Source organism: Pseudomonadota bacterium (genome assembly GCA_023229365.1).
GTDB lineage: Bacteria > Myxococcota_A > Polyangia > JAAYKL01 > JAAYKL01 > JALNZK01.
Genome location: JALNZK010000006.1, coordinates 1 through 112,990, shown reverse-complemented (window position 1 = coordinate 112,990; position 112,990 = coordinate 1). Strand labels below are relative to the sequence as shown.

105 protein-coding genes, 1 other RNA gene, 1 pseudogene and 1 CRISPR repeat array (1 of these 108 cut by a window edge) are annotated in these 112,990 nt (G+C 68.5%); of the genes and pseudogenes, 47 read left to right on the top strand and 60 right to left on the bottom strand.

Going from position 1 to position 112,990, the window contains the following annotated elements; genetic code table 11:
* Window positions 1–741: the 3' portion of a flippase-like domain-containing protein gene (locus tag M0R80_06000; protein ID MCK9459172.1), read on the top strand. Its footprint begins 261 nt before the window's first position; 741 of the gene's 1,002 nt are visible here — the last part of the coding sequence; its start codon lies beyond the left edge, outside the window; its stop codon occupies window positions 739–741.
* Entirely contained in the window at window positions 738–1,841 is a 1,104-nt protein-coding gene (locus M0R80_05995) for a glycosyltransferase (protein ID MCK9459171.1), read from the top strand. The genes M0R80_06000 and M0R80_05995 overlap by 4 nt, the downstream gene beginning before the upstream one ends.
* Here the strand turns inward: M0R80_05995 and M0R80_05990 are convergent.
* Window positions 1,834–3,171: a clostripain-related cysteine peptidase gene (locus M0R80_05990; protein MCK9459170.1), complete on the bottom strand. Its 1,338-nt coding sequence runs from the start codon at window positions 3,169–3,171 to the stop codon at window positions 1,834–1,836. The two genes, M0R80_05995 and M0R80_05990, sit on opposite strands and share 8 nt — an antisense overlap.
* 62 nt (window positions 3,172–3,233) lie before the next feature.
* Entirely contained in the window at window positions 3,234–4,157 is a 924-nt protein-coding gene (locus tag M0R80_05985) for an RluA family pseudouridine synthase (GenBank protein MCK9459169.1), read from the bottom strand.
* 251 nt (window positions 4,158–4,408) lie between these two features.
* Here M0R80_05985 and M0R80_05980 point away from each other — a divergent pair, with 251 nt between their 5' ends.
* Both M0R80_05980 and M0R80_05975 read left to right on the top strand, forming a co-directional pair.
* Window positions 4,409–5,608: a hypothetical protein gene (locus M0R80_05980; GenBank protein ID MCK9459168.1), complete on the top strand. Its 1,200-nt coding sequence runs from the start codon at window positions 4,409–4,411 to the stop codon at window positions 5,606–5,608.
* 73 nt (window positions 5,609–5,681) lie between these two features.
* Complete coding sequence (locus M0R80_05975) at window positions 5,682–6,026, top strand: hypothetical protein (protein ID MCK9459167.1); 345 nt, start codon at window positions 5,682–5,684, stop codon at window positions 6,024–6,026.
* A gap of 13 nt (window positions 6,027–6,039) precedes the next feature.
* Here M0R80_05975 and M0R80_05970 read toward each other — a convergent pair whose 3' ends face one another.
* On the bottom strand, window positions 6,040–6,246 hold the full coding sequence (locus M0R80_05970; GenBank protein ID MCK9459166.1) for a hypothetical protein: 207 nt from the start codon (window positions 6,244–6,246) through the stop codon (window positions 6,040–6,042).
* Window positions 6,247–6,316: 70 nt separating this feature from the next.
* Here M0R80_05970 and M0R80_05965 point away from each other — a divergent pair, with 70 nt between their 5' ends.
* From M0R80_05965 to M0R80_05950, 4 genes are all read left to right on the top strand, one after another.
* On the top strand, window positions 6,317–7,522 hold the full coding sequence (locus tag M0R80_05965) for a CapA family protein (protein MCK9459165.1): 1,206 nt from the start codon (window positions 6,317–6,319) through the stop codon (window positions 7,520–7,522).
* Window positions 7,523–7,678: 156 nt separating this feature from the next.
* On the top strand, window positions 7,679–7,918 hold the full coding sequence (locus M0R80_05960) for a phosphopantetheine-binding protein (protein ID MCK9459164.1): 240 nt from the start codon (window positions 7,679–7,681) through the stop codon (window positions 7,916–7,918).
* Window positions 7,919–7,922: 4 nt separating this feature from the next.
* Window positions 7,923–8,936 (top strand): radical SAM protein, encoded by a 1,014-nt coding sequence (locus M0R80_05955; GenBank protein ID MCK9459163.1) that lies wholly within the window; start codon window positions 7,923–7,925, stop codon window positions 8,934–8,936.
* Window positions 8,937–8,985: 49 nt separating this feature from the next.
* Entirely contained in the window at window positions 8,986–9,996 is a 1,011-nt protein-coding gene (locus M0R80_05950) for a radical SAM protein (GenBank protein ID MCK9459162.1), read from the top strand.
* 104 nt (window positions 9,997–10,100) lie between these two features.
* On the opposite strand, the gene M0R80_05945 is transcribed toward M0R80_05950, so the two are convergent.
* Window positions 10,101–10,346: a hypothetical protein gene (locus M0R80_05945; GenBank protein ID MCK9459161.1), complete on the bottom strand. Its 246-nt coding sequence runs from the start codon at window positions 10,344–10,346 to the stop codon at window positions 10,101–10,103.
* 33 nt (window positions 10,347–10,379) lie between these two features.
* On the opposite strand from M0R80_05945, the gene M0R80_05940 reads away from it, so the two are divergent.
* Together M0R80_05940 and M0R80_05935 are read left to right on the top strand one after the other, a co-directional pair.
* On the top strand, window positions 10,380–11,222 hold the full coding sequence (locus M0R80_05940) for a hypothetical protein (GenBank protein ID MCK9459160.1): 843 nt from the start codon (window positions 10,380–10,382) through the stop codon (window positions 11,220–11,222).
* Window positions 11,223–11,435: 213 nt separating this feature from the next.
* A complete protein-coding gene (locus tag M0R80_05935) occupies window positions 11,436–13,088 on the top strand; it encodes a serine/threonine protein kinase (GenBank protein MCK9459159.1) in 1,653 nt (550 codons plus the stop codon).
* Window positions 13,089–13,109: 21 nt separating this feature from the next.
* On the opposite strand, the gene M0R80_05930 is transcribed toward M0R80_05935, so the two are convergent.
* Window positions 13,110–13,370, bottom strand: a complete 261-nt coding sequence (locus M0R80_05930; GenBank protein MCK9459158.1) for a hypothetical protein — start codon at window positions 13,368–13,370, stop codon at window positions 13,110–13,112.
* 254 nt (window positions 13,371–13,624) lie between these two features.
* On the opposite strand from M0R80_05930, the gene M0R80_05925 reads away from it, so the two are divergent.
* The 4 genes from M0R80_05925 (at window position 13,625) to M0R80_05910 (ending at window position 16,704) form a co-directional block, all read left to right on the top strand.
* A complete protein-coding gene (locus M0R80_05925) occupies window positions 13,625–14,896 on the top strand; it encodes a beta-ketoacyl-[acyl-carrier-protein] synthase family protein (protein MCK9459157.1) in 1,272 nt (423 codons plus the stop codon).
* Window positions 14,897–14,937: 41 nt separating this feature from the next.
* Window positions 14,938–16,083: a hypothetical protein gene (locus M0R80_05920; GenBank protein MCK9459156.1), complete on the top strand. Its 1,146-nt coding sequence runs from the start codon at window positions 14,938–14,940 to the stop codon at window positions 16,081–16,083.
* 63 nt (window positions 16,084–16,146) lie between these two features.
* Window positions 16,147–16,233: signal recognition particle sRNA small type (ffs, locus tag M0R80_05915), an RNA gene on the top strand.
* 6 nt (window positions 16,234–16,239) lie between these two features.
* Window positions 16,240–16,704, top strand: coding sequence for a hypothetical protein (locus M0R80_05910; GenBank protein MCK9459155.1), 465 nt, complete (start codon window positions 16,240–16,242; stop codon window positions 16,702–16,704).
* A 30-nt stretch (window positions 16,705–16,734) separates the two neighbouring features.
* On the opposite strand, the gene M0R80_05905 is transcribed toward M0R80_05910, so the two are convergent.
* The 14 genes from M0R80_05905 to M0R80_05840 all read right to left on the bottom strand — a co-directional run bounded on the left by M0R80_05905 (window position 16,735) and on the right by M0R80_05840 (window position 30,492).
* Window positions 16,735–17,694, bottom strand: a complete 960-nt coding sequence (locus M0R80_05905; GenBank protein ID MCK9459154.1) for a 50S ribosomal protein L11 methyltransferase — start codon at window positions 17,692–17,694, stop codon at window positions 16,735–16,737.
* Window positions 17,695–17,749: 55 nt separating this feature from the next.
* Window positions 17,750–18,229 (bottom strand): S24/S26 family peptidase, encoded by a 480-nt coding sequence (locus M0R80_05900; protein ID MCK9459153.1) that lies wholly within the window; start codon window positions 18,227–18,229, stop codon window positions 17,750–17,752.
* Window positions 18,222–19,361, bottom strand: coding sequence for a radical SAM protein (locus M0R80_05895; GenBank protein MCK9459152.1), 1,140 nt, complete (start codon window positions 19,359–19,361; stop codon window positions 18,222–18,224). The genes M0R80_05900 and M0R80_05895 overlap by 8 nt, the downstream gene beginning before the upstream one ends.
* Window positions 19,358–19,642, bottom strand: a complete 285-nt coding sequence (locus M0R80_05890) for a PqqD family protein (GenBank protein MCK9459151.1) — start codon at window positions 19,640–19,642, stop codon at window positions 19,358–19,360. The genes M0R80_05895 and M0R80_05890 overlap by 4 nt, the downstream gene beginning before the upstream one ends.
* A 3-nt stretch (window positions 19,643–19,645) precedes the next feature.
* Complete coding sequence (locus M0R80_05885; protein MCK9459150.1) at window positions 19,646–20,488, bottom strand: hypothetical protein; 843 nt, start codon at window positions 20,486–20,488, stop codon at window positions 19,646–19,648.
* Between the two features lie 26 nt (window positions 20,489–20,514).
* A complete protein-coding gene (locus M0R80_05880; protein MCK9459149.1) occupies window positions 20,515–20,748 on the bottom strand; it encodes a hypothetical protein in 234 nt (77 codons plus the stop codon).
* Between the two features lie 74 nt (window positions 20,749–20,822).
* On the bottom strand, window positions 20,823–24,188 hold the full coding sequence (locus M0R80_05875) for a hypothetical protein (protein MCK9459148.1): 3,366 nt from the start codon (window positions 24,186–24,188) through the stop codon (window positions 20,823–20,825).
* A gap of 218 nt (window positions 24,189–24,406) precedes the next feature.
* Window positions 24,407–24,823 (bottom strand): ATP synthase F1 subunit epsilon, encoded by a 417-nt coding sequence (gene atpC, locus M0R80_05870; protein MCK9459147.1) that lies wholly within the window; start codon window positions 24,821–24,823, stop codon window positions 24,407–24,409.
* Window positions 24,824–26,272, bottom strand: a complete 1,449-nt coding sequence (atpD, locus tag M0R80_05865; GenBank protein ID MCK9459146.1) for a F0F1 ATP synthase subunit beta — start codon at window positions 26,270–26,272, stop codon at window positions 24,824–24,826.
* Window positions 26,273–26,293: 21 nt separating this feature from the next.
* On the bottom strand, window positions 26,294–27,166 hold the full coding sequence (gene atpG, locus M0R80_05860; GenBank protein MCK9459145.1) for an ATP synthase F1 subunit gamma: 873 nt from the start codon (window positions 27,164–27,166) through the stop codon (window positions 26,294–26,296).
* A gap of 27 nt (window positions 27,167–27,193) precedes the next feature.
* A complete protein-coding gene (gene atpA / locus M0R80_05855; GenBank protein ID MCK9459144.1) occupies window positions 27,194–28,702 on the bottom strand; it encodes a F0F1 ATP synthase subunit alpha in 1,509 nt (502 codons plus the stop codon).
* A 62-nt stretch (window positions 28,703–28,764) separates the two neighbouring features.
* Window positions 28,765–29,313 carry an ATP synthase F1 subunit delta gene (atpH, locus tag M0R80_05850; protein MCK9459143.1) on the bottom strand — a complete coding sequence of 183 codons (549 nt, stop codon included), beginning with the start codon at window positions 29,311–29,313 and terminating at the stop codon, window positions 28,765–28,767.
* 13 nt (window positions 29,314–29,326) lie between these two features.
* The gene (locus tag M0R80_05845; GenBank protein MCK9459142.1) at window positions 29,327–30,001 is read right to left on the bottom strand and encodes an ATP synthase F0 subunit B; all 675 of its coding nucleotides are present in this window, start codon (window positions 29,999–30,001) and stop codon (window positions 29,327–29,329) included.
* A gap of 26 nt (window positions 30,002–30,027) precedes the next feature.
* The gene (locus M0R80_05840) at window positions 30,028–30,492 is read right to left on the bottom strand and encodes an ATP synthase F0 subunit B (GenBank protein MCK9459141.1); all 465 of its coding nucleotides are present in this window, start codon (window positions 30,490–30,492) and stop codon (window positions 30,028–30,030) included.
* A 253-nt stretch (window positions 30,493–30,745) separates the two neighbouring features.
* Here M0R80_05840 and M0R80_05835 point away from each other — a divergent pair, with 253 nt between their 5' ends.
* From M0R80_05835 to M0R80_05810, 6 genes are all read left to right on the top strand, one after another.
* Window positions 30,746–32,074, top strand: coding sequence for a VWA domain-containing protein (locus tag M0R80_05835; protein ID MCK9459140.1), 1,329 nt, complete (start codon window positions 30,746–30,748; stop codon window positions 32,072–32,074).
* A 39-nt stretch (window positions 32,075–32,113) separates the two neighbouring features.
* On the top strand, window positions 32,114–33,703 hold the full coding sequence (locus M0R80_05830) for a HAMP domain-containing histidine kinase (GenBank protein ID MCK9459139.1): 1,590 nt from the start codon (window positions 32,114–32,116) through the stop codon (window positions 33,701–33,703).
* Window positions 33,703–34,389: a response regulator transcription factor gene (locus M0R80_05825; GenBank protein MCK9459138.1), complete on the top strand. Its 687-nt coding sequence runs from the start codon at window positions 33,703–33,705 to the stop codon at window positions 34,387–34,389. Before M0R80_05830 ends, M0R80_05825 begins: the two co-directional genes overlap by 1 nt.
* Window positions 34,390–34,477: 88 nt before the next feature.
* The gene (locus tag M0R80_05820; protein MCK9459137.1) at window positions 34,478–34,702 is read left to right on the top strand and encodes a DUF433 domain-containing protein; all 225 of its coding nucleotides are present in this window, start codon (window positions 34,478–34,480) and stop codon (window positions 34,700–34,702) included.
* A 3-nt stretch (window positions 34,703–34,705) separates the two neighbouring features.
* On the top strand, window positions 34,706–35,074 hold the full coding sequence (locus M0R80_05815) for a DUF5615 family PIN-like protein (protein MCK9459136.1): 369 nt from the start codon (window positions 34,706–34,708) through the stop codon (window positions 35,072–35,074).
* 143 nt (window positions 35,075–35,217) lie between these two features.
* The gene (locus M0R80_05810; GenBank protein ID MCK9459135.1) at window positions 35,218–37,812 is read left to right on the top strand and encodes a glycosyltransferase family 39 protein; all 2,595 of its coding nucleotides are present in this window, start codon (window positions 35,218–35,220) and stop codon (window positions 37,810–37,812) included.
* Between the two features lie 4 nt (window positions 37,813–37,816).
* Here M0R80_05810 and M0R80_05805 read toward each other — a convergent pair whose 3' ends face one another.
* On the bottom strand, window positions 37,817–39,523 hold the full coding sequence (locus tag M0R80_05805) for a GAF domain-containing protein (protein MCK9459134.1): 1,707 nt from the start codon (window positions 39,521–39,523) through the stop codon (window positions 37,817–37,819).
* Window positions 39,524–39,727: 204 nt separating this feature from the next.
* On the opposite strand from M0R80_05805, the gene pdxA reads away from it, so the two are divergent.
* Window positions 39,728–40,729, top strand: a complete 1,002-nt coding sequence (gene pdxA / locus M0R80_05800) for a 4-hydroxythreonine-4-phosphate dehydrogenase PdxA (GenBank protein MCK9459133.1) — start codon at window positions 39,728–39,730, stop codon at window positions 40,727–40,729.
* Entirely contained in the window at window positions 40,726–41,355 is a 630-nt protein-coding gene (locus M0R80_05795) for a hypothetical protein (protein ID MCK9459132.1), read from the top strand. Before pdxA ends, M0R80_05795 begins: the two co-directional genes overlap by 4 nt.
* A gap of 168 nt (window positions 41,356–41,523) precedes the next feature.
* On the opposite strand, the gene M0R80_05790 is transcribed toward M0R80_05795, so the two are convergent.
* The gene (locus M0R80_05790; GenBank protein ID MCK9459131.1) at window positions 41,524–41,886 is read right to left on the bottom strand and encodes a hypothetical protein; all 363 of its coding nucleotides are present in this window, start codon (window positions 41,884–41,886) and stop codon (window positions 41,524–41,526) included.
* 812 nt (window positions 41,887–42,698) lie between these two features.
* On the opposite strand from M0R80_05790, the gene M0R80_05785 reads away from it, so the two are divergent.
* Window positions 42,699–43,682 (top strand): endonuclease/exonuclease/phosphatase family protein, encoded by a 984-nt coding sequence (locus M0R80_05785; GenBank protein ID MCK9459130.1) that lies wholly within the window; start codon window positions 42,699–42,701, stop codon window positions 43,680–43,682.
* 132 nt (window positions 43,683–43,814) lie between these two features.
* A CRISPR array of direct repeats spans window positions 43,815–45,124; the repeat unit is 29 nt; unit sequence CGGTTCATCCCCGCGTGTGCGGGGAGCGG.
* A 38-nt stretch (window positions 45,125–45,162) separates the two neighbouring features.
* Here the strand turns inward: M0R80_05785 and cas2e are convergent.
* From cas2e to M0R80_05735, 10 genes are all read right to left on the bottom strand, one after another.
* Window positions 45,163–45,507, bottom strand: a complete 345-nt coding sequence (gene cas2e, locus M0R80_05780; protein MCK9459129.1) for a type I-E CRISPR-associated endoribonuclease Cas2e — start codon at window positions 45,505–45,507, stop codon at window positions 45,163–45,165.
* On the bottom strand, window positions 45,488–46,444 hold the full coding sequence (gene cas1e / locus M0R80_05775) for a type I-E CRISPR-associated endonuclease Cas1e (protein ID MCK9459128.1): 957 nt from the start codon (window positions 46,442–46,444) through the stop codon (window positions 45,488–45,490). Before cas1e ends, cas2e begins: the two co-directional genes overlap by 20 nt.
* A 79-nt stretch (window positions 46,445–46,523) precedes the next feature.
* Complete coding sequence (cas6e, locus tag M0R80_05770; protein ID MCK9459127.1) at window positions 46,524–47,141, bottom strand: type I-E CRISPR-associated protein Cas6/Cse3/CasE; 618 nt, start codon at window positions 47,139–47,141, stop codon at window positions 46,524–46,526.
* Entirely contained in the window at window positions 47,132–47,815 is a 684-nt protein-coding gene (gene cas5e, locus M0R80_05765) for a type I-E CRISPR-associated protein Cas5/CasD (GenBank protein MCK9459126.1), read from the bottom strand. Before cas5e ends, cas6e begins: the two co-directional genes overlap by 10 nt.
* Window positions 47,812–48,954, bottom strand: coding sequence for a type I-E CRISPR-associated protein Cas7/Cse4/CasC (cas7e, locus tag M0R80_05760; GenBank protein MCK9459125.1), 1,143 nt, complete (start codon window positions 48,952–48,954; stop codon window positions 47,812–47,814). Before cas7e ends, cas5e begins: the two co-directional genes overlap by 4 nt.
* Window positions 48,955–48,971: 17 nt before the next feature.
* Window positions 48,972–49,487, bottom strand: coding sequence for a type I-E CRISPR-associated protein Cse2/CasB (gene casB / locus M0R80_05755; protein MCK9459124.1), 516 nt, complete (start codon window positions 49,485–49,487; stop codon window positions 48,972–48,974).
* The gene (casA, locus tag M0R80_05750) at window positions 49,484–51,028 is read right to left on the bottom strand and encodes a type I-E CRISPR-associated protein Cse1/CasA (GenBank protein MCK9459123.1); all 1,545 of its coding nucleotides are present in this window, start codon (window positions 51,026–51,028) and stop codon (window positions 49,484–49,486) included. Before casA ends, casB begins: the two co-directional genes overlap by 4 nt.
* A complete protein-coding gene (cas3, locus tag M0R80_05745) occupies window positions 51,028–53,673 on the bottom strand; it encodes a CRISPR-associated helicase Cas3' (GenBank protein ID MCK9459122.1) in 2,646 nt (881 codons plus the stop codon). The genes casA and cas3 overlap by 1 nt, the downstream gene beginning before the upstream one ends.
* A gap of 257 nt (window positions 53,674–53,930) precedes the next feature.
* Window positions 53,931–54,395 (bottom strand): beta-hydroxyacyl-ACP dehydratase, encoded by a 465-nt coding sequence (locus M0R80_05740; protein MCK9459121.1) that lies wholly within the window; start codon window positions 54,393–54,395, stop codon window positions 53,931–53,933.
* Between the two features lie 37 nt (window positions 54,396–54,432).
* Window positions 54,433–55,065, bottom strand: coding sequence for a nitroreductase family protein (locus tag M0R80_05735; protein ID MCK9459120.1), 633 nt, complete (start codon window positions 55,063–55,065; stop codon window positions 54,433–54,435).
* Window positions 55,066–55,172: 107 nt separating this feature from the next.
* Here M0R80_05735 and M0R80_05730 point away from each other — a divergent pair, with 107 nt between their 5' ends.
* Complete coding sequence (locus M0R80_05730) at window positions 55,173–56,168, top strand: alpha/beta fold hydrolase (protein MCK9459119.1); 996 nt, start codon at window positions 55,173–55,175, stop codon at window positions 56,166–56,168.
* Here M0R80_05730 and M0R80_05725 read toward each other — a convergent pair.
* The 6 genes from M0R80_05725 to M0R80_05700 all read right to left on the bottom strand — a co-directional run bounded on the left by M0R80_05725 (window position 56,162) and on the right by M0R80_05700 (window position 64,422).
* Window positions 56,162–57,577, bottom strand: a complete 1,416-nt coding sequence (locus M0R80_05725; GenBank protein MCK9459118.1) for a radical SAM protein — start codon at window positions 57,575–57,577, stop codon at window positions 56,162–56,164. The two genes, M0R80_05730 and M0R80_05725, sit on opposite strands and share 7 nt — an antisense overlap.
* Entirely contained in the window at window positions 57,577–58,548 is a 972-nt protein-coding gene (locus M0R80_05720) for a hypothetical protein (GenBank protein MCK9459117.1), read from the bottom strand. The genes M0R80_05725 and M0R80_05720 overlap by 1 nt, the downstream gene beginning before the upstream one ends.
* A gap of 174 nt (window positions 58,549–58,722) precedes the next feature.
* Window positions 58,723–60,336, bottom strand: coding sequence for a transposase (locus M0R80_05715; GenBank protein MCK9459116.1), 1,614 nt, complete (start codon window positions 60,334–60,336; stop codon window positions 58,723–58,725).
* Between the two features lie 131 nt (window positions 60,337–60,467).
* The gene (gene rsmA, locus M0R80_05710) at window positions 60,468–61,313 is read right to left on the bottom strand and encodes a 16S rRNA (adenine(1518)-N(6)/adenine(1519)-N(6))-dimethyltransferase RsmA (protein MCK9459115.1); all 846 of its coding nucleotides are present in this window, start codon (window positions 61,311–61,313) and stop codon (window positions 60,468–60,470) included.
* Window positions 61,310–62,593, bottom strand: coding sequence for an insulinase family protein (locus M0R80_05705; GenBank protein ID MCK9459114.1), 1,284 nt, complete (start codon window positions 62,591–62,593; stop codon window positions 61,310–61,312). Before M0R80_05705 ends, rsmA begins: the two co-directional genes overlap by 4 nt.
* A 17-nt stretch (window positions 62,594–62,610) precedes the next feature.
* Window positions 62,611–64,422 carry a peptidylprolyl isomerase gene (locus tag M0R80_05700; protein ID MCK9459113.1) on the bottom strand — a complete coding sequence of 604 codons (1,812 nt, stop codon included), beginning with the start codon at window positions 64,420–64,422 and terminating at the stop codon, window positions 62,611–62,613.
* A gap of 310 nt (window positions 64,423–64,732) precedes the next feature.
* Here M0R80_05700 and M0R80_05695 point away from each other — a divergent pair, with 310 nt between their 5' ends.
* Genes M0R80_05695 through rodA form a run of 5 tightly spaced genes read left to right on the top strand, consistent with a single transcriptional unit; the run spans window position 64,733 to window position 70,292 of the window.
* Complete coding sequence (locus tag M0R80_05695; protein MCK9459112.1) at window positions 64,733–65,767, top strand: rod shape-determining protein; 1,035 nt, start codon at window positions 64,733–64,735, stop codon at window positions 65,765–65,767.
* A 4-nt stretch (window positions 65,768–65,771) separates the two neighbouring features.
* Window positions 65,772–66,668 (top strand): rod shape-determining protein MreC, encoded by an 897-nt coding sequence (mreC, locus tag M0R80_05690; GenBank protein MCK9459111.1) that lies wholly within the window; start codon window positions 65,772–65,774, stop codon window positions 66,666–66,668.
* Window positions 66,665–67,183, top strand: a complete 519-nt coding sequence (locus tag M0R80_05685; protein ID MCK9459110.1) for a hypothetical protein — start codon at window positions 66,665–66,667, stop codon at window positions 67,181–67,183. Before mreC ends, M0R80_05685 begins: the two co-directional genes overlap by 4 nt.
* Complete coding sequence (mrdA, locus tag M0R80_05680; protein MCK9459109.1) at window positions 67,183–69,168, top strand: penicillin-binding protein 2; 1,986 nt, start codon at window positions 67,183–67,185, stop codon at window positions 69,166–69,168. Before M0R80_05685 ends, mrdA begins: the two co-directional genes overlap by 1 nt.
* 8 nt (window positions 69,169–69,176) lie before the next feature.
* Complete coding sequence (gene rodA / locus M0R80_05675) at window positions 69,177–70,292, top strand: rod shape-determining protein RodA (protein MCK9459108.1); 1,116 nt, start codon at window positions 69,177–69,179, stop codon at window positions 70,290–70,292.
* 34 nt (window positions 70,293–70,326) lie between these two features.
* On the opposite strand, the gene M0R80_05670 is transcribed toward rodA, so the two are convergent.
* From M0R80_05670 to M0R80_05645, 6 genes are all read right to left on the bottom strand, one after another.
* Window positions 70,327–70,755 carry a type II toxin-antitoxin system VapC family toxin gene (locus M0R80_05670; GenBank protein MCK9459107.1) on the bottom strand — a complete coding sequence of 143 codons (429 nt, stop codon included), beginning with the start codon at window positions 70,753–70,755 and terminating at the stop codon, window positions 70,327–70,329.
* On the bottom strand, window positions 70,756–70,992 hold the full coding sequence (locus M0R80_05665) for a type II toxin-antitoxin system prevent-host-death family antitoxin (protein ID MCK9459106.1): 237 nt from the start codon (window positions 70,990–70,992) through the stop codon (window positions 70,756–70,758). It lies immediately after the preceding gene.
* 184 nt (window positions 70,993–71,176) lie between these two features.
* The gene (locus M0R80_05660; protein MCK9459105.1) at window positions 71,177–73,138 is read right to left on the bottom strand and encodes an FAD-dependent oxidoreductase; all 1,962 of its coding nucleotides are present in this window, start codon (window positions 73,136–73,138) and stop codon (window positions 71,177–71,179) included.
* A complete protein-coding gene (locus M0R80_05655; protein MCK9459104.1) occupies window positions 73,135–74,538 on the bottom strand; it encodes a hypothetical protein in 1,404 nt (467 codons plus the stop codon). The genes M0R80_05660 and M0R80_05655 overlap by 4 nt, the downstream gene beginning before the upstream one ends.
* Window positions 74,522–74,992: a hypothetical protein gene (locus tag M0R80_05650; protein MCK9459103.1), complete on the bottom strand. Its 471-nt coding sequence runs from the start codon at window positions 74,990–74,992 to the stop codon at window positions 74,522–74,524. Before M0R80_05650 ends, M0R80_05655 begins: the two co-directional genes overlap by 17 nt.
* Before the next feature lie 12 nt (window positions 74,993–75,004).
* Window positions 75,005–75,739: a hypothetical protein gene (locus tag M0R80_05645; GenBank protein ID MCK9459102.1), complete on the bottom strand. Its 735-nt coding sequence runs from the start codon at window positions 75,737–75,739 to the stop codon at window positions 75,005–75,007.
* Between the two features lie 126 nt (window positions 75,740–75,865).
* On the opposite strand from M0R80_05645, the gene M0R80_05640 reads away from it, so the two are divergent.
* From M0R80_05640 to M0R80_05610, 7 genes are all read left to right on the top strand, one after another.
* Window positions 75,866–76,912: a hypothetical protein gene (locus M0R80_05640; protein MCK9459101.1), complete on the top strand. Its 1,047-nt coding sequence runs from the start codon at window positions 75,866–75,868 to the stop codon at window positions 76,910–76,912.
* 12 nt (window positions 76,913–76,924) lie between these two features.
* Entirely contained in the window at window positions 76,925–78,340 is a 1,416-nt protein-coding gene (locus M0R80_05635) for a hypothetical protein (protein MCK9459100.1), read from the top strand.
* Window positions 78,341–78,401: 61 nt separating this feature from the next.
* Complete coding sequence (locus M0R80_05630; protein ID MCK9459099.1) at window positions 78,402–80,414, top strand: prolyl oligopeptidase family serine peptidase; 2,013 nt, start codon at window positions 78,402–78,404, stop codon at window positions 80,412–80,414.
* 118 nt (window positions 80,415–80,532) lie between these two features.
* Window positions 80,533–81,564 carry a class 1 fructose-bisphosphatase gene (gene fbp / locus M0R80_05625; protein MCK9459098.1) on the top strand — a complete coding sequence of 344 codons (1,032 nt, stop codon included), beginning with the start codon at window positions 80,533–80,535 and terminating at the stop codon, window positions 81,562–81,564.
* Window positions 81,561–82,211: an START domain-containing protein gene (locus M0R80_05620; protein MCK9459097.1), complete on the top strand. Its 651-nt coding sequence runs from the start codon at window positions 81,561–81,563 to the stop codon at window positions 82,209–82,211. Before fbp ends, M0R80_05620 begins: the two co-directional genes overlap by 4 nt.
* Window positions 82,212–82,297: 86 nt before the next feature.
* Window positions 82,298–82,489 carry a hypothetical protein gene (locus tag M0R80_05615; protein MCK9459096.1) on the top strand — a complete coding sequence of 64 codons (192 nt, stop codon included), beginning with the start codon at window positions 82,298–82,300 and terminating at the stop codon, window positions 82,487–82,489.
* On the top strand, window positions 82,486–82,755 hold the full coding sequence (locus tag M0R80_05610) for a type II toxin-antitoxin system RelE/ParE family toxin (GenBank protein MCK9459095.1): 270 nt from the start codon (window positions 82,486–82,488) through the stop codon (window positions 82,753–82,755). Before M0R80_05615 ends, M0R80_05610 begins: the two co-directional genes overlap by 4 nt.
* A gap of 414 nt (window positions 82,756–83,169) precedes the next feature.
* Here M0R80_05610 and cheB read toward each other — a convergent pair whose 3' ends face one another.
* Genes cheB through M0R80_05580 form a run of 6 tightly spaced genes read right to left on the bottom strand, consistent with a single transcriptional unit; the run spans window position 83,170 to window position 89,492 of the window.
* On the bottom strand, window positions 83,170–84,228 hold the full coding sequence (gene cheB / locus M0R80_05605) for a chemotaxis-specific protein-glutamate methyltransferase CheB (GenBank protein ID MCK9459094.1): 1,059 nt from the start codon (window positions 84,226–84,228) through the stop codon (window positions 83,170–83,172).
* Between the two features lie 15 nt (window positions 84,229–84,243).
* A complete protein-coding gene (locus M0R80_05600; GenBank protein ID MCK9459093.1) occupies window positions 84,244–86,493 on the bottom strand; it encodes a hybrid sensor histidine kinase/response regulator in 2,250 nt (749 codons plus the stop codon).
* A 22-nt stretch (window positions 86,494–86,515) separates the two neighbouring features.
* Window positions 86,516–87,067, bottom strand: a complete 552-nt coding sequence (locus M0R80_05595; GenBank protein MCK9459092.1) for a chemotaxis protein CheW — start codon at window positions 87,065–87,067, stop codon at window positions 86,516–86,518.
* A gap of 18 nt (window positions 87,068–87,085) precedes the next feature.
* Window positions 87,086–88,465 carry a protein-glutamate O-methyltransferase CheR gene (locus M0R80_05590; GenBank protein ID MCK9459091.1) on the bottom strand — a complete coding sequence of 460 codons (1,380 nt, stop codon included), beginning with the start codon at window positions 88,463–88,465 and terminating at the stop codon, window positions 87,086–87,088.
* The gene (locus M0R80_05585) at window positions 88,462–89,097 is read right to left on the bottom strand and encodes a chemotaxis protein CheW (GenBank protein ID MCK9459090.1); all 636 of its coding nucleotides are present in this window, start codon (window positions 89,095–89,097) and stop codon (window positions 88,462–88,464) included. Before M0R80_05585 ends, M0R80_05590 begins: the two co-directional genes overlap by 4 nt.
* Window positions 89,097–89,492, bottom strand: a complete 396-nt coding sequence (locus M0R80_05580; GenBank protein ID MCK9459089.1) for a response regulator — start codon at window positions 89,490–89,492, stop codon at window positions 89,097–89,099. The genes M0R80_05585 and M0R80_05580 overlap by 1 nt, the downstream gene beginning before the upstream one ends.
* 272 nt (window positions 89,493–89,764) lie before the next feature.
* On the opposite strand from M0R80_05580, the gene M0R80_05575 reads away from it, so the two are divergent.
* From M0R80_05575 to M0R80_05545, 7 genes are all read left to right on the top strand, one after another.
* Window positions 89,765–90,202, top strand: coding sequence for a hypothetical protein (locus M0R80_05575; protein MCK9459088.1), 438 nt, complete (start codon window positions 89,765–89,767; stop codon window positions 90,200–90,202).
* A 116-nt stretch (window positions 90,203–90,318) separates the two neighbouring features.
* Window positions 90,319–90,759: a hypothetical protein gene (locus tag M0R80_05570; protein MCK9459087.1), complete on the top strand. Its 441-nt coding sequence runs from the start codon at window positions 90,319–90,321 to the stop codon at window positions 90,757–90,759.
* Between the two features lie 7 nt (window positions 90,760–90,766).
* On the top strand, window positions 90,767–92,161 hold the full coding sequence (locus M0R80_05565) for a hypothetical protein (GenBank protein MCK9459086.1): 1,395 nt from the start codon (window positions 90,767–90,769) through the stop codon (window positions 92,159–92,161).
* Window positions 92,162–92,253: 92 nt separating this feature from the next.
* Window positions 92,254–93,921 carry a methyl-accepting chemotaxis protein gene (locus tag M0R80_05560; protein MCK9459085.1) on the top strand — a complete coding sequence of 556 codons (1,668 nt, stop codon included), beginning with the start codon at window positions 92,254–92,256 and terminating at the stop codon, window positions 93,919–93,921.
* Window positions 93,922–94,090: 169 nt separating this feature from the next.
* The gene (locus M0R80_05555) at window positions 94,091–94,789 is read left to right on the top strand and encodes a TIGR00266 family protein (protein ID MCK9459084.1); all 699 of its coding nucleotides are present in this window, start codon (window positions 94,091–94,093) and stop codon (window positions 94,787–94,789) included.
* Between the two features lie 10 nt (window positions 94,790–94,799).
* Entirely contained in the window at window positions 94,800–95,486 is a 687-nt protein-coding gene (locus M0R80_05550; GenBank protein MCK9459083.1) for a TIGR00266 family protein, read from the top strand.
* 17 nt (window positions 95,487–95,503) lie between these two features.
* A complete protein-coding gene (locus M0R80_05545; GenBank protein MCK9459082.1) occupies window positions 95,504–96,181 on the top strand; it encodes a TIGR00266 family protein in 678 nt (225 codons plus the stop codon).
* Window positions 96,182–96,254: 73 nt separating this feature from the next.
* Here M0R80_05545 and M0R80_05540 read toward each other — a convergent pair whose 3' ends face one another.
* The 4 genes from M0R80_05540 to M0R80_05525 all read right to left on the bottom strand — a co-directional run bounded on the left by M0R80_05540 (window position 96,255) and on the right by M0R80_05525 (window position 99,877).
* Window positions 96,255–97,877 (bottom strand): hypothetical protein, encoded by a 1,623-nt coding sequence (locus M0R80_05540; GenBank protein ID MCK9459081.1) that lies wholly within the window; start codon window positions 97,875–97,877, stop codon window positions 96,255–96,257.
* A 103-nt stretch (window positions 97,878–97,980) separates the two neighbouring features.
* Window positions 97,981–98,547, bottom strand: a complete 567-nt coding sequence (locus M0R80_05535; GenBank protein MCK9459080.1) for a hypothetical protein — start codon at window positions 98,545–98,547, stop codon at window positions 97,981–97,983.
* A 99-nt stretch (window positions 98,548–98,646) separates the two neighbouring features.
* Window positions 98,647–99,156: a hypothetical protein gene (locus M0R80_05530; protein ID MCK9459079.1), complete on the bottom strand. Its 510-nt coding sequence runs from the start codon at window positions 99,154–99,156 to the stop codon at window positions 98,647–98,649.
* Between the two features lie 94 nt (window positions 99,157–99,250).
* On the bottom strand, window positions 99,251–99,877 hold the full coding sequence (locus M0R80_05525; protein MCK9459078.1) for a response regulator: 627 nt from the start codon (window positions 99,875–99,877) through the stop codon (window positions 99,251–99,253).
* A gap of 192 nt (window positions 99,878–100,069) precedes the next feature.
* On the opposite strand from M0R80_05525, the gene M0R80_05520 reads away from it, so the two are divergent.
* Entirely contained in the window at window positions 100,070–100,243 is a 174-nt protein-coding gene (locus M0R80_05520; protein ID MCK9459077.1) for a hypothetical protein, read from the top strand.
* A gap of 201 nt (window positions 100,244–100,444) precedes the next feature.
* Here the strand turns inward: M0R80_05520 and M0R80_05515 are convergent, their stop codons facing one another.
* The 4 genes from M0R80_05515 to M0R80_05500 all read right to left on the bottom strand — a co-directional run bounded on the left by M0R80_05515 (window position 100,445) and on the right by M0R80_05500 (window position 105,392).
* Window positions 100,445–101,083 (bottom strand): hypothetical protein, encoded by a 639-nt coding sequence (locus tag M0R80_05515; protein MCK9459076.1) that lies wholly within the window; start codon window positions 101,081–101,083, stop codon window positions 100,445–100,447.
* A gap of 8 nt (window positions 101,084–101,091) precedes the next feature.
* Window positions 101,092–102,333: an expansin-like protein gene (locus M0R80_05510; GenBank protein ID MCK9459075.1), complete on the bottom strand. Its 1,242-nt coding sequence runs from the start codon at window positions 102,331–102,333 to the stop codon at window positions 101,092–101,094.
* Between the two features lie 30 nt (window positions 102,334–102,363).
* A complete protein-coding gene (locus M0R80_05505) occupies window positions 102,364–104,007 on the bottom strand; it encodes a hypothetical protein (protein ID MCK9459074.1) in 1,644 nt (547 codons plus the stop codon).
* A 98-nt stretch (window positions 104,008–104,105) separates the two neighbouring features.
* Window positions 104,106–105,392, bottom strand: a complete 1,287-nt coding sequence (locus M0R80_05500) for a clostripain-related cysteine peptidase (protein ID MCK9459073.1) — start codon at window positions 105,390–105,392, stop codon at window positions 104,106–104,108.
* A gap of 113 nt (window positions 105,393–105,505) precedes the next feature.
* Between M0R80_05500 and M0R80_05495 the strand changes: the two genes are divergently transcribed.
* A complete protein-coding gene (locus M0R80_05495; GenBank protein ID MCK9459072.1) occupies window positions 105,506–106,612 on the top strand; it encodes a DUF362 domain-containing protein in 1,107 nt (368 codons plus the stop codon).
* Between the two features lie 52 nt (window positions 106,613–106,664).
* On the top strand, window positions 106,665–108,314 hold the full coding sequence (locus tag M0R80_05490; GenBank protein MCK9459071.1) for an IgGFc-binding protein: 1,650 nt from the start codon (window positions 106,665–106,667) through the stop codon (window positions 108,312–108,314).
* A gap of 53 nt (window positions 108,315–108,367) precedes the next feature.
* Here the strand turns inward: M0R80_05490 and M0R80_05485 are convergent, their stop codons facing one another.
* The 3 genes from M0R80_05485 to M0R80_05475 all read right to left on the bottom strand — a co-directional run bounded on the left by M0R80_05485 (window position 108,368) and on the right by M0R80_05475 (window position 112,221).
* Window positions 108,368–109,684 carry a PQQ-binding-like beta-propeller repeat protein gene (locus tag M0R80_05485; GenBank protein MCK9459070.1) on the bottom strand — a complete coding sequence of 439 codons (1,317 nt, stop codon included), beginning with the start codon at window positions 109,682–109,684 and terminating at the stop codon, window positions 108,368–108,370.
* Window positions 109,685–109,785: 101 nt separating this feature from the next.
* Window positions 109,786–111,102, bottom strand: a complete 1,317-nt coding sequence (locus tag M0R80_05480) for a VCBS repeat-containing protein (GenBank protein MCK9459069.1) — start codon at window positions 111,100–111,102, stop codon at window positions 109,786–109,788.
* 21 nt (window positions 111,103–111,123) lie between these two features.
* On the bottom strand, window positions 111,124–112,221 hold the full coding sequence (locus M0R80_05475; GenBank protein MCK9459068.1) for a hypothetical protein: 1,098 nt from the start codon (window positions 112,219–112,221) through the stop codon (window positions 111,124–111,126).
* Between the two features lie 279 nt (window positions 112,222–112,500).
* Between M0R80_05475 and M0R80_05470 the strand changes: the two are divergent.
* Window positions 112,501–112,956, top strand: a pseudogene (locus M0R80_05470) (FAD-dependent oxidoreductase).
* Window positions 112,957–112,990 lie beyond the last annotated feature (34 nt).

Here is a 112,990-nt window from a genome sequence, read left to right as displayed (position 1 = left end):
AACATGTTCATCCCGTTCGACGGCGGCGAGGTGTTCAAGGCGACGATGCTGCGCAAGATCGTCGACAGCAAGAGCGCCTTCACCGGCATCATCCTCTGGAACTACCTGGCAAAGCTCACGAAGTCGGTCGCGATCCTCGGGACGTCCTGCGTCGCGTGGCTCTGCGCCGGCGACGCGGGCGCGAAGTCGATCGCCGGGATGCTCGTGCTCCTGTCGATCCTCTCCTTCTCCATGTTCCTCATCTTCAAGCTCGTGCTCCTGTTCGGGGCCACCGAGAAGATCGCGCGGATCCTCGTCAAGCTGCGCCTCCTGCGGCGCTCGCCCGAGGAGCTCGTCGCCAAGGCGCGCGACATCGACCAGACCGTGCGCCACTTCTACACGCGCGAGAGGGGCCGCTACCTCGCCATCCTCGGGTGGCAGATGGCGGCGCGGGTCGTGAACTTCTTCACCCTGTGGTTCCTCATCGCGACGCTCGGCGGCGAGGGCTTCCAGGAGGCGCTCGTCGCGTACTCCACGTTCGGGCTGACGACGTTCATCACGCTCCTCTTCCCGAACCGGATCGGCGTCGACGAGGGCGCCGGCTACGTCGTGTTCAAGATGGTCGGGCTCGATCCCACGCTCGGCGCGATGCTCCAGTTCGTCGTCCGGCTGCGGAACGTCGTCGTCAACGGGACGGCGCTGCCCGTCGCGCTCGGGTTCTCGAAGCGGGCGCAGGACGGCGCCGGCGAGGAGGCGCCGTGAAGATCGCGATGGTCTCCACCTACCCGCCGTTCCCGTGCGGCATCGCGACGTACACCGCCAACCTGGCGCGAAGGATCGCGGCGGCCGCCGAGGTCGCGGTCTGCTCCGAGGGCGGCGCGCAGGGCGACGATCCGTTCGCGGTCCACGCGACCTACTCGCGGCGCGGCGACTACCGCGCGGCGATCCGGGACGCGATCGCCCGCGACGTGCCGGACTGCGTCCACTTCCAGCACGCGCCCGACCTCTTCCCGGACAGCGGGGCCCTGCTCGCGCTGATGGACGACCTCGCGGCGCTCGGCCCGCGGATCTTCATCACCCTGCACACGGTGCATTCGGGCGGCGCGCCGACGCGCTTCTATCGGGAGCTCGCGAAGCGGTCGGACTTCATCGTCCACAGCGCCCTGTGCCGCGACTTCCTCATCCGGGCCGGCGTCCCCGAGGGCGCCGTACACGTCGTGCCGCACGGCACCGAGGCGATGGCGCTCCCGGACCGCGGCGGGGCGCGGCGGGAGCTCGGGCTCGCGGAGGACGATTTCGCCTTCCTCTTCTTCGGCGCGATCCACGGCCAGAAGAACCTGCACACCGTCGTGCGCGCTTTCAGGACCGTCGCCGGGAAATCGCCGCGGTGCCGGTTCGTCCTCGTCGGCGCGGCCGGGCGGCGGCTCTGGTACAACAAGCTGTACGTGCGGGCGTGCCGAGCGCTCTCGGGGCCCGAAGCGAACGTCTCGTGGGAGGATCGCTACGTCCGCGACGACGAGATCCCGCGCTACTTCAGCGCCTGCGACGCCATCCTGCTCCCCTACTGGCAGCGCTACGCGTCCGCGAGCGGCGTGCTGCACCTCGCGGTCGGCGCCGGGCGCCCGGTCCTCTGCTCGGACAGCCCCAAGTTCTCGGAGATCTGGGGGATCGTCGAGCGGGAGAAGCTCTCCATCGTCGTCCCCACGCTGAGCGCGGGGAAGTGGGCCGCGGCGATGCTCTCATTGAGCGACGACCCCGCGCTGCGGGAGCGCACCTGCGCGGCCCTCAAGGAGTACGCGCTCGCGACGACCTGGGAGAAGGTCGCGGCGCAGCACCTCGAGGCGTTCGCGGCCGTCAGATGAGCGGGACGATGAACTCGTGCCAGCCGGTGTCGACGTCGAACGGGGTGAGCTCGTACGCCTCGTCGTAGCCGCCGAAGCCGAAGATCGCCTCGCGCGGCGCGTAGATTGAGAGCGGCCCGATCTCGTCGAGGTCGGGCGAGTACCACTCGGCGACGATCAGAGAGTCGAACGCGTCGACGAGCGCGCCCGGCGCCTCGCCGCCTATCACGGCCCCGGTCCTGTCGACGAGATCGAGGAAGTCGATCATGCCGTCCCAACCGAACGGCTGCGGCGTCACGGCCTCGAGCTTGGCCGCCTTCATCGCCTCCGCGTCCGCGTCCGACGCCGCGTCGAGGAACGCCGCGATCGCGGAGCCGAAGTCTCCGTCCATCGACCGCACGTCGACCGCGGTGAAGCCGACGCTCGACTGGGCCGAGTAGAACGCCTGGAACGCCTCGACCGACGCCTCGACCCAGCGCCGCGCGGTGAGCGGCCCCGCGAACCAGTTGTCGAACGTCGCCTCGTACTCGAAGCCCGTGTCCGGGATGCTCATCACCGACGCGCCCATGAACTCCGCATCGTTTCGCACCGCCCACGCGATCTCGATCGAGCCGAGCAGGCAGGCGTCGAACGTGATCGCGGCGATCCCCTTGCCCGCGATCGCGGGCGGGAAGCCGGTGCTCATGGAGAGGGTGTTGCCCGACTCGTCGTCGCTGCAGATCCCCTTGAAGATCGGCCGCGCGTCGGCGTCGCCGTCCGGCCCCTTCGACCACCCGTTGCCGTGATCGCTCACGTGCAGGATGTACGCCTCGGCCGGAAACGCCGCCTGGCAGTAGTCGATGAACGCCTCGAGCGTGTCGCCCGAGCCCATGTCGATCTCCTCGCCGCCGTCGCTCGTGTCCGTGAGCCCGAGGAAGTCGGGATCCGCGAGCCGCTCCGAGTGGATCGCCGTCATGTCCTCGTCGTGCGTGATCCGGAAGAGCTTCGCCCCCTGCCAGTCGCCGTCGGCCTCGGAATAGCCCTCGGCGCGGTCGAACAGGACGATCACGTTGACGTTCTCGGGGATCGTCGCGCGCTCGGTCTCGTTGACGTCGTCGAACAGGACCTGCTCGAGGTTGTTGTCGCCGTCCTCGTACATCATGACGGTCCAGGTCGCGGGCGGCGCCTCGCTCTCGGTGTCGCCGGTTTCGCTGTCGGTGTCCTCCGTGTCGGAGGTCTCGCTGTCGGCGTCCGAGTCGGTGTCCCCGCCGCCGGTGTCCACGGCCTCGGGTCCGACCATCGGGATCTGTTCGTCGCCGCACGACGCGGCCGCAAGGCACGTCACCAGGAGCAAGAGCGGGAACCTCGTCATCACGATCCTCCTTTTGGCGGGGCGCAGCCCACCAGGATAGTGTCCCGAAGCCGCGGGACGGGTCACCCGAGCCCCTCGAGGACCCGCGCGAGCTCGGGCGGCAGCGGCGACTCGACGGAAACCGCGCTTCCGTCGATCGGATGCGGCGCCCGCAGGCGGCAGGCGTGCAGGAAGAGCCGGTCCAGGCCGGCGATCGCGGGCCCGCCGTACTTGGCGTCCCCGGCGATCGGCGCACCGGCGTCGGCGAGGTGCGCGCGGATCTGGTGCCGCACCCCCCTGTGGATCACCGCCTCGACGAGGGCGAACGCGCCGATCGTCTCGGCCGAGCGGATGAGCGTCACGGCCGGGGAACCGTCCGCCGCGCCCGCGACCGCCGCGCGCCCCCTGCCCGCCGCCGCGAGCGGCAGGTCGATCCGCTCGGGCAACGGGAGCGCGCCCGGTGCGACGAGGGCGGTGTACGTCTTCTCGATCTCGCCCCGGCGCTGCGCCGCGAACAGGCGATCGAACGCCTCGGCGGTCCTCGCCGCGAGCACGACGCCGGACGTGCCGCGGTCGAGCCGCTGCAGGAGGCCGCCGTCGCCCGGCGAGCGACCGAGCATGGCGCACTCGGGGTAGCGCGCCGCGATCCCGCCCGCGAGGGTCCCGATCTCGCGGGGGTCGAGCGGCACGGACGGGATCCCGGACGGCTTGTCGATCGCGAGGAAGCTCGGCTCCTCGCGGATCACGGCGAGGGCGATCGCCGGATCCGGGAGCGGCAGCCACGCCCCGAAGTCGGGCTGCGACCAGACCGCGACCGCGTCGCCGGCCCGCAGCGGATCGCCCTTCCGCGCGCGCCGTCCGTTCACGGTGATCTCGCCGTCGCGGATGAACCCTTGGGCGCGCCGACGCGAGACGCCCTTGAGCACCAGGGCGAGGTACGCGTCGAGCCGCACCGCGTGCCCGCGCTCGTCGACGATGATCTCGCGCCAGGGGGTGAGCGGCTTCATGCCCCCCCATGTTGAAGTGCGGCCCTCGCGGAGTCAATCGCGGCGAGGCGGACGCCGAACGTGATCCGGTTTGCGGCTCGGCGCCGGTGCGTGGCGGAAACGACACACATCGACCGGAGCACGATCGGGTCGAAAACCGGATGTCGATCGCGGGGATAGCGCCTCAGCGCGGATTGGAACGATTCTTGAAAGGCTCGGCTCCACGACACGGTACAATCGGGCCCGAAGCCCCACACGACGAGGAGTGGATCATGGTGCCCCCGAACAAATGGAAACGGCCGACGTTCCTGTGGCCGCTCGCGTCGCTCCTGCTCGGCGCCGCGGGCTGCGACATCATGCCCGACGAGGACGCGCGCGAGGTCAGCGCGCGGATCCTCCACAGCGCGCCCGTGACCGACGTGGAGTTCTCGCCGGACGGCCGGATCCTGGCGTCCTCGAGCCAGGACGACACGATCCGGATGCTCGACGTCGACATCCTCGCCGGCTCGACGGGCGGGACGCCGAGCACGACGATCCTGCCGGAGGAGCTCCCCGCGAGCCCGATCCACGGCTACGGCGGCGGCATCGGCGCCATCGCGTTCTCCGAGAGCGGCGTCCACCTCCTTTTCGGAGCGCGCGACTTCGCCTACCGGGACGTGATCGCCCTCGCCGACGTGACCCTCGGCGACGTCGTCGGCGACTTCGCCGGCGCCGGCGGCCCGACCAGGGGCCTCGCCTTCAGAGGCGACGCTCTCGTGGCGGCCGGCGGATACGAGCTCGAGGACGCCGCGCTCGAGCTGTGGCGCCTCGATGCGCCGGACGAGGAGCCCGCGCACCTCGGGGAAGGGACGCTCGGCCCGGCGTACGACGTCGCGTTCTCGCCCGACGGCTCGCTGATCGCGGCCGCGTTCGGCGACGGCGCGGTGCGGCTCTTCTCGGCGGCGGATCTCGCCCTCGTCGGGACGCTCGACGAAGGCGGCGTGCCGCACGCCCTCGCGTTCTCGCCCGGCGGCGGCTACCTGCTCTCGGCGGGCGACGACGGCGCGCCCGGCTTCTCGGGCACCGGCGCGGTGGTCCGGCTGTGGCGCGTCGCGGACGGCGCGCTGGAGCGCTCGTACGATCTCGGCGCCCAGGTGCTGCACGCGATCGCCTTCGCGCCGGACGGCGCCGCGTTCGCCGCGGCCGGCGACGCGCACCGCATCTCGGTCGTCGCGATCGAGAGCGGCGAGCTCCTCTGCAGCCTGAAGGGGCACACGGACGTCGTCCGGGCGGTCGCGTTCTCCCCCGACGGCGCGCTCCTCGCGAGCGGCGCGGACGACATGTTCGTGCGCCTCTGGGACGTCGACGACCTGATAGGCGATCCGCCGGGGGACGGCGGCCCGGACGACGGCGGCTTGGACGACGGCGGGACCGAGGAGGACGCGGGGCCGGACGCCGGGGCGGACGCCGGCACGGACGACGGTGGTGTCTGAAGGGGAGCTTCGCCGCGCGCCATGGGCGCGATCGGCTTTTTTCGCTCGGAAGACGAGCGCGATAGGTGAACCGATGCGTACCGAACGGATTTTGACCCTGGCCCTCCTCGCCGCGCTCGCGGCGCTCGCGGCGACGGCGTGCGACTACGAGGAGGAGGAGACGTCCCCCTGCGAGTACTACTGCCAGGCCGCCGGGGAGTGCCACGTGGCGAGCGATCAGATGTTCAGCGCGACCGAGTGCATGCGGACGTGCCAGACCTCGTTCGAGCGCCACAGCTCGGTCGGCTGCCAGTCGCCCTACATCGAGCTCATCGAGTGCATGGTCGATCTGCCCTGCCAGAGCTGGAACGACTACGGCGCGGCGTGCGCGGCCCAGATCGACTACCTCGACACCTGTGTCGAAGGGACGACCTACTGATCGCGGGGCGGGCTCACCCCTTCCGGTGCGAGCACGAACGGCAGAGCCGGTTGAGGACGCGGTCCCAGGAGAGGAAGACCGTGTCGCACCGGAGGCACGCGATCATGCCCGCGCGCAGGGGGTGCGGCGGCGGCTTCTGATGGCGGTGCCACACGGCCGAGGTCTCCAGCTTTTCGACGGCTTCTTCCTTGTCGAGCATGGCGCTCCCTTCGCGTCCCATTCGCAGGATGCGCCTTCTGGAGGGGAATAGCGATCTCAATCATCCGGGGGTTTCGTGCTATGACGCCGTCATGACGCACGCCGCGACGACGGCCCCGGCGACGCAGGACCGCGCCCCGCGAAAAGGCGGGGGGAGCGCGTGGCGCGTCCTCCTCCGGACCGCCGTGGCGCTCGCCGTCACCTTCGCGGCGTGGATCGCCTACTGGACGCTCTACGATCCCCGCGTCGACGTGCCGCCGCCGCTCGAACGGCGGTTCGACGCCCTCCTCGAGGCCGGGAGCGCCCGCGTGCTCTTCCTCGGCGACTTCGCGCCGACCGATCGCGCGCTGCCGTACCTCGAGAAGTACGGCTGGGACTACCAGTTCCTGCGCACGAGCGAGCTGCTCGCCGGGCACGACGCGGTCGTCGCGAACCTCGAGGCGCCGATCACCGGCAGCGACGCGCCGTGGCCGCTGCCCAAGGAGTACTCGTACAAGATCGATCCCGCCGCCGCGCCCGCGATCGCGCGCGCCGGGATCGACGTGGTCACCCTCGCGAACAACCACTCCCACGACTACGGCAAGCGCGGCCTCGCAGACACGCTCGCCCACCTCGACCGCGTGGGCGTCACGCACCTCGGCGCGCATCTCTCCGAGGCGAGCGCGCGCCGCGGCGTCGTCCTCGACACGGCGGGCGGCCGGCTCGGCGTGCTGTCGTACCTCGAGGACAAGCCGACGTGGAGCCTCTGGACGATGTCGTACGCGCTCGACGCCCCGTTCCGGAGCTGGCCGGGCTCCGCGCGCGCCACGATCGCCGACATCCGGGAGGACGTCGCGCGGATCGACGCCAAGGCGGACGTCGTGGCGGTAGTGTTCCACTTCGGCGAGAACTACGAGCCGGTCACCTCCGGACAGGTGGAGCTGTCCCGCGCCGCGATCGACGCCGGCGCCGACGCGGTCATCGGGCACCACTCGCACCAGGCGCAGCCCCTCGGCATGCACCGCGGCCGCCCCATCGTGTACAGCGTCGGCAACTTCGCCTGGGGCGCCATCGGCCGGAGCAGGATGCGGTACGGCATGGGCGCGGCGCTCCACCTGTCGGGCGGGCGGCTCCGCGGCGTTGCGATCACGCCCCTGCTCGTGCAGAACCGCAAGGTCAAGTACCAGCCGCGGGTCCCCGCGGGCCGGGAGCTCGAGCGGTTCTTCGACGAGATCGGGGCCGGCTCCGCCCCCCTCGGCGCACACATCGAACGCCGAGGCGATATCGGGTGGCTCCCGGTCGCGGACGCGCTAGAATAAATCGCCTCTCGGCGCCGTACTTCGAGAGCGGAAAGTTCGACAAAGAACGTTACGAACTGGCGTTGGCGAACGGATTTTTCTGTGGTAGCTTGCCACGCCACTGGATGGCAGAGAAGGAGACCGCCGGCCCGTGAGCCGGTGAAGGGCGATGACGAGATGAGGAACCGAATCGCGCAGATCATCATCAACGAGCTGAAGCTCAAGGACGTCACACCGGAGACTTTCGACCCGAACCTGGACCTGATCGAGGACCTCGGGATCGACAGCATGGAGCTGACGACCATCGTCGTCGTCCTCCAGGACGAGTTCGGCGTCAAGGTCGACGAGGACGACTTCGGGCAGCTCACGACGCTCGCGAAGATCACGGAGTACATCGAACGCAAGAAGAAGGGCTAGGGACGTGGCCGCGACGTTCAAGGAGCTCATCGGCGTCCCCGAGATCGGCGCGCGATGGGACAAGGTCAGGCGGTACTTCTTCCTCCGTGAGTCGACCTACGACATGACCCGGCGGTGCAACCTGCGCTGCGACGGCTGCTACTACTACGAGGGGGCGAAGCAGCACGCCAAGGACGAGTCCGATCCCGCCAAGTGGCGAACCCTGTTCGAGGCGGAGAAGGAGCGCGGGATCACGTTCGTCGTCCTCGCGGGCGCCGAGCCCTCCCTCGTGCCGGAGCTCTGCCGGGTCTGCTACGACGTCATCCCGCTCGGGTGCATCGCGAGCAACGGGCTCAAGCCGTTCCCGAAGGAGATCGGGTACCGCATCCACGTCTCGGTCTGGGGCGACGACGAGGAGTCGAAGCGGTTCCGCGGCCGCGCGTGCCTCGATCAGCAGCTCGCGAACGTCGCGGGCGACGATCGCATCGTCTTCGTCTACACGTTCACGAAGCGCAACGTCGATCAGGCCGACGGCGTCGTCGCGCGGATCGCCGAGGCCGGCGGGCGGATCACGTTCAACATGTTCTCGCCGCCGGTCGGGTACGAGGGCGAGCTCGCGCTGGACGCGGGCGCGTTCGCCGCGGTGCGCGCCAAGATGGAGTCGCTGCTCGTCCGGCACCCGAAGACCGTGCTCTTCTCCCGCTACAACGCGGAGGCGCACACGGATCCCGAGCGCTCGTTGCACGCCCGGTACCACTGCCCGTACCCGCGCTGCAACCCGGACACGCGGCTCGGCCTCGGCCGCAGCTTCCGCCAGTACCGCTCGGACCTCACCTGGGATCGCTCCGTGTCCTGCTGCGTCCCGGACACCGACTGCGCCGACTGCCGCCACTACGCGGCCGGCTCGGCGATCGTGACCGCGCGCATGGCGCAGCACGTCGGCTCCGAGGAGAGCTTCCGCAAGTGGCTGGACTACGTGGACACGTACCTCGCGGTCTGGGTGCGCGGTTACGAGAAGGGCGAGAACCTCTACAAGTAGAGCGCCCTCCCCCTCCGAGGGGCCGGGGCGCAGAGCGGGAGCGCGAGACGTGCTGACGATCAAGGACCTCATTCGGGACGACGACACGAAGCGGAAGTACGAGGCCGTCAAGGCGATGGTCGGCGTGAGCGGCATGCGCTCCTCGATCTACGACGTGAACAACATCTGCAACCTGCGGTGCAAGGGCTGCTTCTACTTCTCGAGCGACCAGCACAAGGTCGACGACCAGAAGGATCTCGACAAGCTCAAGGCGTTCATCGACTCCGAGAAGGCCCGCGGCGTGAACTACGCGATCCTGATAGGCGGCGAGCCCTCGCTGTCGCTGGATCGGCTCGACGTCTGGTACGCGAACGTCAAGTGCTCGGCCGCGACCAACGGGCTGAAGCGCATCCCGCGCGAAAGGTACCCGAGCATGCGGTTCGGGATCTCCCTGTGGGGCGACGAGGAGGACGAGATCCGGCTGCGCGGCAAGAACGCATTCGGCACCTCGCTCAAGAGCTACAAGGACGACCCGAACACCTACTACCTCTACACGATCACGCCGCAGACGATCGGCGCGGTCGAGACCGTGACGAAGAAGATCGGCGACGCCGGGCTGCGCGTCCACTACCAGCTGTTCTCCAACGACCAGGGCGTCGAGGGGATGGACTGGACGCCCGACCTCTACGCCGAGGTGCGCGACAAGATGGACGCGATGCTCGAGAAGTACCCGCGGATCGTCGTCTCGTCGCACTACTACCACCAGGTGCTCACGACGCAGACGATGCTCGGGCGCCCGTTCGGCTGGATGGAGTGCCCCTCGGTCTCCGAGGGCGTCGACACGCGCGAGCCGCGCCCGAAGCGCCTCGCGGGGTTCAACTCGATAGGCTCGGACTACACGACGATCCACAGGTGCTGCACCTCGGTGACGCGCGACTGCACGACCTGCCACGACGGCGCGGCCACGATGTCGTGGATCATGGTGAACAAGCGCGATCACATGACCACCCCCGAGGACTTCGCGAACTGGGTCGACGTGACCTACATGTTCGCCAAGCTCTACGAGTTCATCCCCTGGTAAAAAGGATAGGGCCGCGTTCCTGAGGCAGCCGACGTCCGATCGAGGCGACTCGAAGGGCGCGGCCCTGGTCGGGTTCGGTGCGGCGGTGCGGCCCGCGCTGTAGCTCACCCGCGCAGGATCTGCGCGGGCTGGAGATGAAGATTTCTCGGGTCCTCGCGAAACCCGCGCAGAATCTGCGCGGGCTGGAGAACGCCCTCGGTGATATCGTGGCCGCGGGTTTCAGATCCGCGGTAGGATGGAAAGATGAAGTCAGCCCGCGCCGTCGCTTGGGTCGCTTGTGTCCCTTTGGTCGCTTCGCTCTTGAGCGCGGCCTGCTCCAGCGACAAAAGAGACCAAAGCGACGCCGGCACCGACTGGTATCTCTTCGATAAGGGGGTGTCGAGATGAAGGATGGAACGTGGCTGGGGATTGCGGCGCTGGGAGCGGTGCTCACCGGCGCGCTGTGTTCGTGCGTGGCAGACGATCCCGACGACGGCGAGAGCCTCGGTCAGTGCGATCCGCTCGCGGAGCAGGAGGCGCCGATAGAGCTCGGCGTGATCATCGCAGCGGGCCGCGCCGCCGACGGGACGGTCTACGCGGTCGACGAAGACCCGGAGGATATCGGCCGCGTCTTCGTGAGCGAGGGCGACGTGCTCGTCCGCTGGAACGTGTTGGGCAGCATGGAGAACTACGAGCAAGAGGACGTGTCATACTCCTTCACCGCCGCCCACGGGTCGGAGCTGATCACGGTCGGGATAGAGATCGTCGACGGCACGACCTCCATGGCGGTGGCGGACGGCGAGCTCGAGGTGCCGTTCGAGGATCTCTGCGCCGCGGGCGAGGTGCTCACCGTGATCGACGACGCCGAGGTGCAGGCGATGGAGATCCAGAACCTGCCGGGCATGATCAAGATCGAGTACTACGCCGAGGTGGAGGACGGCTCGCGGCTGCTCGTCACCCGTCCGGAGAACGACTGGGACTACGAGGACTTCCGCCTCTTCCTCGGCGTCGGCACGCTGACCGAGCGCGAGATCGTGGAGGTCCTGCGGTCCTCGAGCGGCACGGAGATCAGGTTCCTGGTCGACGGCGCCGAGTGGGTGGCCGACTTCCCTATCGTCGTCGTCGGCGGCGAGGACGTCAAAGGCGACGCCACGCTCGACACCGGCTCCGGCGAGCTCGCCATGGACTGGTTGGAGATCGACGCGGAGGCCGCGTCCGCGTTCCAGTTCGAGTGTTTCGCGCCGTAGGACACGCCGCACCGACCACATCGGGCAGTCTTTTGCAGCCCAGCTTCAGGGTTACAGGGACCCAATACAAGACACCGATCCTATTTGGTTTTTTTTATCACGTCATGTTCGACATGGGGGAAAACGGTCTTACCTTTTCAAGTGTACTGCCGTGATCACACAGGAGGGACATTGACGTAACTCGCCCGGTCGCTCGAGGGCGAGGAGGGCTCGATGAAGGACGCGAGGCTCTCCAACCCGCCGCCGCCCATCGGCCGCACCCACATCGGCCGCTTCGCAGTCATCTATCCCCTGGCGCACGGCGGCATGGCGTCGGTGCACGTGGGCCGGATCTCCGGCATGGCCGGCTTCGAGAAGCTCGTCGCGATCAAGGTCATCCACCCGCACCTCGCGTGCGAGGAGTCGTTCGTCACGATGTTCCTCGACGAGGCCCGCCTGGCCGCGCAGATCCACCACCCCAACGCGGGCGAGGTGATCGAGGTCGGCGAGGACGGCGGGCTCTACTACATGGTGAGCGAGCTGATCGTCGGCCAGAGCCTGCGCAACCTGTACAGGCGGGCCGAGGCGCTGTGCCGGAAGATCCCGCGCCCGATGAGCGCCGACATCTGCGCCAAGGTCTGCGGGGCCCTCCACGAGGCCCACGAGCTCAAGGACGGCGACGGCAAGCCGCTCGGGATCGTGCACCGTGACATCTCCCCGCGCAACGTGCTCGTCTCCTACAACGGGTTCGTCAAGCTGATCGACTTCGGCATCGCCTGGGCCAAGGGGCGGATGTCCCATACGGATGTCGGCCAGGTGAAGGGCAGGATCGGGTACATCCCCCCCGAGCAGCTCAAGGGGCAACCGTTCGATCGCCGCGGCGATCTCTTCTCCCTCGGCGTGATGCTGTACCTGATGGTCATAGGCAAGCACCCGTTCCCCGGCGTGAGCGACGCCGAGCGGATGCACAAGATCGTGAACGGCGTCTTCGTGCCGCCGAGGCTGGTCATTCCGGGCATCGAGCCGGATCTGGAGGCCGTTATCAAGAAGGCGATGGCCGGCTCGCCCGACGATAGGTACGCCACCGCCGCGGAGATGGGGCGCGATCTCAAGTCCTACGTCCACGCGAGCTCGACTTTGCCCGGCGGCTGGGACAGCTCGAACGAGCTCCAGGCGGTGATGCACGATCTGTTCGAGGACGAGCAGCTCAGGCACCGCGAACGCATCCGCGAGGCAGCCGAGGTGGTCGGCTCGGACAAGGTCTTCGAGGCCCCGGCGCGCGCTCCGAAGGGAGCCACGCCTGTGAGCCTGGGCGAGACCGCGATGACCGCGACCGGCACGCACCGAAGCATCATCGCCAAGGAATCGGGCGGGTGGGCGCACTCCTTGAGGCTCGTCATCGCCGGCGGCGCGGTGGCGATCGCGGCGGTCGTCGCGCTGTCGCTGGCCCTCTCCGACGGCGGCGCGCTTCCTCCGAGCCGAGCGCCCGAGCCCGACACCCGGGCCGCGCTCATCGCGTCCCCCGCCGAGCCGCTCTACCCCGCGCCTGTCCGGAACGCTGCCGAAGACGCCGCGCCTTTGGTGATTCACGTGGCGTTCGACGTGCAACCGCCCGAGGCGGTGATCAGCGTCGACGGCGCCCGGCTCGCCGAAGGCGCCCGCGAGCTCGACCTCGCCCCCGACGGCAAGACCCACTCCGTGACCATCGAGGCTCCCGGCTACGCGACGGAGCGGGGGAGCTTCGTCGCCGACGTGGACCACACCTTCCTGCGCCGGTTGGACAAGCTGTCCGGCAAGAAGGACAGGGGCAAGCAGAAGGGCGTGTCCAAGAAGGGGCGCGGCGGCAAGAAGCTCCGCGACCTGGGCTTCATGGACAGCCCGTTCTGAGCCCGTTTTGAGCGCGCGCCGTCACGCCGCGTCCGCGGCCGCGTCCACGCCCGAGTCGGCGTCCGTGTCGGAGTCCGTGTCCGTGTCGGTGTCGGAGTCCGTGTCCGTGTCGGTGTCGGAGTCCGTGTCCGTATCGGTGTCGGAGTCCGTGTCCGTGTCGGTGTCCGTCGCGGCGTCCGGCCCGGCGTCGGCGTCGTCCTTGCTGTCATCGCACGCCCCCACCGAGAGGGAGAGGACGATGAAGAGAAGGGCGGAACCGATGATCATGAGCTTCTTGAACATGTCTGCCTCCTTGGCAAATTCGAGCTTCGGAGCCAGGAGAGGGGCAAGTTCCGCGCCAACCCCTCGTTCCCGGAGCGACGCGCTGTAACTGTTCGAGTTTACGAAGAAGAAAGGAACATCGTCACCTTACAGGGGTGCCGCACGACCCGTGCCGTTTGCGCGCCGGGTGCGACATGCCGATCCGGTTTCTGCGGGAAACCGATGAATAGTTGTGTGCCTGGACAACGGCCGCTTCCTATGCGACGAACGACTCCATGGCGCGACAACCTTCACCGAAAGAGATCGTCGTCAGCGGCTACGACATGGTGACGCCGCTCGGGGACGACCTCGAGGCGCAGTGGGCGGCGTTCGCGGCGGGCCGCTCCGGCGTCGACTGGATCCGCCGCTTCGAGGTCGCCGAGAGCTACCCCGTCCGCGTCGCGGGCCAGGTGCCGGAGGTCGACTTCTCGCGCTTCGCCTTCTGGAGCGAGCGGGACGCCGCGAACTGGTTCTCGCCCGTTATCTTCCACTCGATGCTCGTCGCCGAGCGCGCCCTCTCGCACGCGGGCCTCGCGGTGACCGACGCGAACGCCGCGCGCGTCGCCGTGACCTTCTCCTCGGCGATAGGCGGCCTCGACGCGATGATCGGCGCCGAGGCGAAGCTGCGCGAGGGGCTGACGCCGCACCCGTTCACCAACCCGAACGGCTGCCTGAACCTCGTCGCCGGCAAGGTCTCGATCCTGACCGGCGCCAAGGGCCCGATCTTCAGCCCGGTCGCGGCGTGCGCGACGGGCGCCGCGTCGATCGCCACCGCCGCGATGCTGCTCGAGACCGGCCGCGCCGACGCCGTCATCGCCGGCGCCTGCGACTTCCCGGTGCTCCCGTCGCTCGTCGCCTCGTTCGCGTCCATGAACGGGGCGTTCTCGAGCCGCAAGCCCGACGATCGCGCGTTCACCGATCCCGCGAAGATCTCGCGACCGTTCTCCAAGGACCGCAAGGGGTTCGTCGTCTCCGAGGGCGCCGCGGCGCTCGTCGTGACGACGCGGGCATACGCCGAGGCTTGCGGGATGCCGATCCGCGGGGTCGTCGAGGGGTTCAGCATGACGTCGGACGCCAAGCACTACGTGGCGCCGAGCTTCCCGACGATCGTCGCCTGCATCGAGCAGGCGCTCGCCTGCGCCGGGGTCGATCCTTCGGAGATCGACGCCGTCAACGCCCACGCCGCGTCGACCGGGGTCGGCGACGCGACCGAGGTCAAGGCGCTGCGCGCGATCTTCGGCGACGGCTTCCGGCAGCCGGTCTCGGCGAACAAGTCGCAGATCGGCCACACGATGGGCGCGTCGAGCGCGATCGAGCTGATCCTCGCCATCGAGGGCATGCGCCGCGGCGTGCTGCTCCCGACGATCAACCACCTCCCGGATCCCGAGCTCGCCGCCGACGTCGTGGCCGAGGGCGCCCGCGCCTTCCCGCACGAGCGCGTGCTCTCCAACTCGTTCGGCTTCGGCGGGTGCAACGTCTGTGTCGTCGCCCGCCGGGGCGAGCCGTGAACGCGCTTCGCGCCGTTCTGGCCCGGGCGTATACTCCGCACATGAGATATCTTTCGGTGAACCTCATGACGAAAGCCGCGCTCCCGCTCTGTCTCGCGATCGCCGTCTCGGCGGCGGCCTGCGGCGGCGCGCAGGCGGCGGGAATGACCTTCGACGACACCGCGCCCGTCTGCGAAGCGCCGGAGGAGACCTCGCGGACCCTGCTCGTCGACTGGGAGCCCGCGGATCGCGCGGCGCTCGAGACCACGATCGAGGGGAACGTCGCGGTCGTGCGGTACGACGGCTGCACGCTCGAGCTGCTCGACGACTGCCGCCTCGCGGGCGAGTACCTGCTCGAGGACTCGTCCCGCTCGACGGGCGGCTTCACCGTGCGCGACGCGGCGGAGCTCGAGGAGCGCCTCCCGCTCGGCGCGGCGGGGCTCGAGGGGGAGATGCGCGGCGGCGCGGCGCTCACGCTGACGTACGTCACGGCCACGACGGCGAACGCCCGCCTGAGCACCCGGACGCGCGGCATGCTCAGCGGCGGCTGCGATCGCGCGACCCACTTCGTCAAGGGGATGGTGCGCGGCGCGTACGAGATCGGCGTCGAAGGCGCGGCGTCGAAGGGCGCGCGCGTCGTGCGGGACGGCGGGGATCTCGAGCGGTGCGGCGATAGGAAGACCGCGGCGAAGGACGACGCGTGCCGGGCGATCGTCCAGGTCGTGCTCACGCCGATCTCGCAGCTGACCGCGGGCCGAGACGATCTCTACGAGGATCTCGGGCGGGAGGTCGCGGGGATCGCGAACATGGAGGAGGCGCTCCGCGTCCTGCAGGGGATGGCGGGCGATCCGCAGCCGCCGTCGGCCCCGCCGGCCCCGGCCGGCCCGCTCTCCGAGGTCTCGCGCGGCATCCTCGCGGTCCCGAACGGCGGATCGGACGAGTGGGACATGGCGGTGGCGCCCCTGCTGGTCGCCGCGTACGACAAGGACAGCTCCAAGAAGATCGACACGCTCGACGAGGTCGCGGACATCCCCTGCGAGGTGCTCACGACCATGGACCGCGCCGTCCGGAGCGGGCGCGGCGGCGCGGCGACGCTCCGCACGACCTACGGCTTCCCGAGTGTCCTCATGTGGGTCGGCTACGCCCTCGGGTTCGACGAGAAGGTACGCCGCGACGCGGACGCCCGGCTCGCGAACTGCGGGCTCTGAGCGCGTGCCGCTTGCCTCGAATCCGCCGGCCGTGCTACAGAGCTTTAGCCTGAACGGGGGCTTTATGGCCCTGACAACGGCGACTCGAGAATCCGCCAGGCCTTGACGGGAGCAACGGTATCGGGACAGCCGGGTGTCGGGGCCACTTTTTATGGAATGAACGACACGTCAACGAACCGCTCCGGTCCATCGAGGAGGGCCCTGGCCGTCGCCTCGACGGCGACCCTCCTCTTCGCCGCGGTCGTCTCGGCGTGGGGCTTCCTCGCGGCGCAGAGCCCGTCCTCTCCTCTGCACGTCGGGCCGCTCGTCGGCCCCGTCGTCTCCCTCGCCCAGGCCTGCTGGCTCGCGGGCGCCATCGGGTTCGCGCTCGCGGCGGCGCTGCCGACGCTCTCCCTGCGCAAAGGCGACGAGCGGCGCACCGTGGCCCTGCTCGCGCTCGGCTGGGCGATCCTCGTCGTCGCGATGACGGCCGGCGCGGTCCTCGGGACGACCGGAACGCAGGTGATCAAGGCGTACCCGCGCACGGTCGCGGTGATGCTCGGGAGGTTCGCCGGGTTCGCCGCGCTCCTCGCGGGCCTCGTCTCGCTCCTCGTCGGTCTCTTGCGCCGGCCGCGCGCGTAGGGGTGTATCAGAGGGGCGTATGGCCACGCCCTACGGCAGCCAGCCGTCCGGGACCGGCCTCGCCGACAGCTCGCACAGGGCGAAGTCGTCCATCTCCATCTCGATCTCGTCCGCGTCGTCCGCGATCGACCAGCGCCAGACCGTCCCCTCGGGCTTGCCCTGGTACATGGGCGTGAACGAGATCCGGATCGGCCGGCCGGCCCGCGCGTGGAACGGGCGGATGAGCGGGAACACCATCTGCAGCCAGTGCGTGGGAGGATCCGCGGGGCCGGTGCCGAAGCGGACGCCCTCCGACAGCTCGGTGTCGAACCAGCCGCACATGGCGTAGACCTCGGCGTCGCGGTCGGGTCGGACCTCCCCCCGCAGGGTCTCGGGCGCCGCGGTGAGCGAGCGCAGATCCAGCTCCGCGAGCCGGACCGGGTCGAAGACGAGCTGGTCCGGGCCGAGGCGTCCGGTCGTCGACTCGTAGAACGGCCACTCCGCGACGAGCGAGTAGTCCACGCCGTAGGGCCGCGTGCGGAAGAACGCGCGATCGACGGCGCCGCTCTCGTCGCCGATGAGCGCGGCGTGGAGCCCCACGCGCGCCGGGATGATCGCCCCGCCCTCGGCGAGCCACCTGTCGCGCAAGGCGAGGAGCGGCGGGAGCATCTGCTCGTAGAAGACGAAGTGCCCCATGAACTCGGAGACGATGACGTCCACCTGCGTCGGGAGCTCCAGGGCCTTGCCCTCGCCCTTGAAGAACCGGATGTTCGAGATCCCGTTTGCCCGCGCGAGATCCTGCGCGGTGCGGATCATCGGCGATCTGTCGATCGCGTACACGACCTCGGCGCCCGCACGGCTCGCGAAGAACGACAGGATCCCGGTGCCGCACCCGAAGTCGAGCACTCTGTCGCCGGGCTTCACCACCGCCTCGATGGCGCGCTTGTACCCCTCGGTCCGGATGCGGTCCTGGAGCATGACGAGGTGGATGTCGATGTTGTTGTACGTCATGGGTACGACCTCGCACGCAGTCTAGTCGCTCGAAAGGGGCCCGCCAAGGCCGTCGTCACTCACCGAGGCGATCCTTGAGCGCCCTTCGCGTGAAGGCGAGCGCCCGCCATCCTGCGGCACAGAGCCTCTTCGCCGCGCGGGTTTTTCGATCCTCGCCGAGCGCGATGCGCGCAATCGCGCGGCCGACCGGGCCGCCCGTGTCGTAGGAAAAGAGGCGATGCTCGACCCGGCGCACGACGGAGATCACCGCCTCGCCGGGCACCTCCTCCTCCACGGACTGGGCATCTCCGCGCGTGAAGAGGACGAACCCCGCTCCCGAGCGCACCCTCCGCGTCACACGATGGGCGAAGCTGGCCCCGCCTTCGGCGATGTAGCAGACGACGTCGCCCTCACGGATCTGCGAGATCGGCACGCGCTCGCACCGAAGCCGGCTCCCGGCCAGGATGAACGGGGTCATGCTGCCGCCGGTCGCGTCCCATTCGGAGCGCACCGGCCGCTCGAAACAGGCCTCGGGCATCGAGCACGCGTCACTCATCGCCGTGGGTCTCGGCCCAGATCCTGGCGTAGGCCTCGGCCATGGCGCAGTCGATGGTGGACTCTCGCGCCAGGCTCCCGTGCTCTTGGAGCGCCTCGCCCGGGCAGCGCTGGCAGAAACGGGAGATGCCGCAGGTCGCGCACTTGGCCGAATCGCCCCAGCGCATCGCGAGGACGCGCTTCCTGACCTCCGACTCCTTCCAGATCTCCCCGAGCGGCTTCTCCCGGATGCTCCCCATCGAGAGGGGCATGGCCGGGCACGGCCAGACCTCGCCGTCGGGCTTGACGTAGACCGTGTTCACCCCGGCGAGGCACACGAGGTCGTCGGCGGCTCGCTCCGGGCCCTTGCCCTTGATCTTCGGCAGCTTCTTGATCGCGGCCACCATCGCGTCGCCCATGGCCCGAAGCCCGGTCGGGCGCGCGTCGCCATCACTCCGGTGGGTGACCTTGGGATCCACGGTCATGGACCAGTTGTGACGCTCGCAGAGCTCTCTCAATGGGGAGATGGCGTCGCCGTTCCAGTTCATGGCGATCACGTTCACCACCACCACGCCGCCCAGGGATCCGAAGAGCTCGATGGCGTTCATGGTGGCCTTCCAGGCGCCCTCGTGGCCGACGAACGCGTCGTGCTTCTGCGGATCGACGTGGTAGAGGCTCACGTTCAGGGCGGAGAGCCCGTTCTCCCGCAGGCGCCGGACGTCCTCGGTGGAGAGGAACGCGGCGCTGGTCTTGAGCGAGACCAGGAATCGCCGCTTCCAGGCCGCGGCCACGATCTCCTGCAGATCCGGCCGCAGGGTCGGCTCCCCGCCGGTGATGGTGAGCTTGAAGACTCCCAGGGTCACCAGCTCGTCGAGGAGGGTCTCGATCTCTGCGAGCGTGAGCTCGGCCTCGCGCCGGGCCTCGTTCCTGTCCTGGTAGCAGTGGGGGCACCTGAGCGGGCAGCGCTCGGTGACGCAGTAGAGCACGCCCAGGGGGAACTCGTGGCCCGCCTGGATCCGCTCCCAGAAGGCGCCGTCGGCGACCTCGCACTTGAGGTCGTCCGTGGACGCCGGCCTCCTTCCGCTTCCCCCTCCCTCGCCGGGGGAGGGCCGGGGTGGGGGTTGCGTAGACGTCGGCCTCCTTGCTTCCCTCACTTCCCGCCCTCGGCTTCGACGAGGCCGCGGCCGTGGAGCATCTCGAGGAACTCGCGGGTGTCTGCGAGCGCCTTCTCGGCCGGGACCTCGAAGAGCTCGCAGATCCGCGCCGCGATCTGCCCGACGTTCCTCCCGTCGAGACACGCCCAGATCTCGGAGCCGGTGTCGTTCAGCCGGATCATGGTGTTGTCCTCGATGTTCACGAGGACGACGCTGTCGCCGATCTTCCTGAAGGCCACCCGCGTGCCCGGCGTGTAGACGGTGTTGTCGCTCGAGGTCATCTGTCACTTCCTCCCGGCCAAGGCCTCGTCGATCAGGGGCCAGAAGCCGTCGTCCTTCTTGAACCTCAGCTTATAGCAGCAACCCAGGTCGACGAGCTTGCCCACGGCGTCCATCACCTTCTGCACCGTAGCACGGCTTCTCGTCGGCGCGATGGTCTGGGCCAGGATCAGCCTGGTCGCCTCGAATGGGTCGACCGGGAGGATCCGGTGCTCATCGGCCTGTTCGATGAAGAAGATCCCCGCGATCGGCGCCTTGCCGGGGCCGGACAGGTCGTGATTCCTATCTCCGAACGGCGTTGAATGCGCGATGGCGGTGCCGTCCTCGTCGAACGCCACAAGCGTCCGATCCACGCTCAGCGGCGTCCGCCCGCCGTTCAACTCCACCGCGATCGTGGTCTTCCCCGCCCCTCCGTGTCCGAGGAAGAGATAGGCATGGTCGTCTTGGGTCACTGCGGAGGAGTGGAGAAGTAACTCACCACTCTCTTCACACAGAAGAGAAAGACAGAAGCTCACGACACCATCGATGGGGTCTGGACCATCTCCATTGAGCTTGAACTTCCCAGCAAACCCATGTCCCGCGCGAGTCAGCGTTCCAGAGGCGAGGATCCTGTTCATTTCGACGCGCACGATCTGCCCGTCTTCCATCTCTATCTCGTTGGCATTACTGCGATTTTCGTTCCCCCAGCCCGGAACGAACTCAGCCTTAATAATGACATCCGAGGGGCTATGTCTTTCTCCGCCCAATTCGTACTTGTTGGTGTAGCTTGAGAATTCAGCGATGGTGCTGGCATTTCCGTCAGCGCACAACGTGATCGTGTGGCCCTCTATCAAAAGTGTGTATTTCATTAACTAGTCGAACAGCGAGACAATGGCTAGGAGTAAAACGGAGCGGGGCCACACATACCAGGACCATTCTCCTTCTTCCCGCACGCAAGCAGAACACTCGTTGAAAAGGACTCCTCCTCAACGATGGCAGGCATCTGATACAGCCTCTTCTTTTGATCACCCAAAGAAACGCCGATGGCATCTGTATCGGGAAAATCGGTCTTCATTCTCATCTCCCTAGTCACTGAGTCGTTCTTCTTTCTTGTTCTGTTCGTTGCCACGAAACACACTCTCGTTCAAAATTCTATTAAAGCACTTCTAATACTCCATCAGATGCAGTGCGAGCCCCCCCGTATCAGGGTTCCCAACCCATGCCGGCCGGGCAAGTAGAGAAAACTCCTGGCGGAGCAGGCACCGACGTGCCTATCGAGTTACACTTGAAATAGCCGGTGCGTGGAGGTTGGTCAGTGGTATTCACCCAACCGCATTCCATTCCGTAGGTGCCACAATTGACATCCATGGGGCTTCCCCAGATTGTCGTATGTAGCACATTGCCAGAACAACAGCCGTACCACAAATCGTCGTAGTACTGAGCGCAGGTGCCCCACTGGTACTCCTCGCAAACGTGCGTAGTTCCTAACCCCGGACAGAGGGGATCGCAGTCTACCTCGCCGCCGCAGGCGTCATCCCACTGGCCGCAGTCGTTGCCGAGGTATGCGCAAGTGTTGCAGGCGGGACCAATGACAGTAATATTCAGATCGTAATCATTGCGAACGAACGCGCCCGCGCCCCGAATCTCTACCAGATACTTCCCGGCGCCTCCTGATGGAACGGTGTAACTCGCGCTCTCGTTGCTAGTCGTGCTGTCGCTGTACGCAACCATGTTTGAGAAGGAAGGTGAAGTGTCATACAAATACCAAATATACAAGTCGACATCCCCGCTCGAACTGTGCGGGAAGAGGACATCCACATCGAGGACAGCCGTCTCGGCCAGGTAGATGGCGAACCAATCCTTGTCGGTCCCGCACAAGTCGAGATTCGCAGACAGGTTACCCGTGAGCATGTACGCAGAGGAATCGTAATCGTTGTCTTCGTAGGAATCCTCCGAGCACGTCCCGCACAGGGTCCCCTCCCACCCGCTCACGCACGCGCACCCGGCCGTGCCATCCGTGTCCGAGCACGTGCCGCCGTGCTCGCACGTGATCGTGCCGAGATCGCAGTCGACCAGGCACGTGCCGTTCACGTCGTTGTCCTGGAACCCGGGCGCGCAGGTCGCGCAGGTGTCGCCCGCGTACCCGGCGTCGCAGGAGCAGACCTCCTCGCCGCCGACCACGCTGCAGTCGCCGTGGGCGCCGCAGGGCGAGGGCGAGCAATCCTCGTCGATCACGCAGGCGCCGCCGAGCCAGTGGTAGCCCGCGACGCAGTCCGCGCAGTACTCGGTGGGATCGTAGCCCGCGTCGCAGGTGCAGACGACGTACCCCGTCGTGTCCGCGCACGTCCCGTGGAACGCGCAGCTCGCCTCGCCGGCCAGGCACGTCTCCTGGAGCTCGCAGACGCCGCCCACGTCGTGGTAGCCGGGCGCGCACGTCGCGCACGTGTCGCCCGCCCAGCCCACGTCGCACTCGCAGACCTCCTCGAAGCTCTCGAGCACGCAGTCGCCGTGAGCGCCGCAGGGCGAGGGCGAGCAGTCCTCGTTGACGACGCAGGCGTCGCCGACCAGGTGATACCCAGAGTCGCACGTCGCGCAGTAGCTCGCCTCGTCGAAGTTCGGGTCGCAGGTGCACACGACGTACCCCGTCGTGTCCGCGCACGTCCCGTGGTAGGAGCAGCTCGCCTCGCCGGCCAGGCACGACTCGTCGAGGACGCAGCTCGCGCCGTCGACGTGGAACCCCGGGGCGCAGGTGTTGCACGTGTCGCCGTCCCAGCCGTAGCTGCACGTGCACTCGATCACGCCGCTCGTGTCGTCGCACGCCCCGTGGTAGCTGCACGACCCCGCGGCGCAATTCTCGTCCGCGACGCAGTCCGTGCCCACGGCGTGGAAGTCGGCGAGGCACTGGCTGCAGTACGTCCCGGTGTACCCCGCCGCGGCGATGCACGTGCAGACCACCTCGCCCGAGGAGTCGTCGCACGAGCCGTGGGAGTCGCCGGAGCAGCTGTTCGGCATGCACTGCTCGTCGAGCACGCAGTCCCCGGCGTCGCTGTGGAACCCCGGCGCGCACGAGTTGCAGAAGTCTCCGTCCCAGCCGTCGTAGCAGTCGCAGATCGGCTCACCGGTGGTGTCGTCGCAGTCGCCGTTCAGGTTGCACGTGTCGACGTCGCACGAGGTGTCCGCGACGCAGGTGTCGGTGGCCACGACGTAATGGTAGCCGTCCGCGCAGTCCGAACAGTACGTCGCGACGTCGTACCCCGGATCGCACGTGCACACGACGATCCCGCCCGTGTCGTCGCAGTCCCCGTTGTACGCGCAGCTCCCCGGGAGGCAGCTCTCGTCGAGGACGCAGTCGCCGAAGTCGTCGTGGTACCCGGCCGCGCAGGTCGAGCAGGCGTCGCCGTCCCAGCCGTCGTCGCACTGGCACTCGATGAGGCCGCTCGTGTCGTCGCACACGCCGTTCCCGCTGCACGAACCCACGCCGCAGGTCTCGTCGGCCACGCAGTCGTCGCCCTCCGTGTGGTAGTTGTCGTCGCAGTCGCTGCAGAACGGCGGGAGGTACCCGGCGTCGCAGTCGCACACGACCACGTCGCCGGAGTCGTCGCACGTCCCGTGCTGATCGCAGGTATTGGCCAGGCAGGTCTCGTCGAGCACGCAGCCGCCCGCGCCGTCGTCGTGGAACCCAGCCGCGCAGGTCGAGCACGTGTCGCCGTCCCAGCCCAGGTCGCAGGTGCAGATCGCCTCGCCGGTCGTGTCGTCGCAGGTGCCGTGGCCGCTGCACGCGCCGGTCGTCGGGCACGCCTCGTCGAGCACGCAGCCGCCGCCGTCCTCGTGGTAGCCGGTGTCGCAGTCGGCGCAGAACTGGCCGGTATAGCCGGTGCCGCAGTCGCAGACGACGACCCCCGTGGAGTCCTCGCACGTGCCGTGCCCGTCGCAGCTCGTGGGCAGGCAGGTCTGATCCAGGACGCAGGTCTCGTCGGAGCCGGCGTCCGCGCCCTCCACCTCCTCGGCATGGAACCCCGGCGCGCACGAGTTGCAGAAGTCGCCGTCCCAACCCTCGTCGCAGTCGCACACCACGAGCCCGGTCGCGTCGTCGCACGTGCCGTGGTAGCTGCACGAGTCGGCCAGGCACGAGTCGTCGGCCACGCAGTTGCCCTCGCCGTTGAAATGGTAGCCGTCGTCGCAGCCCTCGCAGTAGGTGCCGACGTACCCGGCCTCGCAGTCGCAAAGGACGACGCCGCTCGCGTCCTCGCAGGTGCCGTGGCCGCTGCAGGAGCTCGGCAGGCACGACTCGTCGAGGACGCACTCCGCGCCCTCCGCGTGCCACCCGGGCGCGCACTCGTCGCAGAATTCGCCGCTCCAGCCGGCCTCGCAGTCACACTGCACGACGCCGCTCGTGTCGTCGCACGTGCCGTGCTCCCCGCAGGGGTCGTTCTCGGCGCAGGACTCCGAGGTGTCCGTGTCCGGTCCCGCGTCAGGATTGTACTCGGGGGTCGTGTGGCTGCAGCCGGCCACCCACCCGAGCGTCAGAAGAGAAACCGACAGAATCCACGAGCCCTTGCGACGTATCATGCGACCCCTCCCGGATGCGCGCCGCGCTGCTGTGAGAGCGCGACAGCCCATTGACGTACATATGGTCAATCCGTGTTCCCACTCGACAAACGGCCAAACCCCCGATTCCCTAAGATCGTTACCTCGACAAACTACCACAAGAACCGTTTCCGAAAACGATTATTAAAGGCCCCCACCGCCCTGTCAGTGGCCGGCCGACCCGAAATCGTTCAGGAAAGCTAGGCGTTGCGGGAGAGGGTCGCGTCGATCCTGGCCTCGGCCCAATGGAGGGCGCGCACGACCTCGGCGCGCTCGGGGGCCTCCTCGGCGAGGGGCGCGAGCGCGGCGCGGAGCTCCTCCGCCTCGCGCTTCACGGCGGCCTCGTCGATGTCGGCCACGGCGACGCACCGCTGCACGATGACGTTCGCGTGATCCTTGCCGCCCTCGAGGAACCCCTCGTCGACGACGTAGCTCTCCACCCCGCCGTCCTTCCGCGTGAGGAGGAGCCTGCCCGGCTCGAGCGCGGTGAGGAGGCGGCAGTGATCCGGCAGCATGCAGAACTCGCCGACCTCGGTGCGCGCCGTCACGGACACGACGTCGCCGTCGAACACGCCCCCGCCGGGGGTCACGACCGTGAGCCTGATGCTGTCCGCCATCTACTTGCCTCCGGCCGCGAGCTTCATCCGGTCGGCCTTCTCCTTCACCATCTCGATGGGGCCGCACATCCAGAACGCCTGCTCCGGGACGTCGTCCATCTCGCCGGCGAGGATCATCTTGAACCCCTTGATGGTGTCCGCGATCTCGACGTACTGGCCCGCGAACCCCGTGAACTGCTCGGCGACGAAGAACGGCTGCGACAGGAACTGCTGGATCTTGCGCGCCCGCGCGACCGTGATCTTGTCGTCCTCGGACAGCTCGTCCATGCCGAGGATCGCGATGATGTCCTGGAGATCCCTGTACTTCTGCAGCACCTGCTGCACCTTGCGCGCCACCGCGTAGTGCTCCTCCCCGATGACGTGGGGATCGAGGAGCGCCGACGTCGAGTCGAGCGGATCCACGGCCGGGTAGATGCCGAGCTCCGCGACCTGCCGCGAGAGCACCGTCGTCGCGTCGAGGTGCGCGAACGCGGTCGCCGGGGCCGGGTCCGTGAGGTCGTCGGCGGGCACGTAGATCGCCTGCACCGAGGTGATGGAGCCCTTGGTCGTCGAGGTGATCCGCTCCTGGAGCTCGCCCATCTCGGTCGCCAGGGTCGGCTGGTAGCCGACGGCCGACGGCATGCGGCCGAGGAGCGCCGAAACCTCGGAGCCCGCCTGCGTGAAGCGGAAGATGTTGTCGATGAACAGGAGCACGTCCTGCCCCTGGACGTCGCGGTAGTACTCCGCGACCGTGAGCGCCGACAGGGCGACGCGGAGGCGCGCGCCCGGGGGCTCGTTCATCTGGCCGTAGATGAGCGCGGTCTTGGAGAGCACCGACTCGCCCGATCCCAGCTTGCTCTCCGCCATCTCGAGCATCAGGTCGTTGCCCTCGCGGGTGCGCTCGCCGACGCCGGCGAAGCACGACACGCCGCCGTGCTTCTTGGCGACGTTGTTGATGAGCTCCATGATGAGCACGGTCTTGCCGACGCCCGCGCCGCCGAACAGCCCGATCTTGCCGCCCTTGCGGTACGGCGCGAGCAGGTCGACGACCTTGATGCCGGTCTCGAACACCTCGACCTTCGTGTCCTGGTCCGTGAACGACGGCGGCAGGCGGTGGATCGGCAGCCGCATGTCGGTCTTGACCGGGCCCTTCTCGTCCACCGGATCCCCGACGACGTTGATGATGCGCCCGAGGCACCCCTCGCCGACGGGCATCATGATGGGCGCGCCGGTGTTCATCACCTCCATGCTGCGCGTCAACCCGTCGGTGGTGTCCATCGCGACCGTGCGCACCGTGCGCTCGCCCAGGTGCTGCGAGACCTCGAGCGTCAGGTTCCACTCGGTCTTCGAAATGCTGGGGTTCGTGACCTTGAGCGCGGTGAAGATCGTCGGCAGCTCTCCCTTCTCGAAGAACACGTCCACGACCGGCCCGATGACCTGGGTGATTTTGCCTTTTTGCAGCTCGACCATGTTTGCTCTCGCTCTCCTATTTCAGTCCAGCGCGTCCGCGCCGCCGACGATGTCCATCAACTCGCTCGTGATCGCGCTCTGGCGAGCGCGGTTGTAGACCAGGGTCAGGTGCTCGATCATGTCCTGCGCGTTGGTCGTCGCCGCGTCCATCGCCGCCATGCGCGCCGCGTGCTCGGCCGCGATCGACTCGAGCAGGGCGCGGCAGACCGCGACCTCGACGGACATGGGCAAGATCTTGGCGAGCAGCTGCTCGCCCTCGGGCTCGAACAGGTAGGTGCCCGCGGCGGACCCCTTGCCGTCGTCTCCGCCCTCCGCCGCCGCCGGCATCTCGATGGGCAGGAGCGGGCGCACCGTCGGCTTCTGGGTCGAGACCGAGATCATCTCGTTGTACGCGAGATCGATCCTGTCCACCTCGCCCGAGACGTACCGCGCGATCAGCCGCCGGGCGATCTTCGCGGCGATCGCGTACCCCGGCTCGCTGTAGACGTCGGCGAAGATCTCGGAGATCTCGACCTGGCGCCGCTGGAAGTACGCCGTCGCCTTCTTGCCGACGATGGCGAGCGCAGGCGTGGGCGTCTCCTGCTTCACGTGCTCGAAGACCATGCGGTTCAGGTTCGTGTTGAACCCGCCGCAGAGCCCGCGATCGGACGAGATGACGATGATCAGCGCCGACTTCACGGGACGGCGCTCGAGCAGCGGGTGCTCCTCGCCGCCCGCGTCCACCGCGATCTCGGCGAGCATCGAGGCGGTCGCGTTGGAGTAGCTGCGGAACCGCTCGGCCGTCTCCTGCGCCTTGCGCAGCTTGGCCGCGGCGACCATTTTCATCGCCCGCGTGATCTTCTGCGTGCTCTTCACGCTCGCGATCCGCCGGCGGATGTGCTTCAGGCTAGGCATCTTGCATCACGCTCCGGAAGCCTCGGCTCACGCCGTGAACGACTGCTTGAACTCGTCCAGCGCCTTCTTCAACGCGGCCTCCACCTCGTCGTCCAGGACCTTCTTCTTCTCGATGAGATCGAGGAGCGACACGTGCGCCCGCTCGATGAACGCGTACAGCTCGGTCTCGTACCGCGACACGGCCTCCACCGGGATCCCGTCGAGGTACCCGTTGATGCCGGCGTAGATCGCCACGACCTGCTTCGCGATCCTGAGCGGCGCGTACTGCCCCTGCTTGAGCAGCTCCTCCAGCCGGTAGCCGCGCTCGAGCTGCGCGCGCGTCGCGGCGTCGAGGTCCGAGGCGAACTGCGCGAACGACTTCATCTCGCGGAACTTCGCCATCTCGAGCCGCAGCGGGCCGGCGATCTTCCGCATCGCCTTGATCTGGGCGTTGCCGCCGACGCGGGAGACCGAGATGCCGACGTTGATCGCCGGGCGCTGCCCCGCGAAGAACAGGTCCGGCTCGAGGTAGATCTGGCCGTCGGTGATGGAGATCACGTTCGTCGGGATGTAGGCCGACACGTCGCCGGCCTGCGTCTCGATGATCGGCAGCGCGGTCAGCGAGCCGCCGCCGAGGCTCTCGTGCATCTTCGCCGCGCGCTCGAGGAGGCGGCTGTGCAGGTTGAACACGTCGCCCGGGTACGCCTCGCGCCCCGGCGGCCTCCGCAGGAGGAGCGACAGCTGCCGGTACGCCACGGCCTGCTTGGAGAGATCATCGTAGACGACGAGGGCGTGCATGCCGTTGTCGCGGTAGTACTCGCCCATCGTGGCGCCCGTGTACGGCGCGAGGAACTGCAGCGGCGCCATGTCGGACGCGGTCGCGGAGATCACGGTCGTGAACTCCATGGCGCCCGCCGCCTCGAGGCGCGCCACGACGCGGGCGACGGTGGACTGCTTCTGGCCGATGGCGACGTAGATGCAGTACACGCCGAGGCCCTTCTGGTTGATGATCGTGTCGACGGCGATGGCGGTCTTGCCGACGCCGCGATCGCCGAGGATGAGCTCGCGCTGGCCGCGCCCTATCGGGATCATCGCGTCGATCGCCTTGATGCCGGTCTGCAGCGGCTCGCGGACCGGCTGGCGCTGCACGATGCCCGGCGCCTTCAGCTCGATGCGACGGCGCTCCTTGGCGGTGACCGGGCCCTTGCCGTCGATCGGCTGCCCGAGCGCGTCCACCACGCGGCCGAGGAGCTCCTTGCCGACCGGGGCGTCGGCGATGCGGCCGGTGCGCTTGACGATGTCGCCCTCGCGCAGCTCCGAGTCCTCTCCGAAGAGCACGACGCCGACGTTGTCCTCCTCGAGGTTGAGCACCATCCCCATGAGCTGGTGCGGGAACTCGAGCAGCTCCCCGGCCATCGCGTTGTCGAGGCCGTAGACGCGGGCGATGCCGTCGCCGACCGTGAGGATGGTGCCGGTCTCCATCACCTCGACGTGCCGATCGAACTTCTCGATCTGCTCTTTGATGATGTTGCTGATCTCTTCCGCTCGAAGTTGCATCTTCCGCTCATCCGTTGGCACGCCCCTCGCGGGGCGCGCCGGTGACGGCCGACGCGCCGGATCTACCGGCCGTGGCCCAGCATCTGCTCTTTCGCCCTCGCGAGCTGCGTCCTCACCGAACCGTCGTACATCATGTCGCCGAGGCGCGTGACCAGGCCCCCGATGAGCTCGGGCTCGACGCGCGTGTTGACGACCACCGAGCTCCCGGTCGCCTGCTGGAGCGCCATCCTGAGCCGCGTGACGACGTCCTCGCCGATCGGCGAGGCGCTCGCGACCTCGGCGCGCAGGCGGTTGTCCTTCCTGTCCCCGAGCACCTGCAGCTCGCGCGCGATCGCCGGGAGCTCCTCGAGCCGTCCCTTGGCGAGCAGCAGCATGAAGAAGTTGCGCCCGACGCGCGTCGCCCCGAGCCGCCGCTGCACCGACTCCCAGACCTGCGTGCGGGCCTCGCGGCCGAGCGCCGGGTTCGACATGGAGTCCCTGAGCTCCTCGCTCTCGGCCCAGGTCTCGGCGACCCGCTGCACCTCCCGCGTCAGGCCGAGCAGGTTGCCCTGCTCCTCCCCGATCGCGAAGAGCGCCTTGGCCCAGCGCCGTGCCAAACTTCCGGTCACCATCTCCACTCCCTCGTCATCGTCCGGGCGCGCGGGCCTGCAGCCCGCGGATGGAGTCCACGTACTCGGTCGCCAGACGCGCGTGATCGCCCGCGGTGATCTTCTCGGTGACCGCCTTCTCGGCGGCCGCGATCACGGCGTGGACCATCTCCTCGCGGATCTCCTGCGACATCCGCGCGATCTCCTGCTGCACCGCGACGGCCGCGTCCTCGTGCATGCGCGCCGCCCGCTTGTCCGCCTCGGCGCCGATCCTGGCCGCATCGGCCCTCCCGCCCGACAGGAGATCCTCGCGGATCCGCGCCATCTCGACCTCGAGCATCTCCATCTTGGCGCGGGCCTCGGCGAGCGCCTTCTCGGCCGCGGCCTTCATGGCGTTCGCCTCGTCGAGCGCCCTGACGAGCGCCTCGCGGCGCGTCGTGACCCGGCGGGTGAGGGGTCCGCGCAGGATGATGAACACGAGGATGCCGACCACGGCGAAGTTGACGAACATGAAGCCGAGCGCGGCGCGCGTCTCGCCCGCGTCGCCGAAGCCCGTCCAGCCGAACCAGTTGATGCCCTCGTGCTCGCCGCCGTGGTCGGCCGCCGCGCCCTCCCCTGCCGCTTCGGCCTCAGCCGGCTGCGTCGCCAACGCGGGGCCGGCGGCGCACAGGGCGCAAGCGAGAACGAGTCCGAACGTCAATCTGAGCAGCATCGCTCCTCCCGACCCATCGGCGCGGCTCACAAGGACCGGCCCAGCACCCTGGCGGCGACGATCGACGCGTGGGCGTCGACCTCGCGCCGCAACCCGGCCCGCACCTCGACCGCGCTCTTCTCCATGCGCTCGCGGGCCTCCGCGATCGCCCGCCGCGACTCGGCGCGCGCCCGATCGAGCACCTCGCGCTCCTGTCGGCGCGCCTCCTCGACGGTCCTCAGGCGCTCCGCGTTCGCGGCCGAGCGGATGTCCATGATCTGACGGTCGACGTCGCGCGAGAGCGTCGCCGCCTCTTCGTTCATGCGTACGGCGCGCTCCGCCGTGCCCTCGGTCGCCTCCCGCCGCGCCTCGATCAGCCGGACCACGGGCCGCACGAGGATGGCGTACAGGACGACGCTGGCGAACGTGAAGATCCCGAGCTGGATGAAGAACGTCCCGTCGATGTCGACGATGGAGCCTGCCGCAGCGATGGATAGAAAGTGAGGTACCATTTCCTTGTCGCCTCCAGGACCGAACGCAGAACGGGCAGACCAGCACTAGCTCTTCGAAAAGGCCAAGAAAATTCGCTAGGTTATTATCAAGCCGACCCGGCGCCGTCAAGGGTCGGCGGCCGCCCGGGCGCGTTTTTTCAAATCCTTTACAAAGCTTTTACCGGCGCGCGACCAACATCGTCCCCGAGAACCGTATCTCAATTGCTGGTAGCAAGGCCGTCCGCAAAGGCGGTAAACAGAAAGGGAGGGGCCTATGTTCAACGCAAGAAGCCACTTCGCGCCGCTCGCGCTCGCCGCGGCCGCGGTCCTCGCGGCGGAGATCGCCACGGCGGAACAGATCCGCCTCGACGTCGCCGTGAGCAGCCCGGTGATGCTCGCCGGCTCGGCACAGCGGGCGTACGTCAAGGTGGGGCTCACCGGGTTCCCGCTCATCGGGACAGGCCGCCGGACGCCGACGAACGTGTCCATCGTGCTCGATCGCTCGGGCTCGATGTCGGGCGAGAAGCTCCGCAAGGCCAAGGAGGCCGCGCTGCTGGCGATCGACCGGCTCGGCCCGGACGACATCGTATCGGTGGTCGCGTACAACCACACCGTCGACGTGCTCGTCCCGGCGACCAAGGTGCGCGACAGGGAGGAGATCTACCGAAAGATCCAGAGCCTCCACGCGGCCGGTGACACGGCCCTCTTCGCGGGGGTCAGCAAGGGCGCGCGGGAGGTGCTCAAGTTCGCGGAACGCCACCGCGTGAACCGTATCGTGCTCGTCTCGGACGGCCTCGCGAACGTCGGCCCGAGCAGCCCGGGCGATCTCGGCGACCTCGGCTGGTCGCTCGCGAAGCAGGGGATCTCCGTCACGACGATCGGCCTCGGCGAGGGGTACAACGAGGATCTCATGGTCGCGCTCGCCGGCCAGAGCGACGGCAACCACGCCTTCGCGGAGAACGCCACGGATCTGGCGCGGATCTTCGGGCACGAGCTCGGGGACGTCCTGTCCGTCATCGCGCGGGAGCTGACCGTGCGGATCGACTGCGCGCCCGGCGTCCGCCCGATCCGCGTCCTCGGCCGGCGGGCCGAGATCAACGGCCGCCAGATCGTCACGACCCTGAACCAGCTGTACGCGGATCAGGAGAAGTTCGTGCTCTTCGAGGTCGAGGTCCCGGGGCGCTCGGCCGGCTCCGAGCTCGAGATCGCGACCGTCGACGTCCGTTACGCGAACACGGTCTCGCGGACGACCGACGTGCTCGGCAGCCGCGCCGTGGTCTCCTTCTCGAGCTCGTGGGCCACGGTCGAGTCCGGGCAGAACAAGGGCGTGCTCGTGGCGAGCGTGGAGCTGCTCGCGAACGAGGCGAACAAGAACGCCGTCGCGCTGCGGGATCAGGGCCGGATAGAGGAAGCGGAGGCGGCGCTCGAGGCCAACGCCGCGTTCCTCGACAAGGAGGCCGCGCGCTACAAGTCCGAGCAGCTGCGGGGCCGGGCGGCGTCGAACCGCAAGGCGAAGATGAAGCTCGCGCCGAGCGAGTGGAACAAGCAGCGCAAGGCGATGGCCGACGACGCGTTCCAGCTCGAGAACCAGCAGGCATGGTAACGGCGCCGCGAGGACGCCTGCGCTGAGGAGGCGCGCCCCTTGAAACCCCGGCTCGCCGTCGCCTTCATCGCCCTCGTCCTCGTCCCGCTCGCGGCCGTCGTCTGGCTCACGATCAGGAACGCCGAGCACGAGAAGAGGGCGCTCGCGAAGAACGTCGACGCGCTGCTGCTCGCGGAGCTCGAGGCGATCGCGCGGCAGCTCTCCGCGTCGATGGAAGCCCGCGCCCAGGCCATGTTGCGGGTGCTCGACGGGCTCGACGTGGACGCGGCCGCGATCCGCGAGGCCGTGCGCAAGGAGCCGTCGATCCGGCAGATCTTCGTGGTCGGCGCGGACGGGCGGCTCGCGCATCCGCCGCTCGACGCGCCGCGCAACGACGGCGAGGAGGCGTTCCTTCGGCGCACCGAGCACATCTGGACGGCGGAAGAGTCGTTCTTCAGGCCGGTCGACCAGCCCGACCCGAAGGGGACGACGGCGCGCGCGCCGGGGAACCGAGGCGGCTGGTACACGTGGTACTGGGGACGCGACGTCAACTTCATCTACTGGCGGCTCGACGACGAGGGGCGGATCCGCGGCGCGGAGCTCGATCGGATGGCGCTGCTCGCCGGCCTGGTCGGAGAGCTTCCCTCCACGCACGCCGAGGCCGCCGGCGATCGATCGAGCCGTATCGAGCTCGTCGGCACGGACGGGTCCGTGATCTACGCGTTCGGCGGCCACACGCCCCTCGCGGGGGCCGCCCCGCGCGTCTCGAAGGAGCTGGACGCGCCGCTCGCCTCCTGGCGCCTGCGCCACTACCCGAGCCCCGGCCTCGAGGGAAAGGAGCTCGGGCGCGGCGCGAAGCTCGGCGCGTTCGCGGCGGCGTTCGTCCTCGCGCTCGTGGTCGTCGCCCTCGCGATCTATGTCTTCCGCGCGGCCGGCGCCGACGCGCGCGAGGCCCGGCGGCGGGTGACCTTCGTCAACCAGGTCTCGCACGAGCTCAAGACCCCGCTCACCAACATCCGGATGTACGCCGAGCTGCTCGAGGAGGCCGTCGACGAGGACGACGCCGAGCCGCGGCGCTACCTCGGCGTCATCGTCTCCGAGAGCCAGCGCCTGAGCAGGCTGATAGGGAACGTGCTCAGCCTGGCCCGCAAGCAGCGGAACAAGCTCGGCGTCCGCCCCGCCGAGGGCCGCGCGGATCTGGCGATCGCGGCGGTGCTCGATCAGTTCGCCCCGAGCCTCGAGGGCGCCGGCTTCGAGGTCGTGCGGGAGATCGCGCCCGACGCGAAGTCCCTCGTCGACGAGGACGCCCTCGGCCAGATCGTCGGCAACCTGGTGAGCAACGTGGAGAAGTACGCGGCCGCCGGCAAGCGGCTCTCCGTGCGCAGCCGCCGCGACGGGGACAAGGTCGTCGTCGAGGTCGCGGATCGCGGCCCGGGGATCCCGCGGAGCCAGCGGGAGCGGATCTTCGCGCCGTTCGTCCGCCTTTCGGACGACATCTCCGAGGGCGCGAGCGGCACGGGCATCGGGCTCGCCATCGCTCGGGAGCTCGCCCGCCTCCACGGCGGCGACCTCGAGCTCGAGCCGCGCGAAACCGGGGCCGCGTTCATCCTGACGCTGTACGCACCCCTCACCACGGGAGAAGGACCATGATGACCGTGCTCATCGCCGAGGACGACGACCACATCCGCAAGGGGCTCGCGGAGATCCTGCGCAACGAGGGGTACACCGCGATCGAGGCCGCCGACGGGGTGAGCGCGCTCGAGCAGCTCGCAACGACCGCGCCGGACTTCGTGTGCCTCGACATCATGATGCCCGGGAAGAGCGGCTACGACGTGTGCCGCGAGATCCGCGCCGGGGGCTCCACCGTGCCCATCGTGTTCATCAGCGCGAAGTCGGAGGAGATCGACAAGGTGGTAGGGCTCGAGCTCGGGGCCGACGACTTCATCGTCAAGCCGTTCGGCGTGAAGGAGGTCGTGGCGCGCATCCGGGCCGTGACCCGCCGCTGCCTCGCCGCGCGTCGGCCGCCAGAGCTCCCCGCGAGATTCGCGATAGGCGATCTCGAGGTCTCGCCGGACGAGCTGCGCGCGCGCCGCGGCGACGAGACGATCGAGCTGTCGCTGCGCGAGGTGAAGATCCTCGAGCTGTTCTCCCGCAACGTCGGCGTGGTGCTCGAGCGGGACGCGATCTTCGACGCGTGCTGGGGCGAGAAGTACTTCCCCCTGAGCCGCACGCTGGACCAGCACGTCGCGAAGCTGCGCAAGAAGATCGAGCCCGATCCCAAGCACCCCGAAATCATCCGCACCGTGCACGGAGTCGGGTACCGGTACGACGGGTGACCGCACGGAAGTTGGACCGAGGTGCGGCGGCTCGCTGTCACCCTGCGCGCCGACTTGTGGTAGAGTTTCCGGGTCAGGAGGTTTTTCCATGAGGCACGATCGCATCACCCGGGATCCCGCACAGGCGAACGGGCAGCCCTGCATCCGCGGAACGAGACTGACGGTTCGCCGGGTCGTGGAGGCTGTGGCGCTCTATCCGGACCGCGAGCAACTGCGCCGCGAGTATCCGGATCTCGAGGACGAGGATGTCCGTCAGGCGCTGGCCTACGCGGCCGCGATGCTCGACGACAAGCTCCTCCCCCTTTCCGCGTGAGGCATGAAGCTCCTCCTCGATCAAGGTCTGCCGCGATCTGCCGTGGACGGTTTACGCCGGGCCGGACACGACACCATGCACACCGGGGAGGTCGGGCTCGCGAGCGCGAGCGATTCCGAAATCATCGAGCATGCCCGACGCGACGGCTGGGTCATCGTCACGCTCGACGCTGACTTCCACGCGCAAATCGCGCTCGAGGACGTCGCCTCGCCGTCCGTGATCAGGATCCGGGAAGAGGGATTGCGCGCGGAAGCGCTCGTGCAGCTGCTGTTGAAAGTGATCCAATCGTGCGGCGACGATCTCGCCAAAGGCGCCTTCGTTTCTGCGACACGAGAACACGCGAGGGTTCGCACCCTGCCCATTGGGAAGTGAATCGAGCGCGACCCCAAGCACCCCGAGATCATCCGCACCGTGCACGGAGTCGGGTACCGGTACGAGGGACAGCTCGCGCCGCGTTGACACTGCCCGAGCGGGCCGGTAGGCTCCCCGCCCGAAACGTCGAGGAGCGGGAACGGATGTCGCATCGAACTCGAGGGGCCATCATCGCGGGCGCGGGCACGCTCGCGCTCGGCCTGCTCATGTTCCTGCCGCGGACGCTGAGCATCGGCGTCGGCCTCGGGATCGCCCTGACCGTCGTCATCATCGTCGGTCTCCTCGACCTGTTCGGCGCGCTTTCGATGGAGCGCCCCGAGAAGCCGGAGAAGGCGGCCAGGTCGACCAAGGGCGCCAAGGGCGCCAAGGCCGCGAAGCCCGCCAAGCAGCTCCGCGAAGCGGCGCCGCCGGCGTTCGACCTCGCGGGCGCCTCGCTCCCGGTCCGGATCGCGGCGAGGTTCGACGTCCGGTTCCTGTGGGTCGGGCTCGGTCTTCTCGCGGCCGCGGCGTGCAGGTTCTCCGTGGCGGGGACGATGGGCGCCGCGGCGCCGTGGTCCGGCCCGGTCCTCGCGATCGCGGGCGCCGCCGTCCTGCTCGTCGGCTACGCGCGCGGCCGGAAGAGGCCCTTCGACGGGGATCTCCACGAGGGGCTCCTCGTGCTCTCGCTCGCGACCGCGACGGTCATGGCGACGCTCGGCAGCCAGGGGCTGTGGGACTGCTGGGAGACGCACTACGGCGAGGTGGCGCGGCGGCAGCTCGAGCAGGACGACTGGATCAGCCTGTGGTGGGAGAACGAGTGGTTCTACTCCAAGCCGATCCTCATCTTCTGGATGATGAACCTCGGCATGGCGCTGTTCGGCGTCCGCGTCACGCCGGATCAGATCTCGTCACACGCCGAGTGGGGCGTCCGCTTCCTCGTCGGCGCCCTCGCGATCGCCGTGCTGTACGGCGTCTACCAGCTGCTCGCGCGCCGCGTGTCGCGCCGGGCCGGCCTGTTCGCCGCGGCGATCCTCGGCACGATGCCGCTCTTCGGGTTCATGGCGCGCCAGGCGATCACGGATCTCCCGTTCGTCGGGCTCATGACGCTCGCGTTCGTCTTCTTCCTCCTCGGGATCACGGCCGATCCCGCGGCCGAGGTGCGCCCCGTCCGCGTGCCGCTCCCGCGCGGGCGCGGGATTTCGCTCTCCGGCTTCCACGCGCTCGTCGCCGGCCTCGTCGCCGCCTCCGTGCCGCAGTTCGTCTACCTCGCGACGCGCAGCGCGGTGTTCCGTTCGGGCTCGCTCGGCCGCGGCAACCTCCGCAACGTCACCTCGCAGCTCACCTTCCTCGACGGCAAGCTGTCCGACTTCGTCTCGTCGGTCCTCGGCTTCCCCGTGGGCGGCGCGGTCGACATCTCGCTCACCTGGCTCGTCGTCGGGATCGCCTACGCGCTGCCGTTCGTCCTCATCCTCTACACGATGCGCCGCGAGCGGCGCGTCTCGAGGCTCTGCTTTCACGCGACCTACCTCGCCCTCGCCCTGTCGTTCATGGCGAAGGGGCTGCCCGGCCTCGTGGTGCCGATCCTCGGGCTGATCGGCCTCTGGATCGACCGCGTGCCGTGGCCGGGGCGCGCGAAGGCGGAGGGCGGGCCGTCGTTCGTGCGGTGGCACCTCGGCCTGCCGCGGCGCCTCGATCTCGGGCGCGGCATCCCGCTGTTCCTCCTCGTGGCGACGCCGTGGTACGTGGCGATGCTCCTCCGCCACGGGATGGCGTTCATCAACCGGTTCTTCATCCACGATCACCTGAAGCGGCTGTCCTCGGGCGTGCACGGCGACGTCGGGACGTTCCTGTACTACGCGAAGCAGCTCGGCTACGCGGCGTTCCCGTGGATCGGGCTCCTGCCGTTCGCCCTCTTCGCGTGGGCGCGGCTCCGGTCGGAGGACGCCGCGGACCGCCCGCGCAGGACGATCGCGCTCTTCTCGAGCTCGCTGTTCATCTTCTCCTTCGCCATGTTCGCGGCGATGGTCACGAAGTACCACCACTACATCCTCCCGCTCCTGCCCGCCGCAGCCATCCTGATCGCGCTCAAGCTCGACGACCTCTGGCAGGGGCGCGTCCGCGCGGTCGGGGTCGTCGCCCTCGTCGCCGTCGCGTCGATCGCGCTCGTCGTCCGGGATCTCGCGCAGCCGGCGGGCAGCGGCGTGCTCTCGGGGTGCGCCCAGCTCGTGGGGCTCTTCATCTACAAGTATTCGCGTCCGTACCCGGCGGGTGTCGAGTACGACATCTCGAAGGAGATCATCGTCTTCGGCGCGATCTTCGCGGCCTCGATCGGCCTCTGGCTGCTCGCCCGGTGGCGGCGCGCGGCGATCGCGCTGACGCTGATCGCGTCCCTCTCCTTCGGCCACTGGCTGACCCAGCACCACATGGTCTCGCTCGCCCCGCACTGGACGCAGAAGCACATCATCGACACGTACTACGCGCAGCGGCGATCGGCGGCCGAGCGGCTCGTCGCCTTCCAGATGAACTGGAAGGGGGAGAACTTCTACACGGGCAACCGCGTCGTGGTGCACGTCTCGACGAAGAACAAGAACTTCGAGGCGTGGGTGGACAAGCACCGCGGCGAGCGGCACTTCTTCATCACCGAGGAGAGCCGCTTCTCCCGCATGTCCAAGCGCGCCGGCGCCGCGAGCGGTCCGCTCGAACGCTTCGCGAACGACACGTGCAACAAGTACGAGGCGGGCTGGGCGGACGAGCTCTGATCCGCTAGCGCTTGCGCTTCTTCTTGTGCTTCGGGGCGGGCTGGGTCTTCTTGGCCGCCGGGGTCTCGGCCATCGTCGTCTTGACGACGGGCTTCACGGCGGGCGTGGCCTGCGCCGGCGCCGGCGGGTTCGCGGGCTTCGCGGGCTTCACGGGCGCCCCCCGCTGCATCGCCGCGGCCCTCCTCGCCGGGAGGAACTCGGCGAACTCCTTGTCGCTGAACTCGGCCTCGCGGGAGGGGAGCGACGTGTCGACGTACTCGCCGACCGCGCCGGCGATGTAGGAGAGCACGTTCGCCTCGCTCTGGAGGAACCCGCTCGCGCGCGGGCTGTTCAGCAGCTCGATGGCGCCGATCGTCTTGCCCTCGAACTGGATAGGCGCGCACACGACGTTGCGCGTCCTGAAGCTCGTCGCCTTGTCGAACTCGTCGTGAAACCGCGGATCGTTCTCGGGATCCGACACCGTGACCACGGCGCCGGCCCGCGTCGCGAAGCCGACGATCCCCTTGGTGAGCGACATGCGCTTGCCCTGCAGCGACTGCGCCACCGCGCCCTGGGCGGCGGCCACGTACAGTTCGTACTTGCCGGGCGTGATCAGCATCGTGCTCCCGGCCTCGCACTTGATGAACTCCTGGGCCAGCTTGAGGGCGAACTCCGCGACCTTGTCGTGATCGCGGAAGGAATAGATCTCGTGCATGCGCTCGAACACGTGGAAGAACACGTCGTCGAGCACCACCCCCTCGCCGGTCTGGCGCTTCTTGACGGGCTCCTTCGCGCGGAGATCGATAGGGGTCTCGGCCACGACGGGCGCGGGGGCGACCGGCGCCGGTGCCGGGCGCGGGGCGGAGGCCACGGCGTCGACGGACGGCCTCACGACGGCGACCCTGGGGTTCAAGGCCGCGACCAGGGGGATCGGGTCGGGCTCGCGAGCGGGCGGCGGCGCGGCGGCCGGCGCGGGCTCGGTGATCGCCGCCGGAGCTGCGGCCGTCTCGGGGGCGGGAGGCGGGACCGAGGCGCGCGTGAACCGGATCTCCTCCGATCCGGAGAGCGGGAACTGGATCCTCGCCTTCTTCGGGCTCCACTCCTTCCACTCCAAGGCGGCGATCGCGGGGCGCTCGAACCGGCCCTCGAACTCGTGGTCGAAGATCTGCACCGCGACGAACATCTTCGCGTCGCCGGTCGTCCCCATCGCCTGCAGCCGCTCGAACACGGCCAGCGCGAGCCGCGCCGCGGAGTCCTTGTCGGTTCCCGGCGCGACCGCGATCATCCGTTCCCGGTAGAAGATGCCGCTCGCGTCGTCGGGGGCCTCGTCACGCCGGAAGAAGCCCTTGCATCGCGGAAGGTCGGACGGGAGCCCCTCGACGGCGGCGTCCGGCGCGACGGGCTCCTTCTTCGCGGGAGGGGCGGCCGCGGCTAAAGCGTTCGCTCCGTAGCTCCCCTCGGCCGACGCGCCGTCCAAGGGCTTGAGCGTGAACACCTTGCGCGTCACGAAGTCCGTGACGTGGACGCTCCTGTCCGGCTTGATGTTGCACGTGAGATTGGAGATTAGCTGACCGCCGGAACCGTGCTTGTTCAAGCTCGAGCGGAGGGCCGAGAACCAGTTCTCCGCCTCGACGGTGACGGTCTTGGACGGTGTACCGCCGTCGCCGGGAACTACCACCTCCCAAAGCATCCGCGTCGTGCCTCCGTCATCCGCAGCGGTCGCCGTCATCATCGCGGCCGGTTCCCGGGCGGGTTGAAACCTAGAATACGGTGAGAGATGCGTCAAGGTCTGCGTCCATTCCGGCCGTCCGCGGCGCCGATGCGTCGGACGAACACCAATAGTAGTGTCTTCGGGCGCGCAAACGGGCCGGAAAAATCCGCCCGATTCCCGATCCTGCCATGGACTGGGACCTCCCGCCGGGATATAGGCTCGGCGATGCGGCCGAGACTCGCCATATCCTTGGGCGACCCGAGCGGGATAGGGCCCGAGATCGTCGCCGCGACCCTCGAGCGCGGGGGGGAGCTCGCCGACGTCGCGGTGTTCGGCCACTGGCCCTCTCTCGCGCGCGCCCTCGCGCGGTTCGGCGGGCCTCCCCCCTCCGAAGTCGTCGACGCGCTCGCCGGCTCGCCGCCGCCCGGGGCCTGGATCGCGGTCCACACCGGGACAGGCGACCTCCCGCTCGACGCGCCGTGCGCCGCCGGGGGCGAGTCCCAGATCCGCGCGGTCGCGGCCGCCGCGGACGCCGTCCTCGCGGGGCGCTGCGACGCGCTGGTCACCGGGCCCGTCTCCAAGGCGGCGATCGCCGAGGTGCGCCCCGGCTTCACGGGCCACACCGAGTACCTCGCGGCGCGCTGCGGCCTCGGCCCGGACGACGTGACGATGATCTTCGCCGCGCGGACCGTCGCGATCGGCTTGATCTCGACGCACGTCCCCCTGCGGCTCGTGCCCGAGGCGCTCACCGCCGCCCGCTGCGAGCGCACGCTGCGCCACCTCGCGGAGCTGCTCTCGGCGCTCGGGAAGGGGCCGCGGCCGCGGATCGCCATAGCCGCGCTGAACCCGCACGCCGGCGAGGGCGGGCTGCTCGGCGCGGAGGAGAACGAGATCCTCGCGCCGTTCTGCGAGGCGCAGCGGGGCTCGTCGATCGCGGAGATCTCCGGACCGATCCCCGCCGACGCTATCTTCCGGGACGCGTTCGCCGGGGCGTACGACGGCGTGATCGCCGCCTACCACGATCAGGCGATGATCCCGCTCAAGCTCGCGGGCTTCGGCAGGACGGCGAACGTCACGGCCGGGTTGCCGTTCGTCCGGACGAGCCCGGATCACGGCGTCGCGCGGGACATCGCCAGGACCGGCCGCGCCGATCCGTCCGGGATGCGGCTCGCGATCGACACGGCGGTCGATCTCTGGCGCGCGCGCCGCGAGAGGGAGCGGCGATGAGCCGGATCGTGCGCTGGACCGACGCGGAGCGGCGGGCGCTCGGCGCGCTCGAGAGCCCGGGCGCGATCCAGGCGTTCCTCGACGGCCTCGAGTACAGCGCCGATCCCTTCTACAGGTCGCCGCGATCCGTCCTGCGCGATCGCAAGGCGCACTGCTTCGACGGCGCCGTCCTCGCGGCGTGCGCCCTCGATCGGCTCGGCCTCCCGCCGCGGCTCCTGGATCTGCGGGCCGTGAACGACGACGACCACGTCATCGCGGTGTTCGAGCGGCGCGGCCTCCTCGGCGCCGTCGCGAAGTCCAACTTCGTCGGGCTGCGCTACCGCGAGCCGGTCTACAGGACGCCGCGGGAGCTCGCCCTCTCCTACTTCGAGCTCTTCTACAACGTCGACCGCGAGCGGACGCTCCGGAGCTTCTCCGCCCCGCTCGACCTCTCGCGCCTCGATCCCCCCGGCTGGCGGATCGACGACGCGGCGATGGACGCGATCGCGGACGCGCTCGACCGGGCCCGCCACACGCCGCTCCTCTCCGACGCGGCGGCGCGAGAGCTCCTCCCGATGGACGAGCGCTCGTACCGCGCCGGGATGATGGGGATCAACGAGGCGGGGCTGTACCGGAAGAAGGGTTAGTATCTCGGGCCGCAAGTCCGTTCCTGAATAGCCAACCCGGTATAGGAGGCAGCGTTCCTGAGCCTGTCGAAGGGCGCGGCCGGGTCAGGCGTCGGGTTGCGTGGACAAGGAAAAGCCCGCGAAGCTTCCTCCGCGGGCCTGGGTGGGTATGCGGGGTGGAACGGGGCGTCACGCGGCCTCGGACTCTTCCTTGGACTTTCGGTTCCGGCCGCTCGGACGCTTGAAGCGCTCGAGCTCGGCCAGCACCGCCTTGTCCTTGCGGAACGCCATGCGCGCCGCGCTGAGGACCGCCACGAACCGCGCGTAGCGCTCCTCCTGCCGGAGGCCGAACGTCTCGTGCAGGGCGAGGAACTGGCCCATCAGGACGTCGTGCTCGGCGCGCTCGGCGCGCTGCGACTCGGCGTCCGCGGCGAGCTGCTCGGTGCTCGCGCCCGGGAAGCTCCAGCCCTTGGCCAGGAGCAGTTGCACCAGGGCGAACAGCATGTCGTCGAACACCTTCGTGGGGTAGTAGGTCCGCCTGACTTTCACCATCACAGACTCCTTCTTCCTTCTGTCCGCCCGCAGCGAACGATTCGAGAATCGCCCCTGCGAAAGGCGGGGTTGTTCCGACCTTCCGGTCGGGTTTTTCTGCGGCCGCGCGCGTTTGGCCGTCGCTCAGGCCCTATTGCAATCGCGGTGCCAATGCGCTGTGCGCCCGATGAGCGCGGCTGATCGGATTTGCATCACCGGCTGCTCCGCGTTGCAGTAGTGGCTGTGTCGCGATGCAGCAGTGGCTGTGCAGCGTTGCCACGCGACTGTTCCTCTTTACAGTAGTGGCTGTTCCGCGTTGCCACGCGACTGTTCCGCGATGCAGTAGTGGCTGTGCCGCGATGCCACGCGACTCTTCCGCTTTACAGCAGTGGCTGTGTCGCGTTGCAGTAGTGACTGTTCCGCGATGCCACGCGACTGTTCCGCTTCACAGTAGTAGCTGTTCCGCGATGCCACGCGACTGTTCCGCTTCACAGGTGTGGCTGTTCCGCGTTGCCACGCGACTGAATGTCCGCGCTTCGCGCTGGATGATCGTCACCGTCGTCTCGTTCGGCGGATCGACCCGGCATGTTCGGCGGTTCGGTGTGTCGAAATTTCACACTATGTGGTGTGAAAAAAAGCAACACCTCGGCGAATGACCCGAAGCGATCCCTGGCGGGGCTCGGCTGCTCCCCTTCCCGCGCCGGGAAGGGGACGGGGGATGGGTTTCGATCCCGCGCCGGGAAGGGGACGGGGGATGGGTTTCGATCCTTCGCCAGGGTCGGCCCGCTTCTTGCTCTTCCCCCTCGCGTGAGCGAACGCGGACGGAGAGGAAGATGCACCACGGAAAGGTCAGCGCCAGGATCGCGAGAGGGCTGCTCGCCCTGCGCCGGCGGATCGACGCCGCGCGGATCCCGCCCTCGGCGCTCGACCAGAGCATCAACGTCGCGGTCTGGAACATCCGCGAGCTCGGCAAGACGCGGCGCGAGCAGGCGTCGATCCACTACATCGCCGAGATCCTCGGCCAGTTCGACCTGATCGCGCTCGTCGAGCTGCGCGACGATCTCGGGGAGATCAGCCGCGTGCTGCCGATCCTCGGCCCGAGCTGGGATCTGGTCTACTCCGACTGGACGGCGGACTCCGGCGGCAACCGCGAGCGCACCGCGTTCCTGTTCGACCGCCGGGCCGTGGCGTTCACCGGCCTCGCCGCCGAGGTGGACGCGCCGCGGTCGAAACGCGGCGAGGAGTACCTGGCGCAACGGTCGTTCTGGCGCGCCCCGTACATGTGCTCGTTCCGCGCCGGCAACTTCGACTTCATCGCCATCGCCGCGCACGCCCGCTGGGGCAAGGGCACGGCCGGCCGCGAGGCCGAGCTGGCGATGCTGGCCGGCTGGATCGACGACCGGTTCGCGGGCAGGTACGCCGAGGACCACGACCTCATCGTCATGGGCGACTTCAACACGCCGAGGATCGGCGACGACCTCTTCACCGCGCTCACCTCCCGCGGCCTCATGATCCCGGCCGCGCTGCGCGAGCTGAAGGTCGGCGACAAGGCGATCGGCGGATCGAACCTCAACAAGGACATGCGCTACGACCAGATCCTGCACCTGCCGACGATGCGGGAGCGGTTCTCGGAGCTGGGCGGGGCGTTGGACTTCTATATAGATGAAGAGCACATCAAGGAGCTGTACCCGGGCAAGGGCTACGACGCCCGCAGGTTCAGCTTCCAGCTGTCCGACCACTTTCCGATCTGGATCCAGGTCAGAACCGACATCGACGGGCGGAGGCTGGATCAGATCGTGAGGAACGGGGGGCGGTAGGAGGGGGGCGTATGATGCTATCAGAAAGTGGGGATGTGGATGGGACCTGGCGCATAGTCCGGATAAACGCACTTTCGTTCCAGCAAGTTGTCATAAGATATCTTCCGCGACAAAGTTCGACCCCTCCGGGACTATATCACAGCTCGGAGAGCGGGGAGCGGGCTGGGTGCGCAGTCGGTATACGTACCGCGCGCGGTTCATCCCCGCGTGTGCGGGGAGCGGGCCCAGGTTGGACGAACGACTGGCTCAACGTACGGTTCATCCCCGCGTGTGCGGGGAGCGGGCGTAGAACTGCCCGACCTCGGCCGGGACCGTCGGTTCATCCCCGCGTGTGCGGGGAGCGGTCCCGCTCCTCTTCGCGGTGCGTCTCCTTGTACGGTTCATCCCCGCGTGTGCGGGGAGCGGCTGTACGCGCCGCTTGGCTACACCGAGGCCGACGGTTCATCCCCGCGTGTGCGGGGAGCGGCGCACCGCAGATGGAGTTGGACATCCAAGGGACGGTTCATCCCCGCGTGTGCGGGGAGCGGTTATACCACCTCTTTTTAGCCTGCGCATCACTCGGTTCATCCCCGCGTGTGCGGGGAGCGGGGCCCGAACCACGACCTCCTCGCGTGGGGGTTCGGTTCATCCCCGCGTGTGCGGGGAGCGGGTGACGCGACAGCGGAATGACACGCCGGTGATCGGTTCATCCCCGCGTGTGCGGGGAGCGGAAGATCGTCGGGCTTGCCAATGAACCGCCCGCCGGTTCATCCCCGCGTGTGCGGGGAGCGGGCGTCCGTGAGATTCCGATCGCGCGTAAAGAGCGGTTCATCCCCGCGTGTGCGGGGAGCGGTGCCGCCCTCGCGTCGCTCACATCGTTGACTGCGGTTCATCCCCGCGTGTGCGGGGAGCGGGTCGGTGTCGGTGTCGGTGTCTGAACCTGCATCGGTTCATCCCCGCGTGTGCGGGGAGCGGAACCCGTTTTCAAAAGTTGCCGCGGGCACAACCGGTTCATCCCCGCGTGTGCGGGGAGCGGGATTTAATGGTGTGGCCCCGCGAAGACAGGGGCGGTTCATCCCCGCGTGTGCGGGGAGCGGGACGCGGCGCGAAGCCGCGCTATCTCCGCATCCGGTTCATCCCCGCGTGTGCGGGGAGCGGTCCAGGTAGGTGTTCTCGTCGCGAATAACCAACGGTTCATCCCCGCGTGTGCGGGGAGCGGATCATCGCGCTTTCTTCGCCTAGGCTCGCCAGCGGTTCATCCCCGCGTGTGCGGGGAGCGGGACAGGTTCTCATTCCGTGTCATCGTCGTCATCGGTTCATCCCCGCGTGTGCGGGGAGCGGTGAACAATGTTTTGGTACATCAATTCACTTTGCGGTTCATCCCCGCGTGTGCGGGGAGCGGGTCGGCTCCGTCTTTTCGTCCACCCACTCCACCGGTTCATCCCCGCGTGTGCGGGGAGCGGACTTCGAAACTACTCGGATTTCTCTCGTTCGACTACCCCTATGTCTCCACCTCCTCCTCTGTGCTCGCTGCTTCAGGCGATCCACTCGTGCCGACCCGGGTTTCGCGATGAGGTCGACGAACAAGGAACAGCCCTTCAACATCGATGACTTCGTTGGACGGCTTCCCGGCGTACCTGACCAGGAACCCCTGTTCGTTGGGCCAGGTGTGCACGAGGATGACGCCGCCGCGGTCGCCCATCTTCTCGCAACACTTCGTCCACAGCGCCTCGCGGACGACAGCGGAGACATGGCCGATGTACACGCCGGCCCGGATCTCCATCAGCCAGCGCGATAGCTCGCCGCGGAGGGACGCGGGGGTCCGCTCAAGCGAGATCAGGATCATAGTTCGTCCCTCCTACCACCTCCCCTGTCTCCGGATCCCAGAGCGCGCCGGGCGGATCGTCCGCCGCGTCGAGACACCCTTGCGCTCGCTCGACGTCGGCCGGCTCGACGCGCATCAGGTCGTCGATGTCGGCGACCACGCGCTCCAGCACCTTGTGCCGGAAGAAGGCGTCCCGGCAGGCGAGGCGCACCTCGCGCTCCATGCCGCCCGTCTGCCCGGCTCGGGCGCAGCGCCCGGCGATCTCGAAGGCGACCGGGACGACAGTCTCCACGCGGTACAGGTCGGCAACGTCGTAGACAAAGGAGAGCATCTTGCCCGTGTGGATGAACCCCAGCGCCGTCGAGTAGCCCGCAGCGGCGCATGCGCAGTGACAGATCCCGTAGAGGCAGGACGCCGCGGTCGAGAGCGTGCGGTTCACCGGGTCCGCTCTGCCCCAGTCGTCGCGGGAGTAGTCGCGGCCCTTCCACACGACGCCGTGCTCCGCGGCGGCGCGGGCGTAGGCGGTGCGAACGCGCACTCCCTCACGGCCGCGGATCTGGGCCAGCGTGATCCCCGCGGGCAACTCCTCGGCGAACCGTTTCTCGTACATCTTGAAAACCACGGCGAGCCGCGCCGCGGGATCGGCGTGGAGCGCGGCCTGGCGGAGAAGGCGCACGGCGCTCCGCGTTTCTCCGAGCCCCTGGGCGTACAGGCGCACGCCGTTCTCGCCGACCCAGAGCACCGAGCACCCGCTTTCCGCTAGGACCTTGATCGCCTCGTGCGTGATCGACGTCCCGGGGCCGAGCATGATCGCGCCGAGCGCGGCGGCAGGGACGTGGGTTTCACCTCCCTTGTCGAACACGGCGACGGCGCCTTCCGCGCGTTCGACCTTGGAGTGCTCGAAGTAGACGAACGACAAGCTGTCTCTCAATTTGGGAAGTTCCTTTAAGTTCTTCATGGATCTCACCTTTCGATTCGAACCAAGCGTTGCATTCGAACGGTACGGTTATTCGGTTTTCAAAGAACGAATGGCCTTGTTAGCCACGCGCGAGGCTGAGGAGGCCGAACCCCAGCCCCTTGGCCGGGCCGATGCCCGCGCGGATCGCCGCCACCGCACGTACGGCATCCTTCACCGCGAGCGCTCCATCCGCCCGGACCGACAGGAACGTCATCTTCCGCTCGCTGGAGACGTCCCGCTTCACGGCCGCGACCTTCCCCTCGTCGACGAGCACCGCGCCGAGCAGCTCCATGCCCGCGGCGTCGAGTTTTCGTGCCAGCCACGCGCGCTGCGCCTCCTCTCCGAGCTTCGGGAGGCGTTTCCCCTCGCGCTGGAGGGTCGGGTTGAACCGAAGGCGGAAGCGGAGCCGTCGCCCGGCGGAGAGCTTCGGCTCGAAATCCTTGCACTCCGAAGAGAGGAGGGCGAGGCGGTCCCAGAAGGCCACACGGCTCCAGTCGGGGCGTGGCTCGCTCTGGACGAGCACGACGACCACGTCGCCTGGATCCTGCGGCTCGACGCGGAACAGGACCCGCCCGCCGCCGCCGCGGATCTCCGGAGAGAATGCCTGTAGCAGCCCCTGGTGCAGCAGGTACGGATTCGCCAGCACGCGTTGCACGTCCAGGGACATCGGTGACGCCTTGAGCTTGCTCAGGTACATGGCGCACCGTCCTCTCCGACCGGCAGCGCGCCGATCCTGACCTTGCGCAGGGCGAACCGCCGCGCGTCGGACACGAACGAAACCGGCACGTCCTGCCGCGTCTCGCCCTCCTCGCCGAACGGCACCTCGATGACGGTGCGCATCGGCGTGTCCCTCGCGTCGCGCTGCGGCGCGGCGATCCGGGGGTAGCCGCGGAGCGCCTCTTCCAGGCCGACCCCGCGGCGCAGCCCGTCCGTGAGCTGCACCGGCTCGCCCGGCACGAACGCTTTACGGCCGAGGAAGATCGGCCACCGCGGGTCTCCCAGCGCCCGCTGGATCTCCTGGAGAAGCGCCTCGTCATCTCCCTCCAGGCCGACGAGGAACGCGGCGTCGGCGAGGTAGTATCGGTTCGACACCACCGTTCCGGCCGGCGCCTTGGGGTCCGATTTCCGCACCTCCAAGGCCGTGTGGTAGTCGCGCATCACGACCCCCTCGCGGTCCGCCCGCACGCCGAGGCGCAGGGAGGCGAGGTTGTCGAGCGCGGCCTCCCGCGGCCGCCCGAGCGCGGCGCAGATCAGACCGATCACTCCGCTCTTGGTCGGCTCGCGCTCGGTGTCGCGCTCCGAGAAGCGGCTGCGCGAGCCCCACGACTGCATGGGGCCGGCGCACCGCAGCAGCAAGGTGCACTTGATCATGGCAGCGTCTCCACCACCTGCTTCACGAGATCGGCGACGGGCGTGGGCTTGGCGTCGTAGCTGCTGCTGGCGATCTTCAACGCGATCGAGTCGGCTCCGTACATCGCCTCCAGCTTTGCGAGGTGCGCGCCGAGCCGCTCCACGGACAGCTCGCCGATGTCCTTCCCGGCGTCGAGCGGGCGGACCGGCTTCATGAAGGCGTTGGCGAGGTTCCACGCGGCACCGCCGTTGCGCACCACCGCCATGACGTAGAGCGGCGGGTTGAACGCGGCCATAGAGTTCTGCTTGCCGGTCGGCACCGCGGCGATCGCCGCCTTGAGGAACGCCTCGACCGCACGCTTCGCCGCCGCCTTGTCGGATCCCATGTTCCCGGCGAGCAGGTCTGCGTTCACTACCGCATATCGGTAGAAGCAGGCGCTGGTGAACTCCACAACGCCCATCATGTCGGCGCCCTGGTTGTCGTTCGGCTTGAGGTCGTCGACCGCGGTGTAAAAGTCCATCTCCATCGCCACCTCGTTCGTGCTCAGAGCGTGGGCGACCTGGCAGGCAGCGTCGATGTTCTTCTCGGGCATGTCGGCGAGCATCCGACCAAAGAGCGCGAGGTCTGCAGCCTTGCCCGACCCGAGGATCCCGGTCATCTCGTCCCGGATCGCTTTGGGCACGCTCTCCTTGGCCTCCCTCTTCTCCTCTTTGGCCTTCTTCTTCTTGCCCTCGACCTCCGCCTTGGGCGCGGTGAGTGCGAGGAGTTCGTCCCAGTGGGCGACGCACACGTCGGCGATCTTCTTCAGCTCGTCCTCGCCCACGTACAGGAGGTACTGGGTCTTGCCCTCCTCGACCACCTTGAGCTCCGCGCCCGCGAGCGCGACCGTGACGACCTGCTTGGCGGCCTCCAGGTCCTTCCCCCTGGCCGCCAGGCGCCCGCCGATCTCGTCCACGATGCGCTTCGTGCGCACTGCGAGCTGGTCCTTGGGAATCAGGTTCCCCTCCTTGAACTGCATGCGCATGGCGCGCTTCAGGCACTGGCTGGAGACGCGGGCGCGGCGGTAGCCGCCGAACACGCAGTCCTTGGGCGAGTTCGTGTCGTCCCGGTTCAGGCAGGACGGCGCGAAGTTCTGGATGATATGAAGCTCGACGAACATCGGGGTTCTCCTTCCGATCACGCGGCGCCTTGCGCCGACGCGTTGTCGTTGTTCGGTCCCTCGGTCACCTCGGTCTGCCGCCAGTACTGCCTCGCCCACGCGAGCTGTACGACCCGCTCGGGGTGGTCCCAGCCGAGCACGTCATCGAGCAGCTGCCGGTAGTTGATCGGCTCCGCCTTGGATCGGGCGAGCGAGACGGCGTGTCGCAGCCGCGCGCCCAGCTCGTCGGCGTGGCTGTCGAGCAGGGCGACGAACCGTTTCTCCGCGCTCTCGTTGTCGCCGAGCCGGCGGAACGTCGTGCCCATGTTTCCCGTGCGTGCGCTCTCCGGGTGGAGTGCGAACAGCGTCGCCACCAGGAAGTACGCCAAGTGCTCGCGCCGATCCTCGGGAAGGTGCGGCACAATTAGCGGCATCATGGCGGCGCAGGCACCGGGCGGCTTGCCAAGCCCGCGCCGCAGGTTGGCGAGCGCACCCCGGTCCTCGCGTTTAGCGAGGGCTTCGAGGTGGCCGATGAAGCGATCACGTTCGCTCATTTCGCATCTCCCTCCTTTGTTTCGAGGAGTCCCGCTCCTCGGAGCTTCTTGTTCAGCGTCTTTTCGGCGGCGACGCGGCCGGCCAGCTCGCGCGCCGATCGCCCGGCGGAGTTCTCGGCAGCGGCGGAGAACGACCGACGCGCGCAGCGGACCACGTTTTCCCGCCAGCGCAGCATCGGTGCGTCGCCATGTCCGATGTCGTTCAGCAGCGCCCAGAACCGCGGCTCCAGGTCGGCCCAGTACCGGCGCTCGCCGATCTCTCGGACCACCTGCATCCCGTCCTTCATCGACCCGGTGAGCCCCTTGAGCGCTGCCCACACCGCGAGGTGCCCCTCCTGCGCGTCGGCGAGCGCCGTGACCAGGTAGGCCGCCACCAAATCGTCATTCAGCAGGCGCTCGGAGATCGGCATCGATTCCATTCGCCACAAGAGAACCTTCGCCTTGTCGTTGGCGAGCCCGAGCACGGTCGAGGACAACGCCCTGTCTCGCGGCAGCACGTCCTTGGAGTACAGCGAGGCTGCTTGCGCGACTGCTGCGGCGCGCAGATCCCGCCCCCCGGGCTCGGCGCGGCTTGTAAAGAGCGCGGCGCTGTCCCGCCACAGGGCCCGGTTCTCGCTCAGGCGGATCCGGATCACGCCCCGCTTCTCGTTCATGTGGTGCGAGAACTCGGGGCGCAACAGATCTCCGGGGAGCGCCTGGCCCTGTGCAAAGTGAACCTCGCGCACGACCGTCCCGGTTGAACCCGCCTCTGGCACCAGGCGCGCTGCCCGCGACTGCCAGGTGAGGTAGTCGAGATAGCCGCGCGGGAGCCGCTCCCTGGGGGGCTCAGGGAGGTCCCTTTCCCAACACGGACCGTCGTCCCGGGTTGCAGGGATCGGACGCTCGTCGTCGACGACGAGCAAGTTGAGCGCCAGCGTCTCCCACAGGTTCTTTCCGCGCAGGAGCGACACGACACCTCCCACGAGCGGCGCATGCGTGAGGTTCGGATGCTTGCCGAAGGTCGTGCTCACCCCGCAGACGCCACCCCCGATAGCGAACGCCTGGGTCGCCACCAGTGCTCGCGCCGCGACAGCCGGTGGCAACGGATGATCGACCTCCTCGACCGTGTGGTCGAACAGCGTGTCGTTGTTGCCGTTTGCCAGCTCCTGGAACATGCGAATCGCGAACGATGATTTGGAGTCGTCTGCACCTTTGCCGACCATGGCGAAGCCCGCGATCTGGAAGAAGGGGTGCTTCTCATCGAACAGGTCGAAGCGGTCGCGCCACTTCGCGAGGTACTTCCCCACGACGCCCATGTTCCAGGAACCGCGCGCCCACAGCTTCTCCCATTCCGCGAGGCTTCGCGGCCCGTCTTGCGCCCGGTGCAGCACCGCGAGCAGCAGCCGGTGCAACGCGGCAGTGACGAGCGGTGACTGGTCGCGGATCTCGGCGATCTCCGCCGCCCGGCCGAGCACCTCCTCGATGCCAAGCTCGACGAACGAGCCGTCGGAGCGCACGCACGGGATCCAGTGCTCGGACACGAGGTTGAAGGAAACCCCCATCACGGACCTCCTTGTTCCGGGTCTTCGCCGTGGATGACGAGGCCCAGTTCGTCCGAAAGCTCCAGCGCGCCGCGAACGCCTTCGGCGCGGAAGAAGCGATCACCGTCGAACACCGCGAGGCGGACGTCCCGCAGGTGGGGGGACCGCCGCCACGCCACTGGTGGGTCGACGCCCAGGAACAGGCGCACCCATTTGCGGTTCTGGAGAGCTATCGCCGTCAACCGCAGACTGCGGACCTCGGCGAGGGTCGGTTCGACGTCCGGGTCGACGAGCGCGCCGGCCGGCGTCCGCAGTACGTGGCTGTCCCGGAGGACGCAGGCGATAGTCACTGAAGGCTCTGACAGCCGCGTCCGCGCCTGGAGCTGCGCGTGCAGCTCCGGAGCGTCCTCCTCCAGGAGCATCTGGCTCTTCTCCCACGGCGCATCGTCGTGGAACGGAGAGCGCAAATCGACGTTCATCGCGATCTGTCGCTGGTTAGCAATCTCCCCCTCCAGCGCAGCCCTCGACTCCGACAACTCGGCGCACAGCGGCTCCTCGACGGCCGGGAGATCGTCGCCGTAGACCGCCTCGACGAGTCTCGGCAGGTCACCCGGCAGCGACAGGGTTCGGCGACCTCGAAGGGCGATCCATGACCGGAGCAGGACGTACCGCGCGTACACCCATTCCGACTTGCCGAACGTTGGGACGCCATCGTCATCCGGCGCGATCCACAGAAGCTCCGGTTCAGCTACCGCCTGCGGGCGGACTCGCCCACCGTGCCGGTGCAGCCGACCCGCGCGCTGGAGCAGGAGGTCGACCGGCGCCAGCTCCGTGACCATCACGTCGAAGTCGAGGTCCAGGCTCTGCTCCACCACCTGCGTCGCGACGAGCACCGCGCGCTGCGGCCGGGCGTCCGTGCCCTTGCCGAACCGCTTCAGCACCGCCTCCTCGATTCGCTGCCGCTCGCCGGTGGGGAAGCGAGCGTGGAACAGGAAGATCTCGGTATCGGTGCCCGCAAACCGCGCGGCAAGCCTCCGGAATGTCTCCTGCGCACTCCCGACCGTGTTGCAGATCCACACGGCACAGCCTCCGTCACCCAGTATCGAAGCGAGCTTCTCGTCGGCTTCGGATGCACCCACCTCGACGAGCGCCAGCTCCTTCGGCGTTCCCGGCTCGGGCAGCAGGACGAACGAGTCGCCGTCCCGCGCAGCTGCGGTGATGCGGGGGTAGAAAGCGCACGTCGATCGATCGACGGCCCTTCGGGAGTAGGCGGAAACCAGCTCTGAACGCCGCTTGTCGGGGAGTGTCGCCGAGAGGACGACGACCGGGACCCCGAGCGCGGACAGCCACTCGACGAGCCGATCCAGGAGGGTCGACATGTACGTGTCGTAGGCGTGCACCTCGTCGAGCACGACCACCTTCTGACCCAGTCCGAACAGCCGGACGAAAACATGGCGGACGTTGAGCACTGCAAGGAGCGACTGGTCAATGGTGCCGACGCAGAACGGGGAGAGGAGCCCGCGCTTGCGGGACGTGAACCACGAGGACGCGCGCAAGGTCGCCTCCTCGTCGCCGTCGATCGCCGCGGCGCGCAGCTCCCGGTACTCGGGGTTGAGATCCGACAGCCCGTGCAGCAGGTGGAGGTCGACTGTCAGCCCGGAGTACCGGTGTTCGAGATGCTGCCGCACGCGCCCGAACATCTGGTTGCTCGTCGCCATCGTCGGAAGCGCGTAGTACATGCCGCCGAGCCGATCCCGGTGGATGAACTCTTCCGCCGCGGCGAGCGCCGCCTCGGTCTTGCCGACGCCCATGGGGGCCTCGATGATGACGATCCCGGGACCCGAGAGCCGCGCGACCCCGTCGAGCGTCTTCTTCTGCACGTCGTTGGGCTCGAACCCCGGGAACAGCGCTGGGAAGCTCCGCGAGGCGCCCTCAGCCTTCCACCCGGTCCACCCGAGCAGATCGAGAGCGGACCGTGCCCGCGACACCGCACGGTCCACGTACTCGCCGAGGTCGCCAGGTTCCGTACCGGCGTACGGAAAGTGCTCATCCGACGAGCCGATCCAGTCGCAGACGCTTACGAGGCCCGCGAACGCCATGCACCAGGCGTTGGATGGCGCGGCGGCCAGCTTCTCGCCGAACTCTATCGGTGCTCCCATCGCCCGCGTGATCTGCTCGACAGCGAGCAGACGGAAGTAATCCCACGCCGGGCCGCCCGTGCCGACGGCCACACTTCGTGGGAAAGCACCGTGATGCGCCGCGAGTGTCGCGGCGATCCGGAAGCGGGCCCCGGGGGCGTCCAAGCACACGCTAGCAAGCCCGACTTTCTTCAAGAAGGCGAAGGCGACCTCGCCGTGGTCGGTAGTATCCGTCACCGAGAACGGCAGCCCGAACGCGGCGAGCGGTGTCACGAGGTCCGGGCGCTTGCTCTGGAAGCCCGGCGAGATCTTCCCGACGTCGTGTAGCGCCGCGAGCACCGGCAGCGCTTGCCTGGCGGCCTCGATCTGCCCGCCGAATGGCTCGGCGAGAAGCGTGAGCAGGCTCTGCGGCGCGCACGTGTCGAGGAACGCCCTCACCACTGCACCGACGTCGAGCATGTGGCAGACCACCGGGTGGACGACCTCGCTCTTGGCGGCCTTGCCCCAAAAGCATGTGATTGTCGGCACTGCTGATTCTTGCATCAAAGGCAACTCCCTCCGAAGTCATCCATCCCAGCGAACCGCGCATCGCTAACGGCACGCACCCCACCCTACCGCCCCCATACGACAGCCATTGTCCGCCCGGCGCATAGTCCGGATAAACGCACTTTCGTTCCAGCAAGTTGTCATAAGATATCTTCCGCGACAAAGTTCGACCCCTCCGGGACTATATCACAGCTCGGAGAAGCCGATGCCGGTGAGCACCGGCTCACGACCCGCCGGGGTCATTCCACGATCCTCGTTTCCTGGGTGAGGACCGCGAGGTACTGTTGGATGGAGGTCTCGAGTGCTTGATCATCGACCGTTATCAGGACGTAAATAAACTCGGCCTCGCAGATCCGCTCGTCGTCGCTCGTGACCGCTACGGCGATGAGTGCCGAGTCTTCATGCAGGGAGCGGATCTCGGCCCGCATCGAGAGCCGATCCCCTGGCCGTACGAACTTGCGGAACTTCGCCTTGACCGAGCTCATCACGCAGCGCGGGCAGCGATCCGTCTTCTCCCGGAGCGTGAGCTCGATCAGGGCGCCGCCCAACTGGGCCATCGCCTCGATGATGAGGGAGCCCGGGTACACGGGCTGGGTGGGGTAGTGGTGCTCGAAGCAGTCGTCACCGAGGGAGATGCACTTCGTCCCGACGGCGTACTCACCCTTCTTGAGCTCCTCGATGCGGTCGACGAAAAAATACCTCATGGCGTGCTCCCTCGATCTGCCCGTCGCGACCCCAACATCAGGGTATCCGACGGACCAGTTGCCGCAGCGGGCGCCGCGGGGGCGCCTCCGGGATCTCGGCCGGGTGACCGATGGGGATGATCGCCGCGATCTCCCAGCCGTTCGGGACCGACACCGCCTCTCGCAACGCACTTTTAGCAATAAGCGGGCCGGTCATCCAGCACGCGCCGAGCCCCGCCGCGTCCGTCGAGAGGAGGAGATGCGTGATTGCGGCGCAGATAGACGACAGGGCGTCGAGATCGCCGGAAGCCTGGGAGCGAGCGACGGTCCCACCTTCCGTGGCGGCCTGGAGGAGATCGACGCCCATTCGATAGATGGGTACGACGACGATCGGGGCGCGGGAGAAGTGGACGAAGTTGTCCATGTAGGCGGCAATGTCTTCAGCCAGATCGCCCCGCACCTCTCCCGAGATGCGCACGCTCTCCCGCCCCACGGCTTCGGCCATGGCCCGGATCGTTTCGGGACAGGTCACTACGATGAAGCGGTAGGCCTGCCGGTTACCCGCGCTCGGCGCCCATCGTACGGCCTCAAGGATCCGGTCGAGGACGATCGCATCCACCTTTTCCGGCGTGAAGCGGCGGATGCTCCTGCGCCGTCGCAGGATTCCGAGCAGGCTTTCGAGCTCATCCATCACGAGTCGAGGATGGCACAGTGTGCCGTTGGCGCACAGTGGATTTGGGGTCCCTCAGGAGCGCATGACCTTGGATTCCTCGCCCGCATCAAAGATACTGGTTCATCATGGGTGCCAAGGACTTATCCCGGCTGGCCTCCTTACTCGTCAAGCTCACGTCGTCCAAGGACGTACCGACGGCGCGGGTGCGGGAGCGCGTGGATCTTCTCGCCCCGAGCGGCGCAGTGTACGACCTGTACGGGCCGACCTTCGATGCGGCGGGGGCGGTCATCGCCGTGCACGGTGCCGTATGGCGTGGTCGGAAGGATGCGCGACTTGGACGTGTGGCCCGTTGTCTGGCCGCCTCGGGTATGGTCTGCGCGGTCCCAACGCTCCCCGGGCTCGCGCGGTTCGATTTCGATCCGGCCGACCTCGAGGTCCTCGTGTCCGTCATTGATGAGATCCACGCGGAGCTCGGCCCGCTCCGGATCGCCGCGTTCAGCTACGGCGGGAGCTACTCCCTTGTTGCTGCGGCCCGCTCCGAGACTGCCACGAAGGTACATTCCGTCCTCGCAGTGGGGCCGGTGTTCTCGTTCCCGGAGCTGTATGACGAGTACTACGCCCGTCGAGACGAACCGCTTGCGAATGGCGCGCAGGCAGACGACGCCATCTACCGCAGGATGGCCATGGCGTACCGCCAACGGGAGCACCTCGGCCTCGACGAAGGACTGTGTCGATCCCTTGAGGATATCCTGATGCGCTACTGCGGCGAGGCTTCGGACGAGGAGAAACGGGCCTTCCATGATCGTTGGCTCGCGGACCTTGATCTCGAGGAAACCGACTACCGGAAGAAGGATCGCGAGGTGCTCGAGGCAATCTCACCGGCCGGCAAACTCGGCGGCATCCTGGGCCGCATTGATCTCGTGCACGACCGTGGTGATCGTTTGGTCCCGGTCTCCCACTCCGAGCGCCTGTGCGCCGAGCTCGGTTCAGCGTCGAACCCACGCCCACACCGCCTGCACGTCACCTCTCTCATCGCGCATGTGTCGCCCACGCGCTTCCCGGGACTCGGCGATGCGATCGGAATCGCCCGGTCGCTCTACCCGCTCGTGACCGGTCACTGAGATCGGGCAACGGCGTTGTTGCGCACGCAGGCCGGCACGAGGCGGCCATCGACTTGCGGGTAATGGTTGCAGCACTTCACCGCGCGGGAAAGATCGAAGGTGTAGCGATCCATGAAGTGGTGGATGAACACCGACTTGACGTGATCGGCGCCCACTCCGAGCAACTCGCGGTGGCCGCCTTTGCGGGACACGCGGTCGACGTCGAGGAGCAGCTGCCGAATCACCTGGAGCACAGCCTCGCGCTCCGGGATCACGCCGCTCGACGTCCACAGAGCGTAGAGGCCGTCGCGGATGCGCAGGAGGGTGTCCGGGTCCGTGCCGACCAGCGCCTGATTCTTGATCACGTCGAGGTAGGTCTCGGCGTCCACGAGCGCAGGCACCGGAACCATCCGGCCGTCGCCGAGCCGAAGCAGATAGGTGAGGGCGAAGCACGTCGGATGGGAGCATGGCAACGGGCAGAAGTGCTTCTCCTCGATGACCCCGCTCGACGCCGCGGCGAGGAGGCGGACCGCGTCCGGCACAGTGACGATGTCGAGAGGGTCGTGAGGGATGCCACTCGATGCTCGCCCCGCGTGGCTCAGCGGCTGCACCATGACGCTTACGACCTCGTCGTTCTCGAGGAGCAGGCGCAGGACGCTGCCGACTTCATCCTCGTTCACGCCGCGGGCGAGGGTCATGGTCAGGGACAGTCGCCCGCCCAGAGAGAGGATACGCTCCACGAGCCTCGTCTTGAGGTCGGCGAGATCCGGTCTGCCGCGCAGCACGGCGTAGGTGTCGGGCTTCACGCCGTCGAACTGAAGCGAGATCACGACCCCGCGGTCGCGCAGCGCCTTGATGAGGTCGTCGTCCTTGGCGAGTGCGAGGCCGTTGGTGGACACCGACACGACCCCGACCTCGGGCCGGAGCGCGAGATCCACGATGTCGAGGAACTCCGGGTGGGCCGTGGGCTCTCCCCCGCTCAGGGTCAGCATGTTGATCCGGCCCTCGCGCGCCACAAGACCGTCCAGTATCTCCCGGGCCTGTGCGAGCGTCACGTCGCCCGCGGTGCGACCCTCGACCAGGCACACCGGGCAGCCGAGGTCACATCGGTCGGTGATCTCGAAGATCGGTACACAGGTGTGCTGCTCGTGCCGAGGGCACAGACCGCAGGAGTCCGGACAACCGCGGTGCTCCGCCACGGAACGGCCCATCGGGTCGGTGCCCGGCTTCACGTACGCGAGCGACCGCAGGTACCAATCCTGATCCGAGGAGATGAGAGCTTCGGTTCGCCCGTGTTCGACGCACCATTTGGCGAGGAAGACCTTGCGATCGCGCAGAACGATCTTGGCTCCGGTCAAGCGGCCGCAGACGTTGCACAACGCCTTCGTGGCCTGAAGGCAGGCCTCCTTCTCACCGCGTGCTGCGCGCATTACGGCTTGCCCCAGAACCGCGGATCTTCCTGGCGGTAGAACAGGTTGTAGTTGCAGGCGCATACGAGGCGCTCGGCGTGCACCGGTACGTGGTCCGGGCAGCGCATCGCCCGGCTCGTCTCCCAGGTGTCCTCGTCCATATGGGCGTGGACGTAGACGGTCTTCACGGCCTGCTCGCCCCGGCGCTGGCGCTCGTACATCGAGAGGCTCCGCCCCGGCGGGAAGATGCGACCGATCACGTCGCGGGCAGTTCGTAGCGCAGCCGGATCTTCACCCTCGGCCCACAGCCGGTCTATGGCGCGCAGGAGATCGGTTTCGAGCGCCTCGGTCGGGTGGAGCAGGTAACCGTCCGCGAGGTGTCGGGCGAGCGTCTCCGGATCGAGAACGCGAGAGAGGGAACGGACACGGCCCTCGTCCCCGATCAAGATGTAGGCAACGCCGTAACATAACGGGTGGGCGGTCGGCAGGGGCGCGAAGTCGGACTGCGCGAGGCGACCGTTGCTCGCCTCGGCGAGGAGCCGCTCGACCTTATCGACCGGGGTATGCTCCCGAGGTAAGAACGAGGCGCCGCGCTGACCGGTGTACGTCATGTTCTGAATGGTGAGGCTGCGCACGTTGGGCATCTCGAGCGTGAGATCGAGCAGCGGTCCAACGTCATCCTCATTCACGCCGCCGACGAGCACCATGAGGAGAGTCGTCTGCACGTCGAACCGGGCCAGGTTCTCGAGGGCACGCCGCTTATCGGCGGTGATGTCACGGCCTCGGATCCTCACACTCGCATCGGGGCGAACCGTGTCGTAAGAGAGGATGGCGTACGCGCCGAGATCCGCGAGCCGCTTCACGAGATCCACGTCCCGGGCGAGGGTCAGGCCGTTGGTGTTCACGGTGACGCGGCCGATCTCTGGGCGCCTCGCAAGCGCGACGAGATCCGTGAGCCTCGGGTGCAGCGCGCATAGTCCGGATAAACGCACTTTCGTTCCAGCAAGTTGTCATAAGATATCTTCCGCGACAAAGTTCGACCCCTCCGGGACTATATCACAGCTCGGAGAACCCGCGCACAAACCTGCTTCGCGCTGCGCGCTGCGCAGGTTTCACATGCTCCAGACAGACGTCTCCGTCGCCCGTCGCGAATTGCGTCGCGGAGTTCAGCAGTCGAAGGCGGGTTCGTCGATCGGTTCGTCGAGGCCGGGCTCGGCAAGCTCCGGGAGCTCGAGCTGCTCCGGCGGAGCGCGCGCCGGCTTCGCGACCGGCGGTTCGGTCGGAAGGCCGAGGTGGGAGAGGATTTTCGCGATCACGGCAGGTTCCTCGATCATCGCGATCAGCCGCATCCGCCCGCCGCACTCGAGACACGCCATGACGTCGTACCCGAAGGTCCGGCGCATCAGCTCGGCCCAGGTGTAATTGCGAGGGCGGAACGGCGACGGATCGGACAAGTATGACGGGTCGGACGCGTCCGGACGCGGATGGACAGCATCGCCGGGTTTCGAATCCAGTTCGGTTTCGGCCTCCTGGCGTCCGTAGGCAACGACGCGCTTCCGCCAATGCGAGTTGGGCGCCAAGACGCCGTGGTAGATGAGCAGGTTGATCTGCGGCCGGGGGATGATCGCCGCGAGTCGCTCGAGCAGTTCGAGCGGGTGGAACACGAGCGCGGTCGTGCCATCCGACCACTTCGTCTTCTGCGTCAGCAGGATGTCGCCGTCCGGCAGCTCGCGAAGCCGACTCTCGGCGATCGGCGGGCGAAGCAAGTAGCGGAGCATCCGTTCGACGCGATCGCGCTCCTCGGGTTTGGCCGGTTCGCCAGCATCCAGATCGAAACCCTGATACCGTGCGTGTCTCTTGCGCTTCGGCGCCTTGCCGGTCTCGTCCGGTTCCTCGCCGATCCGCCGCACGCGCTGCCCCGTTCGAGGACCGAACGCGGAGATCCCCTGCACCGAGGCGCCGCTCGCCGCCGCGAGCGCCGGGCTCTCCTCAACGAACGGGTCCTTCCAGCCGTCGTCTTCGCTGTCACCGTTCGAAATGCGTGATCGGCCGAGTAGGCGGAGGACGCCCTTTCGAACCGACTTCACGATCGCAGCGACGTCCTCGGTCGACGGTGCGGGCAACCTGTGGAACACGAGCTCCCCGCCGGCCTCGACGAACACGCCGTCGATCGCCGCCATGTGGAAGTGGACGTTGAGATTCAACGCGCCCCCGGCCCGCTGGATCACGGTCACGGCGCCGGTCCGGGCGTTCACAAGGCCGCGCTCTTTAGCCCTCTTCCGCTGGTACCTGTCGAGCGCACGCCAGAAGATCCGAAGCACCTTGAGGCTCAACTCGTGATCCCACGCCAGCCTGTAGCGCAGCGCGAACGGCACGCTGAGCACCCACTGCCGCACGGGCACGAGCGGAAACACGGAATCCACGAGGTGCGCGGCGAGACCGGCCATGCGGCGGCCCGCGCAGCTCGGGCACGCAGCACGGCGCTTGCACGAAAAGGGAACGAGACGTTCCTTGCCGCACGTCTCGCACTTTAGCCGGGCGAAACCTCCCGAGAGCGAACCGCACGCGAGAAACCTCCGCAACTCGTCCACGACGAAGTCCGGGACGCCCTCCCCGTCTTCCGACCCGCCGCGCGCCTGGCGGAGAAACTCCTCGAGGTTCTCCCGCACGACCTTGTGCAGCACCGTCGCGTCGGGCGTACGCGGTCTGTATCCGGCGCTCGCCGGGGCGAACGAAGACCCGAGCGACCAGGAAGGTTCGAGTTGGCGGGCGCTCTGCACGCGGCGGTGGAAACCACTTTGCGTGCCGATGGCGGAAAACCAGGAAAGACGCGGCTATTGGAGATCAGGCGACTCGAACGCCCGTCGGCGACGCCGGCGGCCGGCGGCGGCCGCCAGGCATCGACCTTCGTTTAAAGCGCCGCAGCCAGCGCGACGAACGCCGCGGTGTCGAGCCGCTCCGCCCGCTCTCCGGGGTCGATCCCGGCCGAACGGCAGAGCGCCTCCGCCCGCTCCGTCCCGACGCCGAGCCCGCCGGCGAGCGCGTTCCGCATCGTCTTCCGCCTGGTGCTGAACGCCGCCTTCACCGCGGTGTCGAACACGCGCGGATCGACCCCGGCCGTCAGCGGCTCGTTTCGCCGGGTCATTACGACCACCGCGGAGGCCACCTTCGGCTTCGGGTGGAACGACCCGGGCGACAGCCGGAGCGCGAGCTTCGTCTCGAACCGGGCGTCGAGCAGGACCGTGAGCGCGCCCCGCCGCCTGTCGGTCGGCGTCGCCACGATCCGCTGGGCGACCTCGAGCTGGAGCATGACGACGACGCGGAGCCCCGGGACCTCGAGCTCCGAGAACCGGCGCAGAAGGCCGCCGGTGATCGAGTACGGCAGGTTGCCGCAGATGGACGCGGGCCCCGCCCGGAGGCGCTCGGCGTAGTCGAACTCGAGGGCGTCGGCCTGCACGAGCTCGAAGGCGGGATGGGAGCCCAACTCGGCCTCGAGCACGGCGCACATCTCCGGATCGCGCTCGACGGCCACCACCGAGACGCCCCGGGAGAGCAGCTCCGCGGTCAGCGTCCCGAGCCCCGGCCCGATCTCGATCACGCGGCGCGCCGGGGGCTCGGCGGCGAGCTCGGCGATCCGCGCCACGGCGCCGCGGTTGACGAGGAAGTTCTGGCTCATGCCCCGCTTCGCGACGAGCCCGTGCTTCCTGAGGAGCGCTCGGGGATCGGGAGGCGCCGCGCCGCCGCTCCCTGCGCTCATGCCCCGCCCTCCGCGAGCTTCACGAGGGCCTGCCGCTGCCTCTCCCCGAGCACGCCGACCGTCGTGACGTGCAGCGACGACCCGGACACGATCCGCGCCGCGGCGCGGGCGATGTCGTCGGCGCCGAGCTCCCGGATGGCGCGCGCCTCCTCGGCGAGCCGCCGGACGCCGCAGAGGAGCTCCTGCTCGCCGTACCACGCGCTCATCGCCTCGGGATCGTCGAGGTGCCGTTCGAGGCTCCAGACCGCGCGGCTCTTCGCCTTCTCGAGATCGGCGTCGGCCAGGGGAAGGTCGCGCAGCTCGCGCAGGATCGCGAGCACCTCCTCGGCGACCTGCACGACGTTCTCGTGGGAGCAGACCGCGTCGACGTTGAGCGCGCCGGTGTCCGCGTAGGTCTCGAGATCGGCGGCGATGTTGTACGCGAGCCCTCGGTCCTCGAAGACGCGCCTATGGAGCGGCGTCGACATCCCGTCGTCGAGCAGCCGCAAGAGGAGCTCCGCGGCGCTGAGATCCGGATCTGCGAGCCCGGGCGCGCGGAACGCGACGCGCAGCGCGGTCTGGCTGCCCGGCTTGTCGACGTGGAGCGCAGACGCCCCGGTCGGCCCGCGCGGCGCCGCCTCGCAAGCAGCGGGCGCGCCCTCGCGCATCGGCGAGAACGCCCGGGCGATCGCGTCCGTGATCGCGCCGGAGTCGAAGCTCCCCGCCACGCACAGCACCGTGTTCCGCGCGCAGTAGCGCGCGCCGAGCCACCGCCGCAGATCGCCGAGGCCGAAGCGCAGGACATTCGCGATGGGACCGGTGACCGACCGCCCCAGCGGGTGATCCGGCCACAGGCGGCTGCGCGAGAGGAAGTCGATGTCGACGTTCCGTCCGTGCTCGTCGAGGTCCTCGCGGATCTCCTCGACGAGGATCTTCCGCTCGACGTCGATGGCGTCGAACACCGGTCGCGTGAGCACCTCGGCGACGAGCTCCACGCCGCGAAGGAGCGTCTCGCACGGCAGCGACACGGAGAGCGCCGTCGCGTCGGGGGCGGTCGACGCGATCAGCGTCCCGCCGAGGAGCTCGACCGCGACGTTCAGCTCGAACGCGGTCGGAAACCGTTCCGTGCCGCGGAACACCATGTGCTCGAGGAAGTGCGACAGGCCGTTCTCCTCGGCCGTCTCGAACCGCGAGCCCGCGCCCACGTACGCGGAGATGGTCCCCCGATGCAGGTGCGGCTGGCGCACCGCGACCACGCGCAGCCCGTTGGCCGTCGTGCCGCGTTCCAGCTCGTAGTCCATCAGCGTGGGGGGAGAGGCTATTCGGCCTCCTCGCGCGGAGGGTCGTTGTCCTTGGTGCCCTCGTCGTCGTCGGCCCGATCGCCGGCGCGCTCCGCGGGCGCGGGGGCCTCGTCCTTCTCCTTGGCGCCGTCCCCGCCCTTCTCCTCGACGCCCAGATCCTCCGCCGCGCCCTCGCCCGCCGGCGCGGCCACGAGCATCTCGCTCTCGACGCGGCCTTCCTTCTCGGCCTTCTCCCTGAGCTCGCGCACGAAGGCCCTGAGCCAGGTCGCCTGCTTGAGCGCCAGGATCCGCTCCGCGATCTCGTCCTCCTGGAGCTTGAAGTCGGCGTCGCTCGGGGTCTTGCGCTCCTTGAGGGCGATGACGAAGTAGTCCTCGCGCAGCTCGAACACGCGATCCGGGATCGGCGCCTCCGCCTTGAGCTGGAAGGCCGCCTCGACGATCTCGGGCGCGTTCCCGATGCCGGGCACGTTCGCGACGCCGCGCTTGAGCTCCGGCGACGTGCGCACCTTGAGGCCGAGCTCGCCGGGCTCGCCGCCCTCCGGCGCGGCCGGGATCAGGCTCTCGATCGGCTCGCCCGCCTTGAGCCGCGCGAGGTACTCGTTCGCCGCGGTCTGCGCGCGCTTCTTGCCCTCCGACTCACGGTACAGCTGCTCCGCGATCTCCGGCGTCGCGCCCTCGAGCGGCACGTTGCCCTCGCGGAAGCCCTCGAGCCTGATCACGTGGAAGCCGTACTCCGTCTGCACGACGTCGGACACCTTCCCGGGCTCGAGCGCGAACATGACGGCGTCGAACTCCGGCACCATGCGGCCGCGGGCGTTGTAGCCGAGGTCGCCGCCCTTCGCCGCGCTCCCCGGATCCTCGCTGTACTGCCGCGCGAGCTCCGCGAAGTCCTCCCCCGCCTTCGCGCGGGCGAGCAGGGTGTCGATGATCAGCCGCTTCGCGGCCCTGTCCGCGTCGGTGGCCTCCGAGGGCACCTGGACGAGGATGTGGCGCGCCCGCGCCTGCTTCTCGAGGTTGGTGTATTTGTACTTGTTGGTGTCGTAGTACTGCCGCACCGCGTCCGCGTTCGCCGCGGCGTAGGCGGCGATCTCGTCGGCCGTCGGGCTCAGCTGGTTCGCGAAGTAGGAGGGGAAGAGCCGCAGGTACGAGATGGACGCCGTGTCGTTCTCGCGATCGTAGTCGCGCCGGACCTCCTCCGCCGAGACCCGCACGCCCGCGACGATCGCCTCGCGGACGCGCTGCGCGGTGAGCTCCTTGCGCTGCTCCTCGATGAAGAGCTCCTCGGTCGCCTGCAGGTGGTACTGGACGAACTTCTTGAACCCTTCGAGGTCGAACGTCTTGTCCTTGGTCAGGAACTTCTCCGGCATGACGTAGCCGTCCTTCAGGAGCGCCCTGGCCGTGCGCTGCGGGTTCGGGCCGAAGAACGGGTTGGTCTCCTTCTCGACGATCGTCTCGACCGACTGCGTCACCAGGAACTCGTTCTTCACGATGCGGTCCTCGACCTCCGAGTCCGAGGCCGAGATGCCGACCTCGTCGGCCAGCCCGAGGAGGAGCTGCCGCTCGACGAGCCCGTCGATGACCGCGCGCTGCACGCTCGCGTACTCGGCGCTGTCCCTGGCGAGGGCGCGGCCGCCGAACAGGTTGAGCATGATGCGGAAGGAGGTCTCCGAGATGTCGTCGCCGTCGACCGACGCCGCGACGAACGCCGTCTGCCCCTTGCCCCACCCTTCGCTCTGCGTGCCGAAGCTCATGGCGAACACGAACACGAGCACGCCGACGATGACAAACCCCATGAAGCCGCCAACGTTCTTGCGGAAGAATTCGAGCATGCGTCCGTCCTCCGGAATCCTTTGTGCGTTCTGTACGTTTCTCGGTCGGGCGCGTGCCCGCCGACTGAAGCGGGGACGTATGTTACAGAGTCCAAGATGAAAGGCAATCGGTTTCAACGGCAACGCAAGGGTAATCCCTTGAAACACAAGGGAATATCTGTTACACCGTGGATGGGGTTGTCCCTGAAAAGAGGGAAAATCCCTGAGAAATCAAGCGGTTGGAAGCCCCATCCCCTCCCGGACGGGAGTGTGTGTTTTCATCTGCGGTCCGCGACGCGCTCGTCTCGAGCCGCAGTAGACGATGTGAAACATGCTATTTGACTGGCTCTACGGCCTTTTTTCGAACGATCTGGCGATAGATCTGGGTACGGCGACGACCCTCATCTACGAGAAGGGCCGTGGCATCGTCTGCTGTGAACCGTCCGTCGTCGCCGTTCAGAAGGACCAACGCGGCGTCAAGCGCGTCCTGGCCGTCGGGACCGAGGCCAAGGAGATGCTCGGCCGGACGCCGGGCCACATCGAGGCCGTCCGGCCGCTGCGCGACGGCGTCATCGCGGACTACGAGGTCACCGAGGCGATGATCAAGTACTTCATCGAGAAGGTGCACCGCCGCAAGACGCTCGTGAAGCCGCGGATCATCATCTGCGTGCCGTTCGGCATCACCCAGGTCGAGCGCCGCGCGGTGAAGGAGGCCGCCCTCAACGCCGGTGCGCGCGAGGTCTTCCTGATCGAGGAGCCCATGGCGGCGGCGATCGGCGCCGGCCTCCCGGTCACCGAGCCCTCGGCGAGCATGGTCGTCGACATCGGCGGCGGCACGACGGAGGTCGCGGTCATCTCGCTCGCCGGCATCGTCTACTCGCGCTCGGTGCGCGTCGCCGGCGACAAGATGGACGAGGCGATCATCGCGTACCTCAAGCGGAAGCACAACCTCGCGATCGGCGAGCAGAGCGCCGAGAAGATCAAGATCCAGATCGGCAACGCGTACCCCTCGGAGGAGGTCGAGACCGTCGAGGTCAAGGGCCGCGATCTCGTCGCCGGCGTCCCGCGGACGGTGGAGATCAACTCGGACGAGGTCCGTGACGCGCTCGCGGAGCCTATCAACGCCATCGTCCAGGCGGTGATGGGCGCGCTCGAGCACACGCCCCCCGAGCTCTCGGCCGACATCATCGACAAGGGCATCGTCCTGACCGGCGGCGGCGCCCAGCTCAAGAACCTCGACGTGCTCCTCCGCGAGGAGACGGGGCTGCCGGTGATCGTCAGCGACGACCCCATGTCCGCCGTCGTGTTGGGCTCCGGCAAGGCGCTCGACAACCTGGACCTGCTGCGCGAGATCACGACCAACTAGCGCCATGTCCTTCCTGTCTCGCTACAAGGACGTGTTCATCAGCATCGCGGCGCTCGTCATCCCGTTCTTCTTCCTCAAGGCCAACCTCAAGGATCCGGCCCAGATGACGCCGTTCGACAGGGTCGTCGTCACGATCTCCACGCCGCTGCAGTGGGCGGCGACGGCCGTGATCGAGACGATCGGCGGCACCTGGGAGAAATACGTCTATCTCGTCGATCTGCAGGAGGAGAACGCGCGGCTCGAGTTCGAGAACCAGCGCCTGCGCGCGGAGAACGGGATGTACTTCGAGACCGAGCAGGAGGCGCGACGCCTCCGGCGCATGCTGACCTTCAAGGAGACGTTCGGCGGCTCCCTGCGCGCGGCGCGCGTGGTCGGGCGCGGCATCGCGGAGCAGTTCCGCGTCATCCGCATCCGGATCGACGTCGGCGACGACGAGGTCGCGAAGGGCATGCCGGTCGTGACGTTCGACGGTCTCGTCGGCCAGGTCAACCGCTTCGTCGGCTCCTACTCGGACGTCATGCTGTCGGTCGACAGGAAGAGCTACGTGCCGGTCGTCGTCCAGCGGAACGGCGCGCAGGGCATCCTGCGCGGGACCGGAGAGCTCGATCGCTACACCTGCGAGGTCGAGTACCTGCTGCGCTCCGACGAGGTCCGGGAGGGCGATCAGCTGTTCACCTCCGGCGCCGGCGGGAAGTTCCCCGAGGGCATCCTCGTCGGGCGGATCGCGACCGTGCAGCGCGAAAACTACGGGCTGTTCCAGAAGGTGACCGTCGAGCCCGCGGTGAACTTCTCGAGGCTGAGCGAGGTGTTCGTCATCACCGCGCTCCCCGGCGAGGAGGAGAGCGCCGCCGCGAAAGGCGGCGCGTCGAAGCGCGACGGCGCCAAGGGCGAGCGGCGGTGAAGGCGGCGTCGATCATCGCCTTCGGGTTCCTCCTCCTGGTCGCGCAGTCGACCTTCGCGGCGGCCGTCCCCTTCGACCTGATCGTCCCCAACGCCGCGCTGGCCATCGTCATCTACATGGGCCTCCACGGCTACAACGCCGGCTACGGCGCGATCATCTCGTTCGTGATCGGCTACCTGATGGACACGTTCGCCGGGAGCCCGCTCGGCCTCTACACCTTCGCCACGGTCGCCGTGTTCCTGCTCTCGCGCATCGCGGCGCTCCACCTCTTCCTGAAGGGCTGGATCTTCGAGATCGTCCTCACGCTGGTCTGGGCGGCCGTGTCCGGGATCCTCGTCGTGCTCGTGCGGGGGCTGTTCGACCAGGATTTTCGTAGTTTACTTACACATTTGAAGATTGTATTTTTCAGAGCCGCGGCGACGGCCGTCGTCGCGCCGCTCGTCTTTCGCGTCATGGCTTGGTTGGAACGCGTGACCGCCAGGCGCAAGGCAGAGGGAAAGGCTTTTCGCGTCTGATGTTCGTCTCTTCCCGCAGCGAGCTCTCGGAGTTCCGGCGCCGCTACCGGTGGATGCGGGTCGTGGTCGCGCTCACGTTCCTCGTGTTCGTGGGCCGGCTCGTGCAGCTCCAGATCGTCCGCGGGCCCGAGCTCCGGGACGAGAGCATCGCGAACGTGGTGCGCACCGTCTCCATCCCCGCCGTCCGCGGCCGGATCTTCGACGACAAGGGCCGCCTCGTGGCGACCAGCATGCCGTCCCACACGCTCGTCGCCACGCCGCACTACTTCGACATGGGCAAGGGGTTCGCGCGGCTCGTGCAGCTCCTCGGGCTCGAGGAGGGCGAGGCCGAGGCGCTGGGGCAGCGGGTGAGCGAGCGGCTCGCGGATCCCAAGGATCTGCGCAGGTTCCAGCAGGTCACGCTGCTCGAGCACATCACGGCCGAGCAGCTCGCGGCGATCAAGGCGCACGGGGACGAGTTGCCGGGCGTCGAGGTCGTCGACATCCCGGTCCGGAACTATCCGTACGGGACGATGGCGAGCCACCTCATCGGCTACATGAACGAGGCGAGCGCCGAGGACGTCGAGAAGAAGAGCGACGTCGAGGACGCCTACCGGGCGGGAGATCGCATCGGCCGAACGGGCGTCGAGAAGATGTTCGAGGGCGATCTCCGCGGCGTGCGCGGGTGGCGCAAGCGGGTCGTCGACGCGCGCGGCCTGCCCTTGAGCCGCGAGGAGTCGGCCGGGATCATGCCCGAGTCCGAGACGCAGGAGGCGCGGGCCGGCAACGACCTCACGCTGACCATCGACGCGGCGCTGCAGAAGATCGTCGAGCAGTCCCTCGGCGGCAACCCGTCCGGAGCGGTCGTCGTCATGGACGTCAACAGCGGGCGCGTCCTCGCCGCGGTCAGCAAGCCTTCTCGGGATCCCAACAAGATCACCAACGGCCTCTCCCGAGAGGAGCAGCGGGCGTTCGAGGAGAACCCGTTCAAGCCGGGCATCGACAAGGTCGCGTACGAGAACTACTTCCCGGGATCGGTGTTCAAGCCGTTCACCGCGATGGCGGCGCTCGAGGAGGACATCATCACGCCCGAGGACGTCATCCACTGCTCGGGCTTCCACGAGTTCGGCCGCCGGACCTTCCGCTGCCCGCGCCCGCACGGCGACGTCACGCTGCGGGACGCCATCGTCCAGTCGTGCAACGTCTTCTTCTACAACGTCGCCGAGATGACCGGCATGGATCGCATCGCGCGCTTCGCCAAGGAGTTCGGGTTCGGCGAGCGGACGGGGGTCGGCTACGTCCGGGAGGCGCCCGGGCTCATCCCTACGCGCTCCTGGTACGACGAGAAGTTCCCGGGCGAGTTCCGCATCGGCCACACCCTGAACGCCGCGATCGGCCAGGGCAACGTGAAGGTCACGCTCATGCAGGTCGCCGCGGCGTACGCCGCGATCGCGAACGGCGGCACGCTGTACAAGCCGCAGATCGTGCGCCGGATCGAGACGCCCGACGGGGACGTCGTCAAGGAGTTCCACCCCGAGGTCCGCCGCCGGACCGCCGTCTCGCCCCACTACCTCGAGCTCGTCATGGACGCGCTGGCGGGGGTCGTCAACGACGAGAAGGGCACGGCCTACGCCGCCCGCAGCGAGGCGATCCGCGTCGCGGGCAAGACCGGCACGGCGCAGGTCGCGAAGAGGGCCCGGAAGGAGACCGACACCCTCGAGCACTACTACTACGTCAACCGGGACCACGCCTGGTTCGCGGCCGTCGCCCCGGCCGACGCGCCGGAGATCGCCGTCATCGTGCTCGTCGAGCACGGCGGCGGCGGCGGCGAGCACGCGGCCCCGGTGGGGGTCGAGATCGCGAAGCGCTACTTCGAGGAGATCGCGCCGCGCCACGAGGAGCCGCTCATCGCCGAGAAGGCCACGACCGGGCCCAAGGCCAAGCGCAAGCGCGCCGTGCCCGCCGAAGAAGGTGAGAAGACCACCGCCTCGGCGCACCGACACTGATCCGCTCCATGCCCCGCGTGCTTGTCTACCGGCTGAGGGACGAGTTCGACTGGATCCTGTTCTTCCTCGTCGTGGTCATCTCCGTCATCGGCGTGGTCAACCTGTTCAGCACCGGGAAGGCGTCCGGCTCCCCGGAACTGTACCTCACGCAGATCTACTGGCTCGTCTTCGGCGCGATCGGGGCGTTCGTCGTCGCCGTGTTCGACTACAAGCACTACGAGCGGTTCGCGTACTTCCTCTACGGCGCAGGCATCCTGGCCCTGATCGTCGTCCTCTTCATCGGCACGGAGGTCAACAACTCCGTGCGCTGGTTCGCGTTCGGCGAGTTCCGCCTGCAGCCGTCGGAGCTCATGAAGGTGCTGCTCGTCGTCGGGCTCGCCAAGTACCTGCACCACGACCCGCGCGCCGAGGGGCGCAAGATCCAGGATCTCCTCGTGCCTGCGGTGATGACGGCGCTGCCGATGGCGCTCATCCTCAAGGAGCCGGATCTCGGCACCGCGCTCCTGTGCCTGCTCGTCTTCTTCAGCATCATGATGCTCACCCGGCTCACCTGGCGCTCGTCGCTCGTGCTCGGCCTCTCCGCCCCGGCGGCGTGCATCCTCGCGTGGAACTACCTGCTCAAGGGCTACCAGAAGGAGCGAGTGATCTCGTTCTGGAACTCGTTCATCAACCCCGAGGCGGACAAGCTGGGCGCGGGGTGGCACGCGAACCAGTCGATGATCGCGATCGGCTCCGGGGAGGTCGGCGGCAAGGGGTTCCTCCAGGGGACCGCCGGCCCGCACCACTTCCTGCCGGAATGCCGCACGGACTTCCCGTTCGCGGTCTACGCCGAGGAGCACGGCTTCCTCGGCGCGACCCTCCTCGTGGCGCTCTACTTCCTCCTCGTGATGTGGTGCATCCGGATCGCGGCGCTGTCGCGGGACAGGTTCGGCTCCGTGCTCGCGATCGGCGTGGGGTCGATCTTCTTCTGGCACGTCCTCATCAACCTCGGCATGGTCATGGGCGTCTTGCCGGTGGTCGGCGTCACGCTGCCGCTCTTCTCGTACGGCGGATCGTCCGTCCTGATGTTCATGCTGTGCGTCGGGCTCCTGATGAACGTGTCGATCCGGCGCTTCCACCGTTAGCCGGCCGAGCGCAGGACATCGGCGGGCGGTTCGGTCACGGCTCGACGGGCGCGAGAAGGTCGACCCCGGCGGCGACCGCAGCCTTGCGGAGCGCCGCATCGGTCGTTGCGAGCGGCAGATGCTCGCGACGCGCGAGGTCGAGGTAGGCGGCGTCGTAGGCGGACAGTCCCGTCTCGTCGGCGAGGTCGAGCAACGCGGCGACCGCCGTTTTGTCCGGCGCCGGCGCGACCTCGATGGGGAGCCTCCGCAGCGCCGCGGCGAAGCGCCGGGCGTCCTCCCGCTTGAGCCGCTTCCTCCTCACCGCAGTCGCCAGGACGTTCGCCGCCTCGTAGCTCCACACCGCCGGCACGAGCGCGCGACCGCGTCGCAACGCGTCGAGCGCCGAGTCGGCGTAGGGCGACGCCTCGTCCTCGAAGCACCAGGACATCACGACCGAGTTGTCGACCACGAAGCCGCCGCGCATCTACCGCCGGCCCTGCTCGATGAGCGCCCTGAGCCCCGGTGCGCCGAGTTTCTTTCCGCGCCTGAAAACGCGGATCTCTTCGACCACCTCGTCGACCTCGTCGACCCCGCCGCCCGGCGGCGTGAGGACGGCGACGGGCACTCCGTGCCTGAGGATGGTGATCCGCTCGCCCCGCGCTACTCGTTCTAAGAGTTGCGCGAAGTGCGTCTTCGCTTCGTAGGCGCCGATCGTCTCCATGAAGCTCCTCCGTTTGGACCAGTCTTCGACTGGTCGTTTTCAACGATAGCCTCCGGGAAGCGGGATGTCAATCGTCACTTCGCGCCGCCCGGCAGGTCGGACTTTTAGATGGCGTTCACCTTGCCCGGCGTCGTCTGCGCCATGTCGACGAACACCTTGTCGCCCCAGATACCGTGAACGACCTTCAACTCGGCAGCTCTTCCACCGCCCTGTGCGCGTCGGCGATCGCGGCGCCGATGCCGCCGACCTCGCGGGCGTCGCCGATGACGAACACCTGGGGCGCCGCTGATTGGAACCGCTCCTTCAGATCCGCGATCGGCTCGTAGCCGGCCGCGACGATCACGGTGTCGACCTCGAGGCTCACAGCCTCGCCGGTCCTCTCGTCCGTGAAGGCGACGCCGCGCGCGGACGGGGCGATCCCCTGGGCGCGGTCGAAGAGCTTCACGCCGAGCTCCTCGACCTCGCGCATCAGCGTCCAGCGCACGCTGCGGCCGAGCCCCTTGCCTGCGTATCCCCGCCGCTTGATCAGGGTGACCTCGCGCCCGGAAGGGCGGGTGAGCGCCTCGTCGAGCCACGCGCGGCAGCCGTGCTTGGCAAGGAACCCGAGCGCCCTGTCGTCGGGGGCTCCCTCGGACGCGAGGTGGATCGCGACCGTGAGCCCGACGCCCCCGGCGCCCAGGATCGCCACCCGCCGGCCCACGGCGGAGGGCCGCGCGATCGCCTCCTCCGCGAGGAGCAGCGAAGAGCCCTCCTCGCGCTGCGCGGCGAACGGCGTCCGCGGCACGGCGCCGGTGGCCAGCACGACGGCGTCGGCGCCGAACGCCCGGACCGACTCCGGCGTCGCCTCGACTCCGGTCTCAACGGCGATCCCCGAGCGCAGGACCCGGGAGACGTACGAAGCGAGGGCGCGAGAGAGATCGTCGCCGCCGTTCACGCGCGCTGCGGCGCGCCACCTCCCGCCGAGCTCCGCGCCGCGCTCGAACAGGGCGACCTCGTGCCCGCGATCGCGCAGCTCGAGCGCCGCGCGCATCCCCGCCGGCCCGGATCCGACCACGAGCGCCTTCACGCGCCGCGGACGGGCCAAAGCACGGGGCGCACTTGCCTCGACGAGCCCCGGGCTCGCCGAGCAGATCACCGCGCGGCGCGAGACGACCTCATCGAAGCATCGTCCGCAGGTCATGCAGTGGACGATCCCGCCCGCCTCGCCGGCCATCGCCTTCGCGGGCCACATCGGATCGGCGATCAAGGCGCGGCCGAGGTTGACGAAGTCGCAGCCCACCGCGGCGAGCGCCCGCTCGGCGTCGGCGGGGACGCGGATCTGCCCGCCGTACAGCGTCGTCGCGCTCACCGCGCCCGCGACGCGTCGCGCGAACGGGACGAAGGCGAGGGGCGGCACCTGGTGCGTGATCTGTGGAATCGAGGAGCGGTGCCCGCCGCCCGTGATATCGATCGCCCGCACGCCGGCGCCCTCGAGCGCGACCGCGATCCGCGCCGCCTCCTCCGCGCCGTAGCCGCCCTCGATGAGCTCGTGGCAGTGCATGCGGACCGCGACGACGAGCGAGCCCGCCGCCTCGCGGGCGGCCGCGATCGCCTCGAGGGGGAGCCTGAGCCGGCTCTCGAGGCTCCCCGAGTATCCGGGAAGGCCCGAGCCGTTGTGGGCCCTCGACACGAAGTGGCTGAGCGCGCTCCCGCCGCTCAGCATGATCTCGACGAAGTCGAAGCCCGCGGTGGCCGCGCGCGCTGTTGCCGCGCCGAAGCTCGCGGCGAGCGCCCCGATCTCCTCCTGCGCGGGGCGCCACTTGGGGTCGTTGTACCCCGCGAGCGTCGAGAGCTGGACGCCGGCGAGGGCGCCGTGCTCCCTAATGCGGCCCGCGAGCTCCGCCATCGGCGCCACGCAGCCGTCGTCTGCGAGAGAGAGCGCGTTCGCCAGGCTCGGCTCGAACGAGCCTCCCGTGTAGCCCGTGTCGCACAGGCCGACCGTGATGACCCCGACGCCCCCCCGCGCCCGCTCTTCGTAGAACGCGAGCAGCTCGGGCGACGGCCTCCCGCCCGGTGCGCGGCCGAGGTGGAGCGCCGGCATGGCGATCCTGTTCCTCGCCTCGAGCGGACCGAAGCGCGCGGGTTCGAACAGCGGCGAACGGCTCATGGATTTTCCTGCCCGGTGATCGCGAAGAGCGAGTGCGGCGCCCGGCAGCTCCAGCCGTCGCACGTCGCCGCGTACACCTCGCCGCTCGGCCCGACGAACGGGCCGGCGGACAGGCGCCCGGGGAGGGTCACGACCGCGCGGATCGATCCTTTGCGATCGCGCAACGAAACCTCGGTCGCGTCCTCCCTGGACGAGCTCGCGATCGCGAGGCCGGCGGGCTCGAGGCGCGCCATGCCGATGTGCCCCTGGATCTGCCGTTCCAGGACGCCGAGCGGGCCGCCCTCGCCGAGCCGTGCGATGGCGTTGTACGGCCCGCGGTCGCCATCGAGCCTCGCGCACGCGCTCTCGACATCGAGGCACAACCCGGCGACGAGCGCCCCGTCGAGCGCGCCTCCGACGACGTCGAACCGCGAGAAGCTCCCGGTGACCGGGAGATCCGCGGCCCAGATCACGAGGCCGTCGCCCGCGATCGACTCCACGTGGACGGGCCTCTCCTTCTCGCCGCCCGCGAAGACGAAGCCCTCCCCTTCGCGCGCCACGGCCGGAACCGAGGCGTACTCGCGGCGCCAGCGGTGGAGCCCGCGCGCGTCGAGCAGCCCGATCTCGGCCCCGTTCCATACGAGCGGATCGCAGCCGCGCGACGCGCCGACGACCCGCGCACCGCGCTCGAGCGCCGTCTCGCGCTGCACCGCGCCGGTCTCCGAGATCGCGACGGCGACGCCCTGCAGCCCGCGCGATCCCTCGAACAGGATCCCCCCGTCACAGCGGTAGGGGCCGCTCAACCGCCGCAGGCCGTCGAGCGCCACGCGCCACCTGTCGGATCCGTCCTCCCCGACGGCGGCGACGGTCGCCGCGTCCACGAGCAGCGGCTCTCCCAGCTCCTCGCCGACGACCTCCGCGCTCCACGCCCTCGTCCAGCCCTCGCCGCCCTGCGGGCGGAGCGCCGCGAGCCTCCGGAACGCCGGCGACCAGAGCACCTCCAGCCCGCCGATCCGATAGAGGCGGTGTCCCGCGCCCGCCACGCGCGACCAGCGGACCACGCCGCGGCTCGTCACGTTCTGGATCTGGTCCCCGGTCGAGACGACGAGCCCCCCCAGGGTGGACCACCGGATCGAGGTGATCGGCGCGGCGAGGACGACGCGCCACCGGAGGCCGCCCGGGCTCGCCCAGCGCACCCCCGGCGGCGCCGCGAGGAGCGACTCGACGGACGGCGCCATCGCGCTCTCCTTTGCGGCCCGCCGAGCGCGGTCTCCCTCGTCCTTGGCCTGGGCGGCGACCTCCGCTCGCTGCGGCCGCGGACGCTCGGCCCGAGCGCCGTCCGCCCGGGCGGGATCCCGCCCGCACGCCGAGGCGCAGATCGCGAGCGCCGCCGCCGCGACGAGGTCAATTCGCCTTGGCATCCGGGACGCAGACCGCGGCGAGGCGCACCTTCTTCCGACCCGACGAGCGAGCGGACGAGGCGCACTCGTAGCCCGGCTCGCAGCTCTGCGGGTTGTCGGGCTCGCACAGCTTGAGGCAGCGCTCCGCGTCTTTGGCGTACGCCTGGCAGATGAAGCCCGACTTGCACTCCGTCGTGCTCTGGCAGCGCTCGTCCTGACCCGAGCTGCCGCGCGACGCGTCGTCCCCGCCGAAGAAGTGGGAGAGGAGCGACACGCCGACGATCAGCGCGATGACGACCCCCGCGATGACCTTGATCACGCCGAATCCCGCGTCCTTCTCCTGGATCCGCTCCGGGACCTTGCGCTTCAAGGCCGGCTCCGGAGCGGGCGCGGCCTTCTTCGGCGCCTCGACCGCGGGCTCCTCGCGCTTCGCGATGATCTTGCCCGAGCCGCCCCTGTTCTTCTTGTTTCCCATGCGCACCCTCGTTCAGCCGCACAGCCCGGCCGGGGTGCAGAGGTACGACACGCCCCACAGCTCACAGCAGCCGCCGGCGAACACGTCGCCGATCTCGCCGACGTACATCACCTCGCACTGGTCGTCGAGCGGATCGCACACGAACGTGCAGAAGCGCTCGAGCTCGCTCACCGCCTGGCAAACGGTCTCGGTGAGGAGATCCGTCCCGTCGCAGATCGGGGCGCAGCGCTCGGCGTCCGACGGCCACGTCCCGCCGTTGGTGCACGCCCCTGTCGGGAGCGCGCTCCGCGGCACGCACATCTCGCTGAGCTGTGCGGGCATCCAGAACAGCCACGGATCGCACGGATCGGAGAACTCCGCGCAGCACCAGCCGCCGAACGGCCCGTCGGACGAGTCGATGTCGCCCGTGGCGTCGCAGGGCTCCGAGCACCACGCGCCCGTGGCGTCGCCGATGCAGACGTACCCCGTGACGCAGTCGGGCAGCCCCGCGTTCGGGTGGAACGATCCGAAGGACTCCTTCCAGCACGGCTCCCCGGGGCCCGCCTCGCTCGTATCCGTGTCCCCGCCGTCCGGCGCGTCGGTGTCGGTGTCGGTGTCGGTGTCGGCATCCACGATCCCCGTGTCCGAGTCCGTGTCGGAGTCGGTCCCGCCGTCGCCCCCTTCGAACTCGTCGCCGCCGCACCCGTCGGCGAGCGCGGCGCCGAGCCACAGCGCGAGGAGCGCGAAGATCGTCTCGTAGCGTCCCATGGTTTCACCTCTCGCGAGCCGTCGTTTCTTCGACGACCGAGTATACCACGGCCCGCTCCCGCGACCTTGCCCTTCCTCTCGCCGTCATGCAAGAATGGGGCGGTTTTCAACCCGGGAGCGTGGCGGATGCCGGATGGTGCGGAGCTCAGATCGATGCGGGTGGCGGCGGCCCTGCGGCGCGGCGCGCGCAACGCGATCCGCTCGTGCCTGGGCATCGAGGCCGGAGACGTCGTGACGCTCGTCTGCGACGACGCGTCGATCCACGTCGCTGCCTCCCTCTTCGCGGAGATCGCCGACGTCGGGGCCCGCTGTCACGCCTTCATCCTCGAGCGCAGGTCGCCCCGGCCCCTGACCGGGCTGCCCGCGGAGATCGGCCGGGCGCTCAAGCTGTCGAAGGCCAGCATCTACACCGTCCACCCCAAGGAGGGCGAGTACGAGCACCGGAAGGAGCTCATCGGCATGGTCGCGCCGCTCAAGCTCCGGCACGCGCACATGATCCGCATCACGGAGGACGCCATGATGCAGGGGATGCTCTCCGACTACCGGCGGGTGGCGAAGCTGAACGCCGTCGTCAAGCAGCGCCTCGAGCGCGCCTCGGAGATCCGCGTCTCGAGCGCCAGCGGGACCGACGTGCGCGTGGCGCTCGATCCGGGCGAGCCTATCTACAGCGCGGCCGGGGTCATCGAGCCGGGCGAGTGGGCGAACCTGCCGAACGGCGAGGTGTACACGGTGCCGGCCGCCGTCGACGGCGTGTACGTCTGCGACGGGACCGTGCCGTCGGAGGAGAAGTTCGATCGCGTCGAGCTGTCGCGGCACCCCCTCCGCATCGAGATGGCGAACGGCCGGCTCACCAAGCTCGAGGGGGGGCCCGGGAAGCTCGCGGAAAGCATCCTCGCGACCGTGCGCGCGGGGCGGAACGTGGATCGAGTCGGCATGTTCGCCGTCGGGACGAACTTCGAGCTCCTCATGCCGATAGGCGACGCGAGCCAGGACATGTACATCCCCGGCGCGTACTTCTCGCTGGGCCGCCCGGTCGCCACGGGAAGCGCGGCCTGGACCTCGACGTGCCAGCTGTCGTTCAGCGGGCGCAAGACGAGCCTCTCGATCGACGGCGAGATCCTCGTCGACTCGGGCCGGTACGCGCCGCGAATCCTCGAGCTGACGAGGGAGTGAGCAGGTGGCCGGATGATCAAGTGCCCACAGTGCCTCCAGATCCGGGACGACGGCGACCTGCCGTGCCCCCACTGCGGAGAGGTGCCCTACGGGGTCCGGAACCGGCCCTCGCAGCGAATCGCCGACGACGCGGCCGAGCCGCGCGGGGAGCCGAAGAAGCTCGGGTTCGGCGGGATGGAGATCGATCTCGGCGACGCGTCCTCGTCCGGCCTGGATCTCGCGAGCGACGACGACGCGCTGACGGTGCCCGTCCCGAGGACCGACGCGACGCCCCTGGCCCCGCTCAAGCTCGAGCCGCTCCCAGGGTCGCCGCCGCCGGTCCACCCCGCCTTCGCCCGGCCCGCCGCCCCGGCGGCGCCGACGCCCGCCGAGGACGGCGACGCGAGGCGGCTCGCGGACTACGGCGAGCCCGGCACGGGCCCGCTCGGCGCGGTCAGGTACTGGTGGCACGTGTCGATGCGCCGCTCGGAGCTCAACCGGCGGCGCGCGGAGACGGCCGAGACCGCGGAACGGCTGCAGACCGAGCGGACGTCGCGGCTCGCGGAGCTCGCGCGCCAGGCCGAGGCGCTTCACCCGGCGGACGGCGAGCCGAGGGCGGGGTTCGTCCGCGCGGCCCGAGCCGCCGAGGCGCGGCGCGACGAGGAGGCGAGCGTCTCCGCCGCCGTCGTGTCCGAGCGCGAGAAGCGGCTCAACGACCTGCGCTCGAGGCTCGAGGGTCTGAAGAAGGAGCTCGCCCCGCTCGTCGAGGCCGCCGCGAGCGCCCGCAGGCGGCTCGACGACCTCAAGAGCGAACTGCGCCGGACGGAATCGGCTCTGAAGCGCGCCGAGATCGAGCAACGGAACGCCGCCGAGCTCGTCGCGAAGCGCCGGGAGGCGTCCGCGGATCCGTCGAAGGCCGCCGAGGAGCGCGAGCGCCTGCTCGGGGAGGTCGACGAGATCGAGCGGCGCGGCCCGGAGCTGCGCGGGCGGATCGACGCCGCGCGCCTCAAGATCGAGGGGCTCGCCCAGCCGGTCGCCGCGGCGCAGGCCGAGCACGACTCGGTCGAGCGGTCGCTCGCGGAGCTCCGGCGGATCGAGGGCGAGGTCAAGGAGAAGGCGGAGGAGGCCGAGCTCGAGCTCGAGGCGGAACGGGCGCGCTCCGGGGAGCGGTTCCAGGCGGTGAGCCGCGACGTCGAGAACGCGTGGGCCGCGGTGGGCGAGAACGTGCTCCCGACCGTCGGCGCCGACGGCCCGCTCGCCCCGCTCGCGCGCGCTGCGGCCGAAAGCGCCGAGAAGGCCGAGGACGCGGAGCAGCGCCTCTCGCTGCTCGATCGCGCGCTCGCCTGCTACGACCACGACGTCTTCTCGAAGGGGAAGACCCTCGCGATCGTCGGCGGCGCCGTGGCCCTCCTCCTGCTCACGGTCGTGATCGTCCTCATCATCTCCTGACCCTCTGGAAATACTCGCCTTTTTTTTCCCCAAACGATCCCGATTTAGTAAGCCAATCTCTATGAACGGGCGGAGACGACTCCGGGCTCTGGTGGGCACCTGTGCGCTCGCGCTCGCCGTGATCGCCCCGGCCGCGGCCCCGGGGGCCGGGACGCGCACGTTCGAGCAGCGGCTCGCGGCGCTCCGGGAGGCCGTGCGCAGCGGCAGGGAGACGCGCCTCACCTACGGCAGCCTCACGACCATCGACGCGTACATCACGGATCTGCGGCGGAACGGCACGAAGTACGACGGCTACGAGGGGCGCATGACCCGGCTCGTCGAGGAGACGCTCTCGGCGGCGGAGGCGGGCCAAGACGCGATCGCCGGCAAGCGCGGCATGTTCTGGCGCGGCTACGCCTCGCGCTACTCGTACTTCCCGCAGATGTACTCGATCTACGTCCCCAAGAAGTACGACGGCGCCGAGCGGCTCCCGCTCATCGTCTCGCTCCACGGCGGCTCGTCGAACCACAACGTCTGGCTCGCGCTGAACCTCGGCAACACGGTCGCCGTCGCCGACTACTGGGACAACTTCCGGACCGAGTACCGCGCGGGCCGCCACCCCAACGCGATCGTCGTCGCGCCGGACGGCCTCGGGCAGATCCGCTGGCGGTGGTCGGGCGAGCAGGACGTGCTCGACGTGATCGACGACGTCCTCGCGAACTACAACGTCGACCGCGACAGGATCGTGATCTCCGGCCTCTCCAACGGCGGCATCGGCTCGTACACCATCGGCCTCAAGCACGCCTCCCGGTTCTCCGCGGTGCTGCCGCTCTCCGGCGTGGTCGACTGGCTCAACCACTACGAGGCGGCCGGCCGCCACCGCAGGTGCGAGAAGACGGTGCTCGCGAACGAGTCCGCGATCACCTACGCCGAGAACGCGCAGGGCACGTACCTGCGCTTCTTCCACGGCGTGAAGGACTCGGGGTTCAGCGTCGAGCAGACGCGCTCCCTGCAGGCGCTCCTCGAGCGGCTTGGCATCCCGTTCACGTACAACGAGTTCTCCGCGCTGGGGCACGACCTGAGCCACGTCCTCTGGCGCTCGCTGCTCGTCGCGGACATCGCGAAGAAGCGGGCGCGGCAGATCGCGCCGACGGAGGTCCGCCTCGTCACGGCGTCGCCGCGGGCGGTCCGGCAGCACTGGATGTCGCTCGACGAGCGCATCGACCACACGCGGCCCGCGCGCCTCGTCGCGCAGGTCGTCGACGGGTCGCGCATCGACATCGAGACCGAGAACGCGGAGCGGGTGACGATCCACTTCGCCGAGAACCCGGTCGAGCCGCCCTTCTCGGTGCGCATCGACGGCCACGTCGCGTACGAGGGGATGCCGCCCCCCCGCGGGGCCCTCACGTTCGTCCTCGCGCTCGCGCCCGGGCTCGGGAAGGGGGCCGCCGCCGGCGCCCCGGCCCCGGTGACCCCGTGGTGGCGGGAGTGGGACGGCGCGACGCCGCTGCCCGGGACGCGGAAGGCCGGCCAGGTGGTGGGCCCCATCGGCGACGCGAACTACGATCCGCAGGTGCACGTCTACGGGACGCAGGTGGCCGAGGACGTCCCGCTGCTCAAGCGCGCGGCGCAGCTCGGCGCGCGGGGCTGGATGGCGGCGTGGGACTACACCGAGGTCCGCCACCCGGTGGTCGCGGACGTCGATCTCACTTGGGAGATGCTGCGGGATCGCGCGGTCGTGCTGTACGGCAACGCGCGGAACAACTCCGTGCTCGCCGCGATGGGCGCGCGCCTGCCGATCGTCGTCGGGGAGGACTACCTCGAGCTGCGCGGGGAGCGGCTCGAGGGCCGCGGGGTCGGGGCGCGGTTCGTCTGCCCGAACCCGCTCGCGCCGGACAGGTACCTCGTGGTCTGCGCCGGGACGACCGCGGAGGCGGTGGAGCGCGGCGGGCGGCTCCCCATCTACCTCGCGGACTACATCGTCTACGACGACCAGACCACGCGGAAGCGGGCGTTCATGATCCTCGGCGGCCGCCCGGAGATCGAGACCGGCTTCTTCACGGAGGACTGGAAGCTCCCGCCGAAGGCGGAGTAGGCGCCGCCCCAGCTCGATACATAGCGCGTCTGCCCGTCCGGTCCGGAGCGCGCGTCCCCCTATCCTTTTTTTTTTTTAGTGATAACGATCTCCTTGTCCAAAAAGAAGGAGGTGCGACATGGCGGGCTCGGGATGGCATGACTTCGACACGCTCGAGAGCTTCATCGCGAAGGAGCAGCGGCGGTACCCGGAGAGCCGGGGCGTCTTCGCGGATCTCCTGCGCCGCGTCGGCGTCGCGTCGAAGGTGATCTCCGCGAAGGTCCAGAAGGCGGGGCTGCTCGACGTGCTCGGCAAGCAGGGATCCAAGAACGTCCAGGACGAGGAGCAGGCGAAGCTCGACGTGATCGCGAACGAGATCATGAAGGCGACCTTCCACTGGATGCCGCTCGTCGGCGGGATCGCGACGGAGGAGGAGGAGAACTACGTCGCCTACCCGCCGCGCCCGGAGAACGAGGGCGACCGGTACATCGTCTGCTTCGACCCGCTCGACGGCTCGTCGAACATCGACGCCAACGTGTCGGTCGGGACGATCTTCTCGATCCACCGCGCCGAGGCCGGCTCGCGGATGTGCGAGGAGAAGGACTTCCTGCAGCCCGGCAACAAGCAGCTCGCGGCCGGGTACGTCATCTACGGGTCGAGCACGATGTTCGTCTTCACGACCGGGCACGGCGTGCACGGCTTCACCCTCGATCCCGAGGTCGGCGAGTACGTGCTGTCGCACGAGGGGATCCGCATCCCGGACAAGTGCACGTGCTTCTCGGCCAACGAGGCGAACTACCCGAAGTGGGACGAGCCGACCCGGCGCTTCGTGGACTACATTCGCAGCCGCGAGGACCCGCGGTACCAGAAGACGAGCTCGCGGTACATAGGCTCGCTCGTCGCCGACTTCCACAGGAACCTCCTGTACGGCGGGATCTTCCTCTACCCGGCGGACGCCAAGACCGGCAAGGGCAAGCTGCGCTACCTCTACGAGTGCGCGCCGATGGCGATGCTCGCGGAGCAGGCCGGCGGCATGGCGACGACCGGCCGCCAGCGGATCCTCGACGTCGTCCCCACCAAGCTGCACGAGCGCGTGCCGTTCATCGTCGGCACCAAGCACGACGTGGAGCTGTACGTGAAGATGGTCGCCGAGGCCACGAAGAGCGCATGACTCGGCGGTTCCCGCGCCCGGCGCTCTTGACGGTGATCTCCCTGTCGGTGATGGCCGGCGGCGCGGCGACGGCCGCCGCGGAGCCCGCCTGGGAGCTGATCCGAAGGACCTCGGACGGGATCGCGATCTGCTTCCGCGAGACGCCGGGCACGACCGTGCGCGCGGCCAAGGCGATCTGCACCGTCGAGGCGCCGCCCGAGATCGTGCTCGACGCCGCCGGCGACCCGGACACGTTCCGGGTTTCCACGAAGTACGTGGCGGCCGACCGCCTCCAGGCCACGCAGGACCCGGACGTCTGGTACATCTACCAGCTGCTCGCGTACCCGGTGGTCACGCCGCGGGACTACGCGCTGCGCTACGAGCGCCGGATGGACGCGGCAAAGGGGCTGTACCGGCTCACCTGGGAGGCCACGGCCGCCTACGGGCCGCCGCCGCGGGAGGGCGTCGTCCGCGTCACCCGCGCCGACGGCTACATCGACGTGAAGCCGCTCCCGGACGGGAAGCGGGCCGTCGTGACCTACTACCTCGTGACCGATCCGGGCGGCGACATCCCGGGCTGGGTCATGCGCATCGCGCAGAGGTTCAACCTGCCGGCGATCATGCGCGAGCTGCGCGACGAGGCGCAGCGCCGCGCGGCGGGGAAGTGACCGCCGCCGAATGGCCCCGAGCGCCTCTTCGCGGTATAGTCATCGCGACGGCCGAGCACGTGCGGTCGATGGAACGGAGGCGGTCGATGGAAGGATTGAGCTACATCGTGGACGAGAAAGGCCGTAGGCGCGCGGTCGTCGTCGACCTGGATCGACACGGCGAGCTCTGGGAGGACATCTATGACGCCATGATCGCGGAAGCGCGAGTTGGCGAAGACCGTCTGAGCTGGGACGCGGTCCGCACCGGGAAGGCGAGCGCGAAAACCAAGAAGCGATGACGCCGTACGCGATCACCATCGCGCGCTCCGCGGCAAAGGAGTACCGGCGCCTCCCCGCGTCCGTGGCAGACAAGGTGCGCATCGCAATCGACTCGCTGGCGCTCGAGCCGCGCCCCGCTGCGAAGAGCAAGAAGCTGCGCGCGAGCGGCGGGCTCTTTCGCCTCCGCGTTGGAGACTACCGTGTCGTCTATTCCGTGGACGACGAGCGTGAAACCGTCGACGTCATCCACATCCGGCACCGGAAGGACGCCTACCGAGATCTGTAGCGTGACTCGTGCGAGGGTCGGGACTGCTCGCTCGTCACTCGGCGAGGGGAAGAACGAGGCGACATGGATGGCGAGCGCTCTCGACTCCCGTGACTGGAACCTCTTCGAAGTCCGGACAGCCCGACTGGTCGTCATCGCACGCATCGGCGAGGTTGTTCGCTATGCAGGAGCCCTGCCGAACGACTCAGAGCACTTTTCGTGACTCGGAGCGATCCTTCACAGCCTCATCCCCGCCCCTTCTCCGGCAAGCGGAGAAGGGAGCAGCCGATTCGGGTGAGCGAGCTTGCGAAGTCGAGGGGCGCCGCCATCATGGTTGGGTGCGTCGTTTTTCTGAAATCGTCGCGGTGGCGCTGGGAGTCGGGGCGCTCGGGTGCGCGGATCGGCCGGCTGACCGAACGCCCCCCTTGAAGCCGCCTACATCCCGTACGCGAGCAGGATCCCGGTGAGCCGCTGCGGCGTGACCGACTCCATCACGGCCCCGGCCTCGCAGGCGACCTTCGCCATGCCGTACACGACCGACGTCGCCTCGCTCTGGGCGAGCGTGACGCCGCCCGCCGCGTAGACGGCCTCGAGCCCCTCCGCGCCGTCCTTCCCCATCCCGGACAGGAGCACGCCGAGGGTGCGATCGCCGTGGGCCTTCGCCGCCGAGCGGAACAGCGCGTCGATGGACGGGACGTGGCGCCGGGGATCGGTCGGCGGGACGAGCTCGTACCCGCCCGGGCGCCGGAGCTCGAGGTGGTGCGTGTCCGGCGCGACGAGGACGAGCCCGGGCCGGAGCGCCTCGCGCCCGTCCGCCACCCTGACCTCGAGCGGCACGGCCGAGTCGAGCCAGCTCGCGAAGCCCGCGGCGAACCCCTTGGCGATGTGCTGCGCGACGACGATGGGGAACGGATATCCCTTGGGCAGCTTGGAGAGCACCTCGACGATCACCGCCGGGGCGCCGGTCGAGCCGCCGATGCAGACGATCTCCGGCTCGAACGCCTCCGGCACCCGCCGCAGCGGACCCGCCGCCCTCGGAGCCGGCGCCGCCTCGACCTGCCGCGACAGGCGGAGCCAGGACATCTGCGCCGCCGGCTTCGCCACCGCGACCTTCCGGAGCAGGCGCGCGAGGCTCAGCTTCACCTCCGAGTAGTTCCCCGCGAGGACGCCGTGCGGCTTCTCGATCACCTCGATCGCTCCCGCGCGCATCGCCTCGAAGGAGCTCGACAGGTCGCGCTCGCCGACCATCGCGCTGATGATGACGATGCGCGTCGGGCACTCCTCCATGATCCGCCGCGTCGCCTCCAGCCCGTCCATCTCGGGCATGAAGATGTCCATCGTCACGAGGTCGGGGCGCAGGTCGCGGCACATCCTGAGCGCCTCGCCGCCGTCGCCAGCCACCCCGACGATCTCGATGCCCGGCTCGCCCTCGAGGAGCGCCCGGAGCGTGCGCTGGATGACCGGTGAGTCTTCGGCGATCAGGATTCTCAGCATGGTGCCCCGTCCCGGCTACAGCAGTTGATTGATCGTCTTCATCAGCTCGCCGCGCGTCAGCTGCTTCTTCACGATGTGGGCGTCCGCCCCGGCCGCGAGGCCCGCCGCCATGTCCTCGTCGGATCCGAGCGACGTGACGAGCACGACCGGCAGGCGCGAGAGGTTCGGCCGCGACTTGATCGCGCTCGTCAGCTCGAACCCGTTCATGTTCGGCATCTGGACGTCGGAGATCACGAGGTCGACGCGGTTGCCCGCGAGCACGTTCAGCGCCTGCAGCCCGTCGACCGCCGTGAGCACGCGGTACCCCGCGGACTCGAGCAGGGTCTTGAGGAGCGTGCGCGTCGCGATCGAGTCGTCCACGGCGAGGATCGTCACCGTCGACGGCCTGTCGCGGCCCTCGCTGAGGCTCGCGTTCGCCTGCTCGGCGGTGAGGCCGCCCGCGGAGCGAATGAGGTCCGCGGGGTTGAGGACGAGCGCGAGCTCCCCGGTGCCGAACAGGGAGAGCCCAGAGACGTTCGGGACGCGCTCGAGGAGATCCCCGAGCGGCTTGAGGACGAGCTGCGAGTACTCCAGGAGCTCCTCGACGCCGAACGCGAAGCGCCGATCGCCGAACCGGACGATCGCCGCGAACTGCGACGTCGCGAGGGGATCGGCGTCGCCGTCGCGCGAGAGCTCGAGGATCCTGGACAGCGCGGAGATCGGGATGTTCAGGTCGCGGTACACGATGACCTGGCCGCCGCCGATGACCCCGATCTCCTTCCTGTCGAGCACGAGCACCTTCTCGATGTTCGCCGCCGGGATCGCGAGCACGCGGCCGGCGGTGCGGACGAGCAGGCAGCGCAGGGTCGACATCGCGAGGGGCAGCCGCATCGTGATCACCGTGCCGGTGCCCGCGCCGCTGCTCAGGCGGACCTCGCCGCCGAGCCGCTCGACCGTGAACTTCACGACGTCCAACCCGACGCCCCGGCCCGAGACCTTCGACACTCCCTCGCGCGTGGAGAACCCCGCCTCGAACAGGTAGTCGTAGAGCTGGTCCTCGGACAGATCCCGCGCCTGCTCGGCGCCCACCCTCCCCCGCTCGACAAGCGCCGCGCGGATCCTGCCCGCGTCGATGCCGCGGCCGTCGTCGGAGATCGACAGCTCGACCGCATCGCCCGTGTGCCGCGCGCTGACCGTGATCCGCCCGGTCTCGGGCTTGCCCGCGGCTCGCCGCTCCGCCGGCGCCTCGATGCCGTGGTCGATCGCGTTGCGCAGGATGTGCCCGATCGGATCCTCGACGGCGTCGAGCACCGACCTGTCCACGGCGTACTCGCCGCCGTCGAGCTCGAGATCCACGCGCTTGCCGGTCAGCTTCTCCGCCTCGCGGATCTGGCCGCGGATCGACACGAAGATCGCGGACACCGGCGCCATCCTGATCTCGCCCACGCTCTCCTGCGTGCGGTGGATGAGCTTGGAGAGCGCCCGCTCCTCCTGCTCGAACCGCTTGGCGCTCGCGCGGAGCATGACGAGGAGGTTGCGCGCGTGGTCGAGCACCTCCATCACCTCGCCCTCGTGCGGCGACCCCTCGAGCCTGAGCTGCAGCGAGGTCAGCCGCTCGGCCATCTGCATCGCCTCGTGGGCGTTCAGCCGCATGTCGTGCCCGAGCGACTCGATCTGGATGCTCGTCTCGAACAGCTCGCCGAACCGGGCGAACACCGCGTCCAGTCGATCCTGGGCGACGCGGACGAACTCCGGCCCCGGGCGGGCCTGGCCCTTCTGCTCGTCGGCCGCGGCGGGGACGCCCTCGGCGCGCGCGGGCGCCGCCGCCGACGCGCCCCTGCCCGTCGGCTCCAGTGGCGGGACGGACGCCTTCCGCCTCGGGAAGAAGGCCTCGATCCGCTCGAGGGCGCGCTCCTCCCTGGGCGACAGGACCGCGTCGCCGGGAGAGCTCCCGGCCACGGACGCACGGACCGTCTCGAGCGTCTCGAGCAGGACGTCGAGGACAGGGTTCTCGATCCTCCCGTGATCCTTCTGCATGACGCCGAGCGCGTCCTCGAACCTGTGCGTGATCGCGGCGGCGCGCTCGAACCCGAGCGTCGCGGCCGACCCCTTCAGGCTGTGCGCCTCGCGGAAGGCGCGGCCGAGCAGCGCCGTCGGATCGCCGCCGCCCTCCTCGAGCGTGAACAGGACCTCGGCGAGCGCCTTGATGTGCTCGAGCGCCTCGGATCGGAAGACGACCGCGAGCTGCTCCATCTGCTCCTTCGTGAGGTCGCTGTTGGCGCCCATTTCGTCTTCGCCCGTCGCCTTTCTATGGCCGAGCCCGCTCCGCGGTGCGCGGGCTGTCCATGCCGAGCTCGCTCGTCCCGACCAGGCGCCCGAGGTCGAGGACGGCCAACCCACCCGTCGTCACCGCGACCACGTACGGCGCCTGCGCTTTGTCGAAGTTGTCCGGCGCCGGCACGAGATCGCTCCTCGGCAGGTGGACGACACCCTCGATCTCCTCCACCTGGAGCGCGAAGCGCTTGCCGCCGGCGACCACGATGACCGCGAAGTCCGCGTCGGCGAGCCCCTCGTGCTCCGGGTGGAAGTAGTGCCTGAGGTTCACGAGGGCGATCGTCTGCCCGCGCCGCCTGATCACGCCCGGGATGTGCTTCGGCGTCAGCGGGATGGAGACGATGTGGCCGATGCGGAGCACCGCCTCGACCTCCTCGAGCGGGATCGCGTACTCCGCCTCCATGAGCGTGAACTGCAGGAGCGCGACGGTCTCCACCACCGCGGCGCCCTCGGCCCGCGGGAGCGCCAGGGCTTCGGCGCGCCTCTTCAGGATCTCGAGATCGACATCTTCCCAATCGTCGCCCATCGTGCCCCTCGCCTCCCCCTACTCGATCTCCAGCTCTCGAATCCGCTCGGACGCGATCTCGCGCAGCATCCCGGAGGTGATCCCGCCGCCCTCCTCGAGGACCCAGTCCTCCGCGAGCGGCGACGTCGTCTCCATCACGTTCCTGAAGCAGCGCCGCGCCGCCTTCTTCTCGCCCTCCCTGTCGCAGATGACGCCCATGTAGTAGTGCCCGATGACGAACTCCTTCCTGATGAAGATCGCCTGCCGCAGGCTCTCGATGGCGGCCTGGGTCTGATCGCACTGATCGGCGACGACCGCGCGCAGGAAGTGGACCCGGTGGTCGAGCTTCCCCGGACCGTCCACGAGCCGGTCGAGGATCTCCCCGGCGCGATCGAGCTCGCCCGTGTCGGCGTGCTCCTGCGCGGCCTCGAGGTCCCGCGGGAGGTCGTCCGCCTCGGGCGGCGGCGGAACGGACGGGCGCCGCGCGACCTCGCGCACCGCGATGCCGGGGATCGAGACCGTGTGCGCCGGGGCCGCCGCGAGCTTGTGCGGCCTCACCGAGTCCGGCCGCCTGTAGTAGTACGTCGCGTTCGAGTACACCGACTCGAGCTCCCCGAGCGCCGGGAACGCCTCGGCGTGCCCGACGACGAGGAACCCGCCCCGGCGAATCGTGTCCGAGAGCGCCTGCACCACCCGGTTCGCGAACTCGAACGAGAAGTAGATGAGGACGTTGCGGCAGATCACGAGGTCGAACGGCGCCGGGCCGATCCGCCCGGCGAACGGCAGCCGCGACAGGTTGAACCTGCCGAACTCCACGGCGCGCGCGATCTCCGGCACGAGCCGCAGGGCCGCGCCCTCCTTTCGGAAGTACCGCTCGACGATCCGGTCCTCGACCCCGCGGAACGACCACTTCGTGTAGACCGCCTCCTTGGCGCGCCCGAGGAATCCCGTGTTGATGTCGGTCGCCAGGATCCGTACGTCCCAGCCGGCGAGCTCCGGGAACCTCTCCCGCAGCAGGATGGCGATCGAGTACGGCTCCTCGCCCGCCGCGCACCCCGCCGACCAGATCCGGAGGCTGCGCGACGCCGTGTTGGCCTCGATGAGCTGCGGGATGATCTCGGCGGCCAGGGCGCTGAAGTGCGGGCGGTTGCGGAAGAAGTAGCTCTCGCCGATGGTGAGGCGGTTGACGAGGCCCTGCAGCGCGTCCTCGGAGGATCGCACGCGGGCGACGAAGCCCTCCCGCTCCGGCGCCGTCATCTCCTCGAAATGGGGCGCCAGCTTGGCGTCGAGATCGCGGCGCTTCTGCGGCGGGTAGAGGAGCCCGGTTCGCTCCGCGAGGATCCCCGTGAGCTCCGCGAACTCGGCGTCGTCCAGCGGCCGCGCCTCCCCGCGCTCCTCCGTCGCCGGTTGCGGGGTCACGCGCCGTTCTCCGTAAGGGGCGTCGCGGCGTCCGATCGCAGGAGGGCGGCCAGCTGCGCGCCCATGGCGATCCACACGAGATCGAGGATCTGCGCCGTCGCGCTGTCGCCGAACCGCAGCACGCCGGCCGAGCGCAGGACGCCGCTCATCACCTCGTCCGCGAGGGTCACCGCCCCCGGCTCCGCCACCACCACCTCGAGCGCCTCGTCCACGAGGAGCGCGAACGTGCGCGCCTCGGCCCGGCAGATGACGAGCACGCGGTCCGGCGAGAGCGCCGTGCGGGGCCCGCCCGTGAGCTCGGCGACGTCGACGACCGCGATCATCCGGCCGTGGTAGTTGCAGAGCCCGGCGATGGTCCTCACGGCGTCGTCGAGCGGCACGAGCGCCGGCAGCTCCACGACCTCGTCCACCTGGGAGATCGGAGCGGCGAAGACGCCTTCTCCGGCGCGCACGAGGATGAAGCCGAGCGACGACGAGGCCGCGCTCCCGTCCAGGGCGGCCGCGCGGAACAGGAGATCCCTCTTCAGGCCGAGGAGCCTCGCCTCCAACGCCCGGATCTCCTCGACACCGGCCGCGGCGTTCGTCGCCTCCGCCGTGGTGGGGACGGCGCTCTTGGGATTCGGCGATCGCATCAGGATCGCAGGAGCTCTCGCAGGCTCACGAACTTCATGAGGTCGCGGAGCTTGGTGATGAGCTCGTTCTTGTCGATGGGCTTCGTGATGTAATCGTCGCACCCGGCGGCGAACGCCTCCTTGACCCGCTCGTACTCGCTCTTGGTCGTGACCATGACGACCTTGACATCCTTCAACCTGTCGTCGGTCTTGATCTTCCGGCAGCACTCGATTCCGTCCATCCTGGGCATCATGATGTCCAGGAGCACGAGATCCGGCCGGTCGAGCGCGATCTTGTCGAGCGCGTCGATGCCGTCGTTGGCGACGTCGATGTCGTAACCCTCGCCCGCGAGCATCATCTGCTCGGCGCGGCGCATGGTCTCGGTGTCGTCGACGATGAGGACTTTGTTGGCCATCTCGGGCTCGCTTCACCCCATCGCAAGGGGCTCTCTTTTTTTTATTACCCCGTCGATTGCGGTCAGTCAACCATGTCGGATTAAGATATTAAAATACCGTCAACATATAAACCTACAATAATGCAGTTTTTTCACGGGGTCGGTTTGACAGGTGCATTGTAGAAATGTAGATTTATGCGAAGGCGCGACGCTGGCATGGAATATGTGACAAAATGAGAATATATATCATTCAACGAAATCATGTCATCCCGGGCAGACGATCGGGAGGGCCCATGTGGATGGTCCTTTTCGGCGCGCTCCTCGCCGCCGGGGCGGGGTCGGCGGGGTGCCACCTCGATGACAGCGGGCGCTGCGACGTCGGCCAGACCTTCAACGGGTCGTCATGCGTGTCGGAGGACACGGACTCGGACACGAGCAGCGACGACGGCCCGGATGGCGGCGGAGACGGCGGGATCGAGACCGGCATGATGGAGCCGTGCACGGGACCGGACGACTGCGCCGAGTACCAGGCGACCTTCTGTCTGACCCAGCTGCCCGACTCGAACGTCTGCCTGATCCAGGACTGCAGCACCAGCCCGAACGACTGCCCCTCGCCCTATCTGTGCTGTGACCTCCTGTCCGATCTCGAGACGACGTTCGGGCTGCCGGACTCGTTGTGCATGCCGCCCGACTACTGGGAAGCGTACTCGGCGTACTGCGTGAACGGTTGACGAACGCTCCGGAAAACGCACGGAGCGCGCGGTGGTTTTACAATGTGGATGCTGAATTTACAGCCCTCTCACACGGTCTTTCGGTACGTGGCGACGCACCACCGGGAGACATCACCATGAGAATCGCAACAACTGTCGCAGCCGCACTCGTCATCGCTCTGGCGCTGCCTTCTTTGGCCAGCGCGGAAAGCCAGTCGGACATCCTGATCGTCGCGAACCCGTCGGCGGATGCCGGCAGGCTGTCGCTGGCCGACGTGCGCGACATGTTCCTCAAGAAGAGGACGAGCTGGCCCAGCGGCGCCAAGGTCGTCCCCCTCAACGTCACGGACGGGAGCCGCCTGCGGAACGACTTCCGCAACAAGGTGCTCGGCATGACCTCCGAGGAGGAGAAGTCGTACTGGCAGGAGCGCAAGATCAAGGCGGGAGAGTCAACGCCCTCCGAGTTCGGGGACACGCTCCGCGCGGTGTTCAAGATGCGCGGCGCGATCGGGTACGTGTACAGGTCCCAGTTCAAGGAGGGGACGGCAAAAGTGCTGCTGGTCATACCAGCCGGATGAGGAACCCATGGCAAGCTTCCCACGCGTCGTCTCCACAACGCTACCCCTCATCGTCCTGGCCCTGATACCGATCGCGGCCGTCCAGGCGAACACCGCGCCGGACGACACGCCCCCGCCCGACGCGGGCGTTGATCAGAGCGAGGAGATCGCGCAGCTCAAGGCCGAGATGGCGGAGCTCAAGGCCCGCATGGACGCGGCCGACGACGCGGAAATCGCGGCCGCCGGCGGCGGCGAGTTCCAGCCGACGTTCGACGTCTACGGCTATCTCTCGCTGGAGCTGCAGAAGTGGTTCGTCGCCGACGACGACCCGTTCAACGGGATCATCGACACCAACCTCTCGTTCGGCATGCAGCACCTGAGCCTCTACTTCTCCAGCCACATGACCGAGACGCTCTCCGCGCTCGTCGAGGTCGGGCTCAGCCCGCTCCCGCACGGGACGGACAAGAGCTACCTGCCGTACGCGCGGCACGACACGACCTTCCAGGACCCGCGGAACACGGAAACGAAGAACCCCGGCAGCATCTTCATCGAGCGCGCGCAGATGGTCTGGCAGCCGTACGACTTCTTCGGGGTCACCGCAGGCCGCTACTTCACGCCGTACGGCATCTGGAACATCGATCACTCCCCGATCATCATCATCACCAACAACAACCCGTACCTGATGATCCGGCAGACCGTGCAGCCGGCGCAGACCGGCATCGCGATCCAGGGCCGCTTCTTCCCGGGAAGGAACACCTACCTCGACTACGCGGTCACGCTCTCCAACGGCCGCGGCGCGACCGAGCAGGCGTTCGACCTCGACGACAACAAGGCGGCCGGGGTGCGCCTGAAGCTCTCCCACGAGAAGGACGAGTTCGGGATCTCCCTCGGCGGCTACGGCTACTACGGAACGACCACCGACTCGATCAAGGAGCTCAACCCCGACCCCGACGCGTTCGACCTCACCATCACGACGACGGAGAAGTACCGCGAGTTCACCGGCGCGGCCGACTTCCAGCTCAAGCTGTGGGGCGTCCTCGTGCAGGCCGAGTGGGCCGGCGGGATCATCAAGTACATCGAGCGGCCGCTGAAGCAGTACCCGGTCGTCAATGTCCCGATCCCCGGCGCGTACCAGCCCGACTACATCCGTTGGGACGCGTACGTGCTGCTCGCCTGGACCCTGCCGCTCGAGCGGTGGCTCGACGACAAGAAGATCACCCTCTACGCGATGGGCGAGCGCTCGATTATGGACGACACGGACGACAACTACAACGTGTGGATGGTCCGCTGGGGCCTCAATTTCAAGCCCATGAGCTTCGTCATCCTGAAGTTCGACGTCGCCCTGCTCCTGATGCCGGAGTCGGAGCTCCTCGCCCAGAGCAACCCTTACTCCGTCGGCGGCCAGGTCGCGGTGGCGTTCTAGCCGCGGGGCGCTTAACTTTTTCGGCCGAGGCGCGTTCTCTTTAGTGGAATCGTGGAATCGTGGAAACCCGCAGCGGCACACCGGAGCGTTCGATGAAACGACAGCTGTCCTTGGGCGTGAATCTCACCCTGCGCGTCGGCGCGGTGCTCGTGATCGTCGTCGGCGCCCTGATCCTCGCCTTCGTCTGGTTCTCGAGCCAGCTCCAGGAGCGGCTCTACTCGGCGGTGAAGATGGGCACGCTCGCCAAGGCGCGCATCATCGCGACGGACATCGCCTACGAGCTCATGCCGCTCCAGGGCGAGGACGTCGAGGCGAACCGGGCGCCGCTCGTCGCGGGTGTCGAGGAGAAGCTGAGCGGCTTCCGGAGCGCCTGGGAGAAGGAGGACAAGGGCGCCGCCGCCGCCGGCAAGGGCGGCGATCGGTTCTGGATCCTGGCTTTCGACCTGAAGAACCGCCCGTCGGGCGCGACCGTCTCGGGAAAGGCGGAACAGCTATTCCCGGGCGGCTTCCAGTACCGGCACGACGAGGCGCGGCTGGTCGGCGACACGATCATCGCGACCGCCGCCGCCAAGGCGGAAGGAACGGTCGCCGGGTACATCGTCTACACCGAGTCGATCGCGGACTATCTCCGGTTCAAGCAGCTCATGACGCTCGGCATGATCGTCGGCCTGCTCTTCGGCCTCGTCTTCATCGTCATCGGCGCGATCTTCGTCGGGCGGCGCGCGGCCGCGCCCATCAACCGCATCGCCTCGACCGCGCAGCAGATGGCCGCGGGCGAGTTGCGCGGCATCGCGCTCCGGCGGGAGGGGATCCGCGAGACCGACAACCTGTCGGAGGCCGTCTCGCAGATGGCCACGGCGCTCCGGGAGCAGGTGGTGTCCACGAAGGTGCTCGCCCTCGAGGCGACCGAGATGTCCCAGGACGTCGCCGCCGCCATGGCCCACCTCGCGTCGTCGGCCGCGCAGCAGGCCGCGGCCGTGGCCGAGACCGCGTCGACGGTCGAGGAGATGGAGAAGGCCGGGAAGAGCGTGGCCGAGAACGCGCGCCAGATCGTGGACGCGGCAGAGAAGACGACCGAGGCGTCGATCCGCGGGCGCCAGGCGGTAGACGGAACGAGCGAGATCATCCTCAAGATCAAGGGCGACTCCCAGGACATCACCGGCAGGAGCAAGACCCTGCTCGCGAACGTCGAGGAGATCGGCAACATCATCGGCTCGGTGAACGCGATCGCCGAGCAGTCGAAGATCCTCGCGGTCAACGCCTCGATCGAGGCCGCCAAGGCCGGCGAGTACGGCGCCGGGTTCGCGGTCGTCGCCCAGGAGGTGAAGGACCTCGCGCAGCAGTCCAAGGAGGCGACCGAGCAGATCACGAAGACGCTGACCGGCATCCGCCGCGCGATCGAGGGGATGGTGGGCAAGGCCGCGGCCGCGGAGCGCCGGACCGACGAGGGCGTGAAGATGGTCGCCAACGCCGGCGCGATCGTCAACGACCTGTCCGAGGCGATCCGGGAGAACTCGGAGTTCGCGAACGTCATCTTCTCGGCGATCACGCAGCAGACGCTCGGGCTGACCCAGATCGCGTCCGCGGTCGAGGAGATCAACTCGAGCGCCTCCGAGAACCAGCGCGTCAGCCGCAGGATGGAGCAGAGCACGCAGCACATGAGCAGCTCGCTGCAGAGCCTGTCCGACCTGGTCGGGCGCTGGAAGACGGCCGACGAGGCCGCCGCCCCGACCGACGCCCCGTTCCGCCGGAGGATCTGAAGGGGGGCGCCGCTCGGCGACCGCGCCGCCAGAGAGCCGCCCGTGCGATTTCAGCCGTGCGCGGCGCACCGACTATGCTAAATTACCGGGACTTCGGCAGATTCGTTCTAGCGAAAACCGGCCGGCGGACAGCGCCGGCGAGGGTCAACGAACGGGAACGGAGGGCGAGATGCAGCACACCATCGAGTTCGGCCCCGCGTACGCCATGGCGACTATCGAAATGGCCGCCGGGGAGGAGGTGACCGTCGAGGCGGGATCCATGGTCGGCATGAGCGACGGCCTGCAGATCAAGACGCACATCGGCGGCAACCGGGTGGGCTTCTTCGGCGCGATCCTGAACTTCCTCGGCGCGCTCGTGAAGAAGTTCCTCGGCGGTGAGACGTTCTTCGTGAACACCTACAAGCCGCCGGAGGGGAGCGCCGGGAGGGTGCTCGTGGCGCCGGCGCTCGCGGGCGACATCCTCCACTACCCGCTCGACGGGACGCGGACGCTCATCGTCCAGGCGTCGAGCTTCCTCGCGTCCTCCGGCGACGTGACCGTGAAGACGAAGTTCGGCGGGCTCAAGAGCCTCTTCTCCGGCCAGGGCGCGTTCTGGCTCGTCGTGTCCGGCTCCGGCGATCTCTGGGTAAACTGCTACGGCGCCGTCGAGCACGTCGACGTCCGGGAGAAGTACATCGTCGACACCGGGCACATCGTCGGCTTCGAGGACACGCTCGACTACCAGATCAAGGGCGCCGGGGGTCTGAAGCAGACGATCCTGTCGGGCGAGGGGCTGACCTGCCACTTCTCGGGCCAGGGCAAGCTGTACATCCAGACGCGCACGGTCGGCGGCCTCGTCGGCTGGATCACGCCGCGGCTGCAGGGTTGAGGAGGCGGCCATGCGATTCGAAAACGTATTCGGACCGGGTTACACGCTGTGCATCTGCCGCCTCGACCAGGGCGACAAGGTCGTGGCCGAGAGCGGCGCCATGGTGACGCAGGACGCGCACCTGCGCATGGAGACCTCCGCGTCGGCCGGCAAGGGCATCGGCGGGATGCTCAAGGGGCTCGGCCGCAAGATGTTCCTCGGCGAGTCGTTCTTCCGCAACACGTTCCACGCCGAGAGCGGCCCGGGCGAGGTGACGTTCGCGCCCAAGCTGCCGGGCGACATCATGGTGTACGAGATGCGCGGGCAGGACCTCATCGTGCAGCAGACCTCGTACCTCGCGGCCGCGCCCACGGTGGAGATCGAGACGAAGTGGGGCGGCTTCAAGAGCTTCTTCGGCGAGGGCCGGATGTTCTGGATCCGCGCGTTCGGCACGGGGCCGCTCGCCCTGAACGCGTTCGGCGCCATCAAGGAGATCCAGGTCGACGGCTACTTCACCATCGACACCGGGCACATCGTCGCGTTCGAGCCGACGCTGTCGTTCTCGATCAAGCGCGTCGGCTCCTGGTTCTCGACATTCTTCTCGTCCGAGGGGTTGGTGTGCCGGTTCGCCGGAAGCGGCAAGCTGTACATCCAGACGCGCAACCCGAACGAGTTCGGCACCCTGATAGGAGCCAAGCTCCCGCCGCGGAACGGCTAGAGGGAAAGGAGCGCACAATGCCATACGAGATCAAGCACTCCCCCGAGTTCGCGATCATCGACTACCACCTCGCGGCCGGCGAGTCCGTCATCGCCGAGTCCGGCGCGATGGTGTCCATGTCGTCCAACGTGAAGATGAAGACCGAGGCGCGCGGCGGGATCCTCGCGGCGGCCAAGCGCAAGCTGCTCGGAGGCGAGTCGATCTTCCAGAACACGTTCACCGCCGAGGGCGGCGCCGGGCGGGTGATGCTCGCGCCGGGCGCGCCGGGCGACGTCATCGCCTTCGACCTCGAGGCCGGCCGCTCGCTCATGATCCAGTCGTCCGCGTACCTCGCGGCGACGCCGACCGTGCAGCTCGACACGAAGTGGGGCGGCGCCAAGGGGTTCTTCTCCGGCGTCGGGATGTTCCTGCTCAAGGCGACCGGGCCGGGCACCGTCTTCGTCTGCTCCTACGGCGCGATCTACCCGAAGCGCTGTGACGGCCAGTACATCGTCGACACCGATCACATCGTCGCCTTCCAGGACTCGGTGACCTACTCGATCTCCAAGGTCGGCGGCATCAAGTCGCTGTTCTTCGGCGGCGAGGGGCTCGTCGCGAAGTTCAGCGGACAGGGGATGATCTACGCCCAGACGCGCAGCCCCTCGGCGATGGCCGCGTTCCTGCACCCGTACCGGCCGGTGAAGAACAACAACTGAGCGCCGCCGAAGCGCCCACCGCCATCCGCACATGTCCTGCACACGGCGGGTATTCGCCCCGACGCCGACCGCGCTACTCCGCTGGGATGGACATCGCGTCGAAGCGCAGGAGAAAGACATCGGTCAACCCGGCCAGCGGGAGCGGCACGTCGTCGCCGTTGCCCGAGGTGGCGACGAACGGATCTGATCCGTAGGCGCCGGTGAGCCACAACGACGTTCCGCCCTGCTGAGCGACGCTGGTCTCGCGATCCACGCCAGCCCCCCCGAGACGGTGCACCCAGCGGATCTCCCCGTCGGGCGCGAAGCTGACGAGCGCCATCTCGGTCGCTCCACCGTCGGCGATCACTTCCTGTGCGCCGGCATCGTCCCCGTCGAACGCCAATGAGTATTGAAAACTCAGAAGCGCCACAAGTCCGCCGTCCGGCGTGCCGACGACCGCAGGATATCCGAAGTACCACGGTGTTGCATTCAACACTGCGAATCGTGCCCACTCGAGCTGCCCGTCCGCGGCGCCGTACTTCGCCACGGCGATGTAGCGCGTGTCCCAGACGCCGGTCCAGATTGGCTCGCTGGCGAGGAACGACTCGGGATCGAGCGCGTAGCCGACCAGCCCCACGCTCTCCTCGCCGATCGCGGCTATCCCGGCCCTGGCCGCGTTCACGCTCCTGACCCATTCGAGGGAACCCTCGGTCGTGTAGCGGGCGAGCGCGGTCGCGCACTCCCCGGGGTCGCTCTCGCAGTGGAGCGCCGTCTCGTGCTCCTCGCCCTCCCCGAACATCTCTTCGCCGTAGTACGGCAGCGCCGCGAACAGCGCCCCGCCCCCGGACAGGGCGTACTGTCTCCCCCAGTAACTCTCCGTGTCGCCGCCGATCCGGCGGGAGCCGAGCACGCCGCCGTCGGCTTCGAGCCAGGCGAGGAAGCCGTCTCCGTCGCCTTCGGGAGAGCCCAGGGGCTCGGAGGTGAGCTCCCAGGGCTCGCCGGGCCAGAGGGTGCCGAAGAACATCCCGGCGACGAGCGTCCGGCCGTCCGGAAGCGCGAACGCCGCGCGGGCGTATGAAACGTCGTAGTCGTCCGCCGACGGAAACGAGACCGCCCAGTCGAGCTCGCCGGTCGGCGCGTACCTGGCCGCGTAGGCGCTCCTGTCGTTCGTGAACAGGACAGTCTCGTTCGACTCGCCTTCGCCGAGCACGAGCTCGAAAGAGTCGAAGAAGCCGGCGACCACCGCGGACCCATCGGCAAAGGCGTCGACGCCCCAGGCGTGATCCTCGGAGTCGCCACCGATGCGGCGCACCCAGTCGAGGCCGCCTTCCGGGCGGTAGCGCGCCAGGAAGCCGTCCGACCAGCCGACGCCCCAGCTCGGGAAGGTCGTCTCGGTCGCGGTCCCTTCGCCGAACACGGCGCCGTCGCCGACCTGCCCGGCTAGGTATACCGATCCGTCATCAAGAGGCTCGATCCCGAGCCCCGACTCTCGCCACATACCGTCGGGAATCTCATCGGTGCTCTCGTCGCCGCCGGCGCGCACGGCAAACACGAGATTCCACCCGGGCATCGAGGTCATTGTCGGCCCGTCGCCGCTCTCGGTTTCGGTACCGCTGTCGGCTGCGCCCGAGTCCCCGTGGTCTCGCTGGCCGGGAGCGCAGGTGCAGCAGACGCACAGCGCGACGACGAGAACCAGCGTTTCGAATCGGTACTTCAACGTGCGGCCTCACGCTCCATCGTAGCACCGTTTTCCGCGAGCCACCGCTTTCCGCGATGTCGCGCCTCGTCCCAACGCCCCGACCTCGAGCGACGGTCCGGCATTACGGCTGCTCATCCTGCATGGTTTCGTACATCTCGCTGAACGGCGCAGGGTCGCCGGCCGGGTCGGAGAAGTAGACGGTCACTTCGATCGTTCCGTCCGGGAGGTGGCGATGGACCCCGATCTGATCCGCCTCCCACGGCTCCTCGTTCGTCCCCCGGAAGCGGAAGTAGTCGAGCGCCTTCTCGTCCGAGTGCCGCAGCGTCATGCGGCAGAGCGCGCCGCGGCATTCGACGTCCTCGAAGGTCGTCCCGCGGTACTCGGGCTTCTCGAAGATCTCCCGCGCCGCGGCCGTGACCTCGACCGCCCACGCCTCGTCCGGCTCCCACTGCCGCATCATCTCGTCCAGGATCTCCGGCCCCCGCCGGAAGTACACATCCCCGGGTAACCCGTAATCGCGCTTCCTCGCGCTCTCCAACCGGTCCTTCAGCGCATTCACGTCGATCCCCCGCTCGGTCTTCCCGGCGGTCGAGGCCGCCGTTCCCGCCGTGGACGCGGGTCTGACGGGCGCCGGTATTCCGTTCTTCGCGAGCTGTGTTTCCCCGCCGCTTGAGCTTCGCGTGTGCACCAGTGCGACTCCGACACCGATCGCCGTCAGCAGCGCGGCGACGGCACAGGCGAAGAGAAGAAAAGGTGACCTGCCCATGATGTGTCCCGTTCCAGAAGACTATTCTATCCAGTTGCAGGATCTCACTTCGAATTCGTACCGGAGCATGATTCCCGGGCTGGAATACTTGAAATTGAAAGCCATGAACGGGTCGATGTCGTTGGCCCCGGGCGCGTCCCAGTTGTTGTATCCTCCCTGTTCCGTGCCGCGGCAGAGGTAGGAACCCGGGTTGGGCCAAGCCCCGGGGATGTATGTGCATCCCTCGGTGTCGACCGTGGTCGTCCAGTCTGTTGTGCTGATCGAATAGTATGCGTTGAAATAGTACAGGCTATTCGGGGTGTCGGCGCGCGCGTACATGCCGTCGGCGTCGCAGACCGAATACGGCGCGTAGTAGTACGCGCAGGCCCAGTCCTCCGTGGAGCACCCGGTGCCGTTGTAGGACAGGTTCGTCGTGTAGGTCCAATCCCCGTCGTGCTCCCAGCCGACCTTCTCGGGGGTCAAGGTCGCGGCAGCGACCGAGGCGACGCCCAACAGCGCGAACGCGACGAAAACAGCCATGATGTTCTTCATGCTTCTCTCCTTTGGTTGAAAATCGAACCCATCGTCCCGGGCCAGGACATGAGCAGGTCACCTCTCCCCATCCGCCGAAACCGAAGCCGAGCCCTCACCCCGCGCCGGGCCGCTCCCGCAGCCCGAAACCTGAGAGCACCGTCAGCAGCCGCACGAACTGCGCGCGGTTCTCCAGACCGAGCTTCTCTTCGGCGCGCGTGATCGTCTTGCTCGTCGCCGCGACCGTCATCTCGAGTTGGTCGGCGAGCGCCTTGTTCTCCGGGAAGCCGAGCGCCGCGTACGCGCAGAGGACGCAGATCTGATCGCTCGTGAGCCCGGCCGAGCGCAGGAACCGGCCGTGCGCCTCCGGGTCGAGCGCGGCGCGCGGCGGCCGCCCGACTCGCCGCTCCAGCATCGCCTCGACGTCATCGGGGAGGCGGCAGCGCAGCTTGAGCAGGTAGTCGTCCGCGCCGGCGATCAACGCGCGCAACATCGTGCCCGCGTCGTCGTCGCCGGTCAGCATGCACACGTGGCCTCGGTACCCCTCGTCGCGCAGGTCGCGCACGAGATCGATTCCGCTCGGCTCGCCCCGCCCGAGCCCCACGTCGACGAGCGCGAGATCGGGGTTGTTTCGCGCGAGCGTGATCGCCTGCCGCGCGTTCGAGGCGCGATCCACGCTGTAGACGCCAATCCCTTCCAGCCGACGGCAGATCGAATTCAGGAGGAGGGGGTCGTCATCCACGACCAGGATTCGTCTGGCAAGCGATCCTGTCGGGGGGGTCCGAATCCGATCGATCACGCCGAACCACATGCATGCCGCTATTTTGGAAAGGATGAATATCGGCTGTCAATGTCTACGATTCGACATCTGATCTCGCCGGGGACAAGAGCGAAGGCGCCGCATCTCGAAGGGGAAGCGTCCGCCACTGCGAAGATGAAGACCGAGGCGCGCGGCGGGATCCTCGCGGCGGCCAAGCGCAAGCTGCTCGGCGGCGAGGGGCTCGTCGCGAAGTTCAGCGGACAGGGGATGATCTACGCGCAGACGCGCAGCCCGTCGGCGATGGCGGCGTTCCTGCACCCGTACCGTCCGGTGAAGAACAACAACTGAGACCTAACCCTCGGTCCCGACCTACCCCCTCGGTCCCAACCTACCCCCTCGGTCCCCCTTCCGAAGCGGAAGGGGGAGGCATCAGAATGGATCTGATCGGCTGCTCCCCTTCCCGTTTCGGGAAGGGGCCGGGGGATGGGTTACGCCTGGCCACCGTTCCGAGCCTCGGTGCGCGGAACACCGCCGCTGGTGTCGGGATGGTCAGTCGCAGCCGCCGAACTTCAGATCGACCTTCAGCGTTCCGCCCTCGGGGAAGCGGCACTCGAGCTTGGCGTGGCCCTCGCGCAGGCGGATGTCGTTGACCATCGTGCCCGAATTCTCGACCCGGATGTCGAAGACCAGGCAGTGCTCCTTCTTCACCTGGAGCACCTGGCACTCGAAGCCGCGGCACGTGTTCGGGCTCTCGAGGTACGCCTCCCACTGGCCGAGCGGGTTCTTCAGAACCTTGAGCCCGCCGCGGAAGCCGGTCCTGCCGTCGATCTCCTCGAGCTCCGGGGCGACCCAGACGCCGAAGAACGACTCGTGCTCGCCGGAGTGGCAGGCCGGCGGCGCCATGACGAAGTCGCCGTTCGGGAGCCCGGCGGAGCGGATCTCCCCCTCGACCGACGAGCCGAAGGCGCCGGAGGCGAAGAAGACGATCACGGCCGCGACGTCGATCACCACGAACAGGGCGACGAGGCGGAGGATCTTCTTCCGCTTGGCGACCGCGGCCAAGGCCGGGAACGCGGACGCGCCGGCCGCCGGGGCCGGACCCGGAGCAGCGGCGAGCGGCGCCGCGCACTGATCGCAGAACCGGGCCTCGGGGGCGTTGTCGCGGCCGCATTTCGCGCAGGTCGTCATGGTGTGCCTCACTCCGCCCAAACCACGTCGTCCAGCAGGAGCTCGAACGCGTCCCCCGTGTTCTGGACCGTGACCATGTTCAGCGTGCCGTACCCGTCGCAGGCGCTCGCGACGTCGATGGTGATCTGCGTCCATTCGGAGCCGACCGCCGCGCTCGTGACCGGGCACTGCCCGCCGTCGCCGTTCGGCGCCACGTCGATGGCGCCCTCTCCCGACGCGGCGCGCGCCCAGAGCGTGAGCGACGAGAACGTCGAGGCCGGGAACGACTGCCGGTAGGTGAGGTGGAAACCCGACCACTGCGGCAGCGGATCGACGCGCAGGCACGATCCGGAGCGGCAGCCCGACTCGACCTCCGCGATCTCGGTGCCGTCCCACGGGTTCGGCGCCCACCGCACGTCGGGGATGCCGCCCCAGCCGTCGACGTAGACGTCCGCGGGCGGGACGAACTCGCACGTCTCGTGCTCCTTCGGATCCTGGTCCGTGAGCTGCGCGCCGAGGTCGAAGACCGAGCCGACGCCGGTCCCGTAGTCGAGGACGTTCACCCCCTCCAGGACCTCCCCCTGCGCCGAGGTCAGCCGGAAGGCGCCGCCCGGACCGTCGGCGGCGAACGCCTCGCCGTTCTCCAGGACGTGCCAGGCGCCGCCGCTCCGCTCGAGCGCGAACCAGGTGTCGCCGTCCGCCGCGCGGAACTCCGCCGTCCGGATCGGAATCCGGTGGTTGACGAACTGCAGCCGGACGTAGCCCCACTCGTTGCGGTCGATGATCTGCGCGAAGACGTTCCCCTCGACCGGGCACGGCACCCGCCGCGTCGAGGCCTCGTCGAGCGCGCCGCCCCCGAGCGCCTCGGCCGCCTCGGCCGCGAGATCGAAGTGGAAGTGCCCGCCCGCGCACAAGGGGTTGCCCTCGATCGGGCAGAGATCGTGCACCATGACGATCCGCGTCCCGTTGATGGTGTCGATCTCCCAGCACTCGCCGCACGCCTCTCCCGGATCGCCGCCGTACGACGAGCCGTTCCAGGGCTCGGCGATCGCGGTCGTCATCCCGGCCTGCACGTCCGCGGGGAGCACTTCTGTCGTGCGATCGAACTCGCAGTACCCGCCCGCGCTCGCGGCGTACTGCGTCAGGCGGACGCTGCCGCAATCCGCGCCCGGCTGATCCGCGATCCCTCCGTCGCCGCCCGGAGCGCCGCCGCCGTCCGAGCAGCCGGCCCAACCGACCGCAGCGATGAGCATAAGGATTCGGTGATTCATGCCGGTGACTATATCAGAAACTCGACCGGCCTACTTTTCGACCGCACCCAACGTGCACGGCTCGGCACGCGCCTTCCCGGTCTGATCGACGGCCGGACAGTCGACGCCCACCTGGACGGCCTCGTCCGCGGCGGCGGGCATCTCCGTGAGCGTCGGGCCGCCGTTGTCCGCGAGCGGGCCGAGCTGCGGATCCGCAAACGTCGTGTCGGCCGTGCATGCCGAGTGCCCCTCCGGCCACTGCACGTTGTTGCCGCCCTCGTGGCCCACGTCGTTGCACGTCTCCTGGTTCCCGCCGCCCGCGCCCGAGTTTCCCGCGAGGATGCTGTTGTCGATGGTCGTGCCGAACCCGAAGATCGCGCCCGCGAAGAACCCGGCGCCGCCATCCGCCTTGTTGTCGGCGAACGTGCAGTAGTCGATCTCCGTCGTCTGGAAGTCGCAGATCGCTCCGCCCACTCCGGTGACCGCCTCGTTCCCGGCGAAGGTGGTGTTGAGGACGTGCAGGTCGCCCGTGTCGGCCTGGATGGCGCCGCATCCGGTCGCCGAGCTGTTGTCGATGAACGACGTCGCGGTGATCTCCGCGTTCTGGCGGTGCAGGTACAGGACCCCAGGCCCACCCGCCGCCTCCTCGCGGTAGACGCTCGAGTTCGCCCGGAACGTCGCGCGATCGACGGAGAACGGCGCGGGGGAGACGTTGTCGGTGCGGAAGAACGCGCCGCCCATCGCGCCGGCGACGTTCTCCTCGAAAAGGTCGCCGCAGAAGGTGATCGCCGCCTGATCGCCGCCGTCGAAGCACACGGCGCCGCCGTTCCCGCCCGAGCCGGTCTGCCGCTGGCCGTTCTCGAGGACAGGGCACCCGGTCTCGTTCTCCGTGTCGTTGCCGTTGGCGCCCCAGCCGGTCGCCTCGTTGCCGGAGAAGAGGTTGTTCGCGAACGTCGCCGTGCCGCCGAACAGGCCCGCGATCGCGCCGCCGTTCGACGCGCGGTTGCCGAGGAACGAGCACCCCTGGATCACCGCGGAGGAGGTGCCGAGAAGACGGATCGCGCCGCCGCCCGTGTCGGGCCCGTAGTCCGCGGCCTCGTTGTCCAGGAACGCGCTGTCGAGGACGCGCACGTTGACGTCGCGGAACCAGAGCGCGCCGCCGTCGCCGTCCACGTACCCCTGAGAGCAGTTGTTGGGATTGGGATCCACCGTCGGGATCAGCTCACTGCCCTCGGCGCGAAAGCTCCGGATCGTGATCCGCTGCACGGTTACGGTCGTCCCGGTCTCCTGCCACCACTGCCCATCCACGGTGAGCAGCCGGGTCGCGCCGCCGCCGTCGAGCGTGATGATACCGCCGCCGTCGAGCACCGTGTCGACGTCGTTGGGCATCGCGGTGACCTCCGTCACGGGGATGGTGGCCTCGCCGCAGTCGAACACGATCACGCCGCCCGCCGCGAGCGCCTCTCGAAGCTGCGTGTCGTCCGTGCAGTCGGTGATCACGTGATCCGGCGACGAGCTGTCCGCGCGCTCGATCGGCGGATCGCAGACCTCGGGAACGTCCGTGTCCGTATCCGCGTCCGTGTCGGAATCGATATCCGTATCCGTGTCCGTGTCGGTGTCCGCGTCGGTATCCGCGCCCGTGCCCGCGTCCCCGGCACCGCCGCCGCCGTCCGAGCAGCCCGCGATTGCGATCATCAGAAACCAAATGAGATTTCTCTTCATGGCGGCAATCGTACCAGAAACGCGGCGATTTGCCGCACCCCTTCCCCGCGGGGAAGGGGTCGGGGGATGGGTCAACACCAGTCGGTGTCGAGGCAGAACGGGGTGGAGGTGTAATCGCCGGGGAAGCTGTCCTCGAAGAGGATGGAGAGCCCGGAGTACGAACCGCCGGCCGCGAAGTTCTCGATCACGGCGTCCTCGATCGCGGCCGTGAGCGCCGCGTTTCCCGCGTCTTCCGCGATCTCGCCGAGGTCGTAGATGCCCGTCCCCCACTCGATCTGGCTGCCGAGGTGATCCTGCGGATCGTCCACCGCCATGAACGCGTCGATCGCCTCCCCGAGCGCCGGGAGGAGCGAGAGGTCGATCGCGGATTGCGTGATCCCCCACTCGCTGCCGTAGTAGGCGCCGTACGTGTTCACCTCTTCCGCCACGAGCCCGCGCGCGCCGTCTGTGCCGCCGTCGATCCACTCGGTCAGCCAGGCGGCGTAGTCCCACCCCTCGGCCGGCTCGGTCCTCTGCGAGCCGACGAAGTACGCCGCGTCGTCCTGGAGCGCCCACGCCACCTCGATCATCGCCATGAGGCACGCATCGAAGCCGATCGCGTCGAGCCCCTTTCCCGCGATCGCGGGCCGGATCTCGGTCTGCACCGAGAGGCTGTCGCCGCCGGAGGTGTCGTCCGAGCAGGTCCCCTTGACCGGGTCCGCCGGCCCGCCGAGCGCCTTCTTCGTCCACCCGTCGCCGTGATCCGAGAGGAACAACCCGTAGTTGTCAGCCGGGAAGCTCGCCTGCGCGAAGTCGATGAACCCCTCGAGCGTCGCGGGATCCCCCATGTTCAGCTCGTCGCCGTCGCCCGTGTCCGAGAGCCCGAGGTAGGTCGGATCCGCGAGCCGCGGCGACGTGATCGCCGACGGGTTCGTATCCTGTTCGATCCGGTACAGCCTCGTCCCCTCCCAGTCGCCCGAGCTCGATCGGTCCAGGAGCAGGATGACGGTCAGCCACGGCGGGAGGTCGACCTGCTCGAGTGTGTTCGCGTCTTCGAGAAGGTACTCGTCCAGGTTGTTGTCGCCGTCGAAGTAGAACATCAGCGTCCACGTGCCCTCGGGCGGCGTGTTCGTGTCCGTGTCGCCGTCGGAATCCGCGTCCGTGTCCGAATCCGTGTCCGAGTCCGTGTCCGTGTCCGAGTCCGAATCCGTATCCGAGTCCGAATCCGTGTCCGAGTCCGAGTCCGTGTCGACGTCCGTGTCCGTGTCCGTGTCGGAGTCCGTGTCTTCGGGCGGGACGACGTACGACGGCGACTTGCCGCCGCACGCGGTCAGGACCAGAACGAGGAAGAGCGCCAGCCGAGTCGTCCGTGCGTGCACGTGTCACCTCCGCGCCGATGTCCGTCCACAGCCTAACCCCGAACCCCTCGCTGTGCCCACGGAATGTTGCCGCGATTGATGCGGGGCGCCGCAACGTGTATTCATGTTCCTCGATGGTCGAGAAAAGGTCCAGGAGGGTCTCCCCCGGCGCCCTGACGCGCCGCGAGGCGCTCGCGCTCGGGCTCGGCGGCGGCCTCGGGCTGCTCGCGGCCGGGCCGGCGGGCGTCGGCGCCGCGCTCGCCGCGGGGAAGCGTCCGGGCGCCCGGGTCCCGCCGCCGGGCCAGGTCGTCCGCGTCCGCATGCCCGGGATGCGCGACGGGATCTTCCCGAGGCCGGACGCGGCGCGGCGGATGGTCGACGCCGCCGTCGCGGCGCTCGCCGGCGAGACCGATCCGGGGCGCGCGTGGCTCTCGTTCGTGAGCCCGACCGACCGGGTGGCGATAAAGGTCAACTGCCTCGGCACGCGCATGGCGTCGACGATGCGCGAGGTCGCGTTCGCGGTGGCGGGCGCGGTCCGCGACGCCGGCGTCCCGGACGCCAACATCCTCGTCTTCGACATGTTCGCGAGCAACATGATGGGCGGCCGCTACACGGTCCAGTCCAACCCGTCCCGGATGCGGGTGCTCGCCCACGCGGACAACCCCTACCAGAAGGCGTGGCGCGAGACCGGCAGGGCCCGCGCCCGCTTCTCGGATCTGCTCCTGTGGTCGACCGCCGTGATCAACGTGCCGCCCATCAAGGACCACGATCTCGCGGGCGTCACCTGCTGCATGAAGAACATGACCTTCGGGACCGTGGAGAAGCCGCACCTGAACCACGCGATCGTCAACGAGGCGATCGCGCGCCTGTGGTCGCTCGAGGAGATCCGCGGCCGCGTCCGCCTGAACGTCGTCGACGGCTCCACCGTCCTGTACGACGGCGGCCCCAAGTTCAACCGCGCGGCCCACGTCTCCCACGAGAGCGTCTACGCGACGACCGATCCGGTCGCGATGGACGCGATCGCCTGCGAGCTCATCGAGCTTTTGCGCGCGGAGAACGGGCTCAAGACGCTCGCGGAGGTGCGGCGCCCCCCCGCCTACCTCGAGCTCGCGGCCGAACTCGGCCTCGGCGTCGCGGATCGGCGGCTCGTCGATCTCCGCACGATCGATCTGCCCCGCTACATGGGCCCGTCCGCGTCCCGCGCGGACGAGATCGTAGAATCCGGCGTCGATATCACCTAATATCGTGCGTGGGAGCCTGGAGAATAGCCTTCCTGCCGAAAGGAGCCCTTCGATGCGTGAGCTTTACTTGATCATGGCGCTGTGCGCGGCGTTCGGCGCGGCGGCGGCGTGCGAGTCCGCCGACGGATACCGGAGCGGCGACGCGGATTCCGACGCGGATTCCGACGCGGACACGGACGCCGACACGGACACGGACGCGGATTCCGATTCGGACTCCGACTCGGACACGGAGCCCGAGGACTGCACGGAGGGCCAGCTCTTCTGCATCGGCGACGCCGTGTACGAGTGCACCGGCCCGGATGACGAGAGCGCCCTCGTCGAGGAGTGCGGCGATCCGCTCATCTGCCTGAACGGCATGTGCGTCGAGGACTCGGAGTGCGGCTACGCGCTCGCGTACAAGTCGAACGTGGGCTGCGAGTACTGGGCCGTGGACATGGACAACTCGACGCCGAACCAGCCGTACGCGATCGTCGTGAGCAACCTCGAGGCGGACACCGCGGTGGTCACGGTCGAGAAGCGCACCGCGACCGGGTACGAGCCCCAGGAGGTCGCGAACGTCGGCTCGAAGGAGACCTACGTGTTCATGCTCGGGGACACGACGACCGCGGGCAGTTACAGCATCCCGTACAAGGCGTTCCGCGTGACGTCCGACCTGCCGATCGTCGCGTACCAGTTCAACCCCTACGCCGGGCTGATGGGCGACGAGTCGGACATCTGCACGAACGACGGCAGCCTGCTGCTCGCGGCGTCCGGGCTGGACAAGTACTACTACGTGCTCTCGTACCCGGCGAACACGGGGTCCGCGAGCATGAACATCATCGGGACAGTGGACGGGACCATCGTGCATGTCGTCCCGACCGCAAACGTCGATGCCGGGAGCGGCGTCTCGTACACGCCCGCCGGCACGGAGATGGTGTTCTCGCTCAACGCCTCGGACGTCGTGCAGCTGAACTCCTCGGGCGATCTGTCCGGCACGTGGGTCGAGGCGGACTTCCCGGTGGCCGCGTTCGGCGGCAACACCTGCGCCCAGGTGCCGACCGGGACCGCCTACTGCGATCACGTCGAGCACCAACTGTTCCCGGTGACGACGTGGAGCTACGAGTACGTCGCCGCGCGCACGCCGATCCGCAACACGACGATGGCGGCCGAGAACGACTACTGGCGGATCGTCGCGTCCGAGGACGACACCGTGATCACGACCACGCCGAACGTGCCGGGGATCCCTGCGACGATGAGCAAGGGGCAGGTCGTCGAGGTGCCGGCGAACTTCTCGTTCCACGTCGACTCCACGCAACCCATCATGATAGGCCAGTTCCTCACCGGGACCGACGCGACAGACGTCGACTTCTACGGCGCGTGCGGCGATCCGGCGTTCGCCCTCGTGCCGCCGGTGGAGCAGTTCATGACGAACTACGTGTTCCTCGCGCCCGAGAAGTACATCGCGGACTACGTCGTGATCACGCTTCCCGCCGGGCTCGAGGTGCTGCTCGACGACGCCCCGATCGTCGGCAACCCGGAGTGCATCGTCGAGACGCTGAGCGCGGACTGGGACATCGCGCACTGCGGCATCGCCGACTTCACGCACACGGTCGATGCGGAAGAGCCCGTGGGGATCACGGTCTGGGGCTACGGCGGCCGCGTCTCCTACGGCTACACGGGCGGCGTCGACCTCGAGACCATCAACCCGATCATCATCGAGTAGCGAAGCTCCGTTTGCTCTCGGTCTGACCAAGAGCAATTATAGTTTCGGCGCTCTCACCACACCCCGATCGTCATCCGGTGCTGGCCCGTTCCGAGATCGAAGACGTCGAGCCAGGTCCAGTGCGACAGGAAGACCTGGCGATCCGACGCCACGACCTTGCCCATCGACCCCGACGAGGCGTTCGGGATCGGGACGTCCCACAGGCTGCGGCCGGAGGCGACCTCGAGGCACGCGAGCCGCCACCCCGCCTCCGACCCCTGCAGGGCGTACGGCACGATCAGGCGGCCTTGGGCGATCGCGGCGGTCTCGGGGTCGCCCTCCTGGACGGTGAGCGGGTTGACCGCGGGGATGGCCGTCATCCAGCGCGGCGCGGCCTGGGGCTTCTTCTCGGTCACGGTGCGCGGATCGTAGAGCGCCGCCGTGGGCACCCGCGTGCCCGGGCTCTTGACGCCGAGCGCCACGTACGCGCCGGTGACCGCGTCCACCGCGACGACCTCCACGTCCATGCCGGGGATCTCCGGGTTCTTCACGCCGCCCTCGTCCCAGGTGCCGCCCGCGAGCCTCGAGTACAGGCTCTCGTCCCGGTCCGGCGCCTGCACGCCGACGCAGGGCGTCCCCCTCTCGACCGTCCCGGTGGGCGTGACCTGCCCGGTGGCGAGGACGACGGTGAGGGAGCGCTTGTCGGTCGTCTCGACGCGGACGTAACCCGCGCCCGCGCCGCAGATGCGATCGGCCCGCTCGCCGAGCATCGCGGTCCACACGAGCTGGCCGTTGTACGCGGAGAACGCCCGGAGCACGCCGGTCGTGTCCGCGACGACGATCTTGTCGCCGGAGAGCGCGACCCGGCAGTTGTACGACTGCGAGCTGTCCGTGATGGCCGGCGTGATCCACAGGCGGTTCCCGGTCGCCGCGTCGAACGCCGCGAGGTGATCCAGCGTGGAGGAGCCGTTCAGGAAGCGGACCCAGCCGATCGGATCCACCGCGCCGTCCTGGTTGACGTCCAGGAGCACCGGCTGGTAGTTGCCCTGCCACTGCATGTGCTCGAGCAGCCCCTGCCCCGCGAGGCCGCCGGCGCCCACCCCGCCCGACTCCACGCCGCCTATCGCGCCGAAGACCTTGGTCATGACCCCGCCGCCGATCGCCATCGTGAGCACGACAGGCAGGATGATGAACGCGATCCACGAGTGGCCCGCCTTGGGCACGTAGACGACGTGCCCCTGGAACTGCTGCGGGGCCTGGCCCTTGGGCGGCTTCTGCTTCTCGATGCGCGACACCGCGCCGCAGTACTCGCACTTCGCCTCGGTGCCCTCGGGATCGAACTGCAACCGCGCCCCGCAGTCGGGGCAAGCCGTCTTCACGATGCGCGCCATGGGTGGTTCCTCCTCAAGTGCGGGGGGATTATAGCGCGACGGTCGGGGAGGGATACAGACATCACAGTCATCACGGACAATCGTCGCCGTTCAGAAGCGGATTATTCGGCCCACTCGCCGTACAAGATGAAAATAGAGTCGGAAACGTGGTTCGCGGTCGCGAGGTCCATGAGGCCGTCTTCGTCAAAGTCCGCAGCAATGATGCTGCCTGGTCCCTCCTGAACGCTGTATTCAACTTGTGCGCCGAACGTACCGTCACCTATTCCACCCTCACCGCAGCCCGCGAGGATCCCCACTGTGTCGCTGAGCTTGTTGCTCACAGCGAGATCGAGAACCCCATCATTGTCAAGGTCGCTCAAGGCGAGATTCGAAGGGACGTTCCCGACCGGGTAGACAACCTGTTCCAGGAACGCGCCATCTCCAGTCTCGCCCGTGCCGAGTAGAATGCTGATGTCGTTCGATTCGTAGTTCGACACGGCGAGGTCGAGATGCCCGTCCTCGTCGAAGTCGGCCGCGATGGTCGCATGCGGGTGATCCCCAACAGTGAAAGCGCCGCCAACTGCGAACGTGCCGTCCGCGTGCCCATCGAAGCCGTTGCCGTACAGGACCCTCACATTCGCGCTGCTGTTGCCCGCGACCACGAGGTCCGGGATTCCGTCCTCGTTGAGGTCAGCAACCTCGACGTACCCGGGGAGATACACGAGATCGCCGTAGGTCACCTGTGTCGCGAAAGTACCGTCGCCTACCCCGTCCGATCCATTACCGAACAGGATGCTGATGGTGTTGTCGCTGATGTTGGCGGTCACGAGATCAAAGACATCGTCTTCGTCGAGATCGGCAACCTCGATAGCGTATGGGCCTTCTCCGGTCGGGTAGTCGACGGGCGACGCGAAGGTGCCGTCGCCAATCCCGTCCACGCCATCGCCGAGTAGGATGCTGATGTCGTTATCCAGGAAGTTGTTCACTGCCAGATCGAGAACGCCGTCCTCATCGAAATCCGCGACCGCGATTCCATAGGGGTTCTCCCCGGTCAGGTAGCTCGCGTCGTAGCTCATCGTGCCGTCGCCGATCCCGTCTTCGCCATTTCCCAGAAACACGCCAATTGTACTGCTCTGAGTGACCACCAAGTCGACAATGCCGTCCTCGTTAAAGTCGCCCGCGGCCATGAAAACGTGAATACTCGCGTCCGCGATGACGAACTCCTCGAAAAACAACGTTGCCAGAACACAGTCGGCCGAGGCGTCCACGCCCGCGTCGACGTCTGAATCGGCATCGACATCCGTGCAGGCGTCGCCGCCAGCGTCGGCACCTGAATCCGGACTTGAGTCCGGATCATGCCCTTCGCTCCGTGATTCGTCGCACGTGCAAGCCGATGACATGAGCGCGAACACTGAAGCGACGACGATGACCACTCTCATCGCGGCCTCACCGAGAGTGACCTACGGTGCATCCCAATCGTACTCGCATCCGTCGTACGTTTCGCAATACGAGTAGCTGCACCCGTCGCCGATGTACATTCCGCCTCCGATGTTTGTTTCGCCGTGGCAAACGTCGCCCGTTCCTCCCTGAGAATCGAGTTTGTCATCCCCGCATTGACCCCACAACACGTCGTTGTCCAAGCCTCCAAGAATGGTGTCCTGGTCGTTGTAGTCGTCGCAGGAATCTGGGCCGTCACCGTAAATGCGGTCGCCTCCATTCCCGCCTTCCAAGTAATCGTTCCCCGGTCCTCCGCGAATGAGGTCAGCGCCGCCGTTCCCGTAGACTTCGTCGGCGTCGTTCTGTCCGTACAGTTCCTCCGCGCCAGCGTTGCCGATGATGATGTCGTCGCCATCGCCGCCGAACCCATATTCGGTAGCCGGCATGTTCTGATCGATGTAGATATCATCAGAGTCGGCGTAGCCCATGACGTACTCGCCGTACAGGTCGTCTTCGTCATCCGAGCCGTACACCCAATCGTACGCGTCATCGGCATCAACGAGAATTTGGGCGGAAAACCACGTCGGAAAATCGTCGAAGGAGCATCCTGTGACGTCAGATGCTCCCGATCGGACGAGCTTGATCGCGTCCTGCCCGGTCGTGCCGTATACCCTGAGTCCCGTAGTACTCCCGTGGGCTTCTTTCCCGGTCTCGGTATATGTGCCGTCGATGGTTGCACACTCGCACATGATGATGTCGTCGGTGCCCTCTTTTTTCCCCACGACCACATAACGCGACGGTGTCGATACCGTGCAGGTGATGACGCTACCCGTCGTCGAGCAGTTGTCAGTGTCCAGAAACCCTCCTCCTCCCGAACCACCCACTGAGACGCCGAGCTCCTCAGCGAGGCGATCCATGAGGGCCCCGAGATCCTCGAACTCCAGCTCTCCGTCCAGGTCGTAGGTCCAGTATCCCGAATCGCCGAGGCGCTCGGACACGACCTGCCACAGATCGACATCGTCTTGGGAATCATCAACGGCCCACGCGTTCGCCGCGAACATGACGCTCGCGAAGATCGCCAGCAGCGAAACACCTGCCGCAAACAACATTTTCTTTTTCATGGTAACCCCCTTCTTTGATCGGTCGCAACGCGGCCGACCTGTCTGCGATCCGATCTACTGTAGGACCTTTCTGCTCTGCGCCCCCCCCGTTCCGCGAACTACAGCTCGATGCTCGGCGTGTGGTTCGGGTCTTGTCCTCTTGCTTACAGGGTAAAAAAAGTCAGTCAACGGGTACACCTGTGACAATCGAGCAATATCAAGAGGTTGCAGCTTTACTTTTCTTTGGGCTCCCGCGTGATAACGCGAAATGGTATCGGAGAGGCGCGGACGAGAGGGACGATGGACGAGGCGCGGAGATTCGACGTGGCGATCGTGGGCGGCGGGATCGTCGGCGCGGCGACCGCGATGGCGCTCACGGCGCGGCCCGGGACGTCCGTCGTCGTCGTCGAGAAGGAGCCCGCGCTCGCGGCGCACCAGACCGGCAACAACAGCGGCGTGATCCACTCCGGGCTCTACTATAGGCCCGGCTCCCTCAAAGCGATGAATTGCGCGCGGGGCCGCGAGGCGCTCTACCGCTTCTGCGAGGAGCGCGGCGTTCCCCACGAAAGGTGCGGCAAGGTCGTCGTCGCGGTGCGCGAAGAGGAGCTGCCCGCGCTCGACGAGCTCGAGCGCCGGGGGCACGCCAACGGCCTCGACGGGATCCGCCGCGTCGGGCCCGAGGAGATCCGCGAGCTCGAGCCGTACGTCGCCGGCCTCGCCGGGCTGCACGTGCCGGACACGGGCATCGTGGACTACAAGGCCGCGACCCGCGCCTTGTAGTCCACGATGC

What these genes read in the sequence shown, in the direction of transcription:
- M0R80_05990 (MCK9459170.1), bottom strand. Translation starts at nt 3,171, where the DNA reads ATGACGAGGTTCCCGCTCTTGCTCCTGGTGACGTGCCTTGCGGCCGCG.
- M0R80_05985 (MCK9459169.1), bottom strand. Translation starts at nt 4,157, where the DNA reads ATGAAGCCGCTCACCCCCTGGCGCGAGATCATCGTCGACGAGCGCGGG.
- M0R80_05980 (MCK9459168.1), top strand. Translation starts at nt 4,409, where the DNA reads ATGGTGCCCCCGAACAAATGGAAACGGCCGACGTTCCTGTGGCCGCTC.
- M0R80_05975 (MCK9459167.1), top strand. Translation starts at nt 5,682, where the DNA reads ATGCGTACCGAACGGATTTTGACCCTGGCCCTCCTCGCCGCGCTCGCG.
- M0R80_05970 (MCK9459166.1), bottom strand. Translation starts at nt 6,246, where the DNA reads ATGGGACGCGAAGGGAGCGCCATGCTCGACAAGGAAGAAGCCGTCGAA.
- M0R80_05965 (MCK9459165.1), top strand. Translation starts at nt 6,317, where the DNA reads ATGACGCACGCCGCGACGACGGCCCCGGCGACGCAGGACCGCGCCCCG.
- M0R80_05960 (MCK9459164.1), top strand. Translation starts at nt 7,679, where the DNA reads ATGAGGAACCGAATCGCGCAGATCATCATCAACGAGCTGAAGCTCAAG.
- M0R80_05940 (MCK9459160.1), top strand. Translation starts at nt 10,380, where the DNA reads ATGAAGGATGGAACGTGGCTGGGGATTGCGGCGCTGGGAGCGGTGCTC.
- M0R80_05935 (MCK9459159.1), top strand. Translation starts at nt 11,436, where the DNA reads ATGAAGGACGCGAGGCTCTCCAACCCGCCGCCGCCCATCGGCCGCACC.
- M0R80_05930 (MCK9459158.1), bottom strand. Translation starts at nt 13,370, where the DNA reads ATGTTCAAGAAGCTCATGATCATCGGTTCCGCCCTTCTCTTCATCGTC.
- M0R80_05925 (MCK9459157.1), top strand. Translation starts at nt 13,625, where the DNA reads ATGGCGCGACAACCTTCACCGAAAGAGATCGTCGTCAGCGGCTACGAC.
- M0R80_05920 (MCK9459156.1), top strand. Translation starts at nt 14,938, where the DNA reads ATGAGATATCTTTCGGTGAACCTCATGACGAAAGCCGCGCTCCCGCTC.
- M0R80_05910 (MCK9459155.1), top strand. Translation starts at nt 16,240, where the DNA reads ATGAACGACACGTCAACGAACCGCTCCGGTCCATCGAGGAGGGCCCTG.
- M0R80_05905 (MCK9459154.1), bottom strand. Translation starts at nt 17,694, where the DNA reads ATGACGTACAACAACATCGACATCCACCTCGTCATGCTCCAGGACCGC.
- M0R80_05900 (MCK9459153.1), bottom strand. Translation starts at nt 18,229, where the DNA reads ATGAGTGACGCGTGCTCGATGCCCGAGGCCTGTTTCGAGCGGCCGGTG.
- M0R80_05890 (MCK9459151.1), bottom strand. Translation starts at nt 19,642, where the DNA reads ATGACCTCGAGCGACAACACCGTCTACACGCCGGGCACGCGGGTGGCC.
- M0R80_05885 (MCK9459150.1), bottom strand. Translation starts at nt 20,488, where the DNA reads ATGAAATACACACTTTTGATAGAGGGCCACACGATCACGTTGTGCGCT.
- M0R80_05875 (MCK9459148.1), bottom strand. Translation starts at nt 24,188, where the DNA reads ATGATACGTCGCAAGGGCTCGTGGATTCTGTCGGTTTCTCTTCTGACG.
- atpC (MCK9459147.1), bottom strand. Translation starts at nt 24,823, where the DNA reads ATGGCGGACAGCATCAGGCTCACGGTCGTGACCCCCGGCGGGGGCGTG.
- atpD (MCK9459146.1), bottom strand. Translation starts at nt 26,272, where the DNA reads ATGGTCGAGCTGCAAAAAGGCAAAATCACCCAGGTCATCGGGCCGGTC.
- atpG (MCK9459145.1), bottom strand. Translation starts at nt 27,166, where the DNA reads ATGCCTAGCCTGAAGCACATCCGCCGGCGGATCGCGAGCGTGAAGAGC.
- atpA (MCK9459144.1), bottom strand. Translation starts at nt 28,702, where the DNA reads ATGCAACTTCGAGCGGAAGAGATCAGCAACATCATCAAAGAGCAGATC.
- atpH (MCK9459143.1), bottom strand. Translation starts at nt 29,313, where the DNA reads ATGGTGACCGGAAGTTTGGCACGGCGCTGGGCCAAGGCGCTCTTCGCG.
- M0R80_05845 (MCK9459142.1), bottom strand. Translation starts at nt 30,001, where the DNA reads ATGCTGCTCAGATTGACGTTCGGACTCGTTCTCGCTTGCGCCCTGTGC.
- M0R80_05840 (MCK9459141.1), bottom strand. Translation starts at nt 30,492, where the DNA reads ATGGTACCTCACTTTCTATCCATCGCTGCGGCAGGCTCCATCGTCGAC.
- M0R80_05835 (MCK9459140.1), top strand. Translation starts at nt 30,746, where the DNA reads ATGTTCAACGCAAGAAGCCACTTCGCGCCGCTCGCGCTCGCCGCGGCC.
- M0R80_05825 (MCK9459138.1), top strand. Translation starts at nt 33,703, where the DNA reads ATGACCGTGCTCATCGCCGAGGACGACGACCACATCCGCAAGGGGCTC.
- M0R80_05820 (MCK9459137.1), top strand. Translation starts at nt 34,478, where the DNA reads ATGAGGCACGATCGCATCACCCGGGATCCCGCACAGGCGAACGGGCAG.
- M0R80_05815 (MCK9459136.1), top strand. Translation starts at nt 34,706, where the DNA reads ATGAAGCTCCTCCTCGATCAAGGTCTGCCGCGATCTGCCGTGGACGGT.
- M0R80_05810 (MCK9459135.1), top strand. Translation starts at nt 35,218, where the DNA reads ATGTCGCATCGAACTCGAGGGGCCATCATCGCGGGCGCGGGCACGCTC.
- M0R80_05805 (MCK9459134.1), bottom strand. Translation starts at nt 39,523, where the DNA reads ATGATGACGGCGACCGCTGCGGATGACGGAGGCACGACGCGGATGCTT.
- pdxA (MCK9459133.1), top strand. Translation starts at nt 39,728, where the DNA reads ATGCGGCCGAGACTCGCCATATCCTTGGGCGACCCGAGCGGGATAGGG.
- M0R80_05795 (MCK9459132.1), top strand. Translation starts at nt 40,726, where the DNA reads ATGAGCCGGATCGTGCGCTGGACCGACGCGGAGCGGCGGGCGCTCGGC.
- M0R80_05790 (MCK9459131.1), bottom strand. Translation starts at nt 41,886, where the DNA reads ATGGTGAAAGTCAGGCGGACCTACTACCCCACGAAGGTGTTCGACGAC.
- M0R80_05785 (MCK9459130.1), top strand. Translation starts at nt 42,699, where the DNA reads ATGCACCACGGAAAGGTCAGCGCCAGGATCGCGAGAGGGCTGCTCGCC.
- cas2e (MCK9459129.1), bottom strand. Translation starts at nt 45,507, where the DNA reads ATGATCCTGATCTCGCTTGAGCGGACCCCCGCGTCCCTCCGCGGCGAG.
- cas1e (MCK9459128.1), bottom strand. Translation starts at nt 46,444, where the DNA reads ATGAAGAACTTAAAGGAACTTCCCAAATTGAGAGACAGCTTGTCGTTC.
- cas6e (MCK9459127.1), bottom strand. Translation starts at nt 47,141, where the DNA reads ATGTACCTGAGCAAGCTCAAGGCGTCACCGATGTCCCTGGACGTGCAA.
- cas5e (MCK9459126.1), bottom strand. Translation starts at nt 47,815, where the DNA reads ATGATCAAGTGCACCTTGCTGCTGCGGTGCGCCGGCCCCATGCAGTCG.
- cas7e (MCK9459125.1), bottom strand. Translation starts at nt 48,954, where the DNA reads ATGTTCGTCGAGCTTCATATCATCCAGAACTTCGCGCCGTCCTGCCTG.
- casB (MCK9459124.1), bottom strand. Translation starts at nt 49,487, where the DNA reads ATGAGCGAACGTGATCGCTTCATCGGCCACCTCGAAGCCCTCGCTAAA.
- casA (MCK9459123.1), bottom strand. Translation starts at nt 51,028, where the DNA reads ATGGGGGTTTCCTTCAACCTCGTGTCCGAGCACTGGATCCCGTGCGTG.
- M0R80_05740 (MCK9459121.1), bottom strand. Translation starts at nt 54,395, where the DNA reads ATGAGGTATTTTTTCGTCGACCGCATCGAGGAGCTCAAGAAGGGTGAG.
- M0R80_05735 (MCK9459120.1), bottom strand. Translation starts at nt 55,065, where the DNA reads ATGGATGAGCTCGAAAGCCTGCTCGGAATCCTGCGACGGCGCAGGAGC.
- M0R80_05730 (MCK9459119.1), top strand. Translation starts at nt 55,173, where the DNA reads ATGGGTGCCAAGGACTTATCCCGGCTGGCCTCCTTACTCGTCAAGCTC.
- M0R80_05725 (MCK9459118.1), bottom strand. Translation starts at nt 57,577, where the DNA reads ATGCGCGCAGCACGCGGTGAGAAGGAGGCCTGCCTTCAGGCCACGAAG.
- rsmA (MCK9459115.1), bottom strand. Translation starts at nt 61,313, where the DNA reads ATGAGCGCAGGGAGCGGCGGCGCGGCGCCTCCCGATCCCCGAGCGCTC.
- M0R80_05705 (MCK9459114.1), bottom strand. Translation starts at nt 62,593, where the DNA reads ATGGACTACGAGCTGGAACGCGGCACGACGGCCAACGGGCTGCGCGTG.
- M0R80_05700 (MCK9459113.1), bottom strand. Translation starts at nt 64,422, where the DNA reads ATGCTCGAATTCTTCCGCAAGAACGTTGGCGGCTTCATGGGGTTTGTC.
- M0R80_05695 (MCK9459112.1), top strand. Translation starts at nt 64,733, where the DNA reads ATGCTATTTGACTGGCTCTACGGCCTTTTTTCGAACGATCTGGCGATA.
- mreC (MCK9459111.1), top strand. Translation starts at nt 65,772, where the DNA reads ATGTCCTTCCTGTCTCGCTACAAGGACGTGTTCATCAGCATCGCGGCG.
- mrdA (MCK9459109.1), top strand. Translation starts at nt 67,183, where the DNA reads ATGTTCGTCTCTTCCCGCAGCGAGCTCTCGGAGTTCCGGCGCCGCTAC.
- rodA (MCK9459108.1), top strand. Translation starts at nt 69,177, where the DNA reads ATGCCCCGCGTGCTTGTCTACCGGCTGAGGGACGAGTTCGACTGGATC.
- M0R80_05670 (MCK9459107.1), bottom strand. Translation starts at nt 70,755, where the DNA reads ATGCGCGGCGGCTTCGTGGTCGACAACTCGGTCGTGATGTCCTGGTGC.
- M0R80_05665 (MCK9459106.1), bottom strand. Translation starts at nt 70,992, where the DNA reads ATGGAGACGATCGGCGCCTACGAAGCGAAGACGCACTTCGCGCAACTC.
- M0R80_05660 (MCK9459105.1), bottom strand. Translation starts at nt 73,138, where the DNA reads ATGAGCCGTTCGCCGCTGTTCGAACCCGCGCGCTTCGGTCCGCTCGAG.
- M0R80_05655 (MCK9459104.1), bottom strand. Translation starts at nt 74,538, where the DNA reads ATGCCAAGGCGAATTGACCTCGTCGCGGCGGCGGCGCTCGCGATCTGC.
- M0R80_05650 (MCK9459103.1), bottom strand. Translation starts at nt 74,992, where the DNA reads ATGGGAAACAAGAAGAACAGGGGCGGCTCGGGCAAGATCATCGCGAAG.
- M0R80_05645 (MCK9459102.1), bottom strand. Translation starts at nt 75,739, where the DNA reads ATGGGACGCTACGAGACGATCTTCGCGCTCCTCGCGCTGTGGCTCGGC.
- M0R80_05640 (MCK9459101.1), top strand. Translation starts at nt 75,866, where the DNA reads ATGCCGGATGGTGCGGAGCTCAGATCGATGCGGGTGGCGGCGGCCCTG.
- M0R80_05635 (MCK9459100.1), top strand. Translation starts at nt 76,925, where the DNA reads ATGATCAAGTGCCCACAGTGCCTCCAGATCCGGGACGACGGCGACCTG.
- M0R80_05630 (MCK9459099.1), top strand. Translation starts at nt 78,402, where the DNA reads ATGAACGGGCGGAGACGACTCCGGGCTCTGGTGGGCACCTGTGCGCTC.
- fbp (MCK9459098.1), top strand. Translation starts at nt 80,533, where the DNA reads ATGGCGGGCTCGGGATGGCATGACTTCGACACGCTCGAGAGCTTCATC.
- M0R80_05620 (MCK9459097.1), top strand. Translation starts at nt 81,561, where the DNA reads ATGACTCGGCGGTTCCCGCGCCCGGCGCTCTTGACGGTGATCTCCCTG.
- M0R80_05615 (MCK9459096.1), top strand. Translation starts at nt 82,298, where the DNA reads ATGGAAGGATTGAGCTACATCGTGGACGAGAAAGGCCGTAGGCGCGCG.
- M0R80_05610 (MCK9459095.1), top strand. Translation starts at nt 82,486, where the DNA reads ATGACGCCGTACGCGATCACCATCGCGCGCTCCGCGGCAAAGGAGTAC.
- cheB (MCK9459094.1), bottom strand. Translation starts at nt 84,228, where the DNA reads ATGCTGAGAATCCTGATCGCCGAAGACTCACCGGTCATCCAGCGCACG.
- M0R80_05600 (MCK9459093.1), bottom strand. Translation starts at nt 86,493, where the DNA reads ATGGGCGCCAACAGCGACCTCACGAAGGAGCAGATGGAGCAGCTCGCG.
- M0R80_05595 (MCK9459092.1), bottom strand. Translation starts at nt 87,067, where the DNA reads ATGGGCGACGATTGGGAAGATGTCGATCTCGAGATCCTGAAGAGGCGC.
- M0R80_05585 (MCK9459090.1), bottom strand. Translation starts at nt 89,097, where the DNA reads ATGCGATCGCCGAATCCCAAGAGCGCCGTCCCCACCACGGCGGAGGCG.
- M0R80_05580 (MCK9459089.1), bottom strand. Translation starts at nt 89,492, where the DNA reads ATGGCCAACAAAGTCCTCATCGTCGACGACACCGAGACCATGCGCCGC.
- M0R80_05575 (MCK9459088.1), top strand. Translation starts at nt 89,765, where the DNA reads ATGTGGATGGTCCTTTTCGGCGCGCTCCTCGCCGCCGGGGCGGGGTCG.
- M0R80_05570 (MCK9459087.1), top strand. Translation starts at nt 90,319, where the DNA reads ATGAGAATCGCAACAACTGTCGCAGCCGCACTCGTCATCGCTCTGGCG.
- M0R80_05565 (MCK9459086.1), top strand. Translation starts at nt 90,767, where the DNA reads ATGGCAAGCTTCCCACGCGTCGTCTCCACAACGCTACCCCTCATCGTC.
- M0R80_05560 (MCK9459085.1), top strand. Translation starts at nt 92,254, where the DNA reads ATGAAACGACAGCTGTCCTTGGGCGTGAATCTCACCCTGCGCGTCGGC.
- M0R80_05555 (MCK9459084.1), top strand. Translation starts at nt 94,091, where the DNA reads ATGCAGCACACCATCGAGTTCGGCCCCGCGTACGCCATGGCGACTATC.
- M0R80_05550 (MCK9459083.1), top strand. Translation starts at nt 94,800, where the DNA reads ATGCGATTCGAAAACGTATTCGGACCGGGTTACACGCTGTGCATCTGC.
- M0R80_05545 (MCK9459082.1), top strand. Translation starts at nt 95,504, where the DNA reads ATGCCATACGAGATCAAGCACTCCCCCGAGTTCGCGATCATCGACTAC.
- M0R80_05530 (MCK9459079.1), bottom strand. Translation starts at nt 99,156, where the DNA reads ATGAAGAACATCATGGCTGTTTTCGTCGCGTTCGCGCTGTTGGGCGTC.
- M0R80_05520 (MCK9459077.1), top strand. Translation starts at nt 100,070, where the DNA reads ATGAAGACCGAGGCGCGCGGCGGGATCCTCGCGGCGGCCAAGCGCAAG.
- M0R80_05515 (MCK9459076.1), bottom strand. Translation starts at nt 101,083, where the DNA reads ATGACGACCTGCGCGAAATGCGGCCGCGACAACGCCCCCGAGGCCCGG.
- M0R80_05510 (MCK9459075.1), bottom strand. Translation starts at nt 102,333, where the DNA reads ATGAATCACCGAATCCTTATGCTCATCGCTGCGGTCGGTTGGGCCGGC.
- M0R80_05505 (MCK9459074.1), bottom strand. Translation starts at nt 104,007, where the DNA reads ATGATCGCAATCGCGGGCTGCTCGGACGGCGGCGGCGGTGCCGGGGAC.
- M0R80_05495 (MCK9459072.1), top strand. Translation starts at nt 105,506, where the DNA reads ATGGTCGAGAAAAGGTCCAGGAGGGTCTCCCCCGGCGCCCTGACGCGC.
- M0R80_05490 (MCK9459071.1), top strand. Translation starts at nt 106,665, where the DNA reads ATGCGTGAGCTTTACTTGATCATGGCGCTGTGCGCGGCGTTCGGCGCG.
- M0R80_05485 (MCK9459070.1), bottom strand. Translation starts at nt 109,684, where the DNA reads ATGGCGCGCATCGTGAAGACGGCTTGCCCCGACTGCGGGGCGCGGTTG.
- M0R80_05480 (MCK9459069.1), bottom strand. Translation starts at nt 111,102, where the DNA reads ATGAGAGTGGTCATCGTCGTCGCTTCAGTGTTCGCGCTCATGTCATCG.
- M0R80_05475 (MCK9459068.1), bottom strand. Translation starts at nt 112,221, where the DNA reads ATGAAAAAGAAAATGTTGTTTGCGGCAGGTGTTTCGCTGCTGGCGATC.